The following is a 113,408-nucleotide window of genomic DNA, read 5'->3' as shown; positions in this document are numbered from 1 at the left end:
CCAGTAGCCGAACTCGCCGCGCACCGACAGCACCCGGCCGAAGAAGCCGCTGTCGACCAGCCGGGCGAGCTTGCGCAGTCCGGGCAGGAAGAGCTTGTCCTGGACGACGCCGTGCTTGACGCCGGCCCGGGACGCCGCCCTCGCCAGCTCCAGGGCGCCGTCCAGCGAGGTGGCGGTGGGCTTTTCCGCGTAGATGTGCTTACCGGACGCGATGGCCTTCTTGAGGGCTTCCTGACGCGCCGAGGTGACCTGGGCGTCGAAGTAGATGTCGATGCTGTCGTCGGCCAGCACCGCGTCCAGGTCGGTGGAGACGGCTTGAGGATCCAGTCCGTACTCGTGTGCGAGGGCGCGCAGCGCGTGCTCCCTGCGGCCCACCAGGACGGGTTCGGGCCACAGCGTCTCGCCGCCGCCGAGGTCGATGCCGCCCTCCTCGCGCAGTGCGAGGACGGAGCGTACGAGGTGTTGGCGGTGTCCCATCCGGCCGGTGACGCCGTTCATGGCGATCCGGACTGTCCTGCGTGACACGTGGGCTCGTCTCCCTGCTGTCGGCGGTGGAGGGCGCGGTGGCAAGCGTGCGTGGTAAGCGTGTGACAAGTGCGCGTAGTAAGCGCTTACTAGCCACTCACGGTAGCCCCGGGGTACGGCACGGGCAAGGGACTTGGCGCACGGTAGGGCACCACTCGTCCGCGTGGGAACATGTCCTCGAAGCCCTCGACCGGGACGAGGCGGAGGAACGGATGGCAGTGACCCTGGCGGATGTCGCGGCACGCGCGGGCGTCTCGTCGGCGACCGTCTCCCGCGTGCTGAGCGGCAACTACCCCGTCGCGGGCGCCACCAGAAGCCGCGTACTGCGCGCGGTGGACGAGCTGGAGTACGTCGTCAACGGCCCCGCCAGCTCACTGGCCGCCGCCAGCTCGGACCTGCTGGGCATCCTCGTCAACGACATCGCCGACCCGTTCTTCGGCATCATCGCCGGTGCCGTCCAGGGCGAACTGGAGGGCCGGACGGACGGGCCCGGCCCGCGCAAACTCGCCGTGGTGTGCAACACCGGCGGTTCACCCGAACGGGAGCTCACCTATCTGACGCTGCTGCAGCGCCAGCGTGCCGCGGCGATCGTACTGACCGGTGGCGCGGTGGAGGACCCGCAGCACAGCGCCGCCCTGACCACCCGGCTGCGGCGGCTGGCCGCGGGCGGCACCCGGATCGTGCTGTGCGGCAGACCGCCGCTGGACGAACCGGCGGCCGCCACCGGGACCGGCGCACGGCAGCCCGGCCCACCGCCGTCCGGACCGGAGCTGTCCGGCCCACCGCCGTCCGGGCCGGTGTCCTCGGCGAAGCCGCGCTCGGCGGCAGGCGACCGGGGTCCGCTGAGCGCCGCGCACGACGGCACCCGAGGCGGCGTTCTCACGGTCGCGTTCGACAACTACGGCGGGGCCCGCGAGCTGACCGAACACCTGCTGGCACTGGGCCACCGGCACATCGGCTATGTCGCGGGCCCCGCCGAGCGCACCACCACCAGGCACCGGCTGGAGGGTCACCGTGCCGCACTGGCGGCGCACGGTGGAGTCACCGCCGACCGGGCCGAGCAGCTGACCGTCCACGGCGGCGGCTACGACCGCTCCTGCGGCTACCAGGGCGCCCGCGAACTGCTGCGCAGGGCGCCCGGGACGACCGCCGTGCTGGCCGCCAACGACACCGTCGCACTCGGCGTGTGCGCGGCGCTGCGCGAGATGGGTCTGCGCGTCCCGCAGGACGTGTCGGTCGCCGGCTTCGACGACCTGCCCTTCAGCGTCGACACCTCCCCCGCGCTGACCACCGTCCGCCTGCCGCTGCAGGAGGCGGGTGCCCGCGCCGGACAGCTCGCGCTGGGAACGCTGGCGCCCCCGCCGAGCGGCATCGTGACCGTACGCCACGAACTGCGGCTCCGCGCCTCCACCGCCCCGCCGCGCACCGGGGGTTGAGGCGTCGGCCGGTCGCCGGTCGGATGTGCCGGGCAGCACCGGCGCGGTACGGCCGACACGTCCTTTGGGAACCTTGCCGGAGGGCGGGGCATCTGGTCGGGTGAGCGCATGCGACTCGCGTTCTCCACTCTCGGCATCCCCGGTGTGCCCGTCCCCGAAGTGCTCAGCCTGGCCGACCGCTCGGGCTTCCACGGGGTGGAACTGCGTGCCCACCCCGAGGAACCCGTGCACCCGGGGCTCGGCCGGGACGAGCGGCAGCAGGTGGTGCGGCAGTTCGCCGAGTCCGGCATCCGGCTGCTGTGCGTGGCCGGGTATCCGCGTATGGCCGACAGCGGCGACGACGCGCCCGTACTCGACGAAGTGCGCGCCCTGGTGGAGCTGGCACACGACCTGGGCGCGCCGTACGTCCGGGTCTTCCCCGGAGGCGGCCCCGACCGCGCAACGGGCGACGCGACGGCCGTACGACGGCTGCGGCAGGCCGCCGCGATCGCCGCCGGTCTGGGTGTGCGGGTGCTGCTGGAGACGCACGACTCGCACAGCACGGGCGCCGACGCGGCCAGGGTCCTGGACGCGGTGGACCATCCGGGCGCCGGCGCGCTGTGGGACGTGATGCACACCTGGCGCGGTGGCGAGGAGCCCGAAGAGACGTACCGGCTGCTGGGCCCGCACCTGGGCTATGTGCAGGTGAAGGACATCGCCTCCCGTCAGGACACGACGCCGCTGCCACCCGGCGAGGGGGTGCTGCCGCTCGCCGACGTCGCGGAGCTGCTCACCCGCGCCGCGGACGCCCGGACGCCCGCCCCCGGGGAGGGGACGGGCGTCGAGTGGCTGTGCTGGGAGTACGAGAAGCGCTGGTACCCCCAGGTGAGTGAGCTGCCCGAGCTGCTGCCGCGAGTACGCGAGCATCTGCTGGGGCTGCTGGCCGACGCCGCCTGAGCGACGCGGCGCGGCTCGGACGGCCGGGCGGAGGTGCCCGGCCGATCCGGCGTCAGGGACGCAGCTCCAGCGTGTCCTTCCGCGGCTTGTCCAGCTTCTTGTCGTACGCCGTCAGCCGCTTGGGCTTCTTGTCCGGGTCGACCTTCAGACCCGCGAACTCCAGCACCATGCGGGTCGCCGCCGCCCGGTCGTCCTCCTTGAGCGTGGCGATCTTCGCGCCGTGGTCCTGCCCGGGCGCCCAGTAGACGGCGGTGTCCTCGGTGTGCCTGCCGGGACGGAACGGCTCGGCGCCCCAGGGGTCGTTCTCGCCGTAGACGAAGAGCATCTGCGAGGAGCGGTGGCGCACCCAGCGGTCGATGTCACGCATCGCCCTGTCGTGCTTGTTGAACGCCATCGGGATGCTGCGCGGCACATAGGTGCGGGGCACGTTCAGGCCCGGGTACTTGCGCACGTCGTCCAGCAGAGGCTCTTCGTAGTCCGGGGACCCCATCTGGGTGCCCGCCTGGTAGTAGTACGGGACGTACGGGGTGATGCCCTGGTCGGTGCCGGCGGACCAGCCGCCGATCTCGTCGGCCCACTTGTAGAGCGTGTCGGTGGAGGCGTCGGTGGCGGGCACCTGGTCGCACTCGCTCTCCAGGTTGTACTGCCAGTAGGCCCACACGAGGTCCTGTGCGACCAGTTCGAACGCCTTGTCGGCGCTGCCGGCCAGCTTGAAGGTGTAGTCGTTCTTCTTCGCCCACGCCTTGATCCGCTGGACCATCTCGCCGCGCCGCTCGAAGATCTCGTGCTGCACGCCGTTCAGCCGGTCGCGGCACTCCTTGGAGCCCACGTTCCGGAAGAACTTGTAGTAGGCCGAGTCCTCGTCGTTGCGCACGTCGTTGGGGGCGACGTAGGGGACGGTGCCGTCCATGTCGTGCGGGTAGTAGCGGCGGTAGTAGGTCGCCGTCATGCCGCCCTTGCTGCCGCCGGTCGCGATCCAGTTCTTGCTGTAGATCTTCTTGAGCGCCTTGTAGATGCGGTGCTGGTCGCTCGCCGCCTGCCAGATGGTGAGCTTGGACCAGTCCGCGGGCTGCGGGCGGGAGGGGGTGAAGAAGCGGTACTCCATGGAGACCTGGTTGCCGTCCGTCAGCTGCGTCGGCTCACTGCGGCTGGGGTTGGTGTTGAGGTTGTAGCCGCTGGTGAAGAACACCGTGGGACGGTCGGTGTCCTTGTGCAGGATGGAGATGCGCTGCTTGAACGTGCCCTTGCCGGGGTGCCGATGGTCCACCGGCTGTTCGTAGTTGAGCAGGAAGAAGCGGTATCCGTCGACGGGCTTCTCCTCGATGAGGCTCATCCCGGGCACCGCGAGGATGCGGTCCTTGATGTCCGTGTCGGCCGCCGTCCCGGCCGTGGTGGCGGCCCCCGCGGTGGCGCTGCCGACGCTGAAGGTGCCTATGAGCACCACCAAAGACAGCAGCCATCTGAGCGTTTTACGCATTCACCCTCCCCTTACTTCGCCAAAAGTCGTCGAGAACCTATCTGCGTCCGACCGGCTCCGCCAGACCCCCTCAGCGACCAGGTGTACGGAATACGGGAGCGCGCGCACCGCTCAGCGGTGCCGGAAGGGCTGTCCGCGCCCGGGGTTACGCTGCCGACATGACTGATCCCGCGACCTCGCCGACACCCGCTCCGCTGGCCACGGGTCCACGCGGGATGCGGTTGCTGTCCTTCCACCGCGAACCGGAGGAGACCCGCTTCCCGGACGCGCCCGTCGGCTATGTGCTGCTGGCCGTCCGGCACGGGGGCAGACTGCTGATGGTGCATGTGCGCAGCCGCGCCTGCTGGGAGCTGCCCGGCGGCGGCATCGAGGAGGGCGAGAGTCCGCGTGCGGCGGCGGCACGCGAACTGCGCGAGGAGACCTGCCAATCGGTCGAGCCGGCCGCCCTGCGCTTCGCCGGTTTCGCCCGCACCGCGCTGGGGCCCGAGCAGCGCGTCCTCTACGGCGCCGTCTACACCGGGGAACTGACACGGGTGCTCCCCTTCACCGCGACCGACGAGATCTCCGATATCCACTGGCGCACGGGGCAGGAGCCGTTGCCCTACGGCGAGGTGCAGACGGTGGACGAATATGTGGTCGGCCTCTGCGGCACCTGAGGCGTACCGTCGGCGTATGCCGAGACCACAGGGATTCGCCTACGAGCAGCACGACGCGACGGCGGCCGTGGTCATCACCCACCACGGCCGCCCGGTCACCACCCTGCGCGGTCCGCGCGCCGACCGCTTCCTCCAGGAGGTCCGCGCCGGTGACGCCCAGTTGGTGATGGCCCGCTGGACGGGCAACTACAAGCGCGGCAACGAGCGTGCCGCCCGGGCCCATCCGCGCAACCGCGGCGCCCGCTGAGCCCGCCCGTGCGGCGCCGCCCGGTCCGCCTCACACGCGGGACGGGCTCGCGGGTGTCCTCTCCCCCGTGAACGTCCGCCACAGCTGCGCGTAGCGCCCGTTTCGCGCCACCAGTTCCTCGTGCGTGCCGTCCTCGACGACCCTTCCGTGGTCGAGCACGACCACCCGGTCGGCACGCGCGGCAGTCGTCAGCCGGTGCGCCACCACCAAAGTGGTGCGCGAACCGGCCAGTCGGTCCGTCGCCTGGTTGACCAGCGACTCGGTCGCCAGATCCAGCGCCGCAGTCGCCTCGTCCAGCAGCAGGATCGCCGGATCCACCAGCTCCGCCCGGGCCAGCGCGATCAACTGCCGCTGCCCGGCGGACAGATTGCGGCCCCGCTCGTCCACCTCGTGCAGATAGCCGCCCGACAGGGAGGCGATCATGTCGTGCGCGCCGACCGCCCGGGCCGCCGCCTCCACCTCGGCGTCGGTGGCGTCCATACGGCCGTAGGCGATGGCGTCCCGGACGGTGCCCGGGAAGAGGTACGGCTCCTGGGGGACGACTCCGAGCCGGTGCCGGTAGCCGGTCAGATCGATCTCGCGCAGATCCTGACCGTCGACCAGGACGGCGCCCCGGCTCGGGTCGTAGAACCGCGCGACAAGCTTGACCAGCGTGGACTTGCCCGCCCCGGTCTCCCCCACGAAGGCGACGGTCTGACCGGCCGGGATGGTCAGCCCGACGCCCGAGAGCGCGGCCTCGTCCCCCTGGGTGCCTTCCGGGTCGGCGGTGGCGTAGCGGAAGTGCACGTCCCGGAACTCGACCCGGCCGTCCACCGCCGTCAACTCCCGCGGCGAAGCGGCCTGCGGCGTGCTGCTCTTCTCGTGCAGCAGCTCCTGGATACGGCGCAGCGAGACGGCCGCCTGCTGGTAGCCGTCGAAGACCTGCGAGAGCTGCTGCACCGGGGCGAAGAACAGCTCGATGTAGAGCAGATAGGCCACCAGCGCGCCCGCCGTCAGTGTGCCGTTCTCGATCCGTCCGGCGCCGACGACGAGCACGGCGGCGGTCGCCACGGAGGCGAGGAGCTGCACGAAGGGGAAGTAGACGGATATCAGCCACTGGCCGCGCACCCGCGCCCGGCGGTAGCCGTCGCTGCGCCGCTCGAACTGCTCGGCGCCGCGCTCCTCACCGCGGAACGCCTGCACCATGCGCAGCCCGGCGACCGACTCCTGCAGGTCCGCGTTGACCACGCTCACCCGCTCGCGGGCCAGTTCGTACGCCTTGACGCTCTGCCTGCGGAAGAAGACCGTGCCGATGACCAGCAGCGGCAGCGTCGCGAAGACGACCAGCGCCAGCTCGACGTCGAGGACGAGCAGCGCGCCCAGGATGCCCAGGAAGGTGAAGAGCGAGACGACAGCGGTGACCAGGCCGGTCTGCAGGAACGTCGACAGCGCGTCCACGTCGGTGGTCATACGGGTCATCACGGCGCCCGCTTGGTGCCGTTCGTAGTAGTCGAGCCCCAACCGCTGCAACTGCGCGAAGATCTTCACCCGCAGGGCGTACAGCACGCGCTCTCCGGTGCGCCCGGTCAGCAGCAGCGAGCCGATCTGCGCGCCCCACTGGGCGATGACCACGGCCAGTGCCAGCCCGGAGGCGACCCAGACAGCGCTCAGCGCGCCCTTCTCCACCCCGTCGTCGATGCCGTGCCGGATCAGTACGGGCAGCATCAGCCCGAACCCGGCGTCCAGCGCGGCGAAGACGAGAGCGACCAGCAGCGCCTTGCCGAAGCCGCGCAGCAGTCGGCGGAGTCCGTAGTTGTCCTCCCGCTGTTCGGCACGCTCCTCGTCCACGTCCGGGGTGTCGTCGGCGGGTGGCAGCGCGGCCACTCTGGCGAGCAGTTCCGGGCTGCCGGGCAGGCCCGCCAGTTCGGCACCGAAGGCACCGGGCCGTCCGGCCTGTGCCGCGGCGGTACCGGTGAGGCCTCCCTGATCGGCACCGTCGGCCTCCGGCTCCTGCTCGCGCACCCACAGCTCGGGCGTCACCCCGTCGACGGTGTCGTGCGCGTCGTGCACCGCCATCCCCGCCGGGTCGCGCTCCACATCGCCGAGCTCGTCCGGGTCGGTCAGCAGCCGGCGGTAGAGCGCGCAGCGCTCGGTCAGCTCCTCGTGGGTGCCGATGTCGGCCAGCCGCCCGCCCTCCAGCACCGCGATGCGGTCGGCCAGCGCCAGGGTGGATTGCCGGTGGGCGATCAGCAGCGTCGTACGGCCCGCCATCACCTCACGCAGCGCCTCGTGGATCTCGTGTTCCACCCGGGCGTCCACGGCCGAGGTGGCGTCGTCCAGCAGCAGCAGACGCGGGTCCGTCAGCAGGGCGCGGGCGAGCGCTATGCGCTGACGCTGACCGCCGGAGAGGGTCAGCCCCTGCTCGCCGACGGCGGTCTCGTAGCCGTCGGGCAGCTCCTGGATGAAGCGGTCGGCCTGCGCGGCCCGGGCGGCGGCGCGGATCTCCTCGTCGGTCGCGTCGGGGGCACCGTAGGCGATGTTCTCCCGGATGGAGGAGGAGAACAGGAAGGGGTTCTCGGGGACGAGGCCGATGGCGGAGCGCAGCGAGTCCAGCGTCAGCTCGCGCACGTCCTGGCCGCCCACGCGCACCGCTCCGCCCGTCACGTCGTAGTAGCGCGGCAGCAGCATGGAGACGGTGGATTTGCCGCTGCCGCTGGCGCCCACCAGGGCGACCGTCTCACCGGGCTCGATGCGCAGGCTGAAGCCGTCCAGCACCGGGTTGTCCGGCGCGTAGCCGAAGGTGACGTCCTCGAACTCGACGGAAGCGTCGGCGGACTTCGGCAGGGCGCGTGCGTAGGGGCTCTCGGCCATCTGCGGCTCGGTGTCGATCAGGTCGTAGACCCGCTCGACGCCTGCCCGTGCCTGCTGTCCGACGGTGAGCATCATGGCGAGCATCCGGACGGGGCCCACCAGCTGCGCCAGATAGGTGGAGAACGCGACGAAGGTGCCCAGCGTGATCTGGCCGCGGGTGGCCATCCAGCCGCCCAGCGCCAGCATGGCGACCTGGCCGAGAGAGGGCACCATCTGAAGGGCCGGGGTGTAGCGCGCGTTGAGGCGTACGGTGCGCAGCCGGCCGGCGAACAGCTTCCGGCTGATGTCCCGGAGCTTGCCGGTCTCCTGTGCCTCCTGACCGAACCCCTTGACCACCCGGACGCCGGTGACCGATCCGTCCACCACGGAGGCGACCGCACCGGCCTGCTGCTGCGCGTACCAGGTCGCGGGGAAGAGGCGCTTGCGGCTGAGGTTGGCCACCCACCACAGCAGCGGGAAGACGGCCACCGACACCAGCGTCAGCAGCGGTGACAGGACGAGCATCACGACCAGCGCCACCAGGAACAGCAGCACGTTGCCGATCATCATCGGCAGCATGAACAGCAGGCTCTGCACCAGCTGCAGATCGCTGGTGCCGCGTCCGACGACCTGCCCGGTGGACAGCTCGTCCTGGCTGCGCCCGTCCAGCCGCACGATCGAGCGGTACATCTCGGTCCGCAGGTCGTGCTGGACGTCCAGGGCGAGCCGCCCGCCGTAGTAGCGGCGGGCGTAGGTCAGTACGTAGATGACGACGGCGGCGGCGAGCAGCAGCCCGATCCACGTCCACAGGCTGCCCTGGCCGCCGACCACCACCTCATCGATGATGATCTTGGTCAGCAGCGGGACCATCGCCATGACGGCCATGCCGCCGAGCGAGGCGCCCAGCGCGAGCACGACCGCACGCCTGTACCGCCAGCAGTACCCGGCAAGCCGCCTGGCCCAGCCCGGCGTACTCGCACTCTCCTCCGTCACGACGTCCCCAGTCCCTTCGTGTTGGGCCTTGCCCCGGCTCCCCTGCGGAAAGCCCAACATCGAAGGAGCGGATTTTCATTCCGGAGCGCCAGGGTCGAGGCGAGGGAGTGAGGGGTGAGGGGAGGAGGAGGGTGAGGATGAGGGTGACCGAAGGCGGCCCGGTGAGCCCTTGGCTCTTCCGAGGCCGCCCCGGCCACCGACGGCGCGTCCCTGGGTGCGTGCGGGCCGGCACCCCCCACGAGGCCAGCTCCGCGACCGCTCCGCGCCGTCTTCCCGCGGGATCGCTTGTGCAGTCTGTCGAGAACTTCCACGGAATGCACATCGACCGATCAAATTTAGTAACGTCCCGTATTAAACCAGTGGCAGTCAGTGACTGAGCGGACGATTTGCCGGGGTTCGTCAAGCCCACCCCGACCTGCACCGTTCGTCATGCCGTACACGGGTGGCGGCACCGAGGTGCACGGCGGACCGCCCGGGCCCGGACGAGGAGCGGAAGGACCCGGTCCCCAACACGGCCGGAACCCACTCATCCGGGCGCCCGCTCAGCCCCGGGCCGCCGCGATCTGCCGGGTCATCAGCGTCGTCAGCTCGTATGCCGTATGCGAGGCGGCAACAGAAGTGATCTCCGCGTGGTCGTAAGCGGGCGCGACCTCCACCAGATCGGCGGAGACCAGATGGCAGTCGGACAGACCGCGCAGAATCTCCAGCAGCTCCCGCGAGGTGAGTCCACCCGCCTCGGGAGTGCCGGTCCCGGGGGCGTGCGCGGGGTCGAGCACATCGATGTCCACCGACACATACAGCGGGCGGGACCCGATGCGCTGCCGCAACTGGTCGGTCACCTCGTCCACCCCCCGCCGCATCACATCGGCGGCGGTGACGATGCCGAAACCCATCTTGGCGTCGTCGTCCAGGTCTCGCTTCCCGTACAGCGGCCCCCTGGTGCCCACGTGGGAGAGCGCCGAGGTGTCCAGCAGCCCCTCCTCGACCGCGCGCCGGAAGGGGGTGCCGTGCGTGTAGGCGGCACCGAAGTAGGTGTCCCAGGTGTCCAGGTGCGCGTCGAAGTGCAGCAGTGCGACGGGGCCGTGCTTGCGGGCCATCGCGCGCAGCAGCGGCAGTGCGATGGTGTGGTCACCACCGAGCGTCATCAGCCGGGACCCGGTCTCCAGCAGGGACCCGGCCGCCTCCTGGACCGTCTCGACCGCCTCGTCGATGTCGAACGGGTTGACGGCGATGTCCCCGGCGTCGGCGACCTGGGCCAGTGCGAAGGGAGCGGCGTCCTGTGCCGGGTTGTAGGGCCGCAGCAACCGCGAGGCCTCACGGATGGCGTTGCCGCCGAAGCGGGCACCGGGACGGTAGGAGACGCCGGTGTCGAACGGGACACCCACCACGGCGACGTCCGCGCGGCCGCCCGTCTCGTCGATCCGCGGCAGCCGCGCGAAGGTCGCGGGGCCCGCGTAGCGGGGCACCCGGGAGGAGTCGACGGGGCCGCGGGGCGTCGGAACGCTGTCGGAGGGATGTATTTCGCTGCTGGTCATACCGTCGAGCGTAGGCGGAACGATGCCGTCCGCCGTTGGACGGTCCGCAGGAGCGTACGCCGCCTTTTGGACACTCCGTCCATCGAGTGTCCGTACGAGCCACAATGGCTACATGTCACAGCCTCTCTTGCCCGTGTCACTGCCCCTGCCGCTCCCGGAAGCGCCCTCCCGTGACGAACTCGCCGGCCACCTGGTGCGCACCCGGATCGCGGGGGACGTCGCCACGCCGCGGGAGAACAACCTGTCCCACTACCGCAAGCTCGCCAACGGCGACCGCCACTACTGGCTCGGCCTGGAGCTGGGCGAGCGCTGGGCGGACGAGCAGGACGTGCTCGCGGTGATGGCCGAGCGCTGCGGGGTCAACGACGACCCGGACTACCGCACCGGCCAGGACACCATCGACCCGGAGCTGACCTTGGCCGCGCTCGACCGCGCCGCCGCCGAGCTGCGCAAGGCGGCCGAAGGACGCAGCCGGGTGCTGTTCGCCACCGGCCACCCGGGGGCACTGCTGGACATGCACGGCACCCTGGCCACCGCGCTGCGCGCGGCGGGGTGCGACATCGTGCGCACCCCGCTGAACGTCTTCGCGGACGAAGGCGTCATCGTGCAGTTCCAGGGGGTCGCCGTCTACGAGCGGGGCGCCTCCCTGTGGCACACGCACTCCCCCGAGCCCATGGCGGGCGTGCTGCACGGGCTGGAGCAGGCCGGGGAGCCGCTGCCCGACCTGGTGGTGGCCGACCACGGCTGGGCGGGCCGCGCCGCGCAGCACGGACTGACCACCGTCGGTTTCGCCGACTGCAACGACCCCGCGCTCTTCCTGGGCGAGGCGGAGGGCACGCTGGAGGTCACCGTGCCCCTGGACGACCATGTGGTCGACCCCCGCTTCTACGAGCCGATGACGGCCTATCTGCTGGCCGCCGCCGGACTGGCCGGCTGATCGACCTCCCCGCGCGGAACCCGGACTACGCCCTCCTGGATGACGGAGACGACCAGCCGTCCGTCCCGGGTGAAGATCCGCCCCTTGGCGAGCCCCCTGCCGCCCTGCGCCGTGGGTGACTCCTGGTCGTAGAGCAGCCATTCGTCCGCACGGAACGGACGGTGGAACCACATGGCGTGATCCAGGCTGGCCCCCACCACGTCGCCGACCGCCCAGCCGCCCCTGCCGTGCGCGAGCAGCACGGAGTCCAGCAGCGTCATGTCCGAGACATACGTCGCCAGACAGATGTGCAGCATCGGGTCGTCCAGCTCGCCGTCCAGCTTCCCGTTGGTGCGGAACCACACCTGCGAGCGCGGCTCGCTCGGCCTGCCCACCCTGCCGAACGGCGGCTCCTCGACGTAGCGCAGATCCACCGCGGCCCGCGCCCGCAGCAGCCGCTCGGGCACCTGCGGGTCGGTGAACAGCTCCCGGTAGCGCGGAACGATCTCCTCCGCGGTCGGCAGCGTCTCCGGGTCGGGTGCCTGGGGCATCGGCTCCTGGTGCTCCATCCCCTCCTCGTGCGCCTGGAAGGAGGCGGACAGATGGAAGATCGGCTGCCCGTGCTGCACGGCCACCACCCGGCGGGTGGTGAAGGAGCGCCCGTCGCGTATCCGGTCCACCGTGTAGACGATGTGCGCCCCCGGGTCGCCCGAGCGCAGGAAGTACGCGTGCAGGGAGTGCGGCAGCCGTCCGGCCGGGACGGTGCGGCAGGCGGCGACCAGTGCCTGGGCCGCGACCTGGCCGCCGAAGACGCGGGGGACGACGGCGGGGCGGCTGCTGCCGCGGAAGATGTCCTGCTCGACCCGCTCCAGGTCGAGCAGTTCGAGCAGGGACGTCAGTTCTTGGCTCATGTAGATGATTCTGCCGAGGGGGGCTGCGCGGCGGTCGTGCCGCTCACAGACCCATGGACTTCGCGATGATGGAGCGCATGACCTCGCTGGTACCGCCGTAGATGCGCGAGACACGGGTGTCGGCGTACAGATTGGCGATCGGGTACTCCAGCATGTAGCCGTAACCGCCGTGCAGCTGCAGGCACTTGTCGATGACCCGGGCGGCGAGCTCGGTGGTGAACAGCTTGGCCGACGCGGCGTCCGCGGGCGTCAGCTCGCCGGCGTCCAGCGCCTCCAGCGCGCGGTCCACCACGGCCTGCATCGCGTCCACGTCGGACTTGCAGTCGGCGAGCACGAACTTGGTGTTCTGGAAGGAGGCGACCTCCTTGCCGAAGACCGTGCGCTCCTTCACGTACTGATGGGCGAAGCGCACGGCCGCCGCCGACATCGCGTAGGCGCCCAGGGCGATGCCCAGCCGCTCCTGCGGCAGGTTGTGGGTGAGGTAGGAGAACGCCTTGCCCTCCTCGCCCAGCAGGTCCTCGACGGGCACCTTGACGTCGGTGAAGGACAGCTCGGCGGTGTCGGAGGTGCGCAGCCCGAGCTTGTCGAGCTTGCGGCCGACCGCGTAGCCCTCGCTGTTGGCGTCCACGACGAGGATGGAGATGCCGCCGCGCCGGTCCTCGGGGGTCGGAGGGGCGGTACGGGCGCAGACCAGCACCCGGTCGGCCTGGACGCCGCCGGTGATGAAGGTCTTGGCGCCGTTGAGGATGTAGTGGGTGCCGTCCTCGGAGAGCTTGGCGGTGGTCTTCATCCCGGCCAGGTCGGAGCCGGTGCCCGGCTCGGTCATGGCGATGGCGGTCATCATCTCGCCGGAGACGAAGGCGGGCAGCCAGCGCTTCTTCTGCTCCTCGTCGGCGTACTTGAGCAGGTAGGGGAGGCACAGCGCGGTGTGCACGCTGGAGCCGCCGAAGCTGACGCCCGCGCGGGCGCACTCCTCGGTGATCACGGCGTTGTACTTGAAGCTGGTCTCCCCGGCGCCGCCGTACTCCTCGGGGACCTCGATACCGAAGACGCCCAGTTCGCCGAGCTTCTTGTAGAACTCCTTGGGTACGTAGCCCTGCTCCGCCCACTGCGGGTAATGGGGCACGACCTCCGCCGCGATGAACTCGCGGATCGTCTGGCGGAACGCTTCGTGGTCCTCGTTGAACACCGTGCGGCGCACAGCACGCCTCCTCGTCGGGGTGGCAGTCTCGACCATGGCTAAGCGCTTGCTCAGTCCATGGGAGTCAAAGCTACCGAGCAGTCACGTCAACTGTCCAGGGCAGCCCGTGGGCACTGGACCGCACACCCGCACGCCCGTACGCCCCTTCGTCACTCGGCGCGCTCCCGGGGTGCCGCCGCCGAGAAGGCGCCGCGCGCCAGGCGGTGCAGCAGCGCGGCCGTCGTCTCCCGGTCGGGCAGCGCCGAGGGACCGCTCAGATGCGGGGTCGAGTTCAGCAGCCCGAAGACGGTGTGCACCGAGACCCGGGCCTCCAGCTCGGTCAGATCCGGATACATCGCACGGACCGCGGCGACCCACAGCTCGACATACTGCCGCTGCAGCTTGCGGACCTGCTTGCGGTCGGCCTCCCGCAACCGGTCCAGCTCGCGGTCGTGCAGCGTGATCAACTCGCGGTCGTTCAGCGCGAAGTCGATATGCCCTTCGATCAGCGCGTCCAGCGCCGCCTCCGGCGCCAGGCCGGCCTCCGCCGACTCCTCGGCTCTGCGCCGCCCCCCTTCGTAGAGCCGCTGGCTGATCCCGACCAGCAACTCGGCCAGCATCGCGTCCTTGCCCGCGAAGTGGCGGTAGAGGCCGGGGCCGCTGATACCGACGGCGGCTCCTATCTCGTCGACACCCACCCCGTGGAAACCGCGCTCGGCGAAGAGCCGTGCGGCCTCCCGCAGGATCTGCTCCCGTCGGCCGGGTGCGGCCGTGCCTGCCGTCTTCGTGCTCATGCTGACCATTCTAGACAGCCGCGTTAGTGAGCGTTAACCTGGAAGCAGCGAGTTAACGATGGCTAACCGATGACGGGGTCGGCGACCGCCGACGCGGCGACCGTCCCGGGCGACCGCCGGGTTTGGCTCGCGGTGCGCAGCGCCGGACGTGCGGTGGCGTGGCGCGGTGAAAGTGGTGGTGTCGTGCGAGCGAGGGGGCCGGCGGATGAACGAGCGAGCAGTGCGGGACGTGAGCGGGCACGGACCCGCGGCGCCACGCCTGGTGAGCGCCCTGGACCCGGGATCCGAGGCCGCCGCGGAGAACCGCAGGGCCCACCGCGAGCTGGCCGGGCAGCTCCGCGAGAAGCTGGCCCGCGCCCGGCTGGGCGGCGGAGCCCGCGCCCGCGAGCGGCACACGGCGCGCGGCAAGCTGCTGCCCCGCGAGCGGGTGGACGCCCTGCTGGATCCCGGCTCCCCCTTCCTGGAGCTCTCCCCGCTGGCGGCGGACGGGATGTACGGCGACGCGGCACCGGCCGCCGGAGTGATCGCGGGCATCGGCCGGGTCGCCGGCCGCGAGGTGGTGATCGTCGCCAACGACGCCACGGTCAAGGGCGGCACCTACTACCCCATGACGATCAAGAAGCATCTGCGCGCCCAGGAGGTCGCGCTGGAGAACCGGCTGCCGTGCCTGTATCTGGTCGACTCGGGCGGCGCTTTCCTGCCGATGCAGGACGAGGTCTTCCCCGACCGCGAGCACTTCGGCCGCATCTTCTACAACCAGGCCCGGATGTCGGCCTCCGGCGTCCCGCAGATCGCCGCCGTCCTCGGCTCCTGCACGGCAGGCGGGGCCTACGTCCCGGCGATGAGCGACGAGGCGGTGATCGTGCGTGAGCAGGGCACCATCTTCCTGGGCGGCCCGCCGCTGGTGAAGGCGGCGACCGGTGAGGTCGTCACCGCCGAGGAGCTCGGCGGCGGTGAGACGCACGCCCGGATCTCGGGCGTCACCGACCACCTGGCCGAGGACGACGCGCACGCGCTGCGCATCGTCCGCCATATCGTCGCCACCCTGCCCGCACCGCCCGCCGCCTCCGCCCTGCCCTGGGCCGTGCGGCCGGCGGAGGAACCGGCCCTGGACCCGGCCGGACTCTACGACGCGGTGCCCGTCGACTCCCGCACGCCCTACGAGGTGCGCGAGGTCATCGCCCGGCTGGTGGACGGCTCCCGCTTCCAGGAGTTCAAGGCGGAGTACGGCACCACGCTGGTCACCGGCTTCGCCCATGTCCACGGCCACCCGGTCGGCGTGGTGGCCAACAACGGCATCCTCTTCTCCGAGTCGGCCCAAAAGGGCGCCCACTTCATCGAGCTGTGCGACCAGCGCGGCATCCCGCTGCTCTTCCTGCAGAACATCTCCGGCTTCATGGTCGGCAAGGACTACGAGGCGGGCGGCATCGCCAAGCACGGCGCCAAGATGGTCACCGCCGTGGCCTGCGCCCGGGTCCCCAAGCTGACGGTGGTGATCGGGGGCTCCTACGGGGCCGGCAACTACTCGATGTGCGGCCGGGCCTACAGCCCGCGCTTCCTGTGGATGTGGCCGAACGCCAAGATCTCCGTCATGGGCGGCGAACAGGCCGCCTCGGTGCTCTCCACCGTCAAGCGCGACCAGTTGGAGGCGCGCGGCGAGGAGTGGAGCGCCGAGGAGGAAGAGGAGTTCCGCGCCCCTGTCCGCGCACAGTACGAGACCCAGGGCAACGCCTACTACGCCACCGCCCGGCTGTGGGACGACGGCGTCATCGACCCCCTGGAGACCCGCCAGGTGCTGGGGCTGGCGCTGACCGCGTGCGCCAACGCCCCGCTGCCGCACCGCGATCCGGAGGCGCCCCGCTTCGGCGTCTTCCGGATGTGAGGGGGCCGGACATGACGCAGCCGAACGCCGGCGACGGGGCCGGGAGCGACGGGGCCGCAAGGGCGAGGAGAGGACCGATGTTCGACACGGTGCTGGTGGCCAACCGGGGCGAGATCGCGGTACGGGTGATCCGTACGCTGCGCCGGCTCGGAATCCGTTCCGTCGCGGTGCACAGCGACGCGGACGCCGAAGCACGCCATGTTCGGGAGGCCGACACAGCCGTGCGGATCGGCCCTGCGGCGGCGGTCCACAGCTATCTGAGCGCGGACCGGCTGTTGGAGGCGGCGCACCGCAGCGGCGCCCAGGCCGTCCACCCGGGGTACGGATTCCTCGCGGAGAACGCACAGTTCGCGCGGCGCTGCGAAGAAGCGGGCCTTGTCTTCATCGGTCCGCCCACGGATGCCATCGAGCTGATGGGCGACAAGATCCGCGCCAAGGAGACGGTGCGCGAGGCGGCCGTCCCGGTGGTGCCGGGCTCCTCGGGCAGCGGACTGACCGACGCCGAGCTGGTCGTCGCGGCACGGGAGACCGGTCTTCCGGTGCTCCTCAAACCGTCCGCGGGCGGCGGCGGCAAGGGGATGCGCCTGGTGCGCGACGAGGCGGTGCTGCCCGACGAGATCGCCGCGGCGCGCCGCGAGGCCCAGGGCGCGTTCGGTGACGACGGGCTGCTGGTGGAGCGGTGGATCGACCGGCCGCGGCACATCGAGATCCAGGTGCTGGCGGACGGACACGGCAACGTCATCCACCTGGGAGAGCGTGAGTGCTCCCTCCAGCGCCGCCACCAGAAGATCATCGAGGAGGCCCCCAGCCCACTGCTGGACGCTCCCACACGTCAGGCGATGGGCCGGGCGGCGGTGAACGCGGCACGCTCGTGCGGCTACCGGGGCGCGGGCACGGTCGAGTTCATCGTGCCGGGCGACGGCTCGGGGTCGTACTACTTCATGGAGATGAACACCCGGCTCCAGGTGGAGCACCCGGTCACCGAGCTGATCACCGGGCTGGATCTGGTGGAGTGGCAGCTTCGGGTGGCCGCCGGGGAACCGCTGCCCTTCGCCCAGGAGGACATCGCCCTCGACGGGCACGCGGTGGAGGCCCGGATCTGCGCGGAGACCGCCCGCGTCACACCGGGTGCCGAGGACGGCCATGTGGACTTCCTGCCCTCGGCCGGGCGGGTGCTGCTGCTACGGGAGCCGCAGGGCGAAGGCGTGCGCACCGACTCCGGGCTGTCGGAGGGCACCGAGGTGGGCACGACCTACGACCCGATGCTCGCCAAGGTCGTCGCATGGGGCCCCGACCGGCCCGCGGCGCTGCGCGGACTGCGGGCGGCACTGGCGCGGACGACGGTGCTGGGGGTGGACACCAACACGGCGTTCCTGCGCGCCCTCCTCGCCCACCCCGAGGTGGCCTCCGGCCAACTGGACACCGGCCTGGTGGAACGCGCGGCGGCCGGGCTGCTGCCCGACAGCGTGCCCGCTCAGGTGTACGGCGCGGCGGCGCTGCTGCGGCAGGCGGCGCTCACCCCGCAGACCGGAGCGGCGCAGGAGGCCGCTGCCCCATCGGGGGCCGGACCGGACACCGCCTCCGGCACCGGCGCCGGGTCCGCCGGCTGGGTCAGCCCGTTCTCGGTGCCGTCCGGATGGCGGCTCGGTGGGCAGCGGGCCTGGACGGTGCACCATCTGCGGGTGCCGGGCCGCGATCCGGTGGCGGTGCGGGTCCGCCCGGCCGCCCCGGACGGCAGGCGCCCCGAGGGGCCGCCGCCGGGTGAGATGGAGGTCGGTGTCGACGGCGCCACCCCCGTGCGGGCACGGCTGGCACCGGGTGCGACAGCGGACGGTGCGGCGGTCCGGCTCGACTGGGACGGCATGAGTTGCACCTTCACCCGCGCCCTGCACATGGAAGGCGACACCCCGGGGGTCTGGCTGGGCAGGGACGGCGAGGCCTGGCAGGTGCGCGGTCACGACCCGGTGGCGGACGCCCTGCGCCGGGCCGGCGCCGCGCACGGCGCCGACGCGCTCACCGCGCCCATGCCCGGCACCGTCACCGTGGTCAAGGCGGCCGTCGGCGACGAGGTCGCCGCGGGCCAGAGCCTGCTGGTGGTGGAGGCCATGAAGATGGAGCACGTCATCACGGCCCCGCACGCCGGCCGGGTGGCCGAGCTGGAGGTGACGGCCGGCAGCACCGTGGCGATGGACCAGGTGCTCGCGGTGGTGGACCCGTTCGAGGACGGCGGAGCGGCAAACACCGACACACAGGTCGGCACACAGGCCGACATGCAGGCCGGATCGGAAGCCGGATCGGAGGTGGCGGGATGACGGACGCGGCCAACTGCACGGTCTCTGGAGGATCACCGGCTCAGTTGCCCATGGTCTTCCCGGTGGAGGGCCTGCCCGCCCGGGTGCGGATCCATGAGGTGGGACCGCGGGACGGCTTGCAGAACGAGTCGGCGATCGTCCCGGTCGAGGTGAAGGCGGAGTTCATCGGGCGGCTCGCGGCGGCGGGGCTGACCACCGTGGAGGCCACCAGCTTCGTCCACCCCAAATGGGTCCCGCAGCTCGCCGACGCGGAGGAGCTGTATCCACGGCTCGACGGTCTGTCGGGGGTGCGGCTGCCGGTGCTGGTTCCCAACGCCCGCGGGCTGGAGCGGGCGTTGGCGCTGGGGGCGCGGGAGGTGGCGGTGTTCGCCAGCGCCACCGAGTCGTTCGCGCACGCCAATCTGAACCGCACGGTGGACGGCGCGCTGGAGATGTTCGAGCCCGTGGTGGCCCGCGCCAAACGGGAGGGCCTTCGGGTGCGCGGCTATCTGTCGATGTGCTTCGGCGACCCGTGGGAGGGCCCGGTCCCCGTCGACCAGGTGGTACGGGTGTGCCGGGCGCTGGCCGGGATGGGTTGTGACGAGCTGAGCCTGGGCGACACCATCGGCGTCGCCACCCCCGGCCATGTCCACGCGCTGCTCGCGGCCCTCCGTACGGCCGGACTGCCCGCCGCCGGCCCGTCGGCCGCCGGTCCCACGCTCGCCGTGCACTTCCACGACACCTATGGCCAGGCCCTCTCCAACACCCTGGCGGCGCTCCAGAACGGTGTGGCCACGGTGGACGCCTCGGCCGGAGGGCTGGGCGGCTGCCCGTACGCGAAGAGCGCCACCGGAAACCTCGCCACCGAAGACCTCGTCTGGATGCTGAACGGGCTCGGCATCGAGACCGGCGTCGATCTGGCCGCGCTCAGCGCCACCAGCCACTGGATGGCCGAGCGGCTGGGCCGGCCCAGCCCGTCCCGTACGGTCCGCGCCCTCGCCGGCACGGCCTCCCCCACCTCTTCCCAGGAGCAGTGACCATGGCACTCGACCACCGACTGAGCCCCGAGCATGAGGAACTGCGCCGCACCGTCGAGGAGTTCGCCCACGATGTGGTCGCACCCAAGATCGGCGAGTTCTACGAGCAGCACGAGTTCCCGTACGACATCGTCCGGCAGATGGGCTCCATGGGCCTGTTCGGCCTGCCCTTCCCCGAGGAGTACGGCGGCATGGGCGGTGACTACCTCGCCCTCTGTCTCGCCCTGGAGGAACTGGCCCGGGTCGACTCCTCGGTCGCCATCACGTTGGAGGCGGGGGTGTCGCTGGGTGCGATGCCGCTGTACCTGTTCGGCACCGAGGAGCAGAAGCGCGAGTGGCTGCCGCGGCTGTGCGCGGGCGAGATCCTGGGCGCCTTCGGACTGACCGAGCCGGAGTGCGGATCGGACGCGGGCGGCACCCGCACCACCGCCGTCCTGGACGAGAAGACCGACGACTGGGTGATCAACGGCACCAAGTCCTTCATCACCAACTCCGGTACGCAGATAACGGGGCTGGTCACCGTGACAGCCGTCACCGGCCGCAAGGACGACGGCGCACCACGTATCTCCACGATCATCGTGCCGTCCGGCACCCCCGGGTTCACCGTCGCACCGGCGTACTCCAAGGTCGGCTGGAACGCCTCGGACACCCATGAGCTGTCCTTCACCGACGTCCGCGTTCCGCACGCCAACCTGCTCGGCGAGCCGGGCCGCGGCTACGCCCAGTTCCTGCGGATCCTCGACGAGGGCCGCATCGCGATCTCCGCGCTCGCCACCGGGCTCGCCCAGGGCTGTGTGGACGAGTCGGTGCGCTACGCCAACACCCGTACGGCCTTCGGAAAGCCCATCGGTGCCAACCAGGCGATCCAGTTCAAGATCGCGGACATGGAGATGCGCGCCCACACCTCCCGGGTGGCCTGGCGCGACGCGGCCGCACGGCTGATGGCGGGCGAGCCGTTCAAGAAGGAGGCGGCGCTGGCCAAGCTGTACTCCTCGGAGATCGCCGTCACCAACGCCCGCGAGGCCACCCAGATCCACGGTGGCTACGGCTTCATGAACGAGTATCCGGTGGCACGTATGTGGCGGGACGCGAAGATCCTGGAGATCGGCGAGGGCACCAGCGAGGTGCAGCGCATGCTGGTGAGCCGCGAGTTGGGGGTCGGCCAGTGAGGGCACCGCTCACGGCGGCAGCCGGACCGGGGGTGACCCGGGCACCCCGAGCCTAAATAATCGGGGTATGGCGGAAATCCTCCAGCGGGCCGGGGCGTGGACCTTCGACGGGGAGACCGTCAGGATCGTGCCCGGCACCGAGCGTCAGGTGCATCAGCTGCGCAAGGCCCTGGGAGAGGTCGCCGTGCCATTGCGCGCGGTGGCGGGCATCGCCTACGAGCCCGGCGGGCGCAAGGGCGGCAGACTCCGTCTGCGGCTGCGCGACGGCGCCGACCCGCTCTCCCAGGTGGCCAGCGGGCGGCTGCCGGACGCCGCGGACCCGTATCAGCTGGCGGTGGACAAGGACCGCACCGGTGTGGCCGAGTACTTCGTCGAGGAGGTGCGCAACGCCCTGCTGCTGGAGGAGGTGCCCGACACCTCGTGCGACCGCTATCTGCTGCCGGGGCCGCCGGTGCCGCTGACCGCCGCCGGTACGGACGGCACCGCGGCGTTCGACGGGGAGCACATCCAACTGGAGTGGAACTGGATGGCCGAGCAGAGCAAGTCGTCGGCCGGGCCGCGTCGACTGCTGCTCAAGGAGCTGGAGGGCGTGGAGTGGACGCCGGCGCTCGGCTGGGAGAACGGCAGTCTCCGCTTCCGTCCCAAGGGCACCCACCCCACCCTCAAGCCGCAGCACGATCCCAACTGTCTGCTGCTGTGGGGCGTGCGGCAGACGAAGGAGACGGGCGGCGCGGTGCTGCTGGCCGCCGCTGTGGTCGCCCGGCTGCCGCATCCGTCGGCCGGGCATGTGGTGGACGCGGCGGCCGACCCACCGGAGTCGGGCACCCCGTCCCGCTCGCCGACCGCCGGGAGGGACGGCGAGCGGTCGGACACGCCCGGGATCCCGGTGGCCGGCGAGGCGGACCACGACGGCCTGCTGCGCCGACTGCGCGAGCTGGGTGAGCTGCACAGCACGGGCGTGCTCACGGACGATGAGTTCGCCCTCGCCAAGAAGGCCATACTCGACCGCTTCTAGCGGTACCCGACCGCTGCTGGCCGTACTCGACCACTTGGGGGGGGGAGGTCAGCGGGGCCAGGGCACCTGCGGGGAGCGGTAGTGGTTCACCCCCATCAGCTCCCAGCGCGGCCCCTGTTGGGCCAGCCGCTCCCGGTAGCCGTCCCAGTCATGGGTGGCGGCGGGCGACCAGCCCAGTTCGGCCACGCCGGGCAGCCGGGGGAAGGCCAGGTATTCCAGTTGGGCGCTGGTGGCGATGGTCTCCGACCACAGCGGCGCCTCCACCCCGAGTACGGCGCGCTCGGGCACTCCGCTCAGATAGTCGGCCGGGTCCCAGTCGTAGGCGCGCCGGGTGGACACATAGCCGGCCCAGCTGAGGCCCAGCGGGGTGTCCTTGTCGTATTTCATGTCCAGGTAGGCGCGGTCGGCCGGGGAGAGCACCAGCTTGGTGCCGCGCTGCGCCGCCTCGGCCACCTGGGCGCGCTCCTGGGGGCCGGTCCGGTCGTAGCCCCAGTACTGGGCGACGGTGCCACGGGCCGGCGCTGCGGTGATCTGGTGCCAGCCGATCGCCTTCTTGCCGTACTTGGCGACGACGGGCTGTACGCGCCGCATGAAGGTGACGTAGTCCTCGTGGCTGGTGGAGTGTGCCTCGTCCCCGCCGATGTGGATGTAGGGGCCGGGGGTGAGGGCCGCCAGTTCGCGGATCACGTCGTCGACGAAGTCGTAGGTCCGCTCCAGCGGTACGCACAGGGAGCTGAAGCCGACCTCGGTGCCGGTGTAGCGGGGCGGTGCGATGCCGTCGCAGTTGAGTTCGGCGTAGGAGGCCAGTGCCGCGTTGGTGTGGCCGGGCATGTCGATCTCGGGGACGACGGTCAGGTGCCGCGCCGCGGCGTAGCGCACGATCTCCCGGTAGTCGGCCTTGGTGTAGTGGCCGCCGGGGCCGCCGCCGACCTCGGTGCCGCCGCCGTAGGTGGCCAGCCGGGGCCAGGAGTCGATGGCGATGCGCCAGCCCTGGTCGTCGGAGAGGTGCAGATGCAGGGTGTTGATCTTGTAGAGGGCGAGCTGGTCGATGTAGCGCTTGACCGCCGGCACGGGGAAGAAGTGCCGGGAGACGTCCAGCATGGCGCCCCGGTAGGCGTAGCGCGGCGTGTCGGTGATGGTGCCGCCCGCGATCCGCCAGGGTCCGGGCTGCCGGTCGCGGGCCTCGACGGCGGCGGGCAGCAGTTGGCGGAGGGTCTGTATCCCGTGGAAGAGGCCGGCCGGCTCCCGTGCGCCGAGCCGGACGGCCCGCTCGCGCACGTCGAGCCGGTAGCCCTCGGCGCCCAGCCCGCGGTGGCCGCCGAGGCGCAGCTGGATACCGTCCCGCCCCGGGCGGGTGGTGATGGGCAGCCGGTAGCCGGTGGCGGGGCGCAGCAGCTCGGCGAGGTGCTCGGCCACCTGTCGTACGTCCTTGGCGGCGCCGGGTCCGCGCTGCCGGCCGCGCCCGTGGTCGGGGGCCCGTTCCTCGTGGACCCGGATCACGGTCCGCGGGGTGATCGTGTACGGCCTGCCTTTCTCCCGCACCGAGGCGGGTGCGGGTATCACCTGGTCGAGCGGTCGGGCTCGGCGGTCGGAGTGTGCGGTGGCCGCGTCGCTCGCCTCCGGGTCGGCGGTCGCCGGTGTGGCGGGCAGCGTGGTGGTGGCGAGAAGCGAGGCGCAAAGGACCAGCAGCGGTCCCAGTCGTCGTCCCATCAGCGATCCCTCCGGGATCCGCACCGGATCCCTTTCGAACGGTTGTTCATCGGGGTTGTTCACTGGGGTGGCGCACTCTCAACGAAAGCCGTGTTCAGGACACTTCGTCATAATGACCGCCACGGGCGGGACCGGGAAGGCGTCGGGAGGCGCCTTTTCCCGCTCCTTCTCCACCGTTTTCGCCACACGGTGCCCGCTATCGGGCAGATTTCTTGCGATCGAGGCGCTGAGACCGCAGTATCGACGGGTGCTCGACAGCCCGACGCCGGTCCATGAGGACCTCATCGACCATCTGGTCCGCACCACACCGCTGCAGCGCGGTGAGGCGGCCCGGGTGGTGCTGGACGTCCTGTCGTACTTCGACGAGACGGCACCCGAGTTCGTCCGCCGTCGGCACCGCGAGCTCCAGGCCAAGGGCCTGTCGAACCCGGAGATTTTCGAACGTATCGAGGCCGAGCTGCCGCACCGGGCTGTGGCACCGCCTCAGCTGTCCCTCAGACAGCTCCGCCGCATCGTGTACGGCTGATCACGCGGCGGCGGCACCAGATCATTCACAGCGCAATCAGCACGGCACGACGGAGAGGCAGGGCATCAGCAGTATGTGCGGAATCGTGGGATATATCGGTAAGCGTGACACCGCCCCGCTCCTGCTGGAGGGCCTCCAGCGGCTGGAGTACCGCGGCTACGACTCGGCGGGCATCGCCATCCAGGCCGGCACCGGCGGCAAGCCGGGCGGGCTGAAGATTGCCAAGACCAAGGGCCGGGTCCGCGATCTGGAGGAGCGGATCCCCAAGCGCTTCGCCGGTACCGCCGGTATCGCCCACACCCGCTGGGCCACCCACGGGGTACCCAACGACGTCAACGCGCACCCGCACCTCGACGCGGCCGAGAAGGTCGCCGTCGTCCACAACGGCATCATCGACAACGCCGCCGAGCTGCGCGCCAAGCTCACCGCGGACGGCATCACCTTCGTCTCCGACACCGACACCGAGGTCCTGACCCACCTCATCGCCGGCGCCCAGGCCGAGCGCCTGGAGGCCCGCGTCCAGGAGGCGCTGCGGCACGTCGAGGGCACCTACGGCATCGCCGTGCTGCACGCCGACTTCCCCGACCGCATCGTGGTGGCCCGCAACGGCTCGCCCGTCGTGTTGGGCATCGGCGAGAACGAGATGTTCGTCGCCTCGGACGTCGCCGCGCTGGTCTCCCACACCCGCCAGGTGGTCACCCTGGACGACGGCGAGATGGCCACCATCAAGGCCGGCGACTACCGCACCTACACCACCGAGGGCTCCCGCACCTCCTCCTCGCCGGAGACGGTGGAGTACGCCGCCGAGTCCTACGACCTGGGCGGCCACGACACCTATATGCACAAGGAGATCGCCGAGCAGGCGGACGCGGTGGACCGGGTGCTGGCCGGACGGATCGACGACCGGTTCGCCACCGTCCACCTCGGCGGCCTCAATCTCGACCCGCGCGAGGCGCGTGCCGTACGCCGGGTGAAGATCCTCGGCTGCGGCACCTCGTACCACGCGGGCCTCATCGGCGCCCAGATGATCGAGGAGCTGGCCCGCATCCCGGCCGACGCGGAGCCCGCCAGCGAGTTCCGCTACCGCAACGCGGTCGTGGACCCGGACACGCTCTACATCGCCGTCTCGCAGTCCGGTGAGACCTATGACGCGCTCGCCGCCGTCCAGGAGCTCAAGCGCAAGGGCGCCCGGGTGCTGGGCGTCATCAACGTCGTCGGTTCGGCCATCGCCCGGGAGGCCGACGGCGGGGTCTATGTGCACGCCGGACCCGAGGTCTGCGTCGTGTCCACCAAGTGCTTCACCAACACGGTGGTCGCCTTCGGGCTGCTCGCCCTGCACCTGGGCCGCATCCGCGACCTGTCGGTCAAGGACGGCAAGCGCATCATCGAGGGGCTGCGCCGGCTGCCCGGACAGATCGCCGAGATCCTCAAGCAGGAGCCGGAGATCGAGAAGCTGGCCAAGAACTACGCGGACGCGCGCTCGATGCTCTTCATCGGCCGGGTGCGCGGCTACCCGGTGGCGCTGGAGGCGTCCTTGAAGCTGAAGGAGGTCTCCTACATCCATGCCGAGGCCTACCCCGCCTCCGAGCTCAAGCACGGGCCGCTGGCACTGATCGAACCCGCGATGCCGACGGTCGCGATCGTGCCGGAGGACGATCTGCTGGAGAAGAACCGGGCGGCCATGGAGGAGATCAAGGCGCGCAGCGGCCGCATCCTGGCCGTGGCGCACCAGGAGCAGGAGAAGGCCGACCACACCATCGTCGTACCGAAGAACGAGGACGAGCTGGACCCGATCCTGATGGGCATCCCGCTCCAGCTGCTGGCCTACCACACGGCGCTCGCCCTGGGCCGGGACATCGACAAGCCCCGCAACCTGGCCAAGTCGGTCACCGTCGAGTAAGAGGGTACGCAGCGCCGCGCCGTATGACGGGGCGGGACGCATGAATGGGCGGAATCCCGCGCGGGCCACCAACCGCGCGGGATTCCGCCTCCCCTGTGCCGGCGTCGCCCATTACGCCGGCGGGTGGGCTGCCGTGCGGGACCGTCACCTCCCGTCCGGCAGCACGCCCTCGGGTCTCGGCCACCCGTGTGTTGTCTGTATGCCCCTCACAAGCGCACAACCCACCTCTACGGCTGGGTAGATTTGTCGATGTGCGGCACTTCTGCGGCAGCGGCGCGGAATGCCGAAGGCCCGGAACGCGCACCGGAGTCGCTGCTCCGGGACGAGACGGGAGCCGCCCGCGCAGAGACCGGGAGCGGCCCGCCGCAGAGGCGTTCGGGAGGTAGAGGCCTTCGGGAGCGGTGCGTCAGGGGACGACGATGACCGGGCGCTGGGCGCGCCGGGCGAGCCGGCCGGCCACCGAGCCGAAGATCCGCCCCACCAGCCCGTGGGTCGAGCCGACCACGATGGCGTCGGCCGCGTACTCGCTGCCGACCTCCTCCAGCTCGTGGCAGATGTCGCCACCCCGCTCCACCAGGATCCAGGGCACCTCCGCCAGATGATCGGCGCAGGCCAGTTCGAGCCCGAGCACCTCGGTGCGATGATCGGGGACGTCGACGAAGACGGGCGGCTCGCACCCCGCCCATACGGTGGTCGGCAGCCGGTTGGCGACATGGACGATGATCAGACCGGAGCCGGAGCGGTGGGCCATACCGATGGCGTACGCCAGCGCACGCTCACTGGAGACCGAGCCGTCGAAGCCCACGACGACACCGTGCTGAAAGGCCGGATCGCAGGAGTGGCGCGTCTCGTCCGCCGCTTCCGGGATCGCCGTCGAGTCGGCGACCTGCCTGCGGTCTGCTGGGTCAGGGATCTCGTGTCCTGCCATGAGTTGTCTCGGCGAAGTGAGTCCTCTGTGCAGAGGGACGACGGACGGCTTGCGTTCTCTCGAATCTGCTCGGTCGAAATGTGCTGGTCGACTGCGCTGGTCGACGGTGCTGGGTGACCGCACGGCCTGCTCGACGAAGACCGGGAATCGTCTTCCCAAGTCCCTTACCCACAGGGTACGGCCGCACTCCCCTCTTGCCCAGGTTGGGAACGGCAGCCGCCCGAGACGGTTGACCCCGGAGCATGCCTGAGCGCGGCCCGCAGCGCAATGCCGCGTTACGCCCCTTACGCGCCTCCTTGACAGGGGCACCGGGTAACCGGGGCCCGAAGAAGCGCTGAACAGCCCTGACCCTCGGCATGAAAACCCTACGATAACCCTAAGTGCCAGCCTAATTACACAGAGTGCTAGCGCGTCCCGTTCACCGCCCGACGGCCGGGGTGGCACAGGGGGCGCATCGGAGCAGGCCCACCTCGATGGTTGCGTTGGCGCGAGAAGATCCCTTGGGGCGCACACCGGCACACGGAAGCGCGCACAGAGTCACAAATAGTTACGCATCGTTGCGCGCTGCGCGCATCCGGCGCACCTCGTACGCCTCACACGCCACACAGGCCTCCAGCGCCTCGGAGGCGTGGCCGAGGAATGACCTCATCGCACGTCTGCTCCCCCGCTAATTTCAGCCAACTTGCCACCTCGTCACAACCCTTACCACCTCTTTCGCCAACCCCTCTGCCACCAGGGGCGAAAGGAGCGTCGCGCGGGTGTGCACCCTACGTTGATGGGGCAGAGAGGGCATGCGTACTTCCCTGCAGCGCCGTTGAGTGAAACGCTTCGTGATCGAATGCTTCACGCCAAGTTGCCTTGTCGACATAGCGCCGGATGCCGAACTTGCACCGCCCACCTCATCCGACGCAGTAGATTCGATCTTGGCTTTCGCTGCGGGGGAGAGCGGGGGAGATGTGCATGGACCGAGAGGAACACAACGATTGAGGGGGGCTTAGTTCCAATGAGCCAGGACTCCACGAACGGCCCAGTCGAGACCCGCAAGCTGGCCGCGCGCCGCCGGCGCGAGATCGTGGCGGTGTTGCTCTTCAGCGGTGGTCCCATCTTCGAGAGTTCCATCCCGCTCTCCGTCTTCGGAATCGACCGCCAGGACGCCGGAGTTCCGCGCTACAGGCTGCTGGTCTGCGCGGGCGAGGACGGGCCGCTGCGCACCACAGGCGGGCTCCAGTTGAGCGCGCCGTTCGGGCTGGAGGCGATCTCCCGCGCCGGGACCGTCGTCGTACCGGCCTGGCGCTCCATCACCCAGCCACCACCACCGGCCGCACTGGAGGCGCTGCGCCGCGCGCACGAGGAGGGAGCCCGCGTCATGGGGCTGTGCACCGGCGCCTTCGTCCTCGCCGCCGCCGGACTGCTCGACGGGCGCCCGGCCACCACACACTGGATGTACGCCCCGACGCTGGCCAAGCGCTACCCGTCCGTCCATGTCGATCCGCGCGAACTGTTCGTGGACGACGGGGACATCCTCACCTCCGCGGGCACGGCCGCGGGCATAGACCTGTGCCTGCACGTCGTGCGCACCGACCACGGAGCCGAGGCGGCCGGGGCGCTCGCCCGCCGCCTGGTCGTCCCGCCCCGCCGCGGCAACGGCCAGGAGACCGGCGGCCACCCCCGCCACCTGGACCGCTCCTTACCAGAGGAGATCGGCGCCGACCCGCTCGCCGAGGTCGTCGCCTGGGCGCTGGAACACCTCCACGAGCAGTTCGACGTGGAGACGCTCGCCGCGCGCGCGTACATGAGCCGCCGCACCTTCGACCGGCGCTTCCGGTCTCTTACTGGGAGCGCTCCACTGCAGTGGCTGATCACTCAGCGCGTGCTGCAGGCGCAGCGGCTGCTGGAGACGTCGGACTACTCGGTGGACGAGGTGGCGGGCCGCTGCGGCTTCCGCTCCCCCGTCGCGCTGCGCGGTCACTTCCGCCGCCAGCTCGGCGCCTCCCCCGCCGCCTACCGGGCCGCATACCGGGCCCGCCGGCCGGACGGGGAGCAGGGCCACGAGCAGCCGGGTGCGGCGGGGACGGCGGGCGGCATCGGCGGCTCCCCGGGGCCGGGCGGTCAGGGCCCGGACAACTCCCTGCGCCTGCCGCACCAGCCGCAGCCGGGGCACCCGGGGCCTCCCGGACATCCGGGGCCGGCCGGGCACCCCGGGCACTCCCCGGGCAGCCACGCGGGACACCCGGGAGGCGGCCATGAGCCGGGGGCGGCGAGCGGGCCACCGGCGTACGGCACCAGGCAGGAGACCCGACACGAGCTGAGGGAGTACAGGAACGCCCAGCAGAGCCGCTCCGACCGCCCTGAACAGGGCAAACCGGAGTCGGACGCCTTCGCCCCCCGGGTCCCCGGCCAGCGGGGCCGGGGAGCGGGCTGAGCGGGCCGCGTCACGTAGTGTGAAGCGCATGAACGATCGCATGGTGTGGATCGACTGCGAGATGACCGGCCTCTCGCTGTCCGATGACGCGCTCATCGAGGTGGCCGCGCTGGTGACCGACTCGGAGCTGAACGTACTCGGCGACGGCGTGGACATCGTGATCCGCCCGCCCGCACACGCCCTGGAGGCGATGCCGGAGGTGGTGCGCGAGATGCACACCACCTCCGGCCTGCTGGAGGAACTGGACGCGGGTACGACGCTGGCCGACGCCGAGGCCCGCGTCCTGGCGTACGTACGGGAGTGGGTCCCGGAGGCCGGCAAGGCGCCGCTGTGCGGCAACTCCATCAGCACCGACCGCGGCTTCCTGGCCCGGGACATGCCAGCGCTCGACGGCCATCTGCACTACCGCATCGTGGATGTCTCCTCGGTCAAGGAGCTGGCCCGGCGCTGGTATCCGCGCGCCTACTACAACAGCCCCGAGAAGAACGGCAACCACCGGGCGCTGGCCGACATCCGCGAGTCCATCGCCGAGCTGCGCTACTACCGCGAGGCCGTCTTCGTACCCCAGCCCGGGCCCGACTCGGAGACGGCGAAGAAGATCGCGGCCCGGCACGTGCTGCCCCCGGCGGACTGACCGCCCGGGCGGCGCGGGAAACCCGGGAGCGAGCACGGCGCCGGACCCTGTACACTCGTAGCGGCCGGTCAGGGAAGATCTTCTCTTCCCCCGCCGGACGTGGTGGTCGTAGCTCAGTTGGTAGAGCACCTGGTTGTGGTCCAGGATGTCGCGGGTTCAAGTCCCGTCGATCACCCTTCTCTCAGAGGCCCTGTGGCCGGCGGAAACGCGGGTCACAGGGCTTTTTGACGTGTGCACGGGTTGGGCGGGGGTTGTTCTCTTGGTCTTGGTCGTCGTCTTCGGAGTCGCACTGCTGGTCGCTGTGCTGCTGTCCGGACTGGCCGCGCGGTCGGTGCTGTCCACCTCGCTGCTGTTCCTGGCCGGTGGCGCACTGGTCGGGGACGGCGGACTCGGATTCATCCATGTCTCGCCCAGCAGCGACATCGTCCGCGTCACCGCCGATCTGGCCCTCTTCGCCGTGCTGTTCACGGACGGCATGCACGTCCGCTTCGCCGAGCTGCGCGAGCGCTGGAAGAGCCCGGCCCGGGCGCTCGGCCTCGGTATGCCGCTGGCGTTCCTCGGTATCGCGCTGCTCACCCACTATCTGGTCGGCTTCGACTGGACGACCTCCTTCCTGGTCGGCGCCGTGCTCTCGCCCACCGACCCGGTCTTCGCCTCGGCCATCGTCGGCCGCCAGCAGGTACCGGCCAGGTTGCGCCAGCTCCTCAACGTCGAGAGCGGGATCAACGACGGCCTGGCGCTGCCCTTCGTACTGATCTTCATTGCGGCCGCGGCCCCGGCCGGGCACAGCGAACACGCCTCGTTCGGCAGCATCGCCCTGGAACTGGTGCTCGGTGTGGCCTTCGGTGTCGCCGCGCCCCTGATCGTCAACTGGCTGACCCGCTTCCGGCTGCTGGGTGCCGAGCCCAAGCTGCAGCCGCTGGGGCCGCTGGCCATCGGCGTGATCCTGTACGCCGTGTGCCACCTCACCCACGCCAACGCCTACCTCGCCGCGTTCAGCGCGGGTGCCGTCCTCGCGGCCGTCTCGCCCGAGGCCAAGCACGCGTTCGAGCCGCTGGGGGACTCGTTGTCCGAACTGGCCAAGTTCGCCGCGCTGCTGATCTTCGGCGCGCTGCTGACCGGTCAGCTGTTCAGCGATCTGTCCTTCGGCGGATATGTGGTCGCCGTGCTGGCGATCATCCTGATCCGCCCGGCCTCGCTGCTGCTGTCGCTGATCGGCACGTCGTTCGACAAGCGGGAGAAGCTGACAGCGGCCTGGTTCGGTCCCAAGGGCTTCGCCTCGGTGGTCTACGGGCTGCTGGTGCTGCAGGCCGGGATCCCGCGCGGCGAGGAGGCGTTCACGCTCATCGCCGTCACCATCGCCTTCTCGATCGTCGCCCACAGCAGCTCGGACGTGCCCATCGCCCGCCTCTTCGACGTCGAGGAGCTCGCGGGCATCCCCGACGACCAGCGCGGTCCCCACTGGCCGTTCCGTCCGGGCGAGCGGAAGAAGGGGAAGAAGACCGCGGAGCCGGCGGACACGGCCGCCCGCGGCAGCGGCAGCAGCGGTACCGGCGGCGGCAGCAGCGGCGAACAGCGGGCCGGGGAGTAGCCGGCCCGCGGGCGGCCGGTGGTCGGTCGCGGACGCAGAAAACACCGCGTTCCCGGCCTCCCTCCCGGGAGACGGGAACGCAGTGCTGACGGGCGGGCAGAGCGATGTCTGCCAGGGAAGCGCTCGGGCTCAGTCCAGCTGCATCGGGCCGAAGAACATGAAGACCGAGTCGTTGATGATGTGGTCGTCGTCGGAGACCTTGATCTCCTTGTTCTCCTTCTTCACCGACTCGTGCACCCAGTTGTACTGGTGCCCCTTCGGCCAGGCGGCGGCCGAGCCCGCGCCGGCGCCGGCCAGGCCCAGGACGGCGAAGCCGACGGCGACGGAACGCGCGAGCTTACGCATACGCATGTGAACCTCCAAGGGTTGGTTGGACGAGGCACCACGATGGCGGGCGAAGTGTCACTTTTTGGTACAACACGACAACGGCCTCCGGAATGAACCCGGACGGCGCACCCACTCATGTATTCGAACTAATATTCGGTACGTGAGTGAGTGGCACGACCGGGCGGGACCGTGGGCGCGGGCCCGGATGCCGGACGGACAGGAGCTGGACGTGATCGTCACGGGTCGCTCCCGCACGCCCGACGGCCACTGGTGGTACGAGTGCGAGGCGATCCTGCCGAGCCGCTACGAGCACCCCGACGGGCGCGCCGAGCCCAAGAGCGCACCGACCGCGATCAGCGTCGCCGCCGAGAACATCACCCCGCTTCCCGGCGAGAGCTACCAGGCGGTGCCCACAGCCGGCGCCGTGGCGGGCCGGCAGTGGGTGGCCGTACGCAGGCGCGGCGTCGGCGACACAGGGCCCTGGTGGTGCGTGCACCGCCGGGACTGCTGGCAGGCCAGGGACGGCTGGCTCACCCGGCGCATCACGGCGCGCGAAGCGGTGGAGCTGCTGGCGCGCACCGAGGAGGCGCGGGTGTGCGACATCTGCCGCCCGGACCGGGCGCTGGGGCGGTACGGCCGCTGACCGACGGCCGAGGTCACCGTCATACGAGGCGGACGCCGTGCGCGGCGAGATAGCGGACCGGATCGATGTCCGAGCCGTAGCCGCGCCCTGCCCGCACCTCGAAGTGCAGATGCGGGCCGGTGGAGCGGCCGGTGTTGCCGGAGAGGCCGACCCAGGTGCCGGGACGGACGACGGCGCCGGTCGTCACATGGATCTCCGACAGATGGGCGAAGAGGGTGTACTTGCCGTCGGGCATCCGGACCGTCACCGCCTTGCCGTAGGCACCGGCCCATCCCGCGAAGACCACCGTCCCAGGACCGACCGAGCGCACCGGGGTGCCCTCGGGGACAGCCAGATCGACACCGGTGTGGTGACCTGCCGCCCAGTTGCCCCTGACGCCGTACGGCTGCGAGACCCGCACGCCCGGATGGACCACCGGGCGCACCCATTGCACGCCCGCCCCGGCCCCCGCGTCCTGCCCCGCCTCGGAGGACGAGGGCGGGGGCGGGGGCGAGGGCTCCCGGGAGGGAGCGGCCGTGGGCGGCCCGGAGGACTGGGAGGGAGCGGCCGTGGGCGGCCCGGAGGACTGGGAGGGAGCGGCTGTCGGCCCGGGGGGCTGCGGCGCGGACGCCTCGGGGGTCGGCGCCGCGGATGTCGGCGAAGGGGCGGAGGTGGGGCCGGACGCGGGGCCCGGGGTGAGGGTGGAGGCGGGGGTGTCCGGCGGCGGTGTGGCGGACACCGGGAAGGGGCTGAGGACGGCGGGGAAGGCGAGGAGGGCGGCGGTTGTCAGGGCGAAGCGGATCGGACGAGGAGCGCGGCGGCGTGCTGCCGCGCCCGTCCGCGTGGTGCCGGTCCCGGTGCGAGCCATGTCTGTGATGCAACGGCCGGGCCGGGCCCGGCGCATCCGGAGCGCGCCCCATGGGGTGAGGTGATCCCCCGTCAGGAGGAGGCACGGGGCACCAGTTCGGTGGCCAGCACCCGGTGCTGGGCGTCGCCCTCTCCCCGCGCCGGTCCGCTACCGGCGGAGCCGGTGGGGGAGGCCGCGCCGGTACCCGGGGCGCCCGGCGTCCACTTGCCCAGCAATTGCAGCAGCACCCTGGCCATCTCCCGTCCCATGTCGGCGATCGGCTGGCGGACGGTGGTCAGCGGCGGGTCCATATGACGGGCCACGACCGAGTCGTCGAAGCCGACGAGTGCGACGTCGTCCGGCACCGACCGGCCCGCCTCGCGCAGCGCGCGCCGGGCCCCGGCGGCCATCACGTCGGAGGCGCAGAAGACGGCGTCGAGTCCGGGCGCCCGCTCCAGCAGCTGCCGCATCGCACGGTCCCCGCCCTCCTCGGTGAAGTCGCCGCACACCAGCAGATCCGCCGCCACGGGCCGGTCCGCCCGGTGCAGCGCCTCGCGGTAGCCGTCGGTGCGGCAGCGTGCCGCGTACACGTCCGCCGGGCCGGTGATCGTGGCGATCGTCTCGCGCCCGCGGGCCAGCAGATGGTCGACGGCCGAGCGGGCGCCGCCGGTGTTGTCGCAGTCCACGTAGGGCAGCGGTTCGGCGGCGCGGCGGCGGCCGCCGAGCACGGCGGGGATCTCGGAGCGGGCCAGCAGGTCCGGCAGGGTGTGGTCGGCGTGTACGGACACGAGCAGCACTCCGTCGATGCTGTGGGCCGCCGCGTACTGCGCGAAGCGGTCGCGCTCCTTGCGGCCGCGCAGCAGGGTGAGCAGCAGCTGCATGTCGGCCAGGGCGAGTTCGGCGCTGATGCCGCGCACGATGGCGGGGAAGTAGGGCTCGGTGAAGAACCGGGACTCCGTTTCGGGGACCACCAGTGCGACGGTGTCCGCGCTGCCCGCCGCGAGTGCGCGGGCCACCCGGTTGGGGACGTACCCCAGTTCGGCCACGGCGTCCTCGACGGCCGCGCGGGTGCGGTCGCTGACCCGCGGCGAGCCGTTGATGACGCGGGAGACGGTGCCGCGGCCCACCCCGGCGCGGCGCGCCACCTCCTCCAGGGTCGGCCCGGACTGCGCGGTCCTGCGGGCCCGTCCGCCGCGCACTGCTGCCATGGTGCCCTCCCCGTGCCGCGAGCCCGGGCCCCGTGGGAACCGGGCGAGGGGAACATTCAACTACAACCGGGCCGGGCAGCAGGAGGGTGCGGGCGAAGGGCGTCAGCGCATGGGTGGCCGGGGCGGACCCGCCGGTGTCTCACTCCCCCAGGCGGCTCAGCGCCTCCATGGCCGCGCGCTCCAGGCGTGAAAGCTCGCACAGGACGGTACTCGCCTGTGCGAGGCACTGCGCGTCGCCCGACTCACCGGCCTTCGCGATCAGTGCCGCGGCCTCCGTCCACAGGGTGGCTGCCTCGGTGTACAACCGGTGACCGGTGCGCAGATGGCTGCTGTCGAGCAGCTGGGTGCACTCGCCGAGGAAGTCGCGGTAGAGGTTGCGGAACAGGGCGCCGCCGGTGCCGGCCTTCTCCATCAGGAGGGCCGCCTGGGGCAGGTCCCGCTGCGGCGCGTCGGTGCGCTGGAGCCAGGTGCGTACCCGCTTGCCGGCCTTCTCGATGCCTCGGTGGCCGAGGTTGGCGATGGGCGGATCGAGGAAGGCTTCGGCGCAGGCGGTGATGGCGGGGACGATCCGGCTCGACAAGGAGGGCGGGTTCCTCGAAACGGTGAGGGTGAACGACCGGTGCTTGGCGGCCATCGGGCCGCGCGCGGCTCTCGCCCGGGCGAGGCTGGTCAAGCTGGTGGACACCGCTCCGCCTTGCTGGTCGGTGTCGACCAGATGGGCGTACTGGTCGTCGTAGCCGTACATGGCGACGACATGGCCGCCGAAGTGCACCTTCGAGGAGAAGTACTCCAGGTGGTAGCTGTCGAGCTGCAGTCCGACGGGGCGGTCGGCGCCGAGGGAGGCTGCCACGTTCTGCCATGCCCTGCGGGGGGAGGTCGTCTCCTGGACCTGGAGGTCGAGACCGAGCCCGGCGGCCAGGTTCCTGGTGAGAACGAAGGGTTTGACCCGCCCGCCGAGGAAGGGGAAGCCCATGTTCTTGCTGTCCCAGTAGATGAAGGACAGGCCGGAGCCGAGGCCGAAGAGCATGGGCTCGGACAGATCGATTCCCTGGTGCCGCAGCAGTACCCCCAGGGCTGTCGTCTCGCAGTGCTGCATACCGCGGGTGTCGACGCCCTTCACCGAGATCATCGCCATGCCCTCCTGAACGGAACGGTCGGAATACGGCGTGCCTGCTCGGGCGCGACATGGCCGGAGCCGCAGCCGGTGCCCGCGTCGGCCGGAGCCGGTGACCGCACGCGTCGTGCATGGTGGACCCTCCCACAGTGGGAGAGTCCACCGGGCGCACTCGATGAGGCGGAAGGAGACGGGGCGCGACGGTGAGTGTGGGGGTGGGTACCGTCGCGCCCCGCCGGTGGGGGGTGGCTGTTGGGGTGGCCGTGGGGGGTGGCCGCAGAAGGGCCGGGTCAGCCGGCGAACGCCTTGCTGAAGTCGAAGGGGCTCTGCTCGATGCTGGAGCAGGTCGGGTCCGCCTGGTCCTTGGGGCCGCCGGGGCACGGCTTGTCGCGGGTGCCCGACCACATGGAGACCCAGCCCATGCCGTGCTCGTCGGCGAACGCGCGCACCTCCTTGGCGTCCTCGGGCCTGAAGACCTCGACACTGACGTCGTTGACGCCGATCATCGGGGTGATGGCCAGCGCCTTCCACGCGGCGTCGTCGTCCAGGCCGAGCGCCGTGGCGACCTGCTCGTGGGAGGCGGTGGCGGCCTGGGTGGCGTACTCGCCCATGTCGCCGTCGTAGGAGGGGCCGTAGTCCATCGCCATGATGTTGACGGCCGACACCTTCACCCCGTTGGCCTTGGCGTTCTTCAGCAGTGCGACGCCCGGCCGGGTGAGCCCCTCGGGCATCACCGGCAGGGTGTAGGAGACATCCAGGTCCTGGTGGCTCTTCTGGAGCGCGGCGACGGCCTTGGCGCGCCGCTCGTTGGCCTCGGTGTCGGGCAGGGCGGCGCCCTCGATGTCCAGGTCGATCTTCTTCAGGTCGAAGGTGTCGATGACCTTCCCGTACGCCTTGGCCAGCTCCGCCGCGGAGTCGCAGGCCACGCCGAGCTCGGAGCCGTTGGCGCCGCCGAAGGAGACCCGGACGTCACCGCCCTCGGCGCGCAGCTCGGGTATCTGCCCGGCGACCGGGTTGTCGGTCAGCTCCTGGGTGCCGCCCCACTTGGGGACACACCCGCCGCCGCTGGTGACGAAGGCGAGGTTGTACTCCTTCACACCGGTCTTCCCGGCGCTCTCCAGCAGGTCGTAGGAGGGCTGGAGCGAGGTGTCGACGTACGGCGCGAACGGCGTGCCCGCGGCGTCGGCCGCCTTCTGGTCCGCCGGCTCCTCGCCCGCCGTCGCGTTGCCCGCGAGCAGGAAGCCGCCGCCCGCCACGAGTGCCACGGCCGCGGCACCCGTGACCGCCTTGGTGGTGCGGCTGGTGCGTCGACGGTGGCCTGCTGTGTTCGTCGTCTTCATCGTCGGGTCGCTGCCTCGTTCTGTGGGGGATGGGGACGGGCAGCACGTTACTGACGGGCAATCGGGCAAACGCCGCGTTGCGGACTTCCGCCGTTGTCCTTAGGGCGCTCTTAAGGCAGCGGAAAGGGCCGCCTTAAGGGGGCGGGCCGAAGGCGGACACCGCGGCGGGCCGGGGCCTGCCACCGTGCCGTTGCTCCGTTCGCCGCACACTTCAGCCACTCCGTGGAGTGAGGGTGCGGCGCTGGTCGGAAAGTCACAACGACGCGGCCTCGATCCCTGTGCCTGGATGGTGCGCAAGTTGTCTGTCTCCTGGAGGAAGAACACCATGCTCCGTTACGTGACCACGGCCGCCTGCGCCGCCGCACTCGTCCTGGGCGGCGCCTCCGCCGCCGCCGCCGACGCCGGTGCCCAGGGCGGCGCCGCCAAGTCGCCGGGTGCGCTCAGCGGTAACGTCGTCCAGGTCCCCATCCACCTTCCGATTCAGGTGTGTGGCAACACCGTCGACATCATCGCCCTGCTGAACCCGGCCATGGGCAACGCCTGCGTCGCCAAGTAGGCCGCGGCGGATCACGACGCCGCCGGGTCCGGCCCGTCCCACGGGCCGGACCCGGCGGCAGTCGTATGCGCGTCCCCCGGGGGCCGGTCCGGGGGGCCGGTTCCCCTGGAGGCGGCCTCAGCCCGGCCGTTCGGCCGTCCGCCCCCGGCGGCGGGCACGTCGGCCGCCGCGCGGCCGGCGTGCGGTGCCGTTCCGCAGCGCCAGCCAGACCCGCACCTCCGTACCGCCGAGCACCGAGCGGCCCAGCCGGACATCGCCGCCGGTGGACTCCGCGACGCGGCGCACGATGTCCAGGCCCAGCCCTGTGGAGCCGGGGCCACCGGCGCCGTGGCCGCGGCGCAGCGCGGCCCGGGGGTCGGCGATCCCGGGCCCCGCGTCGGAGACCAGCACGATGACGGCCTCGCTGCCGGGGCCGCCGCTGTGCAGGTCGACGGAGAAGGCGGTGCCCTCGGGGGTGTGCCGGAAGACGTTGCCGAGCAGGGCGTCGACGGCGGCGGCGAGTTCGGCCCGGGCGACCGGCACCCGCACCGGCCGCTCGACTCCCGCGACCCGCGCCTCGCGCCCCTCGTCCTCGGCCAGCGCCGACCAGAAGGCCATCCGGTCCCGGATCACCTCGGCCGCGTCGGAGGCGGCCGAGTGCCCCGCGCCCGGCGACTGGGCGCGCTGCTCGCGGGCCGTACTGATGATCCGGTCCACCTCGCCCTCCAACTGCGCGACGGCGGCCCGCGTCTGGTCGGCGGCGTCGCCCTCCCCCAGTGAGGCCGCGTTGAGCCGCAGTACGGTCAGCGGGGTGCGCAGCCGGTGCGAGAGGTCGGCGGCCAGCTCCCGCTCGTTGGCCAGGAGCTGGACGACCTGGTCGGCCATGGAGTTGAAGGCGACGGCGGCCGACCGCAGCTCGGTCGGCCCGTCCTCCGGCACCCGGACGTCCAGTTCGCCCTCGCCCAGGTCGTGCGCGGCGCCCGCGAGCCGCTCGGCGGGCCGCACCATCCGGGTACCCAGCCGGTCGGCGACCGCGACCGAGCCGATGACCAGCGCGACACCGACCCCGGCGAGCACCATCCAGGAGGTGGCCACCCCGCGGGTGACCTCTTCGTCGGGTACGAAGACCTCCACGACGGCGACCTTTCCGCCCGCGACGGCGGTGGGGCGCAGCAGCGCGTAGCCGCCCGCGACCTCGACGGTGGAGGCCCGCCCGAGCCGCTGCGCCGCGGCCAGCCGGTCCTGCGGGGCGCGGCTGTGCCCGACGCGCAGCTCGCCGTGCTCGCCGCCTGCGCCGCGCTCGCCGCCGCTGCTGCCCGCGCTGTCGCTCTTGCTCCTGCTCCTGCTCTCGGGGGCGCTGCCGGTGCCGTTGCTGCCGCTTCCGCCCTCGGCGCCGGCTGCGGACTCCCCGGCCGGTACATGGACGGCGATCCTGCCCTCCGCGCCCGCCTGGGTGATGGCGACGGCGCGCTGCAGTTCGCCGCGGTCCCGGGTGATGGCCAGCGCGGGGCCGATGGCGGAGGCCTGCCGTTCGGCACCCGCGAAGGCACGGTCCCGTGCGGTCTCCCTGACGACCAGTGCCAGCGGCACGGCGAAGGCCACCACCACCATCACCGTCACGGCGAGGCAGACCTTCACCAGCGCCCACCTCACGGGCAGCCGCCTCTCACGCCGGGCCGCCCCTCATATGCGCCCGCCCTCGCCCTGCGGCGGCTCCAGCTTGACGCCGACGCCGCGCAGGGTGTGCAGATAGCGCGGCCGGGCAGCCGTCTCCCCCAGTTTCCGCCGCAGCCATGACAAATGCACATCGATGGTCTGATCGTCCCCGTACGAGAGCTGCCACACCTCGGCCAGCAACTCCTTGCGCGGGACGACGACGCCCGGCCGCCCCGCCAGATAGGCGAGCAGATCGAACTCCCGGCGCGTCAGATCCAGCACCACACCGTCCAGTTGGGCCATCCGGCGCTGCGGGTCGACGACGAGTCCGCCCACCCGCAGCACGGCGTCCCCGCCGCTGTCCCCGCTCCCGCCGAACTCGCCGGTGGTACGGCGCAGCACGGCCGCCATCCGGGCGGACAGGTGCGCCACCGAGAACGGCTTGACCAGGTAGTCGTCCGCGCCCGCGTTGAGCAGCCGGACGATCTCCGCCTCGTCGTCGCGCGCGGTGGCGATGATCACGGGGACGTCCGTGACGCCGCGCAGCATCTTCAACGCCTCCGCGCCGTCCAGATCCGGCAGCCCCAGATCGAGGATGACCACGTCGAACCCGACCTGCGCGACCTCGCGCAGGGCCTCCAGCGCCGTGCCCACGCTGCGGACCGTGTGGGCGGCCTCGGTGAGGTGCCGGATGAGGGCGGAGCGCACGAACTGGTCGTCCTCGACCACGAGCACACTTGCCATGGGCGGAACCGTACGACATTCCGACGGGCTCTAGGCTGACGGGGATGCAGCGCCCCCGACGACTCCCCAGACCCCGCTGGCTGCACATCGGCGCGTGGACCCTGGCCACCGGCGCCGCCACCACACTGTCCTGGTTCGGCGTCCACACGGTGCTGAACGACACCACCTACGAACCGCCCCGCGCGCTGCCCGTCCCGGACGGGAGCGCCGAGCGCCCCACGCCCCGGGCCTCCTCCACCCACCGGCCGAGGCCGACCCCCTCCCCCACCGCCGGCCCCTCGCAGAGCCCCACCCGGAAACCGCGGACCAGCGCCGCCACCGGCCCCCGTCCCAGTACGGACGGCCCCGCCCGGGACGCACACACCGGGCAGGTCGAAGGCACGGCCGTACGCGGCGGCAGAGCCGTCTTCGACCTGGGCGGCGAGGAGGGCGCGCTGGTGTCCGCGACACCCGACCCCGGCTGGCGCATGAAGGTCTGGCACGCGCCCGGCTACATCCGTGTGACCTTCACCGACGGGACGGTGTCCTCCTCGGTCTTCTGCCGCTGGGACGACGCGGAGCCGCGGATCGAGACGTACGACGGATAGCCACCGGGCAGCCCGCGTCAGGCGGTCCTAGCCGAACGTCCCCTCGGGTGGTGGCGGGGAGGCCGTCGCCGTCGCGTCGGTCACCGGACCGGCTCCGGCCGTGAAGGCGTCCAGGGCACGCCCCGCCTCCACCCGTCCGGGGTGCGCATCGCCTGCCGTGCGCCGGGTCAGTTCGGCGACCGGAAGCTCACCGTCGGCCGCCAGCAGCACGCTGTTGCCGAACCGGCGGCCGCGCAGCACGGCGGGGTCGGCGAGCACGCAGCGCTCCGCGAAGACCGCGCCCGCCGTGGCGATCTGGGCGCGCAGATGGCGCAGCGGCGCACCGTCCGCGATGTTGGCGGCGTACCATCCGGCGGGCTGCAGCACCCGCCGCACCTCGTGCAGGAATTCGACGCTGGTGAGGTGCGCCGGGGTGCGGGCGCCGCTGAAGACATCGGCGATCACGAGGTCCGCCCACGCCTCGGGCAGCCGGCCCAGGCCCTCGCGCGCGTCGCCGCCGCGCACCCGGATGCGCCAGCCGCGCTCCAGGGGCAGATGCTCACGCACCAGCCGGGTCAGCTTCTCGTCCACCTCGACCACCTGCTGGGTGGAGCGCGGCCGGGTGGCGGCGACATACCGCGCCAGCGTCAGGGCTCCGCCGCCCAGGTGCAGGACCTGCGCCGGGCGGCCGGGCGGCGCCAGCAGGTCCACCAGGTGGCCGAGGCGGCGCTGGTACTCGAAGCCCAGGTGCGTGGGGTCGGCGAGGTCGACATGTGACTGCGGCGCTCCGTCCAGCAGCAGCGACCGGGCGTGCGGGCGGTCGGGGTCGGACACCAACGAGGCTGTGCCGCCGTCGACTTCGGCGACGACGACAGCACTGCCGCGCCGCTTGTCGCGCGCCTTGTCGTGCCGTCCGCCGCCTCGTGCCATGCACCCATTGTCCGGCACTTTCCGCAGGTACCCCACACGAGTGGTTTTCCGGCCGCCGCCGCGCGCCTGGAGGGTCGATCTCCCCATGTCCGGTAGGGTCCGGCCGCCTTTGCCCGGTATCCACACGGACAATATGGAAAGTGCGGAATTCTTGATTTCGCCTTTGCCGTCCCACGATTCTCTCTTTTGTCGCTCCTGAATCGAGCGATCGGCTCTGTCGGCCGTGCGACTGAGGAAAGAGAAAAGGAATGAAAGTTCGGAATTCCCTGGCTGCGCTGGGCATGAGTGCGGTACTCGCACTCGGGGTCGGCGGGGCGGTGGCCCCCGCGACCGCCGCGGCCTCGCCCGCCACGGCGACCACCACGGCGCCCGGTGTGGCGGCCAACGCCGACTACGCGAGCAAGGACCTCAAGAACGGCCGCACCCAGCGCGGCAAGGCGACGCCGGCCGGCAAGGCCGGTGACGCCCGGCCGCCGGCCCGGTCCTCGCTGCGCTGCTGGAACCCCCACCTGTCGGGGCGGGTCTTCGCGGTGTCCTGCTCCGGCCGGGCCTTCCGGGTCTTCGTCGACTGCTCGAACCGGGTCCGGTACATCACGCCCGTCCTGTCCGGCAGCAAGCGCGTGACCATGGTGTGCCCGGCCGGTACCCGGGCGCTGCGCGGCGGGGCGTTCGGCCGCTGAGCCGACTCGTCACGGTGGGGCTGCCCAGCGTCCGCGCCGGACGCCGGGCAGCCCTTCGGCATGTCCCGCTCCCGGCTACACCCGGGACGGCTGCACCCGGCCGGCGGCGGCGATGGTGCGGGCCGCCTCGCCGAGGGCGGCGCGCAGTTCCGCGGGCTCGGTCGCGTGCGCGTAGGCACCCTCCGGCGGCACCAGCCACCCGGTGCCGGCCACCGGCGGCTCGCCCGAGGCGCTGCGGGCCCCGGCCCCCTGTCCGCGCGGCTGCGTACAGGTCCCGTACGTCTGCGTACAGGCGCTGCCGGGCAGGTCCCAGCCGTCGGCGGTGCCGGGCGGGACGAGGAAGCCGAGGGTGTCACCCGCGCGGTCGTGCAGCACAGGGCCGACGCCGTCGCGGAGCCGGAGGATGTCCACGGCCTCGAGCCCGTGCCGGGCGGGCACGGTCACCAGGTCGCAGGGGCCGGGCACACGCCCGGCCGGACTGCCGCTGCCTACGCCAGTGTCCAACAACTCAGACCCCTCCTCGCGGTCGCTGTGCATCGTTCAACGGCTGTCCTTGTCAACGGCTACGGTGGCGAACCAGCGCATTGGATGGCGTTTCATGGCAGAAGCAGGGTGAGATATCCCGTTTGTAGCCAAACACTGGGTGTCGGAGCCGTCACAGCCGGTACGTTTCCGCCATGGCGTCGTCACCCTCAACGTCACCAGTTCCGCAGCACCGCCCCAACACCGCTTTCCGGGCACTGAGGGGGCATCTCTCTCCGGGAGAGTTCGCGGCGAACGTACGCCGCTCCGCTCGCGAGATCGGTGAGCAGGTCTCGTGCGACGCGCGCTACATCGGCCGCGTCGAGTCCGGGGAGATCAGGTGCCCCAACTACGCCTACGAGCGGGTGTTTCTGCACATGTTTCCGGGCTACTCGCTGACGGACATGGGCTTCGCACCCCGGGAGTCCGTACGTGGTCGTGCGGCACGTGCTCGCGGGGCGCGTGGCGATGGACAAGCGCCCCGACAATCCCCTGCACGCTCCGACGACCCCGCACTCCCCCAACTTCCCCCGTTCACCATCCATCCCGACAGCACCGGTCTCACCGAATTCCCCAACTGTCCCGAGTACGACGAGGAGAGCGACGTGCTACGTCGCGCTTTCATGACGGGCGGTCCGGCCGCCCTCGCCACCGCCTCGCTGAGCGGTGCCGCGCCCAGCGCCTGGGCCGCCCATCCGGCGCCCCCCACCGCGCCCGGCCACGCACACGTGGGAGCCACCGAGGCCGGTGCCGTCGAGAACGCCGTACGCCGGATCCGGCTGCTCGACGACCGGCACGGCGGCGCCGGGCTCTACCGCCAGGCCACCGGCTCCCTGCGCGCCGCCTACGAGTTGCTCGACACCGGCGCGCACCGCCAGGCGGTGACCGACAGACTGCACGCCGGCGCGGGCGAACTCGCCATCTCCGTGGGGTGGCTGGCCCACGACTCGGGCCGCTACGGCGACGCCCGCTCGCACTACGCCGAAGCACTGGCGACCGCCCGGGTCGCCCAGGACCCCGCACTGGAGGCGCACGCCTTCTGCAACACCGCCTTCCTCGCCCGGGACGCGGGACGCCCCCGCGAGGCCGTACGCGCCGCGCAGGCGGGCCAGCACGCCGCCAAGCACCTGGGCTCGCACCACCTGCTGTCGCTGCTCGCGCTGCGCGAGGCGGGCGGCTGGGCGGGGCTCGGCGACCGCGCGGGCTGCCGACAGGCGCTGGCGCGGGCCCAACAGCTGTTCGCGAAGGGGCCGTGCGACAACGACCCGGAGTGGATGAGCTTCTTCGGCGAGGCCGAACTGGAAGGCCTGGAAGCACAGTGCTGGTCGGCGCTGGGCATGTGGGACCGCGCCGCCGACCACGCCGAGCGGGCCGTGCAGCTCCAGGACCCGCACTTCACCCGCAACCGCGCACTGTTCACCGCCGAACTCGCGGGCGACCTCGCCGCCCAGGGCGAGCCGGAGGCAGCGGCAGCCGCGGGATCGCGTGCGCTCGACTTCCTCGGCCCGGTCCAGTCCACCCGGATCAGCGCCATGCTGCGCGCTGCCGCCGACCGCTTGCGGAGTTGTCGCGGGGCGCCTGGGGTTGCCGCCTTCCTCTCGCGCCAGGCGGCAACGGCCTGAGGCCGAACGCCTACGTACCTCGCAATGGGGGCTGCGCCTGTCGGCCCTGCTCCCCTGGGGGTATCCCGGCCGAAGGCTGGGGGACTTCCGCCGGGAGGTGCCCCCACAGCCACGGAGCACCCGCAGTCCGCGACGGGCGGGGCAGGGGCACCCTCATCGGAAGCGTCCAGTCTGTGGAAGCGTCCAGTCAGTCCAAGTGGCCCGTGTCGTTCCACCGTTCGACGGCGGGGTCGCCGTAGGCCCAGCCGAGGATGGAGAGCGAGGCGGGGTCCAGCCGCAGTCGGGCGGCGAAGGACGGGTCGTAGCCGAGCCAGCGGGCGCCGAGCACCCGCAGGATGTGGCCGTGGGCGAAGACCAGCACATCGCGATCGGCCGAGCGTGCCCAGCGCACCACCTCGTCGGCGCGGGCGCCCACCTCGGCCAGGCTCTCGCCGCCGGTCACCCCGTCCCGCCAGATGAACCAGTCGTCCCCGGCGCGCTCGCGGATCGCCTGCGAGGTGAGCCCTTCGTAGTCGCCGTAGTCCCACTCCATGAGCGCGTCCCACCGCGGGGCGCCCTCGAAACCGGCCAGCTCGCAGGTCTCGCTCGCACGGGAGAGCGGGCTGGTGCACACCTCGACGCCGGGCAGCCCGTTCCAGGGCGCGCGGTGCAGCCGCTCGCCCAGCAGCTTCGCCGTCCGGCGGCCCTCGTCCAGCAGCGGTACGTCCGTCCGGCCGGTGTGCTGCCCGGTCGTCGACCACTCGGTCTGACCGTGCCGGACGAGGAGGATGCGCGGTGCCATAGGGACCTCTCGGACGTGCTCGACGGTGCTCCGGTCTGTCCGGAAGCCACTGTTCCATCTTCGCGCAGGCCACCAGGAGGCGATCGGGCGGGGGCGCGTTGCCGACATGGGGAGGCGCGTTGTCAGCGGAGGATGCGAGACTTCCGCGGGTACCGCACCCTCCCCCGAGGCCACAGCCGATGACTAGCTCCTCGCTACCGAAGCAGACACCGCCGCAGGGCACCGCGCCGGCCGACCGGCAGGCCACGGTGCAGCGGCTCGCCGAGCTGCGCGGCGGGCCCGACGTACCGCAGCGCCCGCTCGACGCGCGGGCGCTGGCCGCGCTGGCCGCCAATCCCGGCTGTCGGCGCCGCGCCCTGCTGGACGGCGCGGGCGTCGACAAGAGCGCGGTGGCCCACGCCCTGGGCTCGCCCGCGCCGTTCGGCCAGTCGCAGTTCGCGCTGGTGCGCGGAAACGCGTTCGAGGCGGCTGTGAAGGCGGACGGCGGCGAGGTGCTGCTCGCGCTGCTGTGCGAGCACACCGGCGCGGCCCGTCCGGACCCGGCGGAGGTCACCGTGCCGCAGCTGACCGCCGACGGCCCGGCCGGGCGGGCGTTCCGCACCCGGCAGGCGCTGATCGAGGCGGACGGCGGCCGATGGACGCTGCTCGATCACCCGCTGCTGGCGCTGGAGGTGGCCGGGTCGACGGCGTATCTGGAGCCGGACGCACTGGCCGTCCATCCCGACGGCACCGTGTCCATCATCGAGATCAAGTCGTTCCCGATCCTGGACGGTTCGGCCGACCCGGTGAAGGTCGGCGCCGCCGCCCGGCAGGCGGCGGTGTACGCGCTCGCGCTGGAAGGGCTGCGTACGGTGCGCGAGAGCGCGCTGCTGGTGTGCCCGAAGGACTTCTCCAACCTGCCCACCGGCGGACTGCTCCAGCTGCGCAAGCAGATCGCCGCCACCCGGCGCCAGCTGCGGCGGCTGACCCGGTTGGAGGAGATCGCCGCCGAACTGCCCGAGGGCGTGCACTTCGCGCCGGACCAGGAACCGGCGGCGCTGACGGCGGCCGTCGAGTCGGTGCCCGCCGCCTACGCGCCCGAGTGCCTGTCCACCTGCGAGCTGGCTTTCCACTGCCGCGACCGGGCCAGGTCCGCCGGTGACGTGGTGGCGCTCGGCCGCTCGGTGCGCGGCGAGCTGGGCGGGCTGACGACGGTGGACGAGGTGCTCGCGGCGGCCTCCGGCGATCCGGACAACGCCGCCGCGAAGGACCCGGCCGCCGCGACGCTGCGCCGCGCGGCGGCACTGCGCGCCGAGGCCCTGGCGGCGGCGGAGCCGGCGACCGCGCCGGGCCCGGAGGCGCGCTGATGTCGCTGCTGAGCGCGTTGGCGCGGATGGAGGCCGCCGCGTGCGGACGCGCGCGGCCGGTGGCGACCGTGCGCCACCGGCATCTGGCCACGAACCCGCTCGTCCTCGTCCCGTTGACGACTGCCGGTGAGAACGGCGCCCCCCTGGGGGTGATGCTGGGCACCGACCGGTCGGCGCCCGAGGTGTTCACCGTGCCGCAGCCGCGCGACCGCGATCTGCGGTTCGCGTTCCTGGGGCGGTTGGCGGAGGCGATGCTGCCGCACCTGGAGTCCTGCCAGGACGAGGTGGAGCTGGTCGAGCGCAAGGAGACCGACCCGGAGACCGGCAAGCGCGTCACCGTCGAGGCGGAGCTGTGCGCCGACGCGCCGCAGGTGCTGGTGCCCACCGGGCCCGGCGTGGACTTCGTACGGCTGCTGGGGCGCTCGATGCGGTTCCGGCGCACCGCGGAGGAGGACCCCGGAGCCGAGCACCCGGCGCCGCCCCGGGTGCCGCTGCTGGGTCGCTGGCTGACGCACTACGGCGAGCGGGCCCGGGTGCCGGGCTCCTCGCTGCTGCTGTCGATGACGGGGCTGCTGTCGCGGCACTGGGCCACCGGGCAGAGCCAGCTGGAGGACCAGCATCTGGGCGCGCTGCTGGCGTGGCTCGCGCCGCCGGACGGGCTCGGCGGAGCCGAGGCGGCGCTCCGGGCCGAGCTGGGCCGGGACGCGCGCGGGCAGCTGCTGGTGCCTCCGGCCGGACCGGCGACCGATCCGGCGTTCGACAACGAACTGCTCGCCCCCGCCATCGCGCGCTACGACAAGGGCGTGCCGGGCGCCGCGCAGGAGGTGCACGAGTTGGTGGCCTCCCAGCTGCGCCCCACCTGGGAGGCGATGTGGCAGGGCGTCGATCTGCTGCGCGCCCTGCCCGAGGCCGCACATGTGCCCGACAGATGGCGGCGCGACCGGCAGTCCTACACCCACCACCGGGACCGGCTGCGGGCCGCCGAGCCGCCCCAGCCGCGCCGGGACGACGCGGTGACGGCGGCGCGCAAGCTGGCCATGCGCGAGCAGCGGCAGGCCGAGCTGGACGCACAGGAGGCGCTGGACGACCCGCTGGTGATGGCCGTACGCCGGCTGGCGGGCGAGGCCTTCCTGGCGGAGGTGCTGGAGGTGGAGATGGCGTACTCGGACGGCAAGCGGCCCTCGCCCCGCCCCTTGGTGACGGTGCACACCCAGGACGTCCCGCTGCTGTCCGACGGGGACAAGCTGCACCGGCAGCTGCCGACCGGGGCCCAGCAGCGGGCCGAGCTGGTGGAGATGGCCGGCCCGGGAGAGTACGTGCTGCGGCTGGTCGGCGGGATGGGCCGGGGCAAGGAGCCGGCGCCGGGCACGGTGCCGGAGAAGGGCGATCTGATGTGCTGGACGCTGTTCGAGCACGCGCCGCGCGGTGGGCCGGGGCTGCCCGAGCCGGAGGAGACGCCCTGGACGCACGGCGGTCCGCCCGGTGAGCCGAGCGCGGAGCGCCCCGACCCGGTGACCGCGGAGGACGTGCTGTGACAGCGATCGTGGAGCCGTCCGGGGCCGTGGCTCCGGCCGAGCGGGCGGCCGACCCCGGCCGGGCCGCCGCCGCGGCCACCGAGGCGATCCTGGCCGACACGCTGGACGGCGCGCACCGGGGCGTGGTGGTGGACTCGCCGCCCGGCGCGGGCAAGTCCACCCTCGTGGTGCGCGCGGCACGCGAACTGGCCGCCGCAGGGCACCCGCTGATGGTCATCGCACAGACGAACGCACAGGTGGACGACCTGGTGGACCGGCTGGCGACGGCCGACCCGCAGCTGCCGGTGGGGCGGCTGCACAGCAGTGAACCCAGGCCGTACGACCCGATGCTGGACCGCCATCCGTCCGTGCGGACCTCCGCGAAGCCGGCCGATCTGGCGGGGCAGGACATCGTCGTCTCCACGGCGGCCAAGTGGGCCTGGGTGTCCGCGGAGGAGCCGTGGCGGCACGCGATCGTCGACGAGGCGTACCAGATGCGCTCGGACGCGCTGCTGGCGGTGGCCGGGCTGTTCGAGCGGGCGCTGTTCGTGGGCGACCCCGGCCAGCTCGACCCGTTCAGCCAGGTCGGGGTCGAGCAGTGGACGGGCCAGCCGCACGACCCCTCGACCAGCGCGGTCAGCACCCTGCTGGCGCACAACCCGGCGCTGCCGCAGCACCGGCTGCCGGTCTCCTGGCGGCTTCCGGCGTCGGCCGCCGAGCTGGTGTCGGACGCCTTCTATCCGTACACCCCGTTCCGCAGCGGCACCGGGCCGGGCGACCGCCGGCTCTCCTTCGCGGCCCCGGCCGACGGTTCGCCCGTCGACGCGGTGCTGGACGAGGCCGCCGACGCCGGCTGGGGCCTGCTGGAGCTGCCGGCGGCCCGTACGCCGCGTACGGACCCGGAGGCGGTCGGGGCCGTCGCCCGGCTGGTGCACCGGATGCTGGAGCGCGAGGGAGGTACGCGCAGCGAGCGGGACGGCGGCGCCGACGGCCCGGGGTCGGCGCTGTCGGCCGACCGGATCGCGGTGGGCACGGCGCACCGCGACCAGGCGGCGGCGGTCCGCGCGGCGCTGGCCGAGCTGGGCGGGGTGAACGGCGCCGCCGCCGAGGTCACCGTGGACACCGCCAACCGGCTCCAGGGGCGGGAGTTCGACGTCACCGTCGTACTGCACCCGCTGTCGGGGCGACCGGATGCGACGCGTTTCCATCTGGAGACCGGACGGCTGTGTGTGCTGGCGTCGCGGCACCGGCACGCCTGTGTGGTGGTGTGCCGGGCGGGCGTCGCCGAACTGCTGGACGAGCATCCGGCGACCGAACCCGTGCAGCTCGGCCCCGTCTCCCCGGCGCCGGACGGCTGGGAGGCCCACCAGGCGGTGCTGGCCCGTCTGGCGCGGCACCGGGTCCGGCTGGAGTGAGCTGCCGCGGGCGGTGCGGGCGCGGGGGTACGGAGCGCACAATGGGGGGCGGCCCACGACCTTGGAGGTATGTACATGGCTGAGCCGCACTCGGCTCCGGACCCCTCGCGCTCCTCCGCCGCGGGAAGCGGTGGCGGTGGCCCGCAGTACCGTCGCCCCGCCCCGCTGCTGTTCGAGCCGACCGAGGCGGCCCCCGACGACGAGCACTTCTTCGGTCTGGAGTCGCTCACCGACCCGCAGGAGCTGCTGGACCGTGCGACGGAGCTGGTGCACGCGTTCCGGGCCGCCGCCGACCGGGCGCAGGAGTACCAGGCCGCGGCGGCGGCTCAGCTGGCCGACCCCAAGAAGTTCGACAAGCTGCCGGACTCGGCCATCGCCGACCGCGGGGGCTGGAGCGAGGAGTACGCCCGCAAGATGATCGAGTTCGGCCGGGATCTGCTCAAGGACCGGGTGCCGGGTACCCAGCCGCCCGGCCGGCAGTGAGCGCCCCGGTCGCTGCCCGCACCCGGGCGTCGCAGGTCGGGAGGGTGGCGCCCGGAATATCGATTTTCGCTTCACCGGATCGTGGTGTTAAGGTCTACGACGTCAGCAGGCGCCGCTAGCTCAGTTGGTTAGAGCAGCTGACTCTTAATCAGCGGGTCCGGGGTTCGAGTCCCTGGCGGCGCACAGACAGCCGAAGGCCCCTCGCGCGAGCGGGGGGCCTTCGGCGTTCCCGGCGTCGTGGCCTGCTCTCTCCCCGGAGGCTCTTCCGCATACAGACAGTCGTCAGCACCGCTACCGATAGTTGGACTATCCATCCTGGTTGAGGGAAGGTGCAAGGGCCGCCCGCACAACGGAGAAGGGGAGCCCGATGCGCATCGCGGAGCTGAGCCGACTCAGCGGAGTGCCCGCGCCGACGATCAAGTACTACGTACGGGAGTCGCTGCTGGCGCCCGGCGAGCGCACCAGCCACAACCAGGCACAGTACGACGAGCGGCACGTGGACAGGCTCCGTCTCATCCGTGCCCTGCTGGAGGTGGGCGGGCTGTCGGTCGCCGCCGCACGCGATGTCCTCGCCGCACTGGACAGCCCCGAGACGGGTCGGCACAAGGTGCTGCATGCCGCCCGGCGGACCGTCGCCCCCAGCAGGGTCGGCGGGCACCAGGACGTGGCCGGGCGGCGGGAGGCGGTCGCCGAGATCCGGGCCCTGGCCGAGCGCCAGGGGTGGCAGGTCTCCGAGCAGAGCCCGGCGCTGACGGCCGCCGCGGAGGTGCTGGACGCGCTGCGGCGGCTGGACCAGGACGACTTCGCCGACCAACTGGACGCCTACGCGCGCGCGGCGGACGCCGTGGCCGCCACCGATCTGGAGATCGTCCGCAAACGGCCGGACACCGACGCGATGACCGAGGCGGTCGTACTCGGCAACATACTGGGCGACGCGCTGCTGGCCGCGCTGCGTCGGCTCGCCCAGACGCACAGGTCGGCGGAGCTGTTCGACTGAGCCGGCCGCTTCCGCAGCCGCCGGGCCCGCCCTGGCCCCCTCAGCTCCTCCGCCCCTCAGCCCCGGATCAGCCGCACCTGCCAGTCGCCGTCCGCCGTGCGGCCGGTGACCTCCACCCGGAGCCCGTTACGGGGGTCGGACCAGCTCTCGCCCACACCGAGCGGCGCGTCGGCGAGCCTGCTGTGCACCGAGGTCTCGTGGCAGCGGGAGGTTCCGGGGTGGCCGTCGACGACCTCCACGGGACCGTGGGTGGAGGCGGTGTCGCTGGTGACGCGGTAGATCAGCAGCCCCTGGGCGCACGAGCCGCGGTCGTTGCCCTTCCGCTCGCGGACCTCCATGGCCACGGCCCGGTGCTCACCGGTACGCAGGACCAGCAGCCGGACACCGTCCGGACGCTCCGCGGGCGTCGCAGGTGCGGCCGCTCCCGCCCCGGACACGGACGCCCGCACCCCCCTGCGGGCCTGCGCCGCGCGGGAGGCGGCCGCCAGGGGGCGCAGCGTGTAGCGGGCCTGCGCTGTCGCGCCGCGGGCGGCCTCGGCCTTCTCGTCCTTGTCGGCGTTCGGCGGGGCGGCGCCCCTGGTGGTGGGGACGCAGACCACGTTGGACCGGTCCAGCCAGCCCAGCTTCCACTTGTGCCAGCCGAAGGGTTCGGGCGCCAGTCCGAACTGGCTGCCCATCAGGTCCCAGTCCCCCACCCTGGTGTCCCAGTCGGCCTTGCCGTCGGAGGGGCGCTGATAGAGGTCGGGCAGGTCGAAGAGGTGTCCGGTCTCGTGGGCGAGAACGTTGCGGTCCGGCGGGCTCTGCTCGAACACGGTGACGAGGCGACCGAGTCCGACCCCGTCGGCGGTGAGCGGCTTGTCGAGGTTGACGACTTTGGTGGCGTCGGGGTCCACTCCGGGAGCGTCGGGGTCCGCGACGAGATAGACGATGTCGTACCGACCGAAGTCCACATGCGGGTCGGCGGCGGCTACCGCATCCCGCAGATAGGAGTTGCGCAGGTCGGGGTCCCAGTCGCGCTGTATGCCGTACTCCGTGGCGGGGCGCGGCAGCTCGATCCAGCGGTCGACCGGACGCGGTCGCAACCGGAACTTTCCGTAACTCGCCCGCTGGAAAAAGTCCGATGTGGCAGGGAAATGGTCGTTCACAAGCTCCTGAGGGGTGGCCATGGGGGTCGCATCGGGGAAAGAGAGAAAGAGAAGGGCGGCATCGAGCGTCCCCTCGGGGCGCGGATAGGAGGCGTTCCAGGTGTCCAAACCCAGCGAGTGGTGCGCGTCGGTGCGCGGCAGAGCGCACGGCATGTCCGCCGCAACGGAATGTACGGGGCCGGCCACGAGACCGACGCCCATGAAGGCGGTCAGCGCCATGACGACCGCTCCGACCCGGTGCCGGGCACGGGGGCCCCGGGCGGACGCGCCGCACCCGAGGCGGCGCGGGGCCACTCCGTCGGGTACAGACGCAGACGCCACGCGAAGACCTCACCGGAAGAGGAGAGATGGACCCTCCCCAGGCTCGCGCCGTATGTCCGGCTATGCGCTGTTTCAGTAGACCGGACGGGTCAGCCGCAGTATGACTACCCTTCGTAACGCTCGGTCGTTAGCGGTCAGGGCGCTCTCAGCACCGGTGCAGAAACGGTCACCCTCGCGCCCGAGCCCGACTCCCGGCCGCCCGGCCGACCGGAAGCCCCAGCGGAGACACTGGCTCCGCTCACGCGTCAACCTCTATGATCGGCACATTTCCAGCGCGGATCCTCCCCTGGGCGGCCCTCGGGCAGCCGGCCGACCGATCCGCACGAGACGAGCCCCCCGCGGAGCGATCGGTGAACGGACCCCTCGAAGGACCGGGCAAAGACTCCGGCGAAGCCCTCGTAACCCAACCCCAGACCATCACGGAAAGTAGCCACAAGCGCTGGCGACGGCGCGCACACCACGGGCACAGCGAGAGCGACTTCCGGGCCGCCTTCCACGCGGCGCAGCTGCCGATGGCCATCGTCGACCCCAACGGCCGGGTACTGACGGCCAACCGCGCACTGGGCACCCTGCTCGGTGCCGAGCCGCACCGGCTGACCGCACGTCCCATCGCCGAACTGGCCGGACTCGGCCTGGACGGGCGGGTACGCAGCGCCTACCACGAGGCGCTGCAGGGCCGCACCGACCGGATGTCCTGCACCCGCAGGCTCAAACACGCCGACGGCCACACCCTGTGGGCCGAGATCACCGTGACCCCCACCTCGCGCGGCGGCGAGGCGTTGCTGTCCATCGCGGACATCAGCGAGCGCCGCGACCTCCAGGAACGGCTGCGGCATCTGCAGATGCACGACCCGGTCACCAGGCTGCCCAACCGCACCCTGTTCTTCGAACGGCTGGCCGGTGCGCTGGCCGACTCGGCGACCGGCAGGACCGGGCTGTGCTACATCGATCTGGACGGCTTCAAGGCCGTCAACGACACCCTCGGCCACCGCATCGGGGACAGCCTGCTGGACGCGGTCGCCCAGCGGCTGACGCAGTGCGCCGAGGCGGGCGGCGAGGAGTGCGGCGGCCATCTGGTGGCCCGGCTCGGCGGTGACGAGTTCGCGCTGCTGGTCGAGTCCTCCACCGGGACCGAGCAGCTCACCCAGCTCGCCCAGTCCGTACTGGCCGCGCTCCAGCGGCCCTTCGACCTGGCCGGGCAGCGGCTGGCGGTCTCGGCCAGCATCGGCGTCGTCGAACGTGAGACGGCGGGCACCACACCCACCGAGCTGATGCAGGCCGCCGACACCACGCTCTACTGGGCCAAGGCCGACGGCAAGGCCCGCTGGACGCTCTTCGACCCGGAGCGCAACGCGCACCGGATGACCCGGCAGGCCCTCTCCTCCACCCTGCGCCGGGCCGTGGAACGCGGCGAGTTCGTGCTGGAGTACCAGCCGATCGTGGGCTTCGCCGACGACATGCTGCGCGGCGTAGAGGCACTGGTGCGCTGGCGGCATCCGCAGTTCGGGACGCTGGGCCCGGACCGGTTCATCGGCCTGGCCGAGGAGAACGGCGCCATCGTCCCGCTGGGCCGCTGGGTGCTGGAGGAGTCCTGCCGCCAGGCCCGGCGCTGGATGCGGGAGCATCCGGGGCCGCCGCTGTATGTGAGCGTCAATGTGGCGGTACGGCAGGTGTGGGACTCCGACCTGGTGCAGGACGTGGCCGACATCCTGGAGGAGACCGGCCTGCCCGCCGGGCTGCTCCAGCTGGAGCTGACCGAGTCCGCGGTGATGGGCTCGGCCGGGCGCCCCCTCCAGGCGCTGCAGGCGCTCTCGGAGATGGGCGTCCGTATCGCCATCGACGACTTCGGCACCGGCTACTCCAACCTCGCCTACCTCAGCCGGCTCCCGGTGCGCGCGCTCAAGCTGGACGGCACCTTCGTCCGCGGCTTCCGCACGGCCCGGCACCAGAATCCGGCGGACGAGACGATCGTGACGGCACTGGTCCAGCTCGCCCACAAGCTGGGGCTGACCGTCACGGCCGAGTGCGTGGAGGGTCCGGCACAGGCGGAGCGGCTGCGCCGGATCGGCTGCGACACCGGCCAGGGCTGGCACTACGCCAAGCCGATGGAGGCCGACCGCATCGCGGAGCTGCTGCTGCGCGTCGCTGTATGAGCCGGACTCCCCCAGCCTTCGGCCGGGAGGTGCCCCCAGGTTGCGGAGTTCGTTGATTCCGCCGGAAGAACCGAGCCCCGCAACCAGAACGTTCGGCGGGCCCCTCACGGGCTCACATGGCGTACGCGTCGGCTATCAGCTCCAGCGAGCGCACCCGGGCCTCGGGGGTGTGGGCGTTGGCGGTGAGCATCAACTCATCGGCGCCGGTCCGCTTGACCAGAGCGTCCAGTCCCTCCCGTACGGCGTCAGGAGTGCCATAGGTGACATTGGCGAGCCAGCTGTCGACGAAGTCGCGCTCGACGGGGCTGAACGGGTAGGCCTCGGCCTCCTCCGGGGTGGGGATCAGCCCGGGCCGGCCGGTACGCAGCCGCACCATCGACAGGGCCCCCGTCAGCACCTGGCGGTGGGCCTCCTTCTCGTCCTCGGCGGCCAGCGCGGCGGCGCCGATCAGCGCGTACGGCTCCGCCAGCACCGCCGAGGGGCGGAACGTCTCGCGGTAGAGCTCCAGGGCCGGCAGCGTGTTGGCGGCCGAGAAGTGGTGCGCGAAGGCGAACGGGAGGCCCAGCTGCCCGGCCAGCTGGGCGCTGAACCCGGAGGAGCCCAGCAGCCAGACCGGCGGCCGGTGTGCGGCGGCCTTCGCCCCGGTGCCCCGCGCCTGGACCGGGCCGGGCACGGCGTGGATGCGCGCGTAGCGGTGCCCGTCGGGAAAGTCGTCGTCCAGGAACCGGATCAGCTCGGCGAGCTGCTGCGGAAAGTCCTCCGCGCCCTCGCGCAGCTTCTCGGTGCGGCGCAGCGCCGCCGCCGTCGCCCCGTCGGTGCCCGGCGCCCGGCCCAGCCCCAGGTCGACCCGGCCCGGGGCCAGCGCCTCCAGGGTGCCGAACTGTTCGGCGATGACCAGCGGCGCGTGGTTGGGCAGCATCACTCCGCCGGAACCGAGCCGGACCCGGCGGGTGTGCGCGGCCAGGTGGGCCAGGATCACCGCGGGCGAGGAGCTGGCGACGCCCGGCATGGAGTGGTGCTCGGCGACCCAGTAGCGGGTGAAGCCGCGGGCGTCCGCGAGCGCGGCCATCCGGGTGGAGGCCACCAGCGCGTCACCCGCCGTGTACCCCTCGCCCACGTTCACCAGGTCCAGGACGGAAAGCGGCACGGGTGCCACGCCGCGCGCCTCGCCCCGGATACCGGTCGTCGGGTCCCCGCTGTGCTGTTCGTCCGCGCCCTGTGCGTCCTGGCCTGCCTGGCTCACGATGGCTTCGCCTTCCTCCTGCGTTCCGTTGCGCGGACCCGCTCCCACGGAGGGTGCACGGGCCACGGGGCGGTAACGCATCAGCAGGCCGCTGTCTTCCCGGGCTCCCGGCTCCCGCTCGCCGCGCCGCGAGCGAGTCGGGGCCCGCGCCTGCCGGTGACCGGTGACCGGCGGCCGGTGACCGGCCACCGACGGGCGCGGGGTTTCAGGTGAGCGGTTCCGTCAGGAGAAGAGTTTGCCCAGTGCCGGGCAGTGGACCTTGAGGTCCAGCAGCCGCAGCCCCTCCTTGGCGGTGACCTGGTTCGCCGTCAGCACGGGCTTGCCCAGCTCGGCCTCCAGGGCCGGGATGTAGGCGGCGGTGTGCAGCGCGGTGTCCGGCAGCAGCACCGCCTGGGCGTCCGGGTGGTCGCCGCCACGGGCCAGTGCCAGCACCTCCTCCTCGCCCCAGGTGCCCACCTCGGCGGCGGTGATGATGCCGCTGCCGCGCATGGCGACCACCTCGGCGCCCGCCGCCTTGAGGAAGCCGGTGAACAGTTCGGCAACGTCCTCGGGGTAGGTCGCGGCGATGCTGACCCGCTCGACGCCCAGGTCGCGTACGGCGTGGGCGAAGGCGAAGGAGGTGCTGGAGGCCGGCAGCCCCGCCGTCTGGCCCAGCTCCCGCACCTGGTCGTGCGCGCCGTCCCAGCCGAAGACGAAGCTGGCGCTGGTGCAGGCCCACACCACGGCCTGGATGCCGTGGCCCTTGGCCTCCTCGACCTTCGCGGCGAGCCGTGCGGCCGAGCCCATCTCCAGCAGGGCGTCCACCCGGTGGGCGTCCTCGCCGATGTCGGTGTGCACGAGCGGCAGCCGTACTTCGGCGCCCGCCTCGGCGAGGATGCGCTCCAGCCTCGGGTAGTCGTCCTCGGCCGAGTAGCCGGGGTAGAGGAATCCGACCGCCGGTGCCGATGCCGCCTGTGCCATCTACGCCTCCTGTGCGTGCTCAAAGCTGGGTGTGGGGTGTGTGCGTGGGGGGTGTGCTGCGGGGTGGATCCGGGGGTGCTGCGAGAGGGGGCGCGTACGCACGCAGCGGGGCGTACGCGCGTACTCGGCCGCCGTACTGCCGGTAGCGGTACGGCGGTTGGGTCGTACGGAAGGTTGTTTCGTACGGAACGGGCCGGGCCGTTCGGAGCCGGTGGGGGAGGTCAGGCCGGGGGCTGTGTGCCGCCGCCCCACTCCTCCGGATGTCCGGACTGTCCGTAGCCGAGGTCGGAGGTGCCCTCCAGCGGCTCGGCGGACGCCGACGAATCGGTGCCGGCGCCCGCCAGCGCGGCCTCCGGCTCGTGTTTCTGCTGCTCTTCCGGCTCGACCAGCCCGTCCGTCTCGTGGGCCACCGGCTGGGTGCCGGTGGTGGACGTCATGGCGGCCGGGCCGCGTCGGGCGACCGGGTCGAGCAGCGCCTGGTAGGGGCCGACCGCCTGCTTGCCGACCGAGCGCAGCGCCGCCCACATGGTGACCTGGTTGGCGGAGAGCACCGGCATCCGCAACTCGGCCTCCAGCTGCGGGATGACGTCGTACGTCGGGAGGTTGGTACAGGAGATGAACAGCGCGTCCGGCGCGTCCACCACCGCCTCCCGCGCCATGTCGACCACGTCCCGGTAGGCCACCCGCCAGATCTCCCGGGTCAGCCCCATGTAGCAGCGCCCGGTGATGCCGATACCGGCCTCGTCCAGGTACTCCTCCAGGGAGTCGGTGACCGATTTGGTGTACGGGGTGACGATGGCGATGCGCCGCGCGTCGATCTCACGCAGCGCGTCCAGAAGCGCACCCGAGGTGGTGAGGGCGGGGATGTCACCGGCCTCCGCCATGGCAGCCGCCATGGCCCGTTCACCGGCGGTACCGCCCACGAAGCTGCCCGATGTGCAGGCGTAGGCCACCACTTCGGGAGCCACCGCGCACAGCGCCCGTACCGCCTCGCGCAGCGTCTCGTGCTCGCTGACCAGGCGGGCGAGGTCGAGGCTGACCTCCACGGGGACGAAGGGAGTTCGGGTCAGATGCAAGGACACGTCGTCCGGCACCCAGCGCCAGAGCTCACGGTCCAGTGCGAAGTCGAAGGGAGCGACGATTCCCACGCCGCGCTGCGGCAACGGTCCGCCGAGGAAGGAGACGTCCATTTCGGGCCCCAAAAGAACGGAGGGGAAGGCTCATGGCCAGAAGGCCCCTGAGTCAAGGGAAGTCAGAGGAAAAGCAAAGCCGGTCAGAAGCCGGGACGCCGGGACAGATGTCTTTGTTGACGAAGGTAGTTTCTGCTCCCTACCGTGGTCAATCCCGCCATCTGAGGCTGGTTCCCGTCCCTCCCCGGCTCACACGTTCAGCCAACCGTCCCTGCGTTTCGAAACGGTTTCCTGCCTATGTCCGAAACCTGCGTTCTTGTCCTCGACGCCGAGCCGCTTCCCCGGCTCGACCGACTCGCGGGACGCGCGCGCGTCATGCACGCCGACGAGAAGACTCTCGCCGCCCAACTCCCCGAGGCCGACGTACTGTTGGTCTGGGACTTCCTCTCCGACGCGGTGCGCGAGGCATGGCCGGGCGACGGGCAGAGGCCGCGCTGGGTGCACACGCCCAGCGCCGGAGTGGACCGGCTGCTGCCGGAGCTCGCCGACGGTCGTGAGACCGTCATCACAAATGCACGAGGCGTCTTCGACCGTCCCATTGCCGAATACGTCCTCGGGCTCGTACTGGCCATGGCCAAGGACTTCCGTGGCACATGGGAATTGCAACGACAGCGGCGCTGGCGGCACCGGGAGACATTCCGCGTGGGCGGAAGTCGCGCGACGGTCGTCGGCTCCGGGCCGATCGGCCGGGAAATCGGGCGCGCGCTGCTGGCACTCGGTGTCAAAGTGGACCTCGTCGGGCGGACGGCGCGGGAGGGCGACCCCGAATTCGGGCGCGTCCACAGCACCGCTTCCCTGCCCGGCCTGCTCGGCGAGGCCGACTGGGTCGTATGCGTGGCGCCGCTGACCCAGGAGTCGACGGGAATGTTCGACGCCGGGATGTTTGCGCGGATGAAGCCCGGGGCCCACTTCGTGAACGTGGGCAGGGGGGCGCACGTGGTCGAGGACGATCTGATGGACGCGCTGCTCAAGCACCGGATCAAGGGCGCGGCGCTGGATGTGTTCGCCGAGGAGCCGCTGCCGGCCGACAGCAAGCTGTGGGACGTGCCCGGACTGCTCATCTCGCCCCATATGAGCGGTGACACGGTCGGCTGGCGCGACGACCTGGCGGAGCAGTTCCTCGACAATTTCGACCGCTGGGAGGCGGGCGAGCCGCTGCTCAACGTCGTCGACAAGCACCTCGGCTACGTTCCGAGCGCCCCCGCGGCGCCGACGGACTGACCGGCGGGCAGCAGGCGCCCTGAGGGGCGCCTGCTGCCGGCTCGCTCCACCGGGACCCGTTCCCGGTCACCGGTCACCGGTCACCGGATCTCGTGTCACCGGGTCGTTTCTTCACGCGGGTCGTTTCTTCACGCCTTGGGCGCGGTGCGGGCCAAGGCTCGTGTTCCTGTGGCAGTCCGCCTTGCGGGGTGCCCGGTCTCTCGGGAGGTTTCGTCATGTCCGATCTCAACGCCCTGACCGCGACCCAGCTCGTGGCGGGCTATGAAACGGGGGACTTCACTCCCGTGGAGGTCACCCGGGCGGCGCTGGATCGCGCGGCACAGACACAGGAGCGCGTCAACGCGTTCGTCCGCATCGACAGCGAGGACGCGCTGCGGCAGGCCGAGGAGTCGGCGGGACGCTGGCAGCGCGGTGAGCCGGCGGGCCCGGTGGACGGGGTGCCGGTGACCGTCAAGGACATCCTGCTGCAGCGCGGCGGGCCCACCTTCAAGGGCTCCTGGGCCGTGGGGGACGGCGGCCCCGGGGACGAGGACGCGCCCTCGGTCGCCCGGCTGCGGGAGAGCGGCGCCGTCTTCCTGGGCAAGACGACGACGCCCGAGTTCGGCTGGAAGGGGGTCACCGACAGCCCCCGGCACGGAGTGACCGGCAACCCGTACGCGCCCGACCGCACCGCCGGCGGCTCCAGCGGGGGCAGCGCGGCGGCCGTCGCGGCGGGTGCCGGGCCGCTGTCGCTGGGCACGGACGGTGGCGGGTCGGTGCGGATCCCGGCCTCCTTCTGCGGGATCTTCGCGCTGAAGCCCACCTACGGGCGGGTGCCCATCTATCCCGCGAGTGCCTTCGGGACGCTGGCGCACGTCGGCCCGATGACCCGGGACGCGGAGGACGCGGCCCTGCTGATGGATGTGATCAGCTCGCCGGACCCGCGGGACTGGTCGCACCTGGGCCCGGTGCCGCACAGCTTCCGCGGGGCGCTGGCCGCCGGGGCCGAGGGGGTGCGCGGGCTGCGGGTGGCCTTCAGTCCCGACTTCGGGGGCCGGGTACCGGTGGAGCCGGACGTCGCGGCCGCGGTACGCGAGGCGGTCGCGCTGCTGGCGGAGCTGGGCGCGGTGGTGGAGGAGGCGGATCCGGGGTTCGCCGATCCGGTCGATTCCTTCCACACGCTGTGGTTCAGCGGTGCGGCGCGGGTCACTCAAGGTTTCAGCCAAGATCAGCGCGAGAGTCTTGATCCCGGCTTGCAGGAGATCTGCGCGGACGGTGCCGCGCGCAGCGCGCTGGAGTATCTGGCCGCCGTGGACGAGCGGATGGAGCTGGGCCGGCTGATGGGCGCCTTCCACGAGCGGTACGACCTGCTGGTGACGCCGACCATGCCGATCACCGCCTTCGAGGCGGGGGTGGAGGTGCCGCGCGGCTCGTCCCACACCCGGTGGACCGGGTGGACGCCGTTCTCCTACCCGTTCAACATGACGCAGCAGCCCGCGGCCTCGGTGCCGTGCGGTGTCGACGGGGCGGGTCTGCCCGTCGGGCTCCAACTGGTGGGGCCCCGGCACGCCGACGCCCTCGTGCTGAGCGCCTCGCACGCGCTGTTCGAGGCGGGCGTCGCCGCCCAGGTGCCCTCGGCCCTCGGCTGAGGGCGTCGTTACGGGCCCGTCGGGGAGGCCTCACCCCCCGACGGGCACTGCTGTCAGGTGTCAGGCTCGGCGGAAGTTGAGGGTCTCGCCGATGGCGCCGGACCGCCACAGGTCCTGGCAGGCCTCCGCCATGGCGTCGAGCCCCTCGACCACCTGCCCCCACACGATGCCGGGCACCCAGCCGGCATCGCCGTTGATCAGCAGGTTGTTGCGCTCGTAGAACAGCGCGAGGTCGACGACGGTGGAGTGCTCGACGTGTGCCGCCTGGCCGCCCTGCTGCTCGGCCGCGGCCTCGTACCCGTACCCCGGCGTGGCCAACTGGGTGTTGGTGAAGGTGAAATAGCAGAGGTCACCGGGAATGGGGGTAATGGTCGGATTCTCCAGAGGCGGCTCCTGCGGGGCAAAGGGGGGAATGAGGGCGTAGATCTCGTTGCGCGCATACTTCGCGTGGTAGACGTCGCCGCCCAGCGGCAGCGCATCCCACACCGCGGCGCAGGTGATCGGTGCGCGGTCGTCGAGCAGCTTTGCCGTGCAGCTCACTCCCCGCTTGTCCAACGACACTTCAATGAAGCGCTCAGCCATCGTGCCTCCGCACCAGGGTGGTCATTTACCCGCTAATGGTGGCCCAGATGTCGGCCTCAGCGCGACCCCATAACGGCTTGAAATTATCCGCATATCTTCAGTACGCCTGGGTATACGCGCGCCCATGGCTCCACCACAGAGGAACAACACGGCAGGTGCCGGGAGACGTTTGAGCCGTCGGTCGCTGCTCGCGGGGGCGGCGTCCTTGAGTGCGGTGAGTGCGCTCGGCGCAACAACCGCCTGCAGCCGGGTGTCCAGCGCGGACACCCAGAACGGGGGGGATCTTCTGGAACGGCTGAAGGCCCAGGGCACGGTGAAGCTGGGCCTCGCCGGTGAACAGCCCTACAGCTACATCGACAAGGACGGCGAGCTGACGGGGAGCTCACCGGCGATCGCGCGCGTCATCTTCGAGAGGCTGGGGGTCCCGAAGGTCCAGCCGTTCCCGACCGAGTTCAACTCGCTGATCCCGGGGCTCAACTCGCAGCAGTTCGACGTGGTCGCGGCCGGTATGTACATAACGCCCGTTCGGTGCAAACAGGTCCTGTTCGCCGACCCCGAGTACGAGATGCGCGACGCGTTTATCGTGCGCAAGGGGAATCCCAAGAACCTGCACAACTACGAGGACATCAAGAAGAGCGGCGCCAAGATGGCCACCGGCACCGGGTACGCGGAAATCGCGTATGCGGCGGAGGCAGGCATCAAGGAGTCGGAAATTCTGCTGCTCCCCGACCAGCTGGCGGGACTCCTTGCCGTGGAACAGGGCCGCGCCGATGTTTTCGCCGGTACGGCCGTCACGGTTCGCAACGTGGTCCGGCAGACGAAGAGCCGGAAAGCCGAGTTCACCGATGCTTTCACCCCGAAGCTGGACGGAAAGCCCGACCTCGGCACCGGCGCATTCGCGTTCCGTAAGACGGAAACGAAACTCCGGGACGCGTTCAACCGCGAGCTGCACAAGATGAAGAAGAGCGGTGAACTCTTCCGCCTCATGAAGCCCTTCGGCTTCGTGGAGGACGAGATGACCGACATGACCGCGAAGGAGCGTTGCGCATGACGAACCTGACCGCGGGTCTGTGGGAACTGCTCTTCCAGGGTGTCTGGGTCACCGTCCAGCTGACCGTCTTCAGCGCGGCGCTGGGCGCGTTCGTCGCCTTCGTGGTGGGTGTCGCCAGGACGCACCGGCTGTGGATAGTCCGGTTCCTCTCCGGTCTGTACATGGAGATATTCCGGGGGACGTCGGCACTGGTGCTGATGTTCTGGATCTTCTTCGTGCTCCCGATGGCGTTCGGCTGGCAGCTGGTGCCGATGTGGGCGGCGGTGCTCGCGCTCGGGTTGTCGTACGGCGCCTACGGCTCGGAGATCGTGCGCGGCGCACTGGCCGCCGTGGCACCGGCCCAGCAGGAGGCGGGCATCGCGCTCAGCTTCTCGCCGTGGCAGCGGCTGACGAAGATCCTGCTGCCGCAGGCGTGGCCGGAGATGATCCCGCCCGCCAACAACCTGCTGATCGAACTGCTCAAGGGCACCGCGCTGGTGTCCGTACTGGGCGTCGGCGACATCACCTTCGGGGCCGCGCTGGTGCGCAACGCGCTCGGTGAGAGCGCCCCGGTCTACACGATCATCCTGGTCATGTACTTCATCCTGGCCTTCCTGCTGACGCGGGTGATGCGCGCCGTGGAGCGGAAGGCGAAGGCGGGCATCGGCCAGGCCCCGGAGAAGGGCAAGGGCTTGAAGAAGCTCAGCATCCGGCAGGCGACCGCCGTCTCCAAGTCCAGTGCGGGAGGTGCCTGATGGAGTGGGACTGGTCCGCTGTCGGTGACTTCATGCCGCGCTTCTGGGACGGCGTGCTCGTCACGCTCCAGGCGCTGGTGCTCGGCTCGCTGATCGCCTTCGCGCTCGGCCTGGTCTGGGCGATGGCCCAGCGCTCGCCGCTGAAGGTGGTCCGCTGGCCGGTGATGGTCGTCACCGAGTTCGTCCGCAACACACCGCTGCTGGTGCAGCTGTTCTTCCTGTTCTACGTACTGCCGGAGTGGGGCGTCACGCTCTCCGCGCTCACCACCGGCGTCATCGGCCTCGGTCTGCACTACTCGACGTACACGGCCGAGGTCTACCGCGCCGGTATCGACGGAGTGCCGGTCGGCCAGTGGGAGGCCTGCACCGCGCTGAGCATGCCGCGTGGCCGCACCTGGAGCGCCGTGATCCTGCCGCAGGCGATCCGCCGCGTGGTGCCCGCGCTGGGCAACTACGTGATCGCGATGCTGAAGGACTCGCCGATGATCGCGGTGATCGGTGCGCTGGAGATGCTCGGCCAGGCGCGGCAGTTCACCGCGACCACCTTCCAGCCGACCGAGCCGATCACCGTCGTCGGCATCGCCTTCATCCTCATCGCCTACCCGGCTTCCCTGCTGATGCGAGCCCTGGAGCGTCGTCTTGTCCGTTGAGAAGAACCCGAGCACAGCCGTGAGCGAGGGTACGAACCCCGCCGTCGACGGCAGCGAACTGATCAAGTTCGACAACGTCACCAAGCGCTACGGCAGCAACGTGGTGCTGGACAACCTCTGTTTCGATGTGTCGTCCGGCAAGCACGTCACCCTCATCGGCCCGTCCGGATCGGGCAAGACGACCATCCTGCGGCTGCTGATGACCCTGGTGAAGCCCGACGAGGGCACCATCAAGGTGGGCGGCGAGTACCTCTCCCACGAGGAGAAGAACGGCAAGCTGGTGCCGGCGAGCGAGAGGCACTCGCGCGAGGTCCGCAAGAACATCGGCATGGTCTTCCAGCAGTTCAACCTCTTCCCCAACATGAAGGTGCTGCGCAACATCACCGAGGCTCCGGTGCATGTGCTGGGCCTGGGCAAGGACGAGGCCGAGCAGCGGGCGCGTGAACTGATGGAGATGGTCGGGCTGACCGACCACATCGACAAGTACCCCAGCCAGCTGTCCGGCGGCCAGCAGCAGCGGGTGGCCATCGCGCGTGCCCTCGCGATGCGGCCGCAGGTGCTGCTGCTGGACGAGGTCACCTCGGCGCTCGACCCGGAGCTGGTGGCCGGGGTGCTGGACGTGCTGCGGGACATCGCCCACTCCACGGACATCACCATGCTCTGCGTCACGCACGAGATGAACTTCGCGCGGGACATCTCCGACGACGTGCTGATGTTCGACGCGGGGCGGGTCATCGAGTCCGGAGCGCCGGAGAAGATCTTCACCGACCCGGAGCACGAGCGCACCAGGGAGTTCCTCAGCGCCGTCCTGTGACTCATCACGTCATCGACGAACGCGCGCCCCTGGGGCCCTGCCGAGCCCGCGCCGCATCGCGGCGCGGGCTCGGTGCCGTGGGCCCCGCGTAAGGGGCGGGGGGCGCGCCAAGGGGCGCGTCAGGGGGCGCATTCAGCCGTCTGGCATATGCCGATCACGAAAACAGCCCCGTCCCGGCACCCGGTTGGCCGCTATCGTGAGATATGAAGCCGTGACCACACGAAGTGGTAACGGTACAAACGGTCACAACCTCCAGGGGGACACCGTGACGCTACTCCAACCGCCCGGAGGCTCGTCCGAGGAGCCGGAACGGGAGCCGGTCACGCCCTTCGGCTCGGTGCGGCACGCCCTGCGGGTGCTGGAGACCGTCTCCCGGTACCGGGACGGCATCGACGAGGACGCGATAGCCCGCCGGACCCGACTGCCCACCGGCCAGCTGGACCAACTGCTGCGCATGCTGTGCCGCGAGGGGTATCTGGCGCAACTGGAGGACGGCACATACGTCGTCGGGGAGGCGCTGGTGCTGCTGGGCTCCGGCGTGGAGCGCGCCCGCGCCCTCCGCGAACGGCTCCAGGCCACCCTGGACGAGCTGCGGGACACCGTGGGCGCCGCCGTCTACTTCGGCCGGTACCAGGACGGTGAGCTGGAGAGCACCCAGGTCGCCGACGGCCCCACCACCCCGGCGGTCAACCAGTGGGTGGACTTCCGCTCGGCCGCGCACGCGACCGCGATCGGCAAGTGTCTGCTCAGCCAGCTCGACCACGACCGGCGCCTCGACCATCTCTCCCGCCACAAGACGCCCCGGCTCACCTCTCGGACGATCACCGACGAGCGGCTGCTGCTGACCGCGCTCGACCGGCAGCCGCCCACCGTCCCGGTGCTGGACCTGCAGGAGTACGCCGTGGGCACGGTCTGCGCCGCGGTGCCGGTGACGGCGGGCTCGGCGGTCAGCTGCCTGGCGCTCTCGCTCCCCGTCGACCAGGCGCACCGGCTGCGCCGCGCCGCCGAGGTGCTGAGTCAGCGGGCCGCGCCGGTGATGCTGTCGCTGGCGATCTGAGCGCTTCCGCACCAAGACGACTGCGGCCCCCTTGGAAACCAAGGGGGCCGCAGCCTGTGGGTACGCCGCCAGGGACTCGAACCCCGGACCCGCTGATTAAGAGTCAGCTGCTCTAACCAACTGAGCTAGCGGCGCCCGTCGCCGTTTCCGGCCGACGACACAAATACTACCCCCTTCGAGAGGGTGCTGGTGACCACCCGTCCGGCCGGGGCCCGCCCCCGACGAGCCCGGCCCGGCCGTGTGCCTCGTACCTGGCCAGCAGTGCCGCCAGGTCCGGTCCGGTCAGTGGGCGGTAGCCGGTCCCGGGCGCCCTGCCGCGCGCTCCCGCACCGGGTTCCCGGACGTCCTCGTAGGGCGTCCACCACACCGGCTCCGGACAGCGGAAGCCCGCACGGCGCAGCGCCGCGCGGTCGATCTTGTGGGTGGCGGTGAGCGGCAGGGCCGGCAGGATCCGCACGAAGCGCGGCGCGGCCTTGGTGGCCAGCTCGGTCCGCCCGGCCAGGAACGCCGAGAAGCCCTGCGGATCGAAGGCGCCCTCGGGGCCGACGGCGAGGGCGGCCATGACCTGGTCGCCGGAGACCGGGTCGGGCACGGCGTAGACGGCGGCGGAGTGCACCCCGGGGCAGTGGGCGAGGGTGTTCTCGATCACGGCCGCGGCCAGGTTCTCGCCATCGACCCGCAACCGGTCGTCCGCGCGCCCGGCGAAGTGGAACCAGCCCTCCTCGTCCCGGAAGAACAGGTCGCCGGTCCAGAACCAGCCGTTTCGGGTGCGGGCGGCGTCGGCCGCCGGGTTCTTCCAGTAGCCCTCGAAACCGTTCGGGCCCCGGTTGACCAGTTCTCCGATGGCGGCCGCGACCTCCGTCGGCCTGCCGTCGGGCCCGCGGCGGGCGCGGGGCCGCTCCGTGCCGGTGTCCGGGTCGACGACGGCCGCATCGGTGCCCGGCGCGGCCCGGCCCACGGCTCCGGGCGGTGCGTCCGGGTCGTGCTGGAGGGCCGCTCCGCCCTCGGAGGAGCCGTACCCCTCCACCAGCCGGACGCCGAACCGCGCGGCGAAGCGGTCCGCGTCCACGGGGCCGGCCTCGGTGCCGAAGCCGAGCCGCAGCGGGTTGTCGGCATCGTCCTCGCGGGGCGGTGTGGCCAGCAGATACTGGATCGCACGGCCGACGTAGGTGAAGTAGGTCGCGCCCCGGGCACGTACATCGGGCAGGAAGCGCGAGGCCGAGAAGCGGCGGGCCAGCGCCACCCCGGCGCCCGCGGTGAGCGCCGGCGCCCAGCCCGCGATGACGGCGTTGCCGTGGAACAGCGGCATGCACAGGTAGTGCACGTCGTCCCGGCCCAGGGCGAACCGGTCGGCCAGCGCGCTTCCGGCGCCGACCAGTCGGCCCTGGGTGACGACGACGGCCTTGGGTGCACCCGTGGAGCCGGAGGTGAAGGTGAGCAGCATGCGACGGGAGGGCTCGGGCGGGGCGACGGTGACCTCCCCCGGCTCCGCGGTCGCGTACGGCCGCAGCAGCTCCGCGTAACCGGGCTCGTCGGTCACCAGCAGCCGCCCCGGGCCCGGCCCGCCGCGCCGGAGCACGGGCAGCTCCAGTCCGTCCAGCAGCGCAAGGTGGGCGCGTTCGGTGACCAGCAGGGCGCACTCGGTGTGGCTGATGTCGCGGGCCAGCTCGGCGCCGCGCCGGGTGGGGTTGACGCCGACGACGGTGGCTCCGGCGAGCGCGGCGGCGGCCAGCCAGAGCGGGTACTCGGGCGTGTTGTCGAGCAGCACTCCGATGTGCGGCTCGGCACCGCGGGGCAGCAGGTCGGCCAGGAGCGCGGCGCGGGCGGCGGCAGCCGCGGCAGTGGCGTGCCGGGTGAGGCTGAGCCCGGCGGCCCGGAGCCCGCCGGGGCGCGGATCGTGCCACTGGGCCCGTACCAGCTCGGCGACGGTGCCCGCGCCGGGCGCCGGGTGCCTGCGGGGTGCGCTCACCGATGCGCTCATGGCCGCGCACGATAACTGATGCTGCGTCAGATCGGGAGGCCTGCCGCGCTCCGGTTCCTCAGAGCGGAAGGGTCAGACCGCGCTCCCTGCGCCGCAGCGACCCCACCAGCAGCAGCACCACGCCCGCCAGCGCCCAGCCGCCGAGCACCAGCAGGGGCGTGCCGAGCGCGTTGCCGGAGAAGTAGACGATGTTGCGTACGGCGGTGGTCCCGGCACCGGTCGGGATCCAGTCGCCGATCGCCCGCCAGAACGAGGGGATCAGATGCTGCTGGAAGGCGCCGCCCGCGCTCGGATTGCCCAGGACGACGAAGATGAGCACCGCCACCCCGATGCCGACCACCCCCAAGAACGCCTCCAGCGCCAGCGTGCACGCCGCAGTACCGAACACCAGCAGCGCACCGACCCACCACAGCGCCACGAAGTGCCCCGGCAGCGCGTGCAGCACCGGATCGACGATGATCGCCCCGCCGAGCCCGGACAGGACGGCGTACCCCGCCGCCCCGGCCAGCCGCAGCCCGGCGAGTCCCGGCCGCGCGGGCCGGGTGCCCGCCAGCACCCCCATCAGCGAGGCCAGCAGATAACCGCCCACCAGCCAGCCGACGATGAGGTAGAACGCGGTCAGGCTCTCGTGGTCCTGCTCCCCCGACGGGGCGACGTCCACCACCTTCAGCTGCCTGCCCTGGTCGGCGGCCACCCGCTCGCCGACCTTGCGCAGCGCCTGGGCCTGGGGGCCGCCCGCGCCGGAGGCGACCAGCAGGGTGTCCCGGCTGCCGCGCGGGTTCATCAGATAGGCGCCCTCGGCCTTCCGCTCCCGGATGCGCTCACGCGCCGTGTGCTCGTCCTCGACCACGGTGACGGACAGCGGGTCCCCGGGCAGCCGGTCGAGCCGGTCGGCCGCCTTCTGGGGCGCGACGGCGGCAATCGGGATGCCCTGCGGGTCGGGAGCGTGGAAGGAGCCGATGTAGGAGAGCAGGAAGCTCAGTTGGACGAGGAGCACGCCGAGGACGAGCGCGAGCGTGCCGGGAGTGAGCGCGCCGCGGGCTCCAGCTCCAGGGGTGGCATTGTGCATGGACTCATTCCCTTGTCGGTGCCCTCGGGAGTAATTGTCTCCATCCATACCGCATGCCCCGGTACATACCCCGCTGTTGGGGTTCCGGGCGCGCCGTGCCGCGGCCGTCGCGTGGCGCGGCACGGCCCCATCGGCGAGACTCATGACCATGCCCGCACCCCTGACGCGGCCGGCCCTGTGCCGCGCCCTGCTCGCACGCCAACTGCTCGTCGAACGCGCCCGGATGCCGGTACGGGACGCCGTCGAGCACCTGGTCGGTCTCCAGGCACAGGCGCCCAGGCCGCCGTACTTCGCCCTGTGGAGCAGGGTTGCGGACTTCGACCCGCGCGACCTCTCGCTGCTGCTGGAGAGCCGCGAACTGGTCAGGCTCAGCGTCATGCGCGGCACCGTCCATCTGGTCAGCGAGCGCGACGCGATCCAGTTGCGGGCCCTCACCCAGCCGCTGCACGAGGCCATGGTGCGCACCTCCCTCGCCAAACAGCTCGGCGGCGCTGACCCCCGGCAGGTGGCGGAGGCGGCCCGCACGCTCCTCGCCGAGGAGCCGCTGACCGGCAGCCAGCTCGGCGTCCGGCTCCAGGAGCGCTGGCCGCAGGTGGAGGCCCGCGCGCTGGCGATGACGGCGCGGTATCTGCTGGCGCTGGTGCAGCTGCCGCCGCGCGGGCTGTGGGGGCGCTCGGGACAGCCGGTGGTGGACACCGTGGAGCGCTGGCTGGGACGGCCCCCGGCGGCCGAACCGTGCGTGGAGACGATGGTGCTGCGCTACCTCGGCGCCTTCGGCCCGGCCTCCGTACGGGACGCGCAGAGCTGGTCGGGGCTGACCCGGCTCGGTGAGGTGCTGGAGCGGCTGCGGCCCCAGCTGCGGGTCTTCACCGACGAGGCGGGCCGCGAGCTGTTCGACCTGCCCGACGCGCCCCGGCCCGACCCCGAACTCCCGTTGCCGGTGCGTTTCCTGGCCGAGTACGACAACATCATCCTCTCGCACGCGGACCGCTCCCGCCTCCTGGACGAGCCGGTCCGCCGCGCCCTGGCCACCAAGAACGGACAGGTGCCCGGCACCTTCCTGGTGGACGGCAGGGTGCGCGGCACCTGGAAGGCGGACACCGGCCGCAAGACCGCCACCTTGACCCTGGCCCCCTTCGAGCCGCTGGCCGACGAGGTGGAACAGGCGCTGGCCGAGGAGGGCGAGCGGCTGCTGACGTTCGCGACCGACGGCCGTCCCGGACCGCGCCTCGTCACCTTCACCGCGCCCCGCGCTCCGGGGCCCGCGTAGGCTGACGGCCGAAGGGCGGGTGACGGGGCGGTGACAAGGCCCGGGTGAAGGAGGCCACAGGGTGCGCAGCCGGGGAAGGCTCGGGGAGATCCAGGAGCGGATCAAAAAGCTGATCATCGAGGAGCGGCTGCCGCCCGGTGCCCCGATGCCCACCGAGACGGAGCTGATGGAGCGGCTGGAGGTGAGCCGCAACTCCGTGCGCGAGGCGCTCAAGGCGCTGCAGGCGATGGGCATCGTGGAGATCCGGCACGGCTTCGGCACCTACGTCGGCACGATGTCCATGGCCCCCATGACCGAGGGGCTCTCCTTCCGTACCGTCGCCGGGCACTACCGCGGCGAGGACAGCCTGCTGCAACTGCTGGAGCTGCGCGAGGCGGTGGAGACGGGGCTGATGGCGCGGCTGGTGGCCGGGCCCGAGCAGCTGGCCGAACTGGAGGCGCTGGTCGAGCGGATGCGGCGGGAGGCGGACGAGGGGGAGGTGCGGGCGGAGACCGACCGGGCCTTCCACTCGACGCTCTACGCCGGGCTGGGCAACTCGCTGCTGAGCGAGGTGCTGGACGCCTTCTGGGACGCCTTCCACCGGGTACGCACGGATCTGGCCGAACTGCGGCCGGACCCGCGGATGACCTGGCAGCAGCACGCCGCGATCCTCGACGCCGTCCGCAGCGGTGACATGCGGCGCGCGGAGGAGGCCGTGCGCGCCCATTTCGGCAACATCCGTGAACGACTCCGTTCGACCGCCTCGGACGCCACCACACGGCAGCCACGTTTTGGTGACTCCTCCATCACATCTGCCGCTCCGATAACGCCCCAATGGCGCTAAACCACCCCTTCCGCTCTTGCGTTCATCTGCCAAGTTGTAGAACCTGACGTGCGGTTACCGTTCGGTCCGTACCGTGCTGCGGGGACACGGGGACACGGAGACCGAAGTACGCCGCGCCTCGAGCGGGGGCCAGGACGCGGCTCGGCACAAGAGCACGCCCCACAGGTGCGTGCGGGGGGACAGAAGTCATGACCACGCCGCCCATGGGCGCCCGGCACCCGCAATGGCAGGAGCACGACAGCCAGGACCCGACGCAGACCACGCAGCTGCGCATACCCGGACTGCGCAGACCCTCCGGCCGGTCGGCGCCTTCCCGGCGGCCCTCCCCGCACCCCTGGGAGCGTGCCGCGCCCCGCTACGACTACGAGCACTACAGCCGGCTCGCCGGGCCGCTCACCCGGCCCGACCCGGACCGGCCCTACCGGGTGCGCTACCGCAGCCTGCTGGCCGACGAGCCGCACCGGTTCCGCGCGGGCTTCCTGCTGTGCCTGGCCCCGCTGCTGTCCGCCGCGCTGCTGGTCTGGCTGATGCAGCCCGACCACTGGACGCGCCGCGACGCGGGCGAGGTCTCCGACCTGGTGCTCAAGCTCGATGTCGTCATGCTCGTCTCGATCGGGCTGATCGAGCTGTTCCGTACGCTCAACGTCCTGTCCAACGCGCACGCCACCCTGGTGGCCCGCGACCCGATACCCGTGGTGCCCGAGGCCGGCACCCGCGTCGCCTTCCTCACCTCGTTCGTGCCCGGCAAGGAGCCGATCGAGATGGTCACCAGGACCCTGGAGGCGGCCGTACGGGTGCGGCACCGCGGCACCATGCACGTCTGGCTGCTCGACGAGGGCGACGACCCCCAGGTCAAGGAGGTCTGCCGGCGGCTGGGAGTGCACCACTTCTCCCGCAAGGGCACGGCCAGGTGGAACACCGCCAAGGGCGCCTTCCGCGCCAAGACCAAGCACGGCAACTACAACGCCTGGCTGGACGCGCACGGCGACGACTACGACTTCTTCGCCGGCGTGGACACCGACCATGTGCCGCTGCCCAACTACCTGGAGCGGATGCTCGGCTACTTCCGCGACCCGGACGTCGGCTTCGTCATCGGCCCGCAGGTCTACGGCAACTACGACAACTTCGTCACCAAGGCCGCCGAGAGCCAGCAGTTCCTCTTCCACGCCCTCATCCAGCGCGCAGGCAACCGCTACCAGGCGCCGATGTTCGTCGGCACCAGCAACGCGGTGCGCGTCAAGGCCCTCAAGTCCATCGGCGGTCTCTACGACTCCATCACCGAGGACATGGCCACCGGCTTCGAGATGCACCGCCACCGCAACCCGGCCACCGGCAACAAATGGCGCTCCGTCTACACCCCCGACGTGCTGGCCGTCGGCGAGGGCCCCAACGCCTGGACGGACTTCTTCACCCAGCAACTGCGCTGGTCGCGCGGCACCTACGAGACGATCCTGGGGCAGTACTGGCGCGGCCTGGGCTCCATGCCGCCCGGCAAGCTGTTCAACTACACCCTGCTGATGCTCTTCTACCCGGCCTCGGCGCTCAACTGGATCCTGGCCGCGCTGTCCTGCGCGCTCTTCCTCGGCATGGGCGCCTCCGGCGTGCAGATCGACCCCACCATCTGGATGGCGCTGTACGGCAACGCCACCGCGCTGCAGATCGGGCTGTACATCTGGAACCGGCGGCACAACGTCTCCCCGCACGAGCCCGAGGGCTCCGGCGGGCTGGCCGGGATGCTGATGTCCGCGCTGTCCGCGCCGATCTACGCGCGCTCCCTCTTCGACACCGTGCTGCGCCGCAAGAGCAAGTTCGTCGTCACGCCCAAGGGTGACTCGGCGAGCCCGGACACCCTCTTCGGCACCTTCCGGGTGCACCTGTTCTTCATCGCGGTCTTCGCCGGCTCGCTCGTCGGCTCCCTCTTCCTGGGCCACGACCATCCGGCGATGCTCACCTGGGCGGCGCTCGCGCTGCTGATCACGGCAGCGCCGATCGTCGGCTGGCGCGCCACCGTCCGGGCCGAGAAGCGGCGCCGCACGGCGCGCAGAGGCCGCCGCAGGAGCCGGCACGGCGCATCGCCGCAGCCCCCGGCCGCGGCGGAAGCCCCGGCCGGGACCGGGGCGGCCGGCCCACCGTCGGCGTACGCGCCCGACCGGCAGTATGTGAACCAGAGCGTCCTTGGGGGACAGGAACGATGACAACCCGACGGAGCCGTCGCCGCGCCGCGAGCGCCAAGAAGCGACGGGCCCGGCGCATAGCCATCGGTACGGCGGTCGTCGCGCTCATCGCCGGGTTCAACGGCCCGGCGCTGTACGGCTTCGCCTCGAAGCAGTACCACGAGTACGAGATCAACCGGCCCGAGTACAAGGCCGAGAAGGGCCACTGGCAGATCGTCGACATTCCCGAGAAGTACCGGATCAACACCATCCACGCGGCACTGCTGCACACCGGCAAGGTGCTGCTGGTGGCGGGCTCGGGCAACGACGCGAAGAACTTCAAGGCCAAGAGCTTCCGCACCGTGCTGTGGGACCCGGCGAAGAACACCTTCAAGAACATCCCCACCCCCAACGACCTGTTCTGCTCGGGGCACAACCAGCTTCCCGACGGCAAGCTGCTGGTCGCGGGCGGCACCCAGCGCTACGAGACGCTCCAGGGCGATGTGAAGAAGGCCGGCGGGCTGATGTTCGTCTACAACGAGAACCCCGACCGGTCCAAGATGATCAAGAAGGGGACGCGCTTCACCGGCCGCAGGACGGGCAAGACGTTCGTCGCCCAGCGCAGCGTCAACCTGCCGCCCGCGAAGAAGGTCAAGGACCCGGAGACCGGCAAGGTCGCCACCGTGCACAGCGTCACCCGGCTGTACGCCGAGGCCGCCAAGGAAGGCCGCGAGTACCAGACGGGCACCGAGGACAAGTACGCGGTCAGCGGTCTGAAGGGGGCGTGGAAGCACGACGTCTACGGCATCGCCCAGAAGATGTCCTTCGACAAGAAGGACTTCCAGGGGATCAAGGACGCCTACGAGTTCGATCCGGTGGCCGAGCGCTACATCACCGTCGACCCGATGCACGAGGCCCGCTGGTACCCCACCCAGCTCACCCTCCAGGACGGCAGGGTCATGTCCGTCTCCGGGCTCGACGACATCGGCCAGGTCGTCCCCGGCAAGAACGAGATCTACAACCCGAAGACGAAGAAGTGGCACTACATGCCCGAGACCCGCTTCTTCCCCACCTACCCCGGGCTGCACCTGATCGGCGAGAACCGGGTCTTCTACAGCGGCACCACCGCCGGGTACGGACCGGCCGACAAGGGCCGCACGCCCGGCATCTGGAACCTGGAGACGAACAAGTTCACCAAGATCCCCGGGATGAGCGACCCGGACGTGCTGGAGACGGCGATGTCGGTACCGCTGCCGCCCACCCAGTCGCGGAAGTTCATCGTCGAGGGCGGCGGCGGGGTCGGCGAGTCCGACAAGACCACGGACAAGACCCGCATCGTGGACCTGTCCTCCGACACCCCCCGCTTCCGCGACGGCCCCAGGCTCTACGACAAGGTCCGCTACCCCAGCAGCGTGATCCTGCCGAACGACACCGTGCTGACGACGAACGGCTCGGGCCGGTACCGGGGCAAGAGCGACAGCAATGTGCTGAAGGCCGCGCTCTACGACCCGAAGACCAACAAGTTCAAGGAGGCCGCCGCGCCCCTGGTCGGCCGCAACTACCACTCCGGCGGGCTGTTGCTGCCCGACGGCCGGGTGATGACCTTCGGCTCGGACTCGCTGTACGCGGACAAGGCCAACACCAAGCCGGGGGAGTTCGACCAGCGCATCGAGATCTACACACCGCCCTACCTGCACAAGGGGAAACCCCAGCCGCAGTTGCGGCTCGCCGAAGGCAACCCGGAGAAGCTGATGCCCGGCTCCCGGCTCTCCCTCAAGAGCAAGGACGCCGCCTCGCTGAAGCGGCTGCGGCTGGTGCGACCCGGCTCCTTCACACACGTGACGAACGTGGAGCAGTCGTCCGTCGCGCTGAAGATGAAGCGGTCCGCCGATGGAACGGTGACCACCACCATTCCGGACGATCCGTCCCTGGTCACACCCGGCTGGTGGATGGTCTTCGGCGTGGACGGGGACGGCGTACCCTCGAAGGCCCAGTGGGTCCATGTGGGCATCGACCCCGACGCGGCGCACGCCCCCATCACCACGGGCGACCCGAAGTAGGGGTCCCGCCCCGTCAGGGGCGCGGGGAACTGCTCCCCCGGACTCCGTCCGGGAGGTGCCCCCACAGCCACAACGCACCCCTGGCCTGCAACGGACAGCCAGGGGCACCCCCTTCTTCAGCCGCCTGACACGGCTCACCCCTTGGTGTTGCGGGCCAGTTCCAGGGCGTAGGACGGCCACCATGTGCCCGGCGCGGGGCCCCCGCGGCACTGGCCGTCCGACTCGCCCGGCCGTTTGATCCACAGATAGGCGTCCACCTTCTCGTGTCCCGTCCGGGTGGTGGGCGCCTCGCCCAGCGCCCGGCCGGGCGGGTTGCACCAGCGCTCGTCCCCGCTGCCGCGCAGCGGCCCGTTGCCGTTCCGGCTGGTGTCGACGACGAAGTGCTTGCCGTCGACCATCGAGGACAGCCGCTTGCCGTAGGCGACGTTCGAGGCGGTGGTCTGGAAGTTGGAGACGTTCAGCGCGAACCCGTCGGCCTTGCCGATCCCCGCCCGGCGGAGGGGCTCGACCAGCGCGCCCGGGTCTCGGATCCAGTCCGGGTTTCCGGCGTCCAGGTAGACCGTCGTGCCGGGGAGCCGCTTGAGCCGGGTGACGGCGTCGCGCAGCAGCCGGTGGCGCTCCTCACGCAGCTGGGGTGCGGCGCATGCGCCGGAGACGGTGTGGGCCAGGGCGTCCGGCTCCACGATCACCGTGGCGGTGCGCTTCCCGATGCCTGCCACGACGCCGTCCAGCCAAGCGCGGTAGGCCGCAGCGTCCTTCGCGCCGCCCTTGCTGTACTGCCCGCAGTCCCGCTGCGGCACGTTGTAGAGGACGAGCAGCGCGCCGCGGTCCGCGGCGGCCGCGGCCTTGGTGACGCGGGCGGTGTGGCCGCGGGGGTCGGCCGAGTCGATCCACTCGGCCACCGGCTGCTCGGCGATCTTCTTCAGCTGTGCGGCCCGCGCCGACTTGCCGTCCTCGGCGTAGGCCCGCGCCTGCCGTGCGGCGTTCCCCGCGGGGTCGACCCAGTACGGGGCCACGGACTCGGGGCGCTGCCGCACGGTGGGACCCGCCTGCGGGTCACCGTCGTCCGCGCCGCCACCCGACGAGCAGCCGGCCAGCAGCAGGGCTCCCGCCACTGCGCTCCCGGTGACGCCCCGGGCGCGGGCGCATATCGCGCGCGCGGTACGCGGGCGCCGGGCGCCGTTACTGGCGCTGCCGTACATCCACTCCCCCTCGGCTGTACTCCGGCCATCGACCGGACCGCCGGTCGGCCGCCGACCGGACCGCTGACGGGCCACAACGTCGCCCCATCGTGTCACAACGCCCGATTCGCACGGCCGAGTTCCGCACCCGGTGCGACGGGGAGTGTGACGGGGACCTTGTTGACAGTGGTCATGACAGGCTGGGAGTCTCCGGAACGGCATACTTTCATATCGAGGCGACAGTGCTCAGGAACCCGGTGCGACTCCGGGACGGTCCCGCCACTGTGTCCGCAACCGCCCCGGCGGCCGCGGAAGTCAGGAACTGATCTGTCGCTTCTCCACCGATGGGGCGTGGAAACCCCAGGAGGAGGCACGCGGATGTCCCCGCACACCGTCGGCACGACCGTCGCACCCGAGAGCGCCGCCGCACACCCGGCGACCGTCAGGACCCGCGACTGGCTCATCGTCGCCGCCGCCGCGATCGTCGCGCTGATCGCCCTGTACGCCGTCTTCGTCGACAACGGCGACCTCGTCTCGGCAACCGGCTCCTATCTGCACGAGTTCTCGCACGACGGCCGTCATCTGTTCGGCGCCCCCTGCCACTGACCGATCGGGGGTCGCGCGTCATGTCCGTCTCCGCACAACCAACTCCCTATCCCCTGCTGCCCCTGCTCGGCCGCGGTCTCGCGGCCGGCGGGATCGCGGGGCTGGCGTCCGGGCTGTTCTCACTGCTGCTGGCCGAGCCCCTGATGGACCGGGCCATCCGGCTGGAGGAGAAACGCTCGGCAGCCGAAGCCGCCACCGCGCACGCGGGCGCCTCCCACTCGGGGCACAGCCATGCCGCCGAGGCCGAGGAACTCTTCAGCCGGGGCACCCAGCACCTCGGGCTGGTGGTCACCGCCGTGGTGGCCGGTCTGGCGATCGGCGTGTTCTTCACGCTCGCTTACGCGTTGTCCCGCGGCCTTCGGCCGGGAGGTTCCCCCAACCGCTCGGCGCCCCGGGACGACGGCCGCGACTGGCAGCGCTCCATGGGCCTGGCCGGCGCCGGGTTCCTCGCGCTGTCCCTGCTTCCGGCGCTGCGCTACCCGGCGAACCCGCCGGGGGTCGGCGACGGCGGCACCGTCACCGAACGGCAGGGCCTGTGGCTGGCCGCGCTGGTCATCGGCGTACTCGGAACGGTGCTGGCACACCAGGTCCACCAGCGGCTCGGGCAGGCCGGGCACGGGCTGCCGGTACGTCAGTCGGGCGCCGCGGCAGCCGTTGTCGCCACCTTGGCCGCGCTCTTCCTGCTGCCGGACAACCCGGACGCGGTCCCGGTGCCGGCCACCTTGCTGTGGGACTTCCGGATGCTCTCGCTGGGCGGGCAGGTGGTCCTGTGGGGCGTACTGGGTGCGGTCTTCGCGGCCCCGTCCCTGCGCCGGCAGCGGTCCGCCCCCCGCGAGCGGTCCGCCTCTTCCACTCCCTGACCCCGGCCGGCTTCCGCTGTGGGGGCGGCGGCCCCCGCAGCGGGACGCTCCGTGCCGGACCGCTCCGGGGCGAGGCTGCCCGCCCGGGAGACGTCCCCCAGCAGCGGGCCGCCCCCGGCCGCACCGGACGTGCCGGAGTCCGGTGCGCACAGCCACACCACCACCATCAGCAGGACCCACCCCGCCCCGACGGCCGGCCGCCACCGGCCCGCCCCGCTGCGGACCAGCGTCGCGGGGGCGGGGACGTGCGGCATGGCGGAGACCTCCGGGGCATCGGTCCGATGCCATAGACGCTCCGCCCGGTGGTGCCGCTCCGCATCCGCAGAGCACGCCCGTTACTCCGTACGGCGGCCCTGCAGGGCAAGAGAGTTGCGCTCAGACCCGGTCGACGAGGTCCGCGATCGAATCGACGACGCTGGAGGGGCGGTAGGGGTACCGCTCGACCTCGTCGGGCCGGGTCAGACCCGTCAGCACCAGGAAGGTCTCCAGTCCGGCTTCCATGCCCGCGCGCACATCGGTGTCCATCCGGTCACCGATCATCGCGCTGGTCTCGGAGTGCGCACCGATCGCGTTCAGCCCGGCGCGCATCATCAGCGGGTTGGGCTTGCCGACGAAGTAGGGGTGCTGGCCCGTGGCCTTGGTGATGAGGGCGGCGACCGAGCCGGTGGCGGGCAGCGCGCCCTCGGCCGAGGGTCCGGTCTCGTCGGGGTTGGTGGCGATGAAGCGGGCACCGTCGTTGATCAGCCGGATGGCCCGGGTCAGCGCCTCGAAGCTGTAGGTGCGGGTCTCACCGAGGACCACGTAGTCGGGGTCGGCGTCGGACAGGACGTATCCGATGTCGTGCAGGGCCGTCGTCAGCCCGGCCTCCCCGATGACGTAGGCGGTGCCGCCGGGGCGCTGGTCGTCCAGGAACTGCGCGGTGGCCAGCGCGGAGGTCCAGATGTTCTCCGTCGGCACGCTCAGTCCGATACGGGACAGCCGCGCGTGCAGATCCCGAGGGGTGTACATCGAGTTGTTGGTGAGCACCAGGAACGGCCGCCCCGACTCCTTGAGCCGCTTGATGAACGAGTCGGCGCCGGGGACGGGGATCCCCTCGTGCATCAGCACACCGTCCATGTCGGTGAGCCAGGACTCGATGGGCTTGCGCTCTGCCACGGATGGACTCCTGCCAGGTCGTGGTGGTCCGGCCGGCGGGGACGTGCGCGCGTGAGCCGAGCACGAACCGGCCGCCGCGCTCAGCGTAACGGCAGCGACCGGTGCCGGTCAGCCGAGGCGTACGCCGTCGAGTACCCGAGGCGTACGCCGTCGAGTACCCGGGGCCGCGGTACGGAGGCGGGTGCGGTGCGTGCTCCCGCCGGAAGGCTTTGCAAGGGTGGGGGCATGAACCGCATGGACACCACCGTCACGCCGCTCCGCGTCGGGCTGCTCGGCTTCGGCCTGGCCGGATCGGTCTTTCACGCCCCGCTGATCGCCACCACACCGGGGCTCGCGCTGGACACCGTGGTCACCTCCGACCCGGAGCGCCGCAAGCAGGCACGGGCGGCAGGCGGCCCGGACGGCGAGGTGCGGACGGTCGCGTCGGCGGACGAGCTGTTCGCGGACGCGGACAGGTTCGACCTGGTGGTGATCGCCACCCCCAACCGCACCCACGTCCCCCTCGCGCACCGCGCACTGGACGCGGGGCTGCCGGTCGTGGTCGACAAGCCGCTGGCGCCCACCGCCGAGCAGGCCCGCGAGCTGGCGGCGAAGGCCGAGTCGCGGGGCCTGCTGCTGGCGCCGTTCCAGAACCGCCGCTGGGACAACGACTTCCTCACCCTGCGCTCGCTGCTGGGTCAGGACGCGCTGGGCGAGGTGTTCCGCTTCGAGTCGCGCTTCGAGCGCTGGCGCCCCCGGCTCAAGGGCGGCTGGCGCGAGTCGGGCGACCCGGAAGAGGTGGGCGGACTCCTCTACGACCTGGGCAGCCATCTGGTCGACCAGGCGCTGACCCTCTTCGGCCCGGCCACCTCCGTCTACGCGGAGTCGGATGTACGGCGCGCGGGTGCCGAGGCGGACGACGACACCTTCATCGCCATCACCCACGAGACCGGCGTCCGCTCCCATCTGTGGATGAGCGCCACCGCCGCCCAGCTCGGCCCGCGCTTCAGGGTGCTGGGCAGCAGGGCCGCGTATGTGAAGTACGGCCTCGACCCGCAGGAGAACGCGCTGCGCGCGGGCGCGCGCCCCGCCGAGGGGGCGCCCTGGGGTGTGGAGCCCCAGGACGCGTGGGGCACGCTCGGTGCCCAGGACGCCCCCGACGAGTTGCGCGAGGTGCCCACGCTGGACGGCGACTATCCCGCGTTCTACGACGCGATCGCCGCCGCGCTGCACGACGGCACCCCGCCGCCGGTCACCGCCCATGAGGCGGCGGCCACCCTCCAGGTGCTGGAGGCGGCCCGCTCTTTCGCGCACAGCGCCTGACGCCGCGCTTGGGCAGTCCGCGCGTGGGGGTACCCCCCCCCGCGCCGCGCAGGCGTTCACGCCGACTTCATGACCTGGCGTTGGCGGCCGAGTCCCTCGATCTCCAGTTCCACGACGTCGCCGGCGCGCAGGTACGGCTTGGGCTCGGCCATGCCCATGGCGACACCGGCCGGGGTGCCGGTGGAGACCACGTCGCCCGGATACAGCGTCATGAAGTGGCTGAGGTAGCGCACCACTTCGGCGACGGAGAAGATCTGGTCCGCCGTGCTGCCGTCCTGCCGCAGTTCCCCGTTGACCCACAGGCGCATTTCCAGCGCCTGCGGGTCGGGCACCTCGTCGGCCGTCACCAGCCACGGGCCCAGCGGGTTGAAGGTCTCGCAGTTCTTGCCCTTGTCCCACTGGCCGCCGCGCTCGATCTGGAAGGCCCGCTCGGACACGTCGTTGCCGACGGTGTACCCGGCGACGTGGGCGAGTGCCTCCTCGTGGGAGTCCAGACAGCGGGCGGTGCGGCCGATGACGACGGCCAGTTCGACCTCCCAGTCGGTCTTCTCGCTGCCGCGCGGGATCAGCACCGTGTCGTGGGGGCCGACGACGGTGTCGGGCGCCTTCATGAAGACGATGGGTTCCTCGGGCACCGCTGCCCCGGTCTCCCGGGCGTGGTCGTGGAAGTTCAGCCCGATGCACACGATCTTGCCGATCCGGGCCAGCGGCGGCCCGATCCGCGCTCCTTCCGGCTCGGCCGCCGCCGCCATCTCGGGCAGTCTCCCGGCGGCGGCCGCCGCGCGCACCCTGTCGAGCGCGGCGGGGTCCGCGAGCAGGGCGGGGTCGATGTCCGCAACGATCCCCGACAGGTCGCGCAGGGTGTTGTCCTCGTCCAGCAGCGCGGGGCGCTCGGCTCCCGCAGGTCCGACGCGGAGCAGTTTCACGTCGCTCTCCCTCCCAGGCGAATCAGCTGATCCTCCAAGAGGGCGTTCAGAACCACAAGAGAGCGTTCACGTACTGGACCGTAGCTTCCGTGTCACGGAACTACGGCCACCCGGACCTACACCCCGAACAGCCGGGCCACCGTGTAGATGGCCAGCCCGGCCAGCGAACCGACCACTGTGCCGTTGATCCGGATGAACTGCAGATCCCGGCCGATATGGGCCTCGATCTTCTTCGAGGTGTGCTCGGCGTCCCAGCCGGCGACCGTCTCCGAGATCAGCGAGGTGATCTCCTCCCGGTAGGTGGTCACCAGATGCACGGCGGCGCCCTCGATCCAACCGTCCACCTTCGACCGCAGCCGCCCGTCGGCGGCCAGCCGGTTGCCCAGCGACAGCAGCGCGGTCCGGGCCCGGACCCGCAGTTCGCTGCGCTCGTCCTCGGCGGCGGCCACCAGCATGGCCCGCACGGCGCCCCACACCGAGGCGATCAGGTCCTGCACCTCGCCGCGGGCCAGCGTCTCGTTCTTCAGCCGCTCCACCCGGGCTCGGGTGTCCGGGTCGCTTTGCAGGTCGGCGGCGAAGTCGGTCAAAAAGCGGTCCACGGCGCCGCGCGCGGGGTGGTCGGGCATGTCCCGCATCTCGGTGACGAAGCGCAGCAGTTCGCGGTAGACACGTTCACCGACCTTCCGGTCCACGAACTTCGGCGTCCAGCCCGGCGCGCCCCCCGTGACCGCGCCCATGACCGAGTCGCCGTGCTCACGCAGCCACTCGGCGGCCCGGGTGCACACCAGATCGACCACCCGGCGGTGGCCGCCGTCCGCGACGATCTTCTCCAGCATCGTGCCGAGCCCCGGCGCCACCTCCTTGGCGGTGGCCCGGCGGGTGATGGCCTCGCTGACGACGGCCTGGACGTCGGAGTCCCGCAGCACGGTCAGCGCCCCGCGCAGCGCGGTGGACAGTTCGGCCGTCACCCGGTCGGCGTTCTCCGGCTGTGCCAGCCAGGCGCCGAGCCTGCTGCTGATGCCGACGGCACGCAGCCGGTCGCGGACGACAGCGGCGGACAGGAAGTTCTCCCCGACGAAATCGCCGAGACTCTGCCCGAGTTGGTCCTTCTTGGTCGGAATGATCGCGGTGTGCGGGATCGGCAGTCCCATCGGATGCCGGAACAGCGCCGTGACCGCGAACCAGTCGGCGAGCGCGCCCACCATCCCGGCCTCGGCGGCAGCCGCCACATAACCGGTCCAGGAGCCCGCGCCCGCGTGCCCCGCCCACTTGGCCAGCACGAAGACGGTGGCCATCAACAGCAGCGCCCCGGTGGCGATGGTCTTCATCCGCCGTACGCCGCGCCGCCGCTCCTCGTCCGCGGGGGTGAAACCGCCGACACCGCCCGGCCCCCGCGGCCCTCCGGCACCACCGGCGGCACCCGAAGCCCCGGCGGCACCCGAGTGGCGTAGCGCCTCGTCCCCGGCTCCGGGGAGTTGCCGGGATGCGGCACGGCCGCGTGTGATCGCTCTCACGTGGGCATCCTCACCCTCGGTCCGCTCGCCCCGGGTCATCGGTTCCATCCGATCCACTCTCCCCCTGCATCGCCCCTGGCCACGCCCCGACACCGGCGGACGTTCCGGAGCTTCGGGGTACCCCTTCCGCCCCGAACCGCCCTCGAGCCCGGGGAGGGACATTCTCCCTTGCCGGACATCGGAGGGAACGGAGCAAGCCTGTTCCGCGTCTGTGTGAGCGGCGGTAGTGAAACGACATCAGCAAGGACCAGGTGCCGGGGGAAAGCCCACCGACTGCCCGTCCGGCGTACGGCCCCCGAGCGGGCGCCGTGCCCCGATCGTGGGATCATGGCACCGCAGACCATCCGGAGCCGGCGGGCTCCGTGCAGCCCGAGGAGAACCATCGCGCGTGACCAGGAACATGGGCTATGCCCTGCTCGCCGGACTGGCGGCGATCGTGGTCCTCGTCTCGACCGCGATATTCATCGGAGCGGGCAACAACGGCGACGGGCTGGACGAGAATTCACCCCAGGCACGCAACTCGGCCGCACCCGCCTCCTCGGGCAACTGGGTCGGCACCTGGGCCGCGGCGCCCGCGGCGGCCGAACCGCGCTCGCGGGACGGCTTCGCGAACATGTCGATACGGAACGTCGTGCACACCTCCGTGGGCGGCACCCAGGCCCGTGTCCAGCTGTCCAATCTGTTCGGCAACCGCCCGCTGACCATCACCCACGCGAGCGTCGCCCTCGCCGCGGCCCCGAGCAACCCCACGGCCGCGGCCGGCAGCATGCGCCGCCTCACCTTCGGCAACAAGTCCTCGGTCACCATCCCGGCCGGGGGCGAGGTCACCAGCGACGCGGTACGGCTGAACGTGCCGCCCGCCGCCGACCTGCTGGTCACCACCTACTCGCCCACCCCCTCGGGTCCTGTCACCTACCACCCGTACGCCCGGCAGACCAGCTATGTGGCCGCGGGCGACCGCGCCGAGGACACCTCGGGCACCGCCTTCGACCAGCAGAGCCCGTACTGGCGCTATCTCACCGGTGTCGACGTGTGGAGCTCCGAGACCGAGGGCGCCGTGGCGGTGCTGGGCGACTCGATCACGGACGGCATCACCTCCAGCCCCGGCGCCAACCGGCGCTGGACCGACTTCCTCGCCGAGCGGCTGCGCACCGAGCGCGACGCGCCCCGGCTGAGCGTCCTCAACTCGGGCATCAGCGGTAACCGGGTCCTGGTCGACGGCAGCAAGTTCTCGCCCAACAACGGGCCGAGCGCGCTGTCGCGGATGAACCGCGATGTGCTCTCCCGCACCGGTGTGAAGGTCGTCGTCGTGGAGATGGGCCTCAACGACATCATCAAGCCGCCCCGCCAGCGCGATCCGCAGCGGATCGTCAACGGCCTGCGGGACCTGGTGCGCCAGGCGCACGCGCGGGGCCTGCGCGTCGTCGGCGGCACCCTCACCCCGTTCGGCGGCCACCGCGGCTACACCCCTCGGATGGAGGCCGTGCGGCAGGCCGTCAACGCCGAGATCCGCAAGGGGAAGGTGTACGACGACGTCGTCGACTTCGACGCCGCCCTGCGGGACCCCGCGCACCCGGAGCGGCTGCGTGCGGCCTACGACTCGGGCGACCATCTGCACCCGAGCGACAACGGGTACCAGGCCATGGCCCAGGCCCTGGACCTGAAGACGCTGAAGGGCTCGCGCCCGGCGAAGCTGTGAGGGCGGGCCCGGCGGCAAGGACGAGCCCGGCGGCTTCGTCGCGCCGGGTCCTCAGCCCGCGTACATCCGGGCGATGACGTCCTCGATGGCCGGCTCGCGGAGGGACAGATCCACCAGCGGGTAGTCGGCCGCCAGCTGGGAGACCAGGGGCGCGGCGCTGGCGGAGGCGGGGAAGGCCAGCCATTGGCGCGGCCCCTCGGTGCGCACCGTGCGAGCGCCGGGAATGCCCTCGATGGGGGGCAGCTCACGTTCCAGGTCGACCACGAGGGTGCGCTCACCGCGCCCCACCTCGTGCAGGCCGGAGAGGAGGCCGTCGTACACGAGGCGGCCGTGGTCGATGACCACGACCCGCTTGCACAGGTGTTCGATGTCGCTCAGATCATGGGTGGTCAGCAGCACGGTGGTACCCAGCTCGGCGTTGAGGGCGACCAGGAACCGGCGCACCCGGGCCTTGCTGACCACATCCAGGCCGATGGTGGGCTCGTCCAGGTAGAGCACATCGGGATCGTGCAGCAGCGCGGCGGTGATGTCGCCGCGCATCCGCTGCCCCAGGGAGAGCTGCCGTACCGGCACATCCAGCAGGTCGCCCAGCTCCAGCAGCTCCACGCAGCGGGCCAGGTTCTCCTCGAAGCGGGCCCGCGGGATGCGGTACATACGGCGGACCAGTCCGTAGGAGTCCCGCAGCGGCAGGTCCCACCACAGGGTGGTGCGCTGCCCGAAGACCACGCCGATGCGCCGCACCAGCCGGGTGCGCTCCTGCCAGGGGTCGACCCCGGCCACCCGCAGGCTTCCATCGGTCGGGGTGAGGATGCCGGTGAGCATCTTGATGGTGGTCGACTTGCCGGCCCCGTTGGGCCCGATGAAGCCCACCATCTCCCCGCGCCGGAGCGCGAAGGAGATCCCGTCGACAGCGTGCACCTGAGTGGCCGTACGGCGCAGCAGGCCGGTTTTGCGGCGCACCGTGAACGTCTTGGTCAGCTCCCGGACATCGATGAACTCGCCGTCCCCGTCGCTCACAGCTCCCACTTCCTTCCGTCAGCTTCCTGTGCTGCGGTACGCGCGCAGCCCCGCCCGCCACACCAGACCCGTCACCGCGCAGCACAGCAGCGCGACGGCGGGGGAGGCGAAGTCGAGGCCGCCCGGCAGCCCGAGCGGATCGTCCCGGCCCAGCAGACGCAGCGCGGGTAGCCAGTTGACGAAGGCCAGCGGCACCACGAACGTCACACCGCGCACCAGTTCCTTGCCGAAGACGGTGGGTGGGTACTGGAGCAGCGTCGTACCGCCGTAGGTGAAGGCGTTCTGCACCTCCGAGGCGTCCTGCGCCCAGAACTGGAAGGCACCGCCGAGGACGAACACACAGCCGAAGATGGCGGCGCCGCTCAGCACCATGGAGAAGAGCAGCGCCACCCTGCCCGGCGTCCAGTCCAGGTCGAGCCGGAGTACGGCCCAGCCCAGCACCAGCGAGCCCTGGATGATCCGGCCCAGCCTGCGCAGCGCGAACCGGTCGGCGGCGAGTTGGCTGAGGACGGGGACAGGGCGGGTCAGCAGGACGTCCATCGTGCCGTCGCGCACCCGGCGGCCGACCCGCTCCGCCGTGCCCAGCAGCAGGTCGGACAGGCCGAAGGCGACACAGGAGGTGCCGTAGAGGAAGGCGACCTCGGGCAGCGTGAAGCCGCCCAGCGCGTCGACCTGCGAGAACATGATCATGATGGCGGCGAAGTCGAGGAAGGTCGTCGCGAAGTTCGCCGCCAGCATCATCGCGAACGAGGCCCGGTAGGCCATCGTCGAGCGCACCCACATCGCCACGATGAAGCCGTAGGCCCGTACCCCCCAGACCGCATCGCCCAGCACCGCCCGGGGCCGCGGCGTTCCGTCAGCCACCCTGGACCACCACCTTGCGGGTCGCGGCGGTCTGCAGCGCGCGCCCCGCGGCCAGCAGCACCAGCGCCCATCCCGCCTGGAAGGCGAGCCCGGCCGCCGAGCCGCCCGGATGGGTGCCCAGCAGTACGTCGGCGGGCACCTGCAGCGTGGCCGACCACGGCAGCAGGCGCGCCACCTCGCCGAAGGCACCGGGGAAGACGGTCAGCGGCAGCAGCATCCCGGAGAAGAAGAGGCTCAGCAGCGTGGACAGGGCGTTCAGTCCGGTCGCGTCCAGCAGCCAGAAGCCGCACAGCGCGAACAGGTAGCGCAGCGCGAAGCTGACCACGACGGCCAGCCAGACGGCCAGCAGGAACCGCAACCACACCCACGGGGAGGAGGGCAGCGCCAGATCGAAGGCGAGCGCCCCGACGGCCAGCGGCGCCACGCCCCGGCCCAGCAGCTGGAAGGCGGCCCGCCCCAGGTCGGAGGCGAGCCACCACAGCTGAAGGTCGACCGGCCGGTACAGGTCGATGGCGACGTCACCGTTCCTGATCCGCTCGTGGAACTCGTCCTGGAAACCGCCGCCCATCAGCGCCGCGCCGGCCAGCATCGCCTGACCGATCCACACGAAGGTCAGCGCCTGGCTCTGGTCGTAACCGCCCAGGTGGGGGCGCTCGTGCCACAGGGCGATGAAGGTATAGGCGAGAATGAAGCCGAAGACGGTGTTGGTGAAGACGCCGGCCGCCGTGGCGACGCGGTAGGTGGCGTAGCGCCGGAAGCCGCTGAGGGCTACGGCGAAATTGAGACGGAGCAGATGCATCCTTTCGAGCTCCTTCACCGTCTTTCCCATAGCACTTCCGTGCGAACACCGTGCGCGAGCGAAGCCAGGGAGCCTAGCTCACGGGCCGGGTGGACGACCATCGAATATCCACCGGGCCGGGCTACGGCCCCCAGGGCGTTCTCCGGTGCGGAGGGTGCGACAGTGTTCTACGGGGCGTACCAGCATCGCCCGCCATTGGACGAGGAGTCCCTGCAGACATGAGTGACGAGCCGAACAGCGACGCCGAAGGCCGGGAGCCGGAGTCGGACGGCCCGCCAGAGCAGACCCCCCAGGAGAAGCCCGCCGGGGCCGCGGGGAAGAGCGCGGGGGCCCCGGGCAGCAGCACGAACCAGCCCGGAAGCAGTTCCGCTGACAAGGCCGGGAAGGGACCCGTCGGTCAGGGCGGCCCGCCGAAGGGCGACGGCGGGAGCGAGCAGCAGCCTGCCGACCGGGGCGAGGGGCCGATATCCGCACCCCAGCAGCCCGCGCGGTCCGACCGGCCCGAGCAGCCCGCCCCGGACGGGAGCGAGGGGCCGGCGCCGAGCGAGCAGCCCGCAGTACCGGACAAGCCCGCGCCGAGCGAGCCGCCTGCTTCGTCCCAGCAGTCCGCTTCGCCGGCGGCGCCCACCCCGCCCGTACCGCCGCCACCGGCCGGTGCGGACCAGACGGCCGCCATGCCCGTGGGGCACGGACCGGGCGGGGACAGCACCCCACCCGAGGAGAGCGGCAGCCTCATGGAGAACACCTCCGCCGCGGACGACGGCATGAGCGCCAAGGAAGCCAAGAAGGCCGCGAAGAAGGCAGCGAAGCTGGAGAAGAAGCAGAAGCGCCGCCGCACCGGCTGGCGCCGGCTGCTGCCCACCTGGCGGATGGTGCTGGGCGGCGTACTGCTGGTCGTCCTGCTGGTGTCGGGCGCGCTGGTCGCCGGCTATCTGCTGGTGAGCATCCCTGCTCCGAACAAGGCCGCGGCGGCGCAGACCAACGTCTTCCTGTACGCGGACGGCACCCAGATCGCCCGGGACGGCGAGATCAACCGCGAGAACGTCACACTCGGTCAGGTGCCGAAGAAGGCCCAGCACGCGGTGCTGGCCGCCGAGGACCGCGACTTCTACAACGAGTCCGCGGTCGACCCGCAGGCGATGGCCCGCGCCGGCTGGAACATGATCACCGGTGGGGAGCGCCAGTCCGGCTCGACGATCACCCAGCAGTACGTGAAGAACTACTACCTGAGCCAGGACCAGACGGTCACCCGTAAGGCCAAGGAGTTCTTCATCGCGCTGAAGCTGGACAACGAGGTCAGCAAGAACGACATCCTGCAGGGCTACCTCAACACCAGCTACTTCGGCCGCAACGCCTACGGCATCCAGTCGGCGGCGCACGCCTACTACGGCAAGGACGTCAGCGAGCTGACCACGGCCGAGGGCGCCTATCTGGCCGCGCTGGTCAACTCGCCCAACGCCTACGACACCCGCGCCCACCCGGAGAACAAGGACCGCGCCGTCGCCCGCTGGAACTACGTGCTGGACGGCATGGTCGAGGAGGGCTGGCTGGGCAAGGGCGAGCGGGCGAAGATGAAGTTCCCCGAGCCGGACCCCGTCAAGCCGCCGCGGAACATGTCCGGGGAGCGCGGGTACCTGGTCTGGGCGGTCAAGAACTACCTCATCAACAACAACATCATCGATGAGCAGCGGCTGGCGGCCGGCGGCTTCCGGATCACCACGACCTTCCAGCCGAAGAAGCAGAAGGCCATGCGCGACGCGGTCGACGACAAGCTGATGTCGAAGCTGGACAAGAAGAACCGCAAGGTCGACAGGTACGTCCGCGCCGGCGGCGCCTCGGTGGACCCGAAGACCGGCAAGGTCGTCGCGATGTACGGCGGGATCGGCTTCACCAAGCAGTACACGAACAACGCGACCCGCCGGGACTACCAGGTCGGCTCGACCTTCAAGCCGTTCCTGTTCACCGCGGCCATCCAGCACAAGTCCACCACCCAGGACGGCCGGCCCATCCGCGCGAACACCATCTACGACGGCACCAACAAGCGCGAAGTGGTGAGCAACGGCCAGGGCACCGGCTACGCGCCCGAGAACGAGGACCAGCGCTCCTACGGGAAGATCCCCGTCTCGACCGCCATGGACAAGTCGGTCAACAGCGTCTTCGCCCAGATGGGTATCGACGTCGGCCCCAAGAAGGTCGTGGAGACCGCCGTCGACCTGGGCATCTCCAAGAACGTGCCCAATCTGGCCCCGAACGGCTCCATCGCGCTGGGCGTCACCACGGCCTCGCCGCTGGACATGGCCGAGGCGTACGCCACGCTCGCCAACCACGGCAAGCACGGCCACTACAGCATGGTGCAGAAGGCCACCCGGGGCGGCGAGGTCGTCAACCTGCCCGACCACGACCCCAAGCAGGCCGTCCCCCGGGCCGCCGCCGACTCCACGACGGCCACGATGCGCAGCGTCGTCCAGGGCGGTACCGGAACGGCGGCGCAGGCCGCCGGTCGCCCGGCCGCCGGTAAGACCGGTACCGCCGAGGAGGACAAGGCGGCCTGGTTCGCGGGCTACACCCCGGACCTGGCCACCGTCATCGGTGTGATGGGCCAGAACCCCAAGACGGCCGTCCAGGAGCCGCTGTACGGGGCCGGTGGCCAGCCGCGCGTCAACGGCGGCGGCTACCCGGCGGAGATCTGGGGCGCCTACACGAAGAAGGCGCTGGAGGGCCGCCCGGTCAAGGACTTCGACCTGGAGACGGCGGGCAAAGGGAACGTGCCCGGCACCCAGCCGCCGTCCAGCTCCGACCCGAGCTCCGAGGCACCGTCGGACGAGCCGAGCGACAAGCCGACCCAGCCCGAGGAGCCGACCGAGGGTCCCTCGTCGCCTCCCCCGTCCACCCAGCCGCCCAGCAGCCCGCCGCCGAGCGACCCGGCGATCGGCGGGGTGGACGGAGGCGGCCCCGGTGACCCCGGCGGCGGCGACCCCGGCGGCGTCGGCGGGAACGGAGCCCCGGGCGGGGATACCGAAGGAGATCCGGGCAGCGCCTGGAACGGCGGGGCGCCCGGTGTCCGCCGTTGGTGAGCACGCGCTGGTGAATACGCGCTGGTGAATACGCGCTGGTGAATACGGAAGGGCGCCCCCTCCATGGAGCTGAGGGGGCGCCCTTCCTCCGTCAGGGGCGGAGCGGATCACTCGCCGCGGGGGGCCGCCGCCGAGGCAGCGGCGCTGCCGACGCTACAGGTACAGACCCGTGGAGTCGGCGGTGTCCTGGAGGCGTTCGGCGGCGACCGCGTGCAAGTCCCGTTCGCGCATCAGGACGTAGGCGACCCCCCGGACCTCGACCTCGGCCCGGTCCTCCGGGTCGTACAGCACCCGGTCCCCGGGCTCGACCGTTCGTACGTTCTGGCCGACGGCGACGACCTCCGCCCAGTCGAGCTTGCGTCCTACGGCCGCCGTCGCGGGGATCACGATGCCGCCGGAGGAGCGGCGCTCTCCTTCGCTGGTATCGGTCCGTACGAGCACGCGGTCGTGCAGCATGCGGATCGGCAGCTTGTCATCGTGTGTGGAAGCAGGGGTCTTTGGGCTCACCGGAAGACCGTATCTCAGCGCCTCAGTGGCGACGGCGGCGAGCCCGGCCACGGCCGGCGGGCTTGTGCCGGGAGGAGAGGGCGAGCGCGCCGCCCACCACGGCGACGGCCAGCACGGCGGCGGGCACGACCCGGTCCAGCCGCACGGCGCCGTCCTCGCCGACGAACTGGGCCCGCACATCGGTGACCGTGCGGTTGGCCACCACGTACGCCCGCCCCGCGGTGCGGTCCACCGCGGCGGCCGCCCGCGCCTTGGCGTCACCCATGATGGTCTTCGGATGCACGCGTACGGCGATCTCGTCCAGCGCGGCGGCGAGATCCTGCCGCCTGCGGATGATGTCCGCCTCGATGTCCGCGGGGGTCCTGGCTTCCGGCACCGAGCTGCCTCCGTCGCTGTCAGTCCTGCGTCCTACCGTGTGTCAGCGGCCATCCTGTCAGCTAGCCGGTGCCGCCGCCCCGTGGCGTCCCCGATCGGCGGCCTTTGGATACGCTCGGGCAGGGCTGGCCCCGCCGCTGCGGACAAGTCGACCGCGGATGAGTCCACTACGGACAAGTACAGCACTACCGGTGGGTACCGCGGCGGCCACCCGAGGAAACGCACTGGAGTGAAGGAGCCCCGATGAGCCCACGACTGGAGCCCGGCGACGTCGCCCCGGACTTCACGCTGCCCGACGCGGACGGCAACGACGTCTCGCTCTCCGGCCACCGGGGCCGGAAGGTGATCGTGTACTTCTACCCGGCGGCGCTGACCCCCGGCTGCACCAAGCAGGCCTGCGACTTCACGGACAATCTGCAGCTGCTGGCCGACCAGGGCTACGACGTCATCGGCGTCTCCCCCGACAAGCCGGAGAAGTTGGCGAAGTTCCGTGAGAAGGAGTCGCTGAAGGTCACCCTCGTCGGCGACCCGGGCAAGGAGACGATGGAGGCCTACGGCGCCTTCGGCGAGAAGAAGCTGTACGGCAAGACCGTCACCGGCGTCATCCGCTCCACGGTCGTCGTGGACGAGGAGGGCAAGGTCGAACGGGCGCTGTACAACGTGAAGGCCACCGGGCACGTGGCCAAGCTGATCAAGGACATGGGGCTGGCTTCGGAGTGATCCTGCGGGGCCCTTGACAACGGTGGGAATGCCGAGGTGAAGCCGGTGGTACCCATGAGGGATGAAGCACGAGGATCAGCCCCGGGACCCGGCTGCCCTCAAGCGGCACCGGCACCTTTTCCGTGCGGTCAGACGCAGGCGGACGCCGAAGGTCCGCCGTAGCGACATCACGGTGACCGACGAGGCGACGGTCAAGCGCGCCACCGCGGCAGCCGCTGTCGGCAATGCCATGGAGTGGTTCGACTTCGGGATCTACGCCTATCTCGCGGTCACCATCGGCAAGGTGTTCTTCCCCGGCGGCAGCACCCAACTGCTCGCCTCGTTCACCGCCTTCGCCGCCTCCTTCCTGGTGCGACCGCTGGGCGGACTGTTCTTCGGTCCGCTCGGCGACCGCATCGGCCGCAAGACGGTACTGGCGCTGACGATGGTGCTGATGGCGGCGGGCACCTTCTGCATCGGCCTGATCCCCTCCTACGAGTCGATCGGGATCATGTCGCCGGTGCTGCTGCTGGTCTGCCGGCTGGTGCAGGGCTTCTCCACCGGCGGCGAGTACGGCGGCGCGGCCACCTTCATCGCGGAGTACGCGCCCGACAAGCGCCGCGGCTTCTTCGGCAGCTTCCTGGAGCTGGGCACCCTCACCGGCTACACCGGCGCGGCCGCACTGGTGCTGGTGCTGAACACCGCGCTGGGCGACGACACGATGCTGCGCTGGGGCTGGCGCATCCCCTTCCTGGTGGGTGGGCCGATCGGGGTCGTCGGCCTGTATCTGCGGATGAAGCTGGACGAGACCCCGGCCTTCCAGAAGCAGGCCGCGCAGCAGTCGCACTCCCCCGAGGCGGGCACCGTGGGGGCGAACGAGCCGAAGCTGTCGGAGAACGTGCCGCAGAAGGAGCTCAGGTCGATCTTCGCCCAGCAGTGGCGCACGCTGCTGCTGTGCGTCGGCCTGGTGGCCGCCTACAACGTCACCGACTACATGCTCCTGTCGTACATGCCCGCCTACCTCACCGACGCCCTCGGGTACGAGAACTCGATGGAGCTGGTCGCGGCCATCATCGCGATGGTGGCGATGGCCACGGTGATCCAGCGGGTGGGGCACCTCAACGACCGGTTCGGCCGCAAGCCCGTCCTGATGACCGGCATGGTCGGCTTCCTCGTACTGACCATCCCCGCCTTCGCCCTCTTCCAACTGGGCAACTTCGTCGCGGTGCTGTTCGGACTGCTGGTGCTCGGGGCCTGCCTGGTGTGTCTGCTGGGCACGATGTCGGCGACGCTGCCCGCGCTCTTCCCCACCGATGTGCGCTACGGCTCGCTCTCCATCGGCTACAACGTGGCGACCGCCGTCTTCGGCGGTACCGCGCCCGGCGTGATGACCTATCTGGTGGACACCACCGGCGACAAACTGGCTCCGGCCTACTACGCCTCGGGGGCGGCACTGCTCGGCATCATCGCGGTGGCCTGCATGAAGGAGACGGCCCAGCAGCCGCTGGCGGGCTCGCCGCCCTCGGTCAGCACCCAGGAGGAGGCACGGGCGCTGGCCCGGGCCGAGACCCACGAGCCCACCTTCTGACCCGTGCGGCTGTCCGCCCCCGGCCCGCCGGGCGGACAGCCGGGCGCAGTACGATACGTGCGCGCGCGAGTGCCGGAATTGGTAGACGGGACGGCTTTAGGTGCCGGTGTCTTCGGACGTGGGGGTTCGAGTCCCCCCTCGCGCACCGTGACGGGCGGAGCGCCCAGGCACCCCTCAGCGGACCAACTCCCGCACGGCGGGGACGAGGGCGCGGAACGCCTTGCCGCGGTGGCTGATGGCGTTCTTCTCCTGAGGGCTGAGCTCGGCACAGGTCCTGGTCTCGCCCTCCGGCTGCAGAATCGGGTCGTAGCCGAAGCCGCCCGCGCCCGCGGGGGCGTGCCGCAGGGTGCCGCGCAGCCGGCCGCTGACGACCCGTTCGGTGCCGTCGGGCAGCGCGAGGGCCGCGGCGCACTCGAAATGTGCCGCCCGGTGCGCGGCGTCGATGTCGGCGAGCTGGGCCAGCAGCAGCTCCAGGTTGGCGGCGTCGTCCCCGTGCCGGCCCGCCCAGCGGGCCGAGAAGATGCCGGGCGCTCCGCCGAGTACGTCCACACACAGTCCGGAGTCGTCCGCGACGGCGGGCAGCGAGGTGGCCTGCGCGAGGGCGTGCGCCTTGAGGAGGGCGTTCTCGGCGAACGTCACACCGGTCTCCTTGACGTCCGGCACCTCGGGGTAGGCGTCGGCGCCCACCAGGTCCAACTCGAGGCCCGCGTCGGCGAGGATCGCCTTCAGCTCGGTGACCTTGTGGGCGTTGCGGGTGGCGAGGATCAGCCGCTGGGTGCTCATGGCTCCCCAGTATCCCGTCCGGCGGCGGGCGGCGTGCGCCGGGCCCTCAGCCCGGGGTGCACACCTTCGTCAGCTCGTCCGCCGCGTCCACGACCGGCTGGGTGCGCGGCGTACGGCCCGCCTCCACATCGGAGCGGACGCTGTCGACCGCCTCGCGCAGCCGCGAGACGGACTTGCCGACATCGCCGTCGTCCGTCTCCTTGTCGATCTCGGTGAGGTTCTTGTCGATCCGGTCCAGGGCCTTGTCCGCCTGGGCCGGGTCCTCACCCGCGTCGGAGACGGCCTGCTGGAGGTCGTCCACGGACCGGGCGACGGTCGAGGCCGTTCCGGCGCAGTCCAGCGCCCTGTCCACTGCCGAACAGCTCAGCAGCAGGGGTGCGACGACCAGTGCGACGGCTGCTGTCGCGGTGACGGTCTTCCTCCGTGACACCTGCGCGTCCCCCTCCCCCTCCGACAACGACTGGTCGGGCCGCACGGTTCGACACGTGCGGCCCGCACCCGGTTAGACGCGTAAAGCGAGAGCAAAGTTCCCCCGGATGCCCGCCTTCCACGGTTTCCCGTCGCCGTCTCAGCGTCCCAGCGCCGTGCGCTGGTGGCCGTCGAGCTGCGCGCAGCCCGCGACCGCGAGATCGAGCAGCCCGTCGAGCTCCTCCCGGGCGAACGGCGCGCCCTCCGCCGTGCCCTGCACCTCGACGAACCGGCCGTCGCCCGTGCAGACCACGTTCATGTCCGTCTCGGCGCGGACGTCCTCCTCGTAGCGCAGATCGAGCAGCGGCACGCCGTCGACGATGCCGACGCTGACGGCGGAGACGGTGCCGGTCAGCGGCTGGGCCTTGGCCTTGACCAGCTTGCGGTCCTGCGCCCAGGCCACGGCGTCGGCCAGCGCGACGTACGCGCCGGTGATCGCCGCGGTGCGGGTGCCGCCGTCGGCCTGCAGCACATCGCAGTCGATCACGATGGTGTTCTCGCCCAGCGCCTTGGTGTCCACCACGGCGCGCAGCGAACGCCCGACGAGGCGGGAGATCTCATGGGTACGGCCGCCGATCCGGCCCCGCACGGATTCGCGGTCCCCGCGGGTGTTGGTGGCGCGCGGCAGCATGGCGTACTCCGCCGTGACCCATCCCTCCCCGCTGCCCTTGCGCCAGCGCGGCACGCCCTCGGTCAGGCTGGCGGTGCACAGCACCCGGGTGTCGCCGAAGGAGACGAGGACGGACCCCTCCGCGTGCTTGCTCCAACCGCGCTCGATGGTGACGGGTCGCAACTCCTCGGCCGTACGGCCGTCGATACGTGACATGCGTGCGAGCGTATCGGTGGCCGGGTGGCTCAGCCGAATGAGAGGGGGCTCCCTCTCTGCTTGCCGCAGTGCTGATGAGGGGGTGCCCCTTGCTGTGCGTTGCGGGCCGCGGGTGCGTTGTGCCTGTGGGGGCACCTCCCGGACGGAGTCTGGGGGAGCAGTTCCCCGCGCCCCTCACGGGGCGCGTCCCTACATCATGTCTTCGATCTCGGCGGCGATGGGGTCGGCGTCGGTGCCGATGACGACCTGGATCGCGGAGCCCATCTTGACGACGCCGTGCGCGCCGGCGGCCTTCAGCGCGGCCTCGTCGACGAGGGAGGCGTCGTTGACCTCGGTGCGCAGGCGGGTGATGCAGCCCTCGACCTCTTCGATGTTGTCGAGTCCGCCGAGTCCGGCGACGATCTTCTCAGCCTTGCTGGCCATGTCCTTGCCCCTCTCCCTGTGTTCCGGCCCGGTGGGCAGCGTGGTGCTTTGTCACGTTAACCCACGATCAGCCCAGCTATCCGAGCGCCGGTGCACTGTCTGGCGAATGATGACGGTGACGGTGACGGCGATTGCCGAGGCCGCCGCTAGTGGTCTACACCAGTATGCGTCAGGAGGAGGCTCGTGAGCGCCAACGCCGCAGCCGGGCCGGGGAGGAAGTGGAGCTCCGCCTTCTTCCAGGGCCTGCAGAAGATGGGCCGCAGCCTCCAGCTCCCCATCGCGGTGCTGCCCGCCGCCGGCATCCTCAACCGGCTCGGCCAGCCGGACATCTTCGGGGACGACGGGCTGGGCTGGACCGATGTGGCCAAGGTCTTCCAGGGCGCGGGCGGCGCCCTGCTGGATTCGGCGCTCGGGCTGCCGCTGCTGTTCTGCGTCGGCGTGGCCATCGGCATGGCCAAGAAGGCGGACGGCTCGACGGCGCTGGCCGCCGTCGCGGGCTTCCTCGTCTACTACAACATCCTCCAGCAGTTCCCCACCTGCCCGGCCGGCTCCCGGTACGACGCCGAGCAGGGCACCTGTCTGACCGGGGAGGGCACCGCCGCCGGCGCCGCCACCTTCCAGAACCCGGGGGTCTTCGGCGGCATCGTCGTCGGCCTGCTGGCGGCGTGGTTCTGGCAGCGCTTCCACCGGGTGAAGCTGGTGGACTGGCTCGGCTTCTTCAACGGCCGCCGCCTGGTGCCGATCATCATGGCCTTCGTCGCGCTGCTCTTCGCGGTGGTGTGCCAGTGGGTGTGGCCGCCGATCGGGGACGGGCTCACCAGCTTCTCGAAGTGGATGACGGACCTGGGCGCCTGGGGATCGGGCATCTTCGGGGTGGCCAACCGCGCCCTCATCCCGATCGGCATGCACCAGTTCCTGAACACCTTCATGTGGTTCCAGTTCGGCAGCTACAAGACGCCGGACGGCGAGGTCGTGCACGGCGACATCAACCGCTTCCTGGCCGGCGACCCGAGCGCGGGGCAGTTCCTGTCCGGCTTCTTCCCGATCATGATGTTCGCGCTGCCCGCCGCCGCGCTGGCCATCACGCACGCGGCCCGGCCCGAGCGGCGCAAGGTGGTCGGCGGCCTGATGCTCTCGACGGCGCTGACCTCGTTCGTCACGGGGGTGACCGAGCCGATCGAGTTCTCATTCCTGTTCGTCGCCCCGGCGCTGTACGTCATCCATGTACTGCTGACCGGCGTCTCGATGGCGGTGACATGGGCACTCGGTGTCCACGACGGCTTCAGCTTCTCCGCCGGGCTGATCGACTACGTCATCAACTGGAGCCTGGCCACCAAACCGTGGCTGATCATCCCGATCGGGCTGTGTTTCGCGGTGGTCTACTACGTGCTCTTCCGCGTCGTGATCAGCAAGTTCGATCTGAAGACCCCCGGGCGGGAGCCGGAAGAGGTCGCCGAGGAGATCGAGGACGAGGTGACGCGGTAGGACGGGCCGCCCGGCACCCGGCACCCGGCGTCGGCACCCCGTGCGGGGGCCGGGCGGCGCCCTGTGCGGAGCCGGGCGGCTGCGCCCCGCACAGGGTGGCGGACGTTACCCGGATCACTCGGAACAGGCCGTTCCGGTCGGTCCGGCACCCGTGTTACTAATGGTCTACACCACCAGAGTGGTGTAGACCACCGCGGGCTGCCCCTCCCTGTGCCGCGCCCGCTTCACCTGGAGGAACACCCCCATGAGCACGGACACCGCTGCTCCCGCGAAGAAGCGGGGCTCCGGACTGTTCCAAGGACTGCAGAAGGTCGGCCGCAGTCTGCAGCTGCCCATCGCCGTCCTGCCCGCGGCCGGCATCCTCAATCGGCTCGGCCAGCCCGACGTCTTCGGCGACGAGGGGCTGAAGTGGCACGACGTCGCCGCCGCGTTCGCCGGCGCGGGCGGTGCCATCTTCGACAACCTGCCGCTGCTGTTCTGCATCGGTGTGGCCATCGGCTTCGCCAAGAAGTCCGACGGCTCCACGGCGCTGGCCGCGCTCGTCGGCTTCCTCGTCTACAAGAACGTCCTGAAGGCGTTCCCGGTGCACGAGGCGGTGGTCAAGGCCGGCGAGGACACACCCGCCGTCTACAACGACCCCGGCGTGCTGGGCGGCGTGCTGATGGGGCTGATCGCCGCCGTCGTGTGGCAGCGCTTCCACCGCACCAAGCTGGTGGACTGGCTCGGCTTCTTCAACGGCCGCCGCCTGGTGCCGATCCTCATGGCCTTCGTCGGCCTGCTCGTCGGCGTGGCCTTCACCCTGGTCTGGGGCCCGATCGGCGATGCCATCACCTCGTTCGGCGAGTGGATGACGGGGCTGGGCGCCACCGGGGCCGGCATCTTCGGCCTGATCAACCGCGCGCTGATCCCCGTCGGCATGCACCAGTTCCTCAACACCGTGGCCTGGTTCCAGCTCGGCGACTTCAAGGACGCCTCGGGGGACGTCGTGCACGGCGACATCGCCCGGTTCTTCGCGGGCGACCCGAGCGCAGGCCAGTTCATGTCCGGCTTCTTCCCGATCATGATGTTCGGGCTGCCCGCCGCCGCGCTGGCCATCGCGCACTGCGCCAGGCCGCACCGCCGCAAGGCCGTGACGGGCATGATGGTCTCGCTGGCGCTGACCTCGTTCGTGACCGGCATCACCGAACCGATCGAGTTCACCTTCATGTTCATCGCACCGGTGCTGTACGTGGTGCACGCGGTGCTCACGGCCGTCTCGATGGCGGTGACCTGGATGCTCGGGGTGCACCACGGCTTCAGTTTCTCCGCCGGGTTCATCGACTACGCCATCAACTGGAGTCTGGCCGAGAAGCCCTGGATGATCGTCCCCATCGGACTGTGTTTCGCGGCGGTCTACTACGTGGCCTTCCGCTTCCTGATCGTGCGGCTGGACATCAAGACCCCGGGGCGGGAGCCGGACGAAGAGGTCGAGGATCTGACGAAGTAGCGCTGCTGAGCGGCGGCGTCGCGGCGCCGCCGCTCAGATCTCGTAGACCGCGCCGGGCCGGGCCATCTCCACCGGCCCGGCGAACACCGCTTTGGCGTCCCGCAGATTGATCTGCGGGTCCGTCCACGGCGGTACATGGGTGAGCACCAGGCGGGCGGCGCCGGCCCTGGCGGCGACCTCCCCGGCCTCCCTGCCGTTCAGATGGAGGCCGGGGATCTGCTCCTTGCCGTCCGTGAAGGACGCCTCGCACAGGAACAGATCGGCATCGCGCGCGGCCAGTTCCAGCTCCGCGCACGGACCGGTGTCACCCGAATACGTGAGGACCCGTCCGCTCTCCTTGTGCTCGACCCGGAACGCGTACGCCTCCACCGGATGGTCGACCAGCTCCGTACGCACCCGGAACGGGCCCGCCTCGAAGCTGCCGCCGGCGGTCAGGGTGCGGAAGGCGAAGACCTCGCTCATCGACGAGTCGGAGGGCGTGTCGGCGTAGGCCGTGGTGAGCCGCTGCTCGGTGCCGGGCGGGCCGTGGACCGGGATGGGGCTGCAACGGCCACCCTCGTGGCGGTAGTAGCGCGCGACGAAGTAGCCGCACATGTCGATGCAGTGGTCGGCGTGGAGGTGGCTGAGCGCGATCACGTCGAGGTCGTAGAGGCCGCAGTGACGCTGGAGCTCACCGAGCGCGCCGTTGCCCATGTCCAGGAGCAACCGGAAACCGTCGGCTTCGACGAGATAGCTCGAACAGGCCGATTCCGTGGACGGAAACGACCCGGAACAGCCGACGACGGTGAGCTTCATGGAGTGGGAACCTCCGTTGACGGCCTGCGGGAGAAGTCCCCATGTCGTTGACGAGGGGACTTCCGAGCGTAAGCCGCGCGGGTCGGGGTGACTCCTCGATGGGGCGGCGGTGTGGGCGGAATCACCAGCCCGGGGTAGCGTCGTTCCCCGGTGGACCCCGACGCAAACGCCGCACGGTGTTGCGGCAGACACCCGCACAGGCCGGAGTGTCCCGGCCGGAGCTTGGGGAAGAGATGGACACCTCGTGGTGGCTCGCCCTCGGCGGCGTCGTGCTGCTCGCCTTCGTGGCGGCGCTCGTCGACGGCCGGGGCCGACTGGGCCCCCCGCGACGCGCCCTGCGGGCCGCCTCAGCGGCGGACGAGGGGACGCCGCCGCCCCGGCCCGGAGAGATCTGGCGGGCGACGCTGCCGGACGGCGGCGAAGCGCTCTTCCTGGTGCTCGCGGTGTGGACGGACGGCGCCCGGCTCGCCCGGCTGACGCGCGAGCCTTCCGCGCTGCCCGTACTGGCCGCCGACGCCCCGGCCGGGCCCGCCTATCTGGAGCCCGACTCCCTCGCCGAGGCCGGTCTCGCCCGCCTCCGCGCCCGCTGCGGCGAAGTGGACCCCGCCACCTGGGAGGGAGTCTGCCGCACGCTGGGCTTGCGGTAATCCTCTTGGCGGCGCCCCGTCAGGGGCGCGGGGAACTGCGCGAGCGACCACCAAGCACCCGCAGACCGCATACCTCGGACAGGGGCGCCTCCTGCCCGGAGAAAAGCTAGGCCCAGAGCTGGCCCTGGACGGTCTCGATGGCGGCCTCGTCGGACTCGGCGGTGTACAGGCCCGTCGACAGGTACTTCCAGCCGCCGTCGGCGACGAGGAAGACGACATCGGCGCTCTCACCCGCGCGGAGCGCCTTGCGGCCCACCCCGATCGCGGCGTGCAGCGCGGCACCCGTGGAGACGCCCGCGAAGATGCCCTCCTGTGCGAGCAGTTCCCGGGTGCGGGTGACCGCGTCCGCCGAGCCGACCGAGAAGCGGGTGGTGAGCACGGACTCGTCGTACAGCTCCGGCACGAAGCCCTCGTCCAGGTTGCGCAGCCCGTACACCAGGTCGTCGTAGCGCGGCTCGGCGGCGACGATCTGGATGTCCGGACGGTGCTCGCGCAGATAGCGGCCCGCCCCCATCAGCGTGCCGGTGGTGCCCAGCCCCGCGACGAAATGGGTGACCGACGGCAGGTCGGCGAGGATCTCGGGGCCCGTGGTGGCGTAGTGCGCACCCGCGTTGTCCGGGTTGCCGTACTGGTAGAGCATCACCCAGTCCGGATGCTCGGCCGCCAGCTCCTTGGCCACCCGTACCGCGGTGTTGGAGCCGCCGGCCGCGGGGGACGAGATGATCTCCGCGCCCCACATGGCCAGCAGCTGGCGGCGCTCCTCGCTGGTGTTCTCCGGCATGACGCAGACGATGCGGTAGCCCTTGAGCCTGGCCGCCATCGCCAGCGAGATGCCGGTGTTTCCCGAGGTCGGCTCCAGGATGGTGCAGCCGGGGCGCAACCGGCCGTCCTTCTCCGCCTGTTCGACCATGTGCAGGGCCGGGCGGTCCTTGACGGAGCCGGTCGGGTTGCGGTCCTCCAGCTTCGCCCAGATGCGCACGTCCTCGGAGGGCGAGAGCTTCGGAAGCCGTACGAGGGGCGTGTTGCCGACCGCGTCGAGCGGGGAGTCGTAGCGCATCAGCGCGTTCCCGCCCGACGGGGCTCCGCCCCGGCGCCGCCGGCTACGGCGGGCAGGATCGTGATGCTGTCGCCGTCGCCGACCTTGGTGGAGATGCCGTCCAGGAAGCGCACGTCCTCGTCGTTGAGGTAGACGTTCACGAAGCGGCGCAGCTCACCGCCGTCCACCAGGCGGTCCTGGATGCCGGTGTGGCGGCTCTCCAGGTCGGCGAAGAGCTCACCGATGGTGCTGCCCGTGCCCTCGACCGCCTTCTGGCCGTCGGTGTAGGTGCGAAGGATGGTCGGAATGCGGACCTCGATGGCCATGAGAGTGCTCCTGTCGGAGAGGGAGAGTGCGGCTGTGGCTGTGCTGTGGACAGGCGGACGCGCGGACGCCCCGCGGTGCGGGGCGAAAGACGGGGACGGACGGGCTCGGCGGCCTCCCGGCCGGGCGGCCCCCACAGGGACGGCGCCCGTCAGGCCTGCCGACAGATCGCGCTGGCGAGGCGGCACAGGTCGACGTGCAGGCGCGCCACGAGCAGCATGCCCGGGGTCTTCTCGAATGCGCTCACGTCGTGGACAACCATGGGCTCATCGTAACGATTCCCGACGGCGGAATCGGATGTGCGTTTCATGATGCGGACCGATTCGTCTCACGGACACCGGACAGCGCCTCCCGGCCGCCCGCTGTCCCAGCTCTGCGCTCAGTAGCTCTCGACGACCTCGACCTCTTCCTCGGTCACCTCGCCGTCCACGATGCGGAACGAGCGGAAGGAGAAGGGCCCCTCGTCGTTGCCGCACTCGGCGGTGGAGACGAGGACGTAGTGGGCGCCGGGCTCGTTGGCGTAGGAGATGTCCGTACGGGAGGGGTAGGCCTCGGTGGCCGTGTGCGAGTGGTAGATCACGACCGGCTCCTCGTCCCGGTCGTCCATCTCGCGGTAGAGCTTGAGCAGGTCGGTCGAGTCGAACTCGTAGAAGGTCGGCGAGCGCGCCGCGTTCAGCATCGGGATGAAGCGCTCGGGACGGCCCTCGCCGACCGGCCCCGCGATCACGCCGCACGCCTCGTCGGGGTGGTCCGCACGGGCGTGGGCGACGATCCGGTCGTGCAGCTCCTGTGTGATGGTCAGCATGGGGGCAAGGATATGAGTGCCTCGGGGCCGGGGCGGGGGTGCCCCTTTCCACCCGTCGCGGTCTGCACGTGCGTTGTCGCTGGTCGCGCAGTTCCCCGCGCCCCTTCGGGGCGCGGGGGACGATCAGCGCTGCTTGGCGAAGACATGCGGGGTGCGCGCCTTGACCACGAAGTAGGCGACCGTCAGCAGCGCCGCCCAGATCGGCGCCGCGTAGAGCGAGACCCGGGCGTCCTTGTCGAAGCCCATCAGCACGATCACCAGGAAGATGAAGGCCAGGGCCGCGATGCCGGTCCAGGGCGCGCCGGGCATCCGGAACTCCGAGCGCGGCAGCTCGCCGCGGTCGGCCTTGGCCCGGTAGCGCAGCTGCGAGAAGAGAATCATGATCCAGGCCCACATGCCGGAGATGGTCGCGAAGGACACGACGTAGTCGAAGGCCTTGGACGGCCACTCGTAGTTGATCCATACGCCGACCATCATCAGCGCGGCCGAGACCGTGGTGCCGAGGAACGGCAGCCCGGCCTTGGACAGCCTGGTGAACAGCCTCGGGCCCTGTCCGTTGAGCGCGAGGTCACGCAGCATCCGGCCGGTGGAGTACATGCCGGAGTTGCAGGAGGAGAGCGCCGCGGTCAGCACCACGAAGTTGACGATGCCCGCGCCCGCCGGCAGCCCGATCTTCCGGAAGGCCTCGACGAACGGGCTGGTGCCCGGCTCGAACGCGGTCCAGGAGACGACCGAGAGGATGACGATCAGGGAGCCGATGTAGAAGAGCGCGATACGCCACGGCACCGTCTTGATCGCCCGCGGCAGGGCCTTGGCCGGGTTGGCCGCCTCTCCCGCGGTGACACCGACCAGCTCGACGGCGAGGAAGGAGAACATCACGATCTGCAGCGTCATCAGGGTGCCGCCGATGCCCTTGGGGAAGATCCCGCCGTGCTGGTAGAGATTGCCGACCGACGCGGTGTCGCCGGCCTGAGAGAAGCCCAGGGTGAGCACGCCGATGCCGATCAGGATCATGCCGACGATCGCGGTGACCTTGACCATCGAGAACCAGAACTCCAGCTCGCCGAAGAGCTTCACGGAGACCAGGTTGATGCCGTAGAGGGCGATGGTGAACACGAGCGCGGAGATCCACGGTGCGACGTTCCACCAGTAGTTCACATATGTCGCGGCCGCCGTGACCTCGGTGATGCCGGTGACGACCCAGAAGAGCCAGTACGTCCAGCCCGTGACGAAGCCCCAGTACGGCCCGAGCAGCTCCCGCGCGTACTCGGAGAACGAGCCGGAGACCGGGCGGTACATCAGCAGCTCGCCCAGCGCACGCATGATCAGGTAGATGACGGCGCCCGCGACGAGGTACGCCAGGATGATGCTGGGGCCGGCCTTGTGGATGGACTTGCCGGCGCCGAGGAAGAGTCCGGTCCCGATGGCGCCGCCGATGGCGATCATCTGGATCTGACGGCCGCCGAGCCCCCGCTGATAGCCCTCGGAGGAGCCGCTGTCCTCGACCGCGTCGAGGAGGACACCCGTCGCGCTGCTGTCCACCCCGGTGCCGGGCACCGGGTCCGGTACCGGGTCGTGGTCTTCGACCTCGGAGGTCATGTGGTGCGCCTTTCTCCATACCGATCCGGCCTCTTCCGGATCGGGTCCCGATCCCCCCGGCTGGAGTTGTGCGTGCCGACGGTCGGCCGGCGGTGCACCGCTGGGCGGGCAGGGGTGGTGCCCGGCTCAACAGCGGATCCGTGCAGGTGTACCACGCAGAGGCGTTCATGACGCACCGCGCCGGTGAGGGACATAAGGGATGAAGAAGGGCGCCTCGTCAGGAAAATCCGCCCTCATGACGGGTTCGTTAGTCGGTTTTTACCGTCCGATTGACGAACCTGGGCATCGATCACCGCGACACCCGATCACCGAGGCGCCGATCGCCGGGCCGAGCCGCGGCGGCGTCAGGGCATCAGCGTCTCGACCAAGGTCTCCTGGAGGCCGCCCAGCCACAGATAGGCCATCACCATCGGCTTGCGCTCGTCGGAGTCGGGCAGCTGGTAGAGCTCGTCGTCGCTGTCGTCGCTCACCTGGAGGCGGGTGCCGATGGCCAGCCGCAGATCGTTGAGGGCGCCCAGCCACTGCTGGGACTCCTGCGGGGTGAGGGTGAGCACGGCTCCCCGCTCCCCCGGGGTCAGCGCGTCCAGCGTGCGCACCACGGCCAGCCCGTCCTCCCGCTTGCGGGCCCGCAGGTCGTTCTCCGTGTAGCGGCGGAACTCGGCGGAGGCCGCCCGGTCCCGCTTGGCGCGTGCGGCCTCCTCGCTGTCCGGCGGCTGCCCCTCGGGGGGTGCGGCGCCGGGCCCGGGGCCGTAGGCGTCGGGGAAGAGCCGGGCCAGCGCGGGGTCGGCGGGCGGCTCGCTGGGGCCGTCGGCGAACGGCGGCCAGGAGACGGCCTCGATGCCCGCCAGCTCGTCGTCCACGCTGTTGCCGCCGCCCTCCCCGCCGGACCCGGCGTCGTGCGGCGGGCGGGGCTGGTCGGCGGGTTCGTTCCCGGGGCCGATCAGCTCCAGCAGCTGCACCACCAGGCTGCGCAAGATCGAGATCTCCACCTCGTCCAGCGCGATGGCGGCGCCACCGTCCTCGGTCGGCTCGAAGTGCCCTGCCATCAGCGGTCCTGGGTGAGCGTGGCCCACAGGCCGTAGCTGTGCATGGCCTGCACGTCGCGCTCCATCTCCTCGCGGGTACCGCTGGAGACGATGGCGCGCCCCTTGTGGTGGACGTCGAGCATCAGCTTCTTCGCCTTCTCCTTCGAATAGCCGAAGTACGCCTGGAACACGTACGTCACATAGCTCATGAGGTTGACCGGGTCGTTGTGCACGACGGTCACCCAGGGCACATCCGGCTCAGGAACCTCCACGGGCTCCTCGGTGGTCTCCGGGCGCTCGATCTCCGTTGGGGTGGCGACACTCACAGGTCCCATGCTGCCACCCGGCACCCCGGCCCGCCCAAACAGCACCTCCCTTCACCGTATATCGTCAAGCTGACGAGATCCGGGGTAGGCTCGAAAACGACCGACCCGAACACACGAGGTGAGGCAGCAGTGCTGGATTCCCCAGGGGGGCAGCCCCCGAAAGACTCCCGGCAGGAACACGCCCGGCGGATGGAGACGGGACTGCCGGTGGCCGTACCCTCCACGGCGCTCTTCACCGACCAGTACGAGCTGACCATGCTCCAGGCCGCGCTGCGGGCCGGGACCGCCGAGCGCCGCTCCGTCTTCGAGGTCTTCACCCGCCGGCTCCCCGAGGGCCGCCGCTACGGCGTCGTGGCGGGCACCGGGCGGGTGCTGGACGCGGTGGAGAACTTCCGCTTCGACGACCAGCTGCTCGACTTCCTGCGGGAGACCGGGGTGGTCGACGAGCCGACCCTCCGTTGGCTGGCCGACTACCGCTTCACGGGCGACATCGTCGGCTATCCGGAGGGCGAGGTGTACTTCCCCGGCTCGCCCATCCTGCGGGTGGAGGGCACCTTCGCCGAGTGCGTGCTGCTGGAGACGGTGATCCTCTCCATCCTCAACCACGACTCCGCCGTGGCGGCCGCCGCCTCCCGGATGGCCGTCGCCGCCGCCGACCGGCCGCTGATCGAGATGGGCGCCCGCCGCACCCATGAGCTCGGCGCCGTCGCCGCCGCCCGCGCCGCCTATGTGGGCGGCTTCGACACCACCTCCGACCTGGCCGCCGGCTTCCGCTACGGCATCCCCACCGTCGGCACCAGCGCCCACGCCTTCACTCTGCTGCACGACACCGAACGGGACGCTTTCACCGCGCAGGTCGAGTCGCTGGGCAGCGGTACGACGCTGCTGGTGGACACCTACGACGTGGCCGAGGCCGTCCGTACGGCCGTGGAGGTCGCCGGCCCCGGTCTCGGCGCCGTCCGGATCGACTCCGGGGACCTGCTGCTGGTGGCCCACCGGGTGCGCCAGCAGCTCGACGAGCTGGGTGCGGACCGCACCCGGATCGTGGTCACCAGCGACCTGGACGAGTACGCCATCGCCTCGCTGGCCGCGGCGCCCGTGGACGCGTACGGCGTCGGCACCCAGCTGGTCACCGGCAGCGGCCATCCGACCTGCTCGATGGTCTACAAGCTGGTCGCCCGCGCCGACTCCACCGAGCCGGGCGCCGCGCTGAGCCCGGTCGCCAAGCGCTCGACCGGCGGCAAGACCTCCATCGGCGGTGCCAAGTGGGCGGCCCGGCCGCTGGACGCGGACGGGGTGGCCGAGGCGGAGATCGTGGGCACCGGCGAGGTACCGCCCGAGCTGGCCGACCATCTCCTTCAGGTGAAGCTGGTCGACAAGGGCACCGTCGTCGGCCGCGAGCCCCTGGACGCCGCCCGCGAACGCCACCGCGCGGCCCGCGCCCGGCTCCCGCTGTCGGCGACCCAGCTCTCCCGCGGCGAGCCGGTGCTGCCGGTCGAGCACGTGTAACCCCCGGTACGGGTGGGGGCCGCATACCGGCGCCCACCCACTGCCGCGGGGCCCCTCGAGTGTCTAGGCTCGGAGGTGACGGGCGGCGGTCCCTGACGCCACACCGAAGACTTCCCAGGCCCCACCGAGGACTCCGGCGGTCGCCGGCCACGGTCCGTCCCACCCAGTCGACCCACCAGCCGAAAGGTGTGCACCATGCACCGGGCACTGATCGTCGTGGACGTGCAGAACGACTTCTGCGAAGGCGGCAGCCTCGCCGTCGCGGGCGGTGCCGACGTCGCCGCCGCCATCACCGACCTGGTCGGGGACGCCTCCGCCGGATACCGCCATGTCGTCGCGACCCGGGACACGCACATCGATCCCGGCGACCACTTCTCCGCCGACCCCGACTTCCGGCACTCCTGGCCCCCGCACTGCGTGGCCGGCACCGAGGGCGTCGGCTTCCACCCCAACTTCGCCCCCGCCGTCGCCTCGGGCTCGATCGAGGCGGTCTTCGACAAGGGCGCCCACACCGCCGCCTACAGCGGCTTCGAGGGCGCCGACGAGAACGGGGTCGCGCTGGCCGACTGGCTGCGCGAGCGGGACGTCACCGAGGTGGACGTCGTCGGTATCGCCACGGACCACTGCGTACGCGAGACGGCGCTGGACGCCGCCCGGGAGGGCTTCCGCACCCAGGTGCTGCTGGATCTGACCGCGGGTGTCGCCGATGAGAGCGTCCAGCAGGCACTGGACGCTCTGCGGGAGGCCGGAGTGGAGCTGACCGGCAAGCCGGTGGTCGCTTCCTCCTAGCGCCCCTTCCGCGCCCCGCCGGGCGGCGCGTGGTTCCCCGCGCCTCTTCGGGCGCGGGGCGGGTTCAGGCCGGGGTGACGCGCAGCAGGGCGGCGATGGGGCGCCAGGAGTTGCGGTCGTCGTCGGGCACGGCGCGCCACACCAGGCCCTCCGGGTGGTGCAGGACCGCCGTGACCTCGTCGGCCGTGGGCGGCTCGGCGTTGCCGCGCAAATAGATCGCACGCAGCCCGAGGTTCCGCAGCCTGGTCAGGGCGCGGGCCCGGTTGCGGGAGTGCACCAGCACCCGGACGCGTTGCTCCTCGCCGGGTCTGCGCGCCGTCGCCTCACGCACCGTGTGCGGTTCGTCCGCAAACGCCGACCAGCGCCGCGACGCCGGCAGCAGCCCGCCGCGGCCGCCGGACGCGGTCGCGGCGGAGCGACGCGTTCCGGCGCCGCTCCTGCTCCGCGTGCCCGGGGCAGCGGCGTCGGCGGCGCCGGCTGCGGCACCGTGCGGCTCGCGTGGCACCGGAAGCGTCAGCGCGACGATCACGCTGCCGTCCGGAAGCCTGACGAATCCGCCTCCTGACATGATCACCATCTCCCCCGTGAGACTCGTTCGGGTCGGTCGATACGGGGCCTCCAGGAGGTGGCCCCACCGTGCATCTAAACGCGATCGAGCGCCGACCGCCAGGGGGTAACGGATGATCATGTTTTGACCTGCAACGATGCAAACAAATTCATACCCAGGTTGCACAGTCATCGATCACCTGTACGCGGCAACCCGCTTGTGGATCTTCACGTCGCCTTCACTGTCCGTAGTTGTGGCATTCTGTGGGCCGTTTTAGGGGGTTTTACGTGGAATACCCCGGGTGGTTGAAGCGGCTACTACTTTCGGTGCCGCCATTGGGCCGACCGCTGGCAACAGCGGGAGTCACCACCGCCGGCTCGGGAAGCGGAATCCTCAACTCCCCATCAGATAGCGGGTGCGAACATCGGTACGGGGCATTGGCCGCCGCGCACGAGCCGCCCCTGCGCCGGGCGTCGGACACGGCCGGCACACGACTCGTACAAGGCCCCACCTCTGTCCGGCAGTTGGGACGGCCGAGGCCCTGTGCGCCAGTGCGCCCCCCGTGCAACTAAGGCGTGGGTCACCTCACGCTTGCCGTGCTTTCCGCCAGGGCATGCCGGACCGTAGAGTCGTTCGATGGCGCCCCGTTTGTAGCGAGGCAACGCGTAGCGCACAACGACCTGTTCACACGTTCAGACCGTGCCCACACCCCCGAGGACGGATCCGCCATGCCGCGTCCGAACCCCGCCCAACTCGTCTACGGCTCGGCCACCGTCATGTGTTCCACGCTCGCCATGCTGCTGATCTCCGGGGCCCGCTCAGGACCCTGGATCGCCCTGATCGCATTCGCAGCCCTCGTACTTGGCCTGCTGGTGGCACTGACCGTTCCCTCCGCCCGCTCAACGCGCGCAGGACGCCGGGCCGTCGGCAGCGTGATCGCCGCCGCCGGCAGCCCCCGCCCCGAAGCGCAGCCGGCCCCCGTACCCGCCCAGCACGCGGCCTCGGCGCCCGCAGCGACGGCGGGCCTGGGAGCCCGCCACTGACGCGAGAGACGCGCCCGCCCGGGCCCACGATGCCGGCCCTCCACCGGCCGCCGCGCCACGAGTTGGCTCCGCCGTGCCCGCTGCCGGCGCGCGGACCCACACGCGCCGCCGGGGCAGGCCATCAGTCCGCCGCGACCACCACCGTGCGGGCCGCCTTGTCGTGCAGGCACTGCTGATACGGCTTGTCCCAGGTGCAGAAGAGCACGTTCACCAGCCAGAACAGCGAGCCCACGCACGGCACCAGCGGGGGGATCTGGTAGACGGCCGCCCGCAGCCAGCCCGGCGGACCCGCCGGTACGGCACCGTTCTGCAACATGGCCACCCGGATGCGCATCAGCTTCTTGCCCACCGTCTGACCCGAGTTCGTCAGCATCAGCCCCTCGTAGAGGAAGTAGACCAGGGTGTAGCTGAGCTGCGGCCAGTAGCTGATACCGGTATCGGTCGAATAGCCCCCCTCGACCACCCCGGCGATGATGCCGATCGGAATGGCGATCAGCAGCGCGTCGATGATGCGCGCCAGCAGACGCTTGCCACGGGACGCCAACGGCGCCATGCCCGCGAGGGGGTCCGCGGCGCCCGCAGGACCGCCGTAGGGGTTGTCGTACGGACTTCCGTAGCCGCCGCCGTATCCACCGCCCGGGCCGCCCGCAGGACCGCCGCCCGTGGGAGGCGGCGGCGGATCCCCATACGGCATCCCCGGGCCGCCCGGTGGCGGAGACCCTCCGCCAGGCGGCTCCTGACCGGGCGCCTGCCCGCCCGCCCCGGGGCGCTGTGGTCCCTGCCCCGGACCCGGAGACCGCGGCTGCTCGGACTCCTGCGGCTCCTGCGGGTCCTGCCGCTTGCGGAACGGATCGTTCTCCGGCTGCTCCGTGCTCATGGCCCGAGTGCACAGCCCCCGCAGCCGCACCGCATCCGGGGCGGGCTGTTCGGGCGACGGAGCGCCGACGCGGGCCGCGCCCGCTGATTCGGGGCCGTCGGCTCCCGCCGGCGCGCCGGGGCGCGCCCGGCCTCAGGCTCCTTCGGCTGTCACGCCCCGAGCGTCACAGCCTGAGTTCGCCGTCGCCCGCGCTGCCCTTGGCCACGAACGTACCGGCCACCTTGTCGTGCCAGCACTGCCGCCACGGGCGGTCGAACAAGCACCACGCGGCATTGACCAGCCCGACCACCAGCAGCCCCAGCACCCCGTGCACCAGCCAGCGCGCGACCGCCCTGCCGAAGGTTGGCTTCTGATAGCCCTCGATGTTCAGCACCGAGAGCCCGAACAGCTTCTTGCCGAGCGTGCGGCCCCAGCGGGCCGTCGGCACCACCTCGTAGAGCAGCCCGAACAGCAGCAGCACGCCCACGACCACGGCCAGATAGCCGCCCGTGGTGCCGTCGATCAGCCACACCCGCTGAGTCCCGCCCGCCTGCTCGACCGCCTCGATCTTGGCGTCGATGTGGTCGACCGTCCTGCCGACGAACGGGTACGCCGCACCGGCAGCCACCCCCAGGGTGAGGACGAGGTCGACGAGCCGGGCGCCCAACCGCTTGCCCAGCGCCCCCGGCCGCGCCTCCTGGCGCGCGGCCCGCGCGAACGGGTCGTCGACGGGCGGGCGCCACGGGGTGACGGCGTCCGGGCCGCCGGTCTGCGGCTGGGCGGGCAGTCCCGCCGGGCCTGCGGGCTGCGACCAGGACGGTACGGCCGAGGCCTGCGGTCCGCCGCCCTGCTGCGGCGCCGGGCCCGCCACGGGCCCGGCCACCGGAGCGAGCCCGGCAGGCGGCCCCTGCTGTGCGGGCAGCTGTTGGGCGGGCAGCCCGGCCGGTCCCGCGTCGATCGCCGCCTGGGCCGGTCGGTCCGGCCCCGGCGCAGGCCGGGCCGCCTCCGGCCCCGGCGATGCCTGGCGGGGCACCAACTGCCCGACGCCCGCCGCGCCCCCGGGAGCCGGAGCCGCGGAGGGGCCGCCCTGCCCTTCGGGCGCCACGCCCACGGACGGATTCGACGCCCCGCCGGGCGCCTGGCCGGACGCTTGGCCCGGCACCTGCCGGGCCGGTGTCGCGGCGCCGCCCGCCGCGTCCGGGCGCGGACCCCCGGCCGACTGCTCGGGGACCGGCCGGGCCTGCTGGGTGCTGCCGGGGCCCTGCTCGGGCCGCTCGCCCTGTCCTCCCCCACCGGCGGCGCCGGAGGCCGGGGCCTGCTCCTGACGGGCGGCGGAACCGGCCGGCGTACTCCGCTCGGGGCCGCTGTCCGGTGCGGGCGACTGCGCCTGCGAGGGGACGCCGGTCCGCGGCGGCCGGTCACCGGTGCGGAGCACCTCGGAGCGGCGCAGGCCGACCGTCTTCTCGCGGCCGCCCTGACCCGGCAGTTCGGGCGCCGGCTCCGGACCACTCGCACCGCTCGCGGCGGCGGTCCGGCGCTCCGCCCGGCCGGACGCGCGGCCCTCGCTGCCCCAGTCGCCGCGCGGATCGGCCGCGGGCGGCCCGAAGCCGCCCCGCGGCGAGGCGGCGGGCTGGGGGCCCGGGACGGACGGCTGAACACCGGGAGCGGGGCGCTCGTCGCCGTCGCCGTCCGTGTCCAGGAAGACCGGGCCGGTCTCGTCCGAGGCCGAGCGCCGAGGGCTCGGCGGCCCCGCCGGGCCCTCCTGGTCGGCGGTGGCGGGAGGCGAGGGAGCCGTGGCGGGTGAGGACGCCACCGGCGGCGGCGCCGGCATGGGTTCACCCTCCCGTGGCTCCGGGCGACTGGTGCCGGGCACCCACGAAGAACCGTTCCAGTAACGGATGTATCCGGGGATGGACGGATCCGGATAGTACCCGGCACGGGGTGCCTCCCCATGAGTACCGGAGGGTCCCACAACCCCCAACTCCCCTCACGCACGACGCTCTTGATCAAGCCGCTGCTGCACGGCCCCGCGGCCCCGCCGCCCGTGGTGCGGCGGGGTCCTCCGCCTGTCCGAGAAGGACAGTAAGGAGGACAGTAACGAAGAAGACCGCGCGGGGAGGAAGCAGACGGCGGGTAAGCCCGCCTTCGAGCGACCCCGAAGGGCCCCGCCGCCCCTCACCCGACCAGGCGCGAACCGCCCCCGGACACCGGTCCGCCGACCGATCGGGCACACCGATCCGGCACCGATCGGGTGCCCCTCGCTGCGCGGTCTGCCAGCACCCACCGAACAAATCCCCGGGCCGGGAAGCGAGAAACTTCCCCGAACCCGTGTAAGAAACCGCGCCCTGCGCCCTCTCTTCCTGTGCGGGTCCCTCCCAGCGGCCCGCACAGGGGAACAGGGGACACAGGAAAGGGCGCACCGTATGCACACCGTGGTCGAACACGAAGTGGAGATGAGGCTCGTCCTCTCGCCGGAACGCAGCGTGGCCGTACCCGCACGCTTCAGCTACCGCACGGACGATCCGTACGCCGTCCACATGACCTTCCACATCTACTCGGAGAAGCCCGTCGACTGGACGTTCGCCCGCGAACTGCTGGTGAAGGGGGTGACTCAGCCGTCCGGCGACGGCGACGTACGGGTGTGGCCCACGTGCGTCGCGGGCCGCAAGATGCTGTGCCTGGCCCTCAGTTCGCCGAACGGCGACGCGCTGCTGGAGACTCCGTCCGACGTGGTGGCGGCCTGGCTGGAGCGGACGCTGCACGCGGTGCCGCAGGGGAGCGAGTCGGAAGCGCTCGGGCTTGACGAGCAGTTGATCGAACTGCTGGAACGGTGAACGGCGGCCACCCGCCGTTCACCCGCTTCGAGGGCCGGGCCGCCGCCCGGCCCTCAGAAGACCTTTCCGGGATTCAGGATGCCGTTCGGGTCGAAGGCTGTCTTGATGGCCCGGTGGAGATCGAGACCGACCTCGCCCAACTCCTGGGCGAGCCAGTCCTTCTTCAGCACGCCGACCCCGTGCTCACCGGTGATCGTTCCGCCCAGCTTCAGACCGAGCTCCATGATCTCGTCGAAGGAACGGCGGGCACGACGGCACTCCTCCTCGTCGGTGGCGTCGAAACAGACGGTCGGGTGCGTGTTGCCGTCCCCCGCGTGGGCGCAGACACCGATCGTCAGCCCGTACCGTTCGGCGATCTCGGCCGTGCCCTCCAGCATGTCCGCAAGCCGGCTGCGCGGTACGCACACATCGTCGATCATCGTGGTGCCCTTGACCGCCTCCAGCGCCGTGAGCGCCGCGCGTCGGCCGTTGAGCAGCAGTTCCGACTCGGCCGCGTCCTCGGCGGGCACCACCTCGCTCGCACCCGCCGCCGCGCACAGTTCACCCACCGCACGCAGCTGCGGTGCCGGGTCGGGAGTGTCGAAAGCCGCGAGCAGCAGCGCCTCAGTGGTCTCGGGCAGGCCCATCTTCGTCATCTCGTTGACCGCCCGCAGCGTCGTGCGGTCCATCAGCTCCAGCAGCGACGGCGTATGACCCGCCTCCATGATCCGGCACACCGCGTCGCAGGCCGCAGCCGCCGACG

Annotated in this window: 101 protein-coding genes, 4 tRNA genes, 1 pseudogene and 1 riboswitch (1 of these 107 running past the window's edge); of the genes and pseudogenes, 54 read left to right on the top strand and 52 right to left on the bottom strand. The window is 71.6% G+C overall.

Features of this window, described 5'->3' with window-relative positions; translation table 11 throughout:
• Positions 1–525, bottom strand: the 5' portion of a protein-coding gene (locus JW613_RS22680) for a Gfo/Idh/MocA family protein (RefSeq protein WP_209212737.1). 663 nt of this gene lie to the left of the window's left edge; the window shows 525 of its 1,188 coding nt (coding positions 1–525); it begins with the start codon at positions 523–525; the stop codon falls past the left edge of the window.
• Between the two features lie 212 nt (positions 526–737).
• On the opposite strand from JW613_RS22680, the gene JW613_RS22675 reads away from it, so the two are divergent.
• The gene (locus JW613_RS22675; RefSeq protein WP_209212736.1) at positions 738–1,961 is read left to right on the top strand and encodes a LacI family DNA-binding transcriptional regulator; all 1,224 of its coding nucleotides are present in this window, start codon (positions 738–740) and stop codon (positions 1,959–1,961) included.
• 108 nt (positions 1,962–2,069) lie between these two features.
• Entirely contained in the window at positions 2,070–2,897 is an 828-nt protein-coding gene (locus tag JW613_RS22670) for a sugar phosphate isomerase/epimerase family protein (protein ID WP_209212735.1), read from the top strand.
• 52 nt (positions 2,898–2,949) lie between these two features.
• Here JW613_RS22670 and JW613_RS22665 read toward each other — a convergent pair whose 3' ends face one another.
• Entirely contained in the window at positions 2,950–4,374 is a 1,425-nt protein-coding gene (locus JW613_RS22665; protein WP_209212733.1) for a S28 family serine protease, read from the bottom strand.
• Positions 4,375–4,532: 158 nt separating this feature from the next.
• On the opposite strand from JW613_RS22665, the gene JW613_RS22660 reads away from it, so the two are divergent.
• The gene (locus tag JW613_RS22660) at positions 4,533–5,030 is read left to right on the top strand and encodes an NUDIX hydrolase (protein ID WP_209212731.1); all 498 of its coding nucleotides are present in this window, start codon (positions 4,533–4,535) and stop codon (positions 5,028–5,030) included.
• Between the two features lie 16 nt (positions 5,031–5,046).
• A complete protein-coding gene (locus JW613_RS22655; RefSeq protein WP_209212730.1) occupies positions 5,047–5,277 on the top strand; it encodes a hypothetical protein in 231 nt (76 codons plus the stop codon).
• Positions 5,278–5,307: 30 nt separating this feature from the next.
• Here JW613_RS22655 and JW613_RS22650 read toward each other — a convergent pair whose 3' ends face one another.
• Both JW613_RS22650 and speB read right to left on the bottom strand, forming a co-directional pair.
• Positions 5,308–9,159 (bottom strand): ABC transporter ATP-binding protein, encoded by a 3,852-nt coding sequence (locus JW613_RS22650; protein ID WP_372447983.1) that lies wholly within the window; start codon positions 9,157–9,159, stop codon positions 5,308–5,310.
• A 482-nt stretch (positions 9,160–9,641) separates the two neighbouring features.
• Positions 9,642–10,634 carry an agmatinase gene (gene speB, locus JW613_RS22645; RefSeq protein WP_209212727.1) on the bottom strand — a complete coding sequence of 331 codons (993 nt, stop codon included), beginning with the start codon at positions 10,632–10,634 and terminating at the stop codon, positions 9,642–9,644.
• A 112-nt stretch (positions 10,635–10,746) separates the two neighbouring features.
• On the opposite strand from speB, the gene JW613_RS22640 reads away from it, so the two are divergent.
• Complete coding sequence (locus JW613_RS22640) at positions 10,747–11,571, top strand: phosphatase (protein ID WP_245226125.1); 825 nt, start codon at positions 10,747–10,749, stop codon at positions 11,569–11,571.
• On the opposite strand, the gene tesB is transcribed toward JW613_RS22640, so the two are convergent.
• From tesB to JW613_RS22625, 3 genes are all read right to left on the bottom strand, one after another.
• Complete coding sequence (tesB, locus tag JW613_RS22635; RefSeq protein ID WP_209212726.1) at positions 11,538–12,461, bottom strand: acyl-CoA thioesterase II; 924 nt, start codon at positions 12,459–12,461, stop codon at positions 11,538–11,540. The genes JW613_RS22640 and tesB overlap by 34 nt on opposite strands.
• Positions 12,462–12,504: 43 nt before the next feature.
• The gene (locus JW613_RS22630) at positions 12,505–13,662 is read right to left on the bottom strand and encodes an acyl-CoA dehydrogenase family protein (protein WP_209212724.1); all 1,158 of its coding nucleotides are present in this window, start codon (positions 13,660–13,662) and stop codon (positions 12,505–12,507) included.
• 149 nt (positions 13,663–13,811) lie between these two features.
• On the bottom strand, positions 13,812–14,435 hold the full coding sequence (locus tag JW613_RS22625) for an SACE_7040 family transcriptional regulator (protein WP_372447982.1): 624 nt from the start codon (positions 14,433–14,435) through the stop codon (positions 13,812–13,814).
• 205 nt (positions 14,436–14,640) lie between these two features.
• Between JW613_RS22625 and JW613_RS22620 the strand changes: the two genes are divergently transcribed.
• From JW613_RS22620 to JW613_RS22600, 5 genes are all read left to right on the top strand, one after another.
• Positions 14,641–16,317 carry a carboxyl transferase domain-containing protein gene (locus JW613_RS22620; protein WP_209212720.1) on the top strand — a complete coding sequence of 559 codons (1,677 nt, stop codon included), beginning with the start codon at positions 14,641–14,643 and terminating at the stop codon, positions 16,315–16,317.
• Between the two features lie 77 nt (positions 16,318–16,394).
• Positions 16,395–18,629, top strand: a complete 2,235-nt coding sequence (locus JW613_RS22615) for an ATP-binding protein (protein ID WP_209212718.1) — start codon at positions 16,395–16,397, stop codon at positions 18,627–18,629.
• Positions 18,626–19,645 (top strand): hydroxymethylglutaryl-CoA lyase, encoded by a 1,020-nt coding sequence (locus JW613_RS22610; protein WP_209212717.1) that lies wholly within the window; start codon positions 18,626–18,628, stop codon positions 19,643–19,645. Before JW613_RS22615 ends, JW613_RS22610 begins: the two co-directional genes overlap by 4 nt.
• Positions 19,646–19,647: 2 nt before the next feature.
• Positions 19,648–20,814 carry an acyl-CoA dehydrogenase family protein gene (locus JW613_RS22605; protein WP_209212715.1) on the top strand — a complete coding sequence of 389 codons (1,167 nt, stop codon included), beginning with the start codon at positions 19,648–19,650 and terminating at the stop codon, positions 20,812–20,814.
• A 67-nt stretch (positions 20,815–20,881) separates the two neighbouring features.
• Positions 20,882–21,829 (top strand): DUF4429 domain-containing protein, encoded by a 948-nt coding sequence (locus JW613_RS22600; protein WP_209212713.1) that lies wholly within the window; start codon positions 20,882–20,884, stop codon positions 21,827–21,829.
• 48 nt (positions 21,830–21,877) lie between these two features.
• Here the strand turns inward: JW613_RS22600 and JW613_RS22595 are convergent, their stop codons facing one another.
• Entirely contained in the window at positions 21,878–23,539 is a 1,662-nt protein-coding gene (locus JW613_RS22595) for a beta-N-acetylhexosaminidase (RefSeq protein ID WP_209212711.1), read from the bottom strand.
• Positions 23,540–23,786: 247 nt separating this feature from the next.
• Between JW613_RS22595 and JW613_RS22590 the strand changes: the two genes are divergently transcribed.
• Both JW613_RS22590 and glmS read left to right on the top strand, forming a co-directional pair.
• The gene (locus JW613_RS22590; RefSeq protein WP_099881183.1) at positions 23,787–24,065 is read left to right on the top strand and encodes a hypothetical protein; all 279 of its coding nucleotides are present in this window, start codon (positions 23,787–23,789) and stop codon (positions 24,063–24,065) included.
• Between the two features lie 73 nt (positions 24,066–24,138).
• On the top strand, positions 24,139–25,965 hold the full coding sequence (gene glmS, locus JW613_RS22585) for a glutamine--fructose-6-phosphate transaminase (isomerizing) (RefSeq protein ID WP_209212709.1): 1,827 nt from the start codon (positions 24,139–24,141) through the stop codon (positions 25,963–25,965).
• Positions 25,966–26,371: 406 nt separating this feature from the next.
• On the opposite strand, the gene JW613_RS22580 is transcribed toward glmS, so the two are convergent.
• Complete coding sequence (locus tag JW613_RS22580) at positions 26,372–26,893, bottom strand: universal stress protein (RefSeq protein ID WP_209212707.1); 522 nt, start codon at positions 26,891–26,893, stop codon at positions 26,372–26,374.
• Between the two features lie 1,003 nt (positions 26,894–27,896).
• Here JW613_RS22580 and JW613_RS22575 point away from each other — a divergent pair.
• The 4 genes from JW613_RS22575 (at position 27,897) to JW613_RS22560 (ending at position 31,540) form a co-directional block, all read left to right on the top strand.
• Complete coding sequence (locus JW613_RS22575; RefSeq protein ID WP_209212706.1) at positions 27,897–29,315, top strand: helix-turn-helix domain-containing protein; 1,419 nt, start codon at positions 27,897–27,899, stop codon at positions 29,313–29,315.
• 28 nt (positions 29,316–29,343) lie between these two features.
• The gene (gene orn, locus JW613_RS22570) at positions 29,344–29,949 is read left to right on the top strand and encodes an oligoribonuclease (protein ID WP_209212704.1); all 606 of its coding nucleotides are present in this window, start codon (positions 29,344–29,346) and stop codon (positions 29,947–29,949) included.
• A gap of 102 nt (positions 29,950–30,051) precedes the next feature.
• Positions 30,052–30,124 (top strand) — tRNA-His (locus tag JW613_RS22565).
• Between the two features lie 84 nt (positions 30,125–30,208).
• The gene (locus tag JW613_RS22560; RefSeq protein WP_209212702.1) at positions 30,209–31,540 is read left to right on the top strand and encodes a cation:proton antiporter; all 1,332 of its coding nucleotides are present in this window, start codon (positions 30,209–30,211) and stop codon (positions 31,538–31,540) included.
• A gap of 129 nt (positions 31,541–31,669) precedes the next feature.
• Here JW613_RS22560 and JW613_RS22555 read toward each other — a convergent pair whose 3' ends face one another.
• Positions 31,670–31,891: a hypothetical protein gene (locus tag JW613_RS22555; RefSeq protein ID WP_209212700.1), complete on the bottom strand. Its 222-nt coding sequence runs from the start codon at positions 31,889–31,891 to the stop codon at positions 31,670–31,672.
• Positions 31,892–32,027: 136 nt separating this feature from the next.
• On the opposite strand from JW613_RS22555, the gene JW613_RS22550 reads away from it, so the two are divergent.
• Positions 32,028–32,510 (top strand): DUF6233 domain-containing protein, encoded by a 483-nt coding sequence (locus JW613_RS22550; protein WP_307865997.1) that lies wholly within the window; start codon positions 32,028–32,030, stop codon positions 32,508–32,510.
• Positions 32,511–32,529: 19 nt separating this feature from the next.
• Here JW613_RS22550 and JW613_RS35955 read toward each other — a convergent pair whose 3' ends face one another.
• From JW613_RS35955 to JW613_RS22530, 4 genes and pseudogenes are all read right to left on the bottom strand, one after another.
• The gene (locus JW613_RS35955; protein WP_245226123.1) at positions 32,530–33,357 is read right to left on the bottom strand and encodes a M23 family metallopeptidase; all 828 of its coding nucleotides are present in this window, start codon (positions 33,355–33,357) and stop codon (positions 32,530–32,532) included.
• A 71-nt stretch (positions 33,358–33,428) separates the two neighbouring features.
• Positions 33,429–34,544 carry a LacI family DNA-binding transcriptional regulator gene (locus JW613_RS22540; RefSeq protein WP_209212698.1) on the bottom strand — a complete coding sequence of 372 codons (1,116 nt, stop codon included), beginning with the start codon at positions 34,542–34,544 and terminating at the stop codon, positions 33,429–33,431.
• A gap of 139 nt (positions 34,545–34,683) precedes the next feature.
• Positions 34,684–35,673, bottom strand: coding sequence for a BtrH N-terminal domain-containing protein (locus JW613_RS22535; protein WP_209212894.1), 990 nt, complete (start codon positions 35,671–35,673; stop codon positions 34,684–34,686).
• Positions 35,674–35,948: 275 nt separating this feature from the next.
• Positions 35,949–36,833, bottom strand: a pseudogene (locus tag JW613_RS22530) (chitinase); the annotation flags it as partial.
• A 490-nt stretch (positions 36,834–37,323) separates the two neighbouring features.
• Between JW613_RS22530 and JW613_RS22525 the strand changes: the two are divergent.
• Positions 37,324–37,554 (top strand): chaplin, encoded by a 231-nt coding sequence (locus JW613_RS22525; protein ID WP_209212695.1) that lies wholly within the window; start codon positions 37,324–37,326, stop codon positions 37,552–37,554.
• A gap of 117 nt (positions 37,555–37,671) precedes the next feature.
• Here the strand turns inward: JW613_RS22525 and JW613_RS22520 are convergent, their stop codons facing one another.
• Both JW613_RS22520 and JW613_RS22515 read right to left on the bottom strand, forming a co-directional pair.
• Positions 37,672–39,186 (bottom strand): sensor histidine kinase, encoded by a 1,515-nt coding sequence (locus JW613_RS22520; protein WP_209212693.1) that lies wholly within the window; start codon positions 39,184–39,186, stop codon positions 37,672–37,674.
• A gap of 30 nt (positions 39,187–39,216) precedes the next feature.
• Positions 39,217–39,933, bottom strand: a complete 717-nt coding sequence (locus tag JW613_RS22515) for a response regulator transcription factor (protein ID WP_209212691.1) — start codon at positions 39,931–39,933, stop codon at positions 39,217–39,219.
• Positions 39,934–39,977: 44 nt separating this feature from the next.
• Here JW613_RS22515 and JW613_RS22510 point away from each other — a divergent pair, with 44 nt between their 5' ends.
• The gene (locus JW613_RS22510; protein WP_209212689.1) at positions 39,978–40,520 is read left to right on the top strand and encodes a superantigen-like protein SSL4; all 543 of its coding nucleotides are present in this window, start codon (positions 39,978–39,980) and stop codon (positions 40,518–40,520) included.
• A gap of 27 nt (positions 40,521–40,547) precedes the next feature.
• Here JW613_RS22510 and JW613_RS22505 read toward each other — a convergent pair whose 3' ends face one another.
• Entirely contained in the window at positions 40,548–41,429 is an 882-nt protein-coding gene (locus JW613_RS22505; protein ID WP_209212687.1) for a spermidine synthase, read from the bottom strand.
• Positions 41,430–41,677: 248 nt separating this feature from the next.
• Between JW613_RS22505 and JW613_RS22500 the strand changes: the two genes are divergently transcribed.
• On the top strand, positions 41,678–42,109 hold the full coding sequence (locus tag JW613_RS22500; RefSeq protein WP_245226122.1) for a hypothetical protein: 432 nt from the start codon (positions 41,678–41,680) through the stop codon (positions 42,107–42,109).
• 75 nt (positions 42,110–42,184) lie between these two features.
• Here the strand turns inward: JW613_RS22500 and JW613_RS22495 are convergent, their stop codons facing one another.
• On the bottom strand, positions 42,185–42,646 hold the full coding sequence (locus tag JW613_RS22495; protein ID WP_372447981.1) for a hypothetical protein: 462 nt from the start codon (positions 42,644–42,646) through the stop codon (positions 42,185–42,187).
• Positions 42,647–42,786: 140 nt separating this feature from the next.
• On the opposite strand from JW613_RS22495, the gene JW613_RS22490 reads away from it, so the two are divergent.
• Positions 42,787–44,253, top strand: coding sequence for an NsdA family TPR-like regulatory protein (locus JW613_RS22490; protein ID WP_209212685.1), 1,467 nt, complete (start codon positions 42,787–42,789; stop codon positions 44,251–44,253).
• A gap of 187 nt (positions 44,254–44,440) precedes the next feature.
• Here JW613_RS22490 and JW613_RS22485 read toward each other — a convergent pair whose 3' ends face one another.
• Entirely contained in the window at positions 44,441–45,034 is a 594-nt protein-coding gene (locus JW613_RS22485; RefSeq protein WP_209212683.1) for a histidine phosphatase family protein, read from the bottom strand.
• A gap of 179 nt (positions 45,035–45,213) precedes the next feature.
• On the opposite strand from JW613_RS22485, the gene JW613_RS22480 reads away from it, so the two are divergent.
• The 6 genes from JW613_RS22480 (at position 45,214) to JW613_RS22455 (ending at position 50,789) form a co-directional block, all read left to right on the top strand.
• Positions 45,214–46,380: a hypothetical protein gene (locus tag JW613_RS22480; protein WP_209212681.1), complete on the top strand. Its 1,167-nt coding sequence runs from the start codon at positions 45,214–45,216 to the stop codon at positions 46,378–46,380.
• Entirely contained in the window at positions 46,380–47,915 is a 1,536-nt protein-coding gene (locus tag JW613_RS22475; protein ID WP_209212679.1) for a hypothetical protein, read from the top strand. The genes JW613_RS22480 and JW613_RS22475 overlap by 1 nt, the downstream gene beginning before the upstream one ends.
• Positions 47,916–47,920: 5 nt before the next feature.
• A complete protein-coding gene (locus tag JW613_RS22470; RefSeq protein ID WP_372447988.1) occupies positions 47,921–49,309 on the top strand; it encodes an AAA family ATPase in 1,389 nt (462 codons plus the stop codon).
• A 75-nt stretch (positions 49,310–49,384) separates the two neighbouring features.
• The gene (locus tag JW613_RS22465) at positions 49,385–49,792 is read left to right on the top strand and encodes a DUF8844 domain-containing protein (protein WP_099886527.1); all 408 of its coding nucleotides are present in this window, start codon (positions 49,385–49,387) and stop codon (positions 49,790–49,792) included.
• 109 nt (positions 49,793–49,901) lie between these two features.
• Positions 49,902–49,975, top strand: a tRNA-Lys gene (locus JW613_RS22460).
• A 184-nt stretch (positions 49,976–50,159) separates the two neighbouring features.
• Entirely contained in the window at positions 50,160–50,789 is a 630-nt protein-coding gene (locus JW613_RS22455; protein ID WP_209212675.1) for a MerR family transcriptional regulator, read from the top strand.
• Positions 50,790–50,845: 56 nt separating this feature from the next.
• Here JW613_RS22455 and JW613_RS22450 read toward each other — a convergent pair whose 3' ends face one another.
• Entirely contained in the window at positions 50,846–52,153 is a 1,308-nt protein-coding gene (locus tag JW613_RS22450) for a M6 family metalloprotease domain-containing protein (RefSeq protein WP_209212673.1), read from the bottom strand.
• Positions 52,154–52,605: 452 nt separating this feature from the next.
• On the opposite strand from JW613_RS22450, the gene JW613_RS22445 reads away from it, so the two are divergent.
• Positions 52,606–54,408 carry a putative bifunctional diguanylate cyclase/phosphodiesterase gene (locus JW613_RS22445; protein WP_209212671.1) on the top strand — a complete coding sequence of 601 codons (1,803 nt, stop codon included), beginning with the start codon at positions 52,606–52,608 and terminating at the stop codon, positions 54,406–54,408.
• A 112-nt stretch (positions 54,409–54,520) separates the two neighbouring features.
• Here the strand turns inward: JW613_RS22445 and JW613_RS22440 are convergent, their stop codons facing one another.
• The 3 genes from JW613_RS22440 to JW613_RS22430 all read right to left on the bottom strand — a co-directional run bounded on the left by JW613_RS22440 (position 54,521) and on the right by JW613_RS22430 (position 57,801).
• Positions 54,521–55,585, bottom strand: a complete 1,065-nt coding sequence (locus JW613_RS22440; RefSeq protein WP_209212891.1) for an LLM class flavin-dependent oxidoreductase — start codon at positions 55,583–55,585, stop codon at positions 54,521–54,523.
• Positions 55,586–55,873: 288 nt separating this feature from the next.
• The gene (locus tag JW613_RS22435; RefSeq protein ID WP_209212669.1) at positions 55,874–56,611 is read right to left on the bottom strand and encodes a maleate cis-trans isomerase family protein; all 738 of its coding nucleotides are present in this window, start codon (positions 56,609–56,611) and stop codon (positions 55,874–55,876) included.
• 221 nt (positions 56,612–56,832) lie between these two features.
• Positions 56,833–57,801, bottom strand: coding sequence for a maleate cis-trans isomerase family protein (locus JW613_RS22430; protein WP_209212667.1), 969 nt, complete (start codon positions 57,799–57,801; stop codon positions 56,833–56,835).
• Between the two features lie 237 nt (positions 57,802–58,038).
• On the opposite strand from JW613_RS22430, the gene JW613_RS22425 reads away from it, so the two are divergent.
• Positions 58,039–59,022: a D-2-hydroxyacid dehydrogenase gene (locus JW613_RS22425; protein WP_209212666.1), complete on the top strand. Its 984-nt coding sequence runs from the start codon at positions 58,039–58,041 to the stop codon at positions 59,020–59,022.
• 215 nt (positions 59,023–59,237) lie between these two features.
• Positions 59,238–60,650 (top strand): amidase, encoded by a 1,413-nt coding sequence (locus JW613_RS22420; RefSeq protein ID WP_209212664.1) that lies wholly within the window; start codon positions 59,238–59,240, stop codon positions 60,648–60,650.
• Positions 60,651–60,710: 60 nt separating this feature from the next.
• On the opposite strand, the gene JW613_RS22415 is transcribed toward JW613_RS22420, so the two are convergent.
• A complete protein-coding gene (locus JW613_RS22415) occupies positions 60,711–61,232 on the bottom strand; it encodes a DUF3830 family protein (RefSeq protein ID WP_099881235.1) in 522 nt (173 codons plus the stop codon).
• A 124-nt stretch (positions 61,233–61,356) separates the two neighbouring features.
• Here JW613_RS22415 and ehuB point away from each other — a divergent pair, with 124 nt between their 5' ends.
• The 5 genes from ehuB to JW613_RS22390 all read left to right on the top strand — a co-directional run bounded on the left by ehuB (position 61,357) and on the right by JW613_RS22390 (position 65,538).
• Positions 61,357–62,283: an ectoine/hydroxyectoine ABC transporter substrate-binding protein EhuB gene (gene ehuB / locus JW613_RS22410; RefSeq protein WP_209212663.1), complete on the top strand. Its 927-nt coding sequence runs from the start codon at positions 61,357–61,359 to the stop codon at positions 62,281–62,283.
• Entirely contained in the window at positions 62,280–63,017 is a 738-nt protein-coding gene (ehuC, locus tag JW613_RS22405) for an ectoine/hydroxyectoine ABC transporter permease subunit EhuC (protein ID WP_209212662.1), read from the top strand. The genes ehuB and ehuC overlap by 4 nt, the downstream gene beginning before the upstream one ends.
• Complete coding sequence (gene ehuD / locus JW613_RS22400) at positions 63,017–63,667, top strand: ectoine/hydroxyectoine ABC transporter permease subunit EhuD (RefSeq protein ID WP_209212660.1); 651 nt, start codon at positions 63,017–63,019, stop codon at positions 63,665–63,667. The genes ehuC and ehuD overlap by 1 nt, the downstream gene beginning before the upstream one ends.
• A 19-nt stretch (positions 63,668–63,686) precedes the next feature.
• Positions 63,687–64,481, top strand: coding sequence for an ectoine/hydroxyectoine ABC transporter ATP-binding protein EhuA (gene ehuA, locus JW613_RS22395; protein WP_307865996.1), 795 nt, complete (start codon positions 63,687–63,689; stop codon positions 64,479–64,481).
• 265 nt (positions 64,482–64,746) lie between these two features.
• Positions 64,747–65,538 carry an IclR family transcriptional regulator gene (locus tag JW613_RS22390; protein WP_209212656.1) on the top strand — a complete coding sequence of 264 codons (792 nt, stop codon included), beginning with the start codon at positions 64,747–64,749 and terminating at the stop codon, positions 65,536–65,538.
• Between the two features lie 61 nt (positions 65,539–65,599).
• On the opposite strand, the gene JW613_RS22385 is transcribed toward JW613_RS22390, so the two are convergent.
• The 3 genes from JW613_RS22385 to JW613_RS22375 form a co-directional block, all read right to left on the bottom strand.
• Positions 65,600–65,673 (bottom strand) — tRNA-Lys (locus JW613_RS22385).
• 31 nt (positions 65,674–65,704) lie between these two features.
• The gene (locus JW613_RS22380; RefSeq protein ID WP_209212654.1) at positions 65,705–67,519 is read right to left on the bottom strand and encodes an AMP-binding protein; all 1,815 of its coding nucleotides are present in this window, start codon (positions 67,517–67,519) and stop codon (positions 65,705–65,707) included.
• A gap of 58 nt (positions 67,520–67,577) precedes the next feature.
• A complete protein-coding gene (locus tag JW613_RS22375) occupies positions 67,578–68,588 on the bottom strand; it encodes an ABC-2 transporter permease (RefSeq protein ID WP_209212652.1) in 1,011 nt (336 codons plus the stop codon).
• A 148-nt stretch (positions 68,589–68,736) separates the two neighbouring features.
• Between JW613_RS22375 and JW613_RS22370 the strand changes: the two genes are divergently transcribed.
• The 4 genes from JW613_RS22370 (at position 68,737) to glxA (ending at position 74,894) form a co-directional block, all read left to right on the top strand.
• Positions 68,737–69,858 (top strand): winged helix DNA-binding domain-containing protein, encoded by a 1,122-nt coding sequence (locus JW613_RS22370; RefSeq protein ID WP_209212650.1) that lies wholly within the window; start codon positions 68,737–68,739, stop codon positions 69,856–69,858.
• Between the two features lie 61 nt (positions 69,859–69,919).
• Positions 69,920–70,681: a FadR/GntR family transcriptional regulator gene (locus tag JW613_RS22365; protein WP_307865995.1), complete on the top strand. Its 762-nt coding sequence runs from the start codon at positions 69,920–69,922 to the stop codon at positions 70,679–70,681.
• A gap of 188 nt (positions 70,682–70,869) precedes the next feature.
• The gene (locus JW613_RS22360) at positions 70,870–72,876 is read left to right on the top strand and encodes a glycosyltransferase family 2 protein (RefSeq protein ID WP_209212648.1); all 2,007 of its coding nucleotides are present in this window, start codon (positions 70,870–70,872) and stop codon (positions 72,874–72,876) included.
• Positions 72,873–74,894, top strand: a complete 2,022-nt coding sequence (gene glxA / locus JW613_RS22355) for a radical copper oxidase GlxA (protein WP_209212646.1) — start codon at positions 72,873–72,875, stop codon at positions 74,892–74,894. Before JW613_RS22360 ends, glxA begins: the two co-directional genes overlap by 4 nt.
• Positions 74,895–75,028: 134 nt before the next feature.
• On the opposite strand, the gene JW613_RS22350 is transcribed toward glxA, so the two are convergent.
• A complete protein-coding gene (locus JW613_RS22350) occupies positions 75,029–76,096 on the bottom strand; it encodes a glycoside hydrolase family 6 protein (RefSeq protein WP_209212645.1) in 1,068 nt (355 codons plus the stop codon).
• A gap of 202 nt (positions 76,097–76,298) precedes the next feature.
• Positions 76,299–76,421: riboswitch (cobalamin riboswitch) on the top strand.
• Positions 76,422–76,453: 32 nt separating this feature from the next.
• Here JW613_RS22350 and JW613_RS22345 point away from each other — a divergent pair.
• Together JW613_RS22345 and JW613_RS22340 are read left to right on the top strand one after the other, a co-directional pair.
• Positions 76,454–76,681: a CbtB domain-containing protein gene (locus JW613_RS22345; protein ID WP_209212644.1), complete on the top strand. Its 228-nt coding sequence runs from the start codon at positions 76,454–76,456 to the stop codon at positions 76,679–76,681.
• Positions 76,682–76,701: 20 nt separating this feature from the next.
• On the top strand, positions 76,702–77,541 hold the full coding sequence (locus JW613_RS22340; protein WP_209212643.1) for a CbtA family protein: 840 nt from the start codon (positions 76,702–76,704) through the stop codon (positions 77,539–77,541).
• Between the two features lie 375 nt (positions 77,542–77,916).
• On the opposite strand, the gene JW613_RS22335 is transcribed toward JW613_RS22340, so the two are convergent.
• Complete coding sequence (locus JW613_RS22335; protein ID WP_185016940.1) at positions 77,917–78,696, bottom strand: HAD-IIA family hydrolase; 780 nt, start codon at positions 78,694–78,696, stop codon at positions 77,917–77,919.
• Between the two features lie 225 nt (positions 78,697–78,921).
• On the opposite strand from JW613_RS22335, the gene JW613_RS22330 reads away from it, so the two are divergent.
• Positions 78,922–79,998: a Gfo/Idh/MocA family oxidoreductase gene (locus JW613_RS22330; protein WP_209212641.1), complete on the top strand. Its 1,077-nt coding sequence runs from the start codon at positions 78,922–78,924 to the stop codon at positions 79,996–79,998.
• 56 nt (positions 79,999–80,054) lie between these two features.
• Here the strand turns inward: JW613_RS22330 and JW613_RS22325 are convergent, their stop codons facing one another.
• Positions 80,055–80,924: a fumarylacetoacetate hydrolase family protein gene (locus tag JW613_RS22325; protein WP_209212640.1), complete on the bottom strand. Its 870-nt coding sequence runs from the start codon at positions 80,922–80,924 to the stop codon at positions 80,055–80,057.
• A gap of 116 nt (positions 80,925–81,040) precedes the next feature.
• Positions 81,041–82,477: a DUF445 domain-containing protein gene (locus JW613_RS22320; protein ID WP_372447987.1), complete on the bottom strand. Its 1,437-nt coding sequence runs from the start codon at positions 82,475–82,477 to the stop codon at positions 81,041–81,043.
• Positions 82,478–82,838: 361 nt separating this feature from the next.
• On the opposite strand from JW613_RS22320, the gene JW613_RS22315 reads away from it, so the two are divergent.
• The gene (locus JW613_RS22315) at positions 82,839–84,137 is read left to right on the top strand and encodes an SGNH/GDSL hydrolase family protein (protein ID WP_209212890.1); all 1,299 of its coding nucleotides are present in this window, start codon (positions 82,839–82,841) and stop codon (positions 84,135–84,137) included.
• Between the two features lie 51 nt (positions 84,138–84,188).
• Here the strand turns inward: JW613_RS22315 and JW613_RS22310 are convergent, their stop codons facing one another.
• The 3 genes from JW613_RS22310 to JW613_RS22300 all read right to left on the bottom strand — a co-directional run bounded on the left by JW613_RS22310 (position 84,189) and on the right by JW613_RS22300 (position 86,817).
• A complete protein-coding gene (locus JW613_RS22310; RefSeq protein WP_372447980.1) occupies positions 84,189–85,154 on the bottom strand; it encodes an ABC transporter ATP-binding protein in 966 nt (321 codons plus the stop codon).
• A gap of 18 nt (positions 85,155–85,172) precedes the next feature.
• Positions 85,173–85,937, bottom strand: coding sequence for an ABC transporter permease (locus tag JW613_RS22305; RefSeq protein WP_209212889.1), 765 nt, complete (start codon positions 85,935–85,937; stop codon positions 85,173–85,175).
• 73 nt (positions 85,938–86,010) lie between these two features.
• The gene (locus JW613_RS22300) at positions 86,011–86,817 is read right to left on the bottom strand and encodes an ABC transporter permease (RefSeq protein ID WP_209212634.1); all 807 of its coding nucleotides are present in this window, start codon (positions 86,815–86,817) and stop codon (positions 86,011–86,013) included.
• Between the two features lie 218 nt (positions 86,818–87,035).
• Between JW613_RS22300 and JW613_RS22295 the strand changes: the two genes are divergently transcribed.
• Positions 87,036–89,891, top strand: a complete 2,856-nt coding sequence (locus JW613_RS22295) for a transglycosylase domain-containing protein (protein ID WP_209212632.1) — start codon at positions 87,036–87,038, stop codon at positions 89,889–89,891.
• Positions 89,892–90,044: 153 nt separating this feature from the next.
• On the opposite strand, the gene JW613_RS22290 is transcribed toward JW613_RS22295, so the two are convergent.
• Both JW613_RS22290 and JW613_RS22285 read right to left on the bottom strand, forming a co-directional pair.
• Positions 90,045–90,347 carry a GroES family chaperonin gene (locus JW613_RS22290; protein ID WP_099881272.1) on the bottom strand — a complete coding sequence of 101 codons (303 nt, stop codon included), beginning with the start codon at positions 90,345–90,347 and terminating at the stop codon, positions 90,045–90,047.
• 73 nt (positions 90,348–90,420) lie between these two features.
• Complete coding sequence (locus JW613_RS22285; RefSeq protein WP_209212631.1) at positions 90,421–90,774, bottom strand: DUF3618 domain-containing protein; 354 nt, start codon at positions 90,772–90,774, stop codon at positions 90,421–90,423.
• A 242-nt stretch (positions 90,775–91,016) separates the two neighbouring features.
• Between JW613_RS22285 and bcp the strand changes: the two genes are divergently transcribed.
• The 3 genes from bcp to JW613_RS22270 all read left to right on the top strand — a co-directional run bounded on the left by bcp (position 91,017) and on the right by JW613_RS22270 (position 93,205).
• Positions 91,017–91,493 carry a thioredoxin-dependent thiol peroxidase gene (bcp, locus tag JW613_RS22280; RefSeq protein ID WP_209212629.1) on the top strand — a complete coding sequence of 159 codons (477 nt, stop codon included), beginning with the start codon at positions 91,017–91,019 and terminating at the stop codon, positions 91,491–91,493.
• A 61-nt stretch (positions 91,494–91,554) separates the two neighbouring features.
• Positions 91,555–93,060, top strand: a complete 1,506-nt coding sequence (locus JW613_RS22275) for an MFS transporter (RefSeq protein WP_209212626.1) — start codon at positions 91,555–91,557, stop codon at positions 93,058–93,060.
• A 63-nt stretch (positions 93,061–93,123) separates the two neighbouring features.
• A tRNA-Leu gene (locus tag JW613_RS22270) sits at positions 93,124–93,205 on the top strand.
• A gap of 29 nt (positions 93,206–93,234) precedes the next feature.
• Here the strand turns inward: JW613_RS22270 and rdgB are convergent.
• The 4 genes from rdgB to JW613_RS22250 all read right to left on the bottom strand — a co-directional run bounded on the left by rdgB (position 93,235) and on the right by JW613_RS22250 (position 95,560).
• On the bottom strand, positions 93,235–93,843 hold the full coding sequence (rdgB, locus tag JW613_RS22265) for an RdgB/HAM1 family non-canonical purine NTP pyrophosphatase (protein WP_209212624.1): 609 nt from the start codon (positions 93,841–93,843) through the stop codon (positions 93,235–93,237).
• 46 nt (positions 93,844–93,889) lie between these two features.
• A complete protein-coding gene (locus JW613_RS22260; protein ID WP_209212623.1) occupies positions 93,890–94,273 on the bottom strand; it encodes a hypothetical protein in 384 nt (127 codons plus the stop codon).
• 138 nt (positions 94,274–94,411) lie between these two features.
• A complete protein-coding gene (gene rph, locus JW613_RS22255) occupies positions 94,412–95,137 on the bottom strand; it encodes a ribonuclease PH (protein WP_209212620.1) in 726 nt (241 codons plus the stop codon).
• A 189-nt stretch (positions 95,138–95,326) separates the two neighbouring features.
• Positions 95,327–95,560, bottom strand: coding sequence for a PTS sugar transporter subunit IIB (locus tag JW613_RS22250; RefSeq protein ID WP_099881286.1), 234 nt, complete (start codon positions 95,558–95,560; stop codon positions 95,327–95,329).
• A gap of 183 nt (positions 95,561–95,743) precedes the next feature.
• Between JW613_RS22250 and JW613_RS22245 the strand changes: the two genes are divergently transcribed.
• Both JW613_RS22245 and JW613_RS22240 read left to right on the top strand, forming a co-directional pair.
• Positions 95,744–97,045 carry a PTS transporter subunit EIIC gene (locus tag JW613_RS22245; protein ID WP_209212619.1) on the top strand — a complete coding sequence of 434 codons (1,302 nt, stop codon included), beginning with the start codon at positions 95,744–95,746 and terminating at the stop codon, positions 97,043–97,045.
• Positions 97,046–97,289: 244 nt separating this feature from the next.
• The gene (locus JW613_RS22240) at positions 97,290–98,531 is read left to right on the top strand and encodes a PTS transporter subunit EIIC (RefSeq protein ID WP_209212618.1); all 1,242 of its coding nucleotides are present in this window, start codon (positions 97,290–97,292) and stop codon (positions 98,529–98,531) included.
• A gap of 33 nt (positions 98,532–98,564) precedes the next feature.
• Here JW613_RS22240 and JW613_RS22235 read toward each other — a convergent pair whose 3' ends face one another.
• Positions 98,565–99,326, bottom strand: a complete 762-nt coding sequence (locus JW613_RS22235; protein ID WP_099881292.1) for an MBL fold metallo-hydrolase — start codon at positions 99,324–99,326, stop codon at positions 98,565–98,567.
• A 233-nt stretch (positions 99,327–99,559) separates the two neighbouring features.
• Here JW613_RS22235 and JW613_RS22230 point away from each other — a divergent pair, with 233 nt between their 5' ends.
• Positions 99,560–99,973 (top strand): type II toxin-antitoxin system PemK/MazF family toxin, encoded by a 414-nt coding sequence (locus tag JW613_RS22230; RefSeq protein ID WP_209212617.1) that lies wholly within the window; start codon positions 99,560–99,562, stop codon positions 99,971–99,973.
• Between the two features lie 106 nt (positions 99,974–100,079).
• On the opposite strand, the gene JW613_RS22225 is transcribed toward JW613_RS22230, so the two are convergent.
• The 7 genes from JW613_RS22225 to clpS form a co-directional block, all read right to left on the bottom strand.
• Positions 100,080–101,030 carry a PLP-dependent cysteine synthase family protein gene (locus tag JW613_RS22225; protein WP_209212616.1) on the bottom strand — a complete coding sequence of 317 codons (951 nt, stop codon included), beginning with the start codon at positions 101,028–101,030 and terminating at the stop codon, positions 100,080–100,082.
• Positions 101,030–101,335: a MoaD/ThiS family protein gene (locus JW613_RS22220; protein ID WP_209212615.1), complete on the bottom strand. Its 306-nt coding sequence runs from the start codon at positions 101,333–101,335 to the stop codon at positions 101,030–101,032. Before JW613_RS22220 ends, JW613_RS22225 begins: the two co-directional genes overlap by 1 nt.
• Before the next feature lie 149 nt (positions 101,336–101,484).
• The gene (locus tag JW613_RS36885) at positions 101,485–101,595 is read right to left on the bottom strand and encodes a putative leader peptide (protein WP_355448502.1); all 111 of its coding nucleotides are present in this window, start codon (positions 101,593–101,595) and stop codon (positions 101,485–101,487) included.
• Between the two features lie 117 nt (positions 101,596–101,712).
• Positions 101,713–102,138 (bottom strand): M67 family metallopeptidase, encoded by a 426-nt coding sequence (locus JW613_RS22215; RefSeq protein ID WP_099881302.1) that lies wholly within the window; start codon positions 102,136–102,138, stop codon positions 101,713–101,715.
• Positions 102,139–102,261: 123 nt separating this feature from the next.
• Positions 102,262–103,737 (bottom strand): amino acid permease, encoded by a 1,476-nt coding sequence (locus JW613_RS22210; protein WP_209212614.1) that lies wholly within the window; start codon positions 103,735–103,737, stop codon positions 102,262–102,264.
• 344 nt (positions 103,738–104,081) lie between these two features.
• Positions 104,082–104,783, bottom strand: a complete 702-nt coding sequence (locus JW613_RS22205) for a DUF2017 domain-containing protein (protein WP_209212613.1) — start codon at positions 104,781–104,783, stop codon at positions 104,082–104,084.
• Complete coding sequence (gene clpS / locus JW613_RS22200; protein WP_099881308.1) at positions 104,783–105,097, bottom strand: ATP-dependent Clp protease adapter ClpS; 315 nt, start codon at positions 105,095–105,097, stop codon at positions 104,783–104,785. The genes JW613_RS22205 and clpS overlap by 1 nt, the downstream gene beginning before the upstream one ends.
• 180 nt (positions 105,098–105,277) lie before the next feature.
• Here clpS and JW613_RS22195 point away from each other — a divergent pair, with 180 nt between their 5' ends.
• A complete protein-coding gene (locus JW613_RS22195) occupies positions 105,278–106,597 on the top strand; it encodes a nicotinate phosphoribosyltransferase (RefSeq protein ID WP_209212612.1) in 1,320 nt (439 codons plus the stop codon).
• 195 nt (positions 106,598–106,792) lie between these two features.
• Entirely contained in the window at positions 106,793–107,386 is a 594-nt protein-coding gene (locus JW613_RS22190) for an isochorismatase family protein (RefSeq protein ID WP_209212611.1), read from the top strand.
• A 64-nt stretch (positions 107,387–107,450) separates the two neighbouring features.
• Here the strand turns inward: JW613_RS22190 and JW613_RS35950 are convergent, their stop codons facing one another.
• A complete protein-coding gene (locus JW613_RS35950) occupies positions 107,451–107,717 on the bottom strand; it encodes a hypothetical protein (protein WP_307842319.1) in 267 nt (88 codons plus the stop codon).
• A gap of 944 nt (positions 107,718–108,661) precedes the next feature.
• On the opposite strand from JW613_RS35950, the gene JW613_RS22180 reads away from it, so the two are divergent.
• Entirely contained in the window at positions 108,662–108,976 is a 315-nt protein-coding gene (locus JW613_RS22180; protein ID WP_209212609.1) for a hypothetical protein, read from the top strand.
• Between the two features lie 121 nt (positions 108,977–109,097).
• Here the strand turns inward: JW613_RS22180 and JW613_RS22175 are convergent, their stop codons facing one another.
• Positions 109,098–109,853 (bottom strand): RDD family protein, encoded by a 756-nt coding sequence (locus JW613_RS22175; protein WP_209212608.1) that lies wholly within the window; start codon positions 109,851–109,853, stop codon positions 109,098–109,100.
• 163 nt (positions 109,854–110,016) lie between these two features.
• Entirely contained in the window at positions 110,017–111,804 is a 1,788-nt protein-coding gene (locus JW613_RS22170; RefSeq protein WP_209212607.1) for an RDD family protein, read from the bottom strand.
• A gap of 451 nt (positions 111,805–112,255) precedes the next feature.
• Here JW613_RS22170 and JW613_RS22165 point away from each other — a divergent pair, with 451 nt between their 5' ends.
• Positions 112,256–112,666 carry an SsgA family sporulation/cell division regulator gene (locus tag JW613_RS22165; RefSeq protein WP_209212606.1) on the top strand — a complete coding sequence of 137 codons (411 nt, stop codon included), beginning with the start codon at positions 112,256–112,258 and terminating at the stop codon, positions 112,664–112,666.
• A gap of 53 nt (positions 112,667–112,719) precedes the next feature.
• Here JW613_RS22165 and JW613_RS22160 read toward each other — a convergent pair.
• A partial coding sequence (locus JW613_RS22160) for an FAD-linked oxidase C-terminal domain-containing protein (protein WP_280635215.1) occupies positions 112,720–113,408 on the bottom strand: 689 nt, incomplete at its 5' end.

It is taken from the genome of Streptomyces smyrnaeus, assembly GCF_017676345.1.
GTDB lineage: Bacteria > Actinomycetota > Actinomycetes > Streptomycetales > Streptomycetaceae > Streptomyces > Streptomyces smyrnaeus.
Note: the sequence above shows the minus strand (reverse complement) of the source record. Positions and strands in the feature narration are given on the sequence as shown.

Coding starts and splice junctions, on each gene's coding strand:
- JW613_RS22675 (WP_209212736.1), top strand. CDS start 738: ATGGCAGTGACCCTGGCGGATGTCGCGGCACGCGCGGGCGTCTCGTCG.
- JW613_RS22670 (WP_209212735.1), top strand. CDS start 2,070: ATGCGACTCGCGTTCTCCACTCTCGGCATCCCCGGTGTGCCCGTCCCC.
- JW613_RS22665 (WP_209212733.1), bottom strand. CDS start 4,374: ATGCGTAAAACGCTCAGATGGCTGCTGTCTTTGGTGGTGCTCATAGGC.
- JW613_RS22660 (WP_209212731.1), top strand. CDS start 4,533: ATGACTGATCCCGCGACCTCGCCGACACCCGCTCCGCTGGCCACGGGT.
- JW613_RS22655 (WP_209212730.1), top strand. CDS start 5,047: ATGCCGAGACCACAGGGATTCGCCTACGAGCAGCACGACGCGACGGCG.
- JW613_RS22650 (WP_372447983.1), bottom strand. CDS start 9,159: ATGTTGGGCTTTCCGCAGGGGAGCCGGGGCAAGGCCCAACACGAAGGG.
- speB (WP_209212727.1), bottom strand. CDS start 10,634: ATGACCAGCAGCGAAATACATCCCTCCGACAGCGTTCCGACGCCCCGC.
- JW613_RS22640 (WP_245226125.1), top strand. CDS start 10,747: ATGTCACAGCCTCTCTTGCCCGTGTCACTGCCCCTGCCGCTCCCGGAA.
- tesB (WP_209212726.1), bottom strand. CDS start 12,461: ATGAGCCAAGAACTGACGTCCCTGCTCGAACTGCTCGACCTGGAGCGG.
- JW613_RS22625 (WP_372447982.1), bottom strand. CDS start 14,435: ATGAGCACGAAGACGGCAGGCACGGCCGCACCCGGCCGACGGGAGCAG.
- JW613_RS22620 (WP_209212720.1), top strand. CDS start 14,641: ATGAACGAGCGAGCAGTGCGGGACGTGAGCGGGCACGGACCCGCGGCG.
- JW613_RS22615 (WP_209212718.1), top strand. CDS start 16,395: ATGTTCGACACGGTGCTGGTGGCCAACCGGGGCGAGATCGCGGTACGG.
- JW613_RS22610 (WP_209212717.1), top strand. CDS start 18,626: ATGACGGACGCGGCCAACTGCACGGTCTCTGGAGGATCACCGGCTCAG.
- JW613_RS22605 (WP_209212715.1), top strand. CDS start 19,648: ATGGCACTCGACCACCGACTGAGCCCCGAGCATGAGGAACTGCGCCGC.
- JW613_RS22600 (WP_209212713.1), top strand. CDS start 20,882: ATGGCGGAAATCCTCCAGCGGGCCGGGGCGTGGACCTTCGACGGGGAG.
- JW613_RS22595 (WP_209212711.1), bottom strand. CDS start 23,539: ATGGGACGACGACTGGGACCGCTGCTGGTCCTTTGCGCCTCGCTTCTC.
- glmS (WP_209212709.1), top strand. CDS start 24,139: ATGTGCGGAATCGTGGGATATATCGGTAAGCGTGACACCGCCCCGCTC.
- JW613_RS22580 (WP_209212707.1), bottom strand. CDS start 26,893: ATGGCAGGACACGAGATCCCTGACCCAGCAGACCGCAGGCAGGTCGCC.
- JW613_RS22575 (WP_209212706.1), top strand. CDS start 27,897: ATGAGCCAGGACTCCACGAACGGCCCAGTCGAGACCCGCAAGCTGGCC.
- orn (WP_209212704.1), top strand. CDS start 29,344: ATGAACGATCGCATGGTGTGGATCGACTGCGAGATGACCGGCCTCTCG.
- JW613_RS22555 (WP_209212700.1), bottom strand. CDS start 31,891: ATGCGTATGCGTAAGCTCGCGCGTTCCGTCGCCGTCGGCTTCGCCGTC.
- JW613_RS35955 (WP_245226123.1), bottom strand. CDS start 33,357: ATGGCTCGCACCGGGACCGGCACCACGCGGACGGGCGCGGCAGCACGC.
- JW613_RS22540 (WP_209212698.1), bottom strand. CDS start 34,544: ATGGCAGCAGTGCGCGGCGGACGGGCCCGCAGGACCGCGCAGTCCGGG.
- JW613_RS22535 (WP_209212894.1), bottom strand. CDS start 35,673: ATGATCTCGGTGAAGGGCGTCGACACCCGCGGTATGCAGCACTGCGAG.
- JW613_RS22525 (WP_209212695.1), top strand. CDS start 37,324: ATGCTCCGTTACGTGACCACGGCCGCCTGCGCCGCCGCACTCGTCCTG.
- JW613_RS22515 (WP_209212691.1), bottom strand. CDS start 39,933: ATGGCAAGTGTGCTCGTGGTCGAGGACGACCAGTTCGTGCGCTCCGCC.
- JW613_RS22510 (WP_209212689.1), top strand. CDS start 39,978: ATGCAGCGCCCCCGACGACTCCCCAGACCCCGCTGGCTGCACATCGGC.
- JW613_RS22505 (WP_209212687.1), bottom strand. CDS start 41,429: ATGGCACGAGGCGGCGGACGGCACGACAAGGCGCGCGACAAGCGGCGC.
- JW613_RS22500 (WP_245226122.1), top strand. CDS start 41,678: ATGAAAGTTCGGAATTCCCTGGCTGCGCTGGGCATGAGTGCGGTACTC.
- JW613_RS22495 (WP_372447981.1), bottom strand. CDS start 42,646: ATGCACAGCGACCGCGAGGAGGGGTCTGAGTTGTTGGACACTGGCGTA.
- JW613_RS22490 (WP_209212685.1), top strand. CDS start 42,787: ATGGCGTCGTCACCCTCAACGTCACCAGTTCCGCAGCACCGCCCCAAC.
- JW613_RS22485 (WP_209212683.1), bottom strand. CDS start 45,034: ATGGCACCGCGCATCCTCCTCGTCCGGCACGGTCAGACCGAGTGGTCG.
- JW613_RS22480 (WP_209212681.1), top strand. CDS start 45,214: ATGACTAGCTCCTCGCTACCGAAGCAGACACCGCCGCAGGGCACCGCG.
- JW613_RS22475 (WP_209212679.1), top strand. CDS start 46,380: ATGTCGCTGCTGAGCGCGTTGGCGCGGATGGAGGCCGCCGCGTGCGGA.
- JW613_RS22465 (WP_099886527.1), top strand. CDS start 49,385: ATGGCTGAGCCGCACTCGGCTCCGGACCCCTCGCGCTCCTCCGCCGCG.
- JW613_RS22455 (WP_209212675.1), top strand. CDS start 50,160: ATGCGCATCGCGGAGCTGAGCCGACTCAGCGGAGTGCCCGCGCCGACG.
- JW613_RS22450 (WP_209212673.1), bottom strand. CDS start 52,153: ATGGCGCTGACCGCCTTCATGGGCGTCGGTCTCGTGGCCGGCCCCGTA.
- JW613_RS22435 (WP_209212669.1), bottom strand. CDS start 56,611: ATGGCACAGGCGGCATCGGCACCGGCGGTCGGATTCCTCTACCCCGGC.
- JW613_RS22430 (WP_209212667.1), bottom strand. CDS start 57,801: ATGGACGTCTCCTTCCTCGGCGGACCGTTGCCGCAGCGCGGCGTGGGA.
- JW613_RS22425 (WP_209212666.1), top strand. CDS start 58,039: ATGTCCGAAACCTGCGTTCTTGTCCTCGACGCCGAGCCGCTTCCCCGG.
- JW613_RS22420 (WP_209212664.1), top strand. CDS start 59,238: ATGTCCGATCTCAACGCCCTGACCGCGACCCAGCTCGTGGCGGGCTAT.
- JW613_RS22415 (WP_099881235.1), bottom strand. CDS start 61,232: ATGGCTGAGCGCTTCATTGAAGTGTCGTTGGACAAGCGGGGAGTGAGC.
- ehuB (WP_209212663.1), top strand. CDS start 61,357: ATGGCTCCACCACAGAGGAACAACACGGCAGGTGCCGGGAGACGTTTG.
- ehuC (WP_209212662.1), top strand. CDS start 62,280: ATGACGAACCTGACCGCGGGTCTGTGGGAACTGCTCTTCCAGGGTGTC.
- ehuD (WP_209212660.1), top strand. CDS start 63,017: ATGGAGTGGGACTGGTCCGCTGTCGGTGACTTCATGCCGCGCTTCTGG.
- JW613_RS22380 (WP_209212654.1), bottom strand. CDS start 67,519: ATGAGCGCATCGGTGAGCGCACCCCGCAGGCACCCGGCGCCCGGCGCG.
- JW613_RS22375 (WP_209212652.1), bottom strand. CDS start 68,588: ATGCACAATGCCACCCCTGGAGCTGGAGCCCGCGGCGCGCTCACTCCC.
- JW613_RS22370 (WP_209212650.1), top strand. CDS start 68,737: ATGCCCGCACCCCTGACGCGGCCGGCCCTGTGCCGCGCCCTGCTCGCA.
- JW613_RS22360 (WP_209212648.1), top strand. CDS start 70,870: ATGACCACGCCGCCCATGGGCGCCCGGCACCCGCAATGGCAGGAGCAC.
- glxA (WP_209212646.1), top strand. CDS start 72,873: ATGACAACCCGACGGAGCCGTCGCCGCGCCGCGAGCGCCAAGAAGCGA.
- JW613_RS22350 (WP_209212645.1), bottom strand. CDS start 76,096: ATGTACGGCAGCGCCAGTAACGGCGCCCGGCGCCCGCGTACCGCGCGC.
- JW613_RS22345 (WP_209212644.1), top strand. CDS start 76,454: ATGTCCCCGCACACCGTCGGCACGACCGTCGCACCCGAGAGCGCCGCC.
- JW613_RS22340 (WP_209212643.1), top strand. CDS start 76,702: ATGTCCGTCTCCGCACAACCAACTCCCTATCCCCTGCTGCCCCTGCTC.
- JW613_RS22330 (WP_209212641.1), top strand. CDS start 78,922: ATGAACCGCATGGACACCACCGTCACGCCGCTCCGCGTCGGGCTGCTC.
- JW613_RS22320 (WP_372447987.1), bottom strand. CDS start 82,477: ATGACCCGGGGCGAGCGGACCGAGGGTGAGGATGCCCACGTGAGAGCG.
- JW613_RS22315 (WP_209212890.1), top strand. CDS start 82,839: ATGGGCTATGCCCTGCTCGCCGGACTGGCGGCGATCGTGGTCCTCGTC.
- JW613_RS22305 (WP_209212889.1), bottom strand. CDS start 85,937: ATGTGGGTGCGCTCGACGATGGCCTACCGGGCCTCGTTCGCGATGATG.
- JW613_RS22300 (WP_209212634.1), bottom strand. CDS start 86,817: ATGCATCTGCTCCGTCTCAATTTCGCCGTAGCCCTCAGCGGCTTCCGG.
- JW613_RS22295 (WP_209212632.1), top strand. CDS start 87,036: ATGAGTGACGAGCCGAACAGCGACGCCGAAGGCCGGGAGCCGGAGTCG.
- JW613_RS22290 (WP_099881272.1), bottom strand. CDS start 90,347: ATGCTGCACGACCGCGTGCTCGTACGGACCGATACCAGCGAAGGAGAG.
- bcp (WP_209212629.1), top strand. CDS start 91,017: ATGAGCCCACGACTGGAGCCCGGCGACGTCGCCCCGGACTTCACGCTG.
- JW613_RS22275 (WP_209212626.1), top strand. CDS start 91,555: ATGAAGCACGAGGATCAGCCCCGGGACCCGGCTGCCCTCAAGCGGCAC.
- rdgB (WP_209212624.1), bottom strand. CDS start 93,843: ATGAGCACCCAGCGGCTGATCCTCGCCACCCGCAACGCCCACAAGGTC.
- rph (WP_209212620.1), bottom strand. CDS start 95,137: ATGTCACGTATCGACGGCCGTACGGCCGAGGAGTTGCGACCCGTCACC.
- JW613_RS22250 (WP_099881286.1), bottom strand. CDS start 95,560: ATGGCCAGCAAGGCTGAGAAGATCGTCGCCGGACTCGGCGGACTCGAC.
- JW613_RS22240 (WP_209212618.1), top strand. CDS start 97,290: ATGAGCACGGACACCGCTGCTCCCGCGAAGAAGCGGGGCTCCGGACTG.
- JW613_RS22235 (WP_099881292.1), bottom strand. CDS start 99,326: ATGAAGCTCACCGTCGTCGGCTGTTCCGGGTCGTTTCCGTCCACGGAA.
- JW613_RS22230 (WP_209212617.1), top strand. CDS start 99,560: ATGGACACCTCGTGGTGGCTCGCCCTCGGCGGCGTCGTGCTGCTCGCC.
- JW613_RS22225 (WP_209212616.1), bottom strand. CDS start 101,030: ATGCGCTACGACTCCCCGCTCGACGCGGTCGGCAACACGCCCCTCGTA.
- JW613_RS22220 (WP_209212615.1), bottom strand. CDS start 101,335: ATGGCCATCGAGGTCCGCATTCCGACCATCCTTCGCACCTACACCGAC.
- JW613_RS36885 (WP_355448502.1), bottom strand. CDS start 101,595: ATGGTTGTCCACGACGTGAGCGCATTCGAGAAGACCCCGGGCATGCTG.
- JW613_RS22215 (WP_099881302.1), bottom strand. CDS start 102,138: ATGCTGACCATCACACAGGAGCTGCACGACCGGATCGTCGCCCACGCC.
- JW613_RS22210 (WP_209212614.1), bottom strand. CDS start 103,737: ATGACCTCCGAGGTCGAAGACCACGACCCGGTACCGGACCCGGTGCCC.
- JW613_RS22205 (WP_209212613.1), bottom strand. CDS start 104,783: ATGGCAGGGCACTTCGAGCCGACCGAGGACGGTGGCGCCGCCATCGCG.
- clpS (WP_099881308.1), bottom strand. CDS start 105,097: ATGGGACCTGTGAGTGTCGCCACCCCAACGGAGATCGAGCGCCCGGAG.
- JW613_RS22195 (WP_209212612.1), top strand. CDS start 105,278: ATGGAGACGGGACTGCCGGTGGCCGTACCCTCCACGGCGCTCTTCACC.
- JW613_RS22190 (WP_209212611.1), top strand. CDS start 106,793: ATGCACCGGGCACTGATCGTCGTGGACGTGCAGAACGACTTCTGCGAA.
- JW613_RS22180 (WP_209212609.1), top strand. CDS start 108,662: ATGCCGCGTCCGAACCCCGCCCAACTCGTCTACGGCTCGGCCACCGTC.
- JW613_RS22175 (WP_209212608.1), bottom strand. CDS start 109,853: ATGAGCACGGAGCAGCCGGAGAACGATCCGTTCCGCAAGCGGCAGGAC.
- JW613_RS22165 (WP_209212606.1), top strand. CDS start 112,256: ATGCACACCGTGGTCGAACACGAAGTGGAGATGAGGCTCGTCCTCTCG.